This window comes from Streptomyces dioscori (genome assembly GCF_003024195.1).
Lineage (GTDB): Bacteria > Actinomycetota > Actinomycetes > Streptomycetales > Streptomycetaceae > Streptomyces > Streptomyces dioscori.
Map to the genome: position 1 here is coordinate 1 of NZ_KZ679062.1, position 92,788 is coordinate 92,788.

The window sequence follows — 92,788 nt, forward strand, 5'->3', positions numbered from 1 at the left end:
GCCGCACCATGCCCCGCACCTGCCCGGTCAGAAGCTTGGTCCACCCCACCCAACAAGAGCCATCAGAAACGACCTAGAGGCGCGGGGAACTGCGCAGTCTTTTGGCTTTGAAAGCCGCGGGGCCGCTCAGGTGGGCGTAGCGAATAGGGTGGGGGCGCTCATCGTCACAGCCGCATCCTGGGAGAAATACGTATGGCACCCGGCCTTCCTACCGCCATGGACCGACCGCACTTCATCGGCATCGGCGGAGCCGGGATGTCGGGCATCGCGAAGATCCTCGCGCAGCGCGGGGCCGCGGTGGCGGGCAGCGACGCGAAGGACTCCGCGACCGCCGAGGCCCTGCGCGCACTGGGCGCCACCGTCTACCTCGGGCACGCCGCGGACCACCTGGCGGCGGACGCCACCTGCGTGGTCGTCTCCTCGGCGATCCGCGCGGACAACCCGGAGCTGGCCCGCGCCGCCGAGCTGGGTATCCCGGTCGTCCACCGTTCGGACGCCCTCGCCCGCTTGATGGACGGCCTGCGGCCCATCGCGGTGGCCGGCACGCACGGCAAGACGACCACGACGTCGATGCTGGCGGTCTCCCTGTCGACCCTGGGCCTGGACCCGTCGTACGCGATCGGCGGCGACCTCGACGTCCCCGGGTCCAACGCCCTGCACGGCGACGGCGAGATCTTCGTCGCCGAGGCGGATGAATCGGACCGCAGCTTCCACAAGTACGCGCCCCAGGTGGCGATCGTGCTGAACGTGGAGCTGGACCACCACGCCAACTACGCCTCCATGGACGAGATCTACGAGTCCTTCGAGACGTTCGCCGGCAAGATCGTGCCGGGCGGCACGCTGGTGATCGCCGCGGACCAGGAGGGCGCGCGCGAGCTGACCCGCCGGCTGCCGGCCGGCATCAGGGACACCATCGACGTGGTGACGTACGGCGAGTCGGAGGACGCGGACGTACGCGTGCTGTCCGTGGTCCCGCAGGGCCTGAAGAGCGAGGTGACCGTCGAGCTGAACGGCTCCACGCTCACCTTCACGGTGTCGGTGCCCGGCCGCCACTACGCGCACAACGCGGTGGCGGCGCTGGCGGCGGGCGTGGCCCTGGGCATTCCCGCGGCCGAGCTGGCCCCCGCCCTCGCCTCGTACACGGGGGTGAAGCGGCGCCTCCAGCTCAAGGGCGAGGAGGCGGGCGTGCAGGTCATCGACTCGTACGCGCACCACCCCACCGAGATGACCGCGGACCTGGAGGCGATGCGGGCGGCGGCCGGCGACTCGCGCATCCTGGTCGTCTTCCAGCCCCACCTCTTCTCGCGCACCCAGGAACTGGGCAAGGAGATGGGCCAGGCCCTGGCCCTCGCGGACGCCTCGCTGGTCCTGGACATCTACCCGGCCCGCGAGGACCCGGTCCCGGGTGTGACGAGCGAGCTGATCATCGACGCGGCGTGGGCGGCGGGCGCGGACGTGACGCCCGTGCACGACATGTCACAGGTGCCCGCGGTGGTGGCGGGAATGGCGAAGCCCGGTGATCTCGTTCTCACCATGGGCGCGGGAGACGTGACGGACCTCGGACCCGAGATCCTGACCCGCCTGTCGAAGTAGCGGTACCTGAGTAGAGGGGTTGAGCTTTCATGTCGTACGACATCGAGAAGCCGGACGAGCAGTGGCGTGCGGAGCTGAGCCCGGCCGAGTACACCGTCCTGCGCCAGGCCGGCACGGAGCCGGCGTTCCGCGGTGAGTACACCGACACCAAGACGACGGGCGTCTACTCCTGTCGGGCGTGCGGAGCCGAGCTCTTCACTTCCACGGAGAAGTTCGAGTCGCACTGCGGCTGGCCGTCCTTCTACGACCCGAAGGACTCCGACGCGGTCGAGCTGATCGAGGACCGCTCCCACGGGATGTCGCGGACCGAGGTCCGCTGCTCCCGGTGCGGATCGCACCTGGGCCACGTCTTCGAGGGCGAGGGCTACGCGACACCGACCGACCAGCGGTACTGCATCAACAGCATCTCGCTGCGGCTGACGCCTGCCGAGGGCTGACACCGCTCCCGGCGCCCGGCCGATACGTCGTCGGGCGCAAGGGGTCTGCGCATCCGCCCTCGCGTGGGCCCGACTGCGGCGTAGTTGTCGTGCGCCCGGGAGCGGCTCGCTGGTCCAGGTCTCCGAGGACCGGAACGGAACCGCCGGATCCTGGCAGGTGCGCGCCCGGGTCATCTGCGCTCCGTGATGTACCGGGCTGAGCCGGGCGAGTGCGTGCGCCGGCTCAGCCCGAGCCCGGGCGGCGCGGCGGGCTCCCGCCCGGCGGGTCCCCGTCCGGCGAACCCGCCCCCGGGGATCAGGCCCGGGGGCGGGCGGTTCGTGTCGGGCGCCGGCGTCTCCTCAGACGTTGACGCCGAAGTCGGCGGCGATGCCCGCGAGGCCGGAGGCGTATCCCTGGCCGACCGCGCGGAACTTCCACTCCGCGCCGTGGCGGTACAGCTCGCCGAAGACCATCGCGGTCTCGGTGGCGGCGTCCTCGGACAGGTCGTAGCGGGCGATCTCCGCGCCGCCCGCCTGGTTGACGACGCGGATGAAGGCGCCCCGGACCTGCCCGAAGCTCTGCCCGCGGGCCTGGGCGTCGTGGATGGAGACCGGGAAGACGATCCGGTCCACCTCGGCGGGTACGCCCGCCAGGTTCACCTTGACCGACTCGTCGTCGCCCTCGCCCTCACCGGTGAGGTTGTCACCGGTGTGCTCGACCGAACCGTCGGGGCTCGTCAGGTTGTTGTAGAAGATGAAGTGCTGGTCGGACAGGACCTTGCCGGAGGTGTCGAGCAGCAGGGCCGAGGCGTCGAGGTCGTAGTCGGCGCCGGTCGTGGTCCGTACGTCCCAGCCGAGGCCGATGAGCACGGCGGTCAGGCCCGGCGCTTCCTTGCTGAGCGAGACATTGCCGCCTTTGGCCAGGGAAACTCCCACTGCGTACTCCTTCTCGATGCGTGCGTGCGCGATGCGTGCTTTATGTGTGCTTGATGCGTGCTTGATGTGTGGGGTGGGGCAGGGGTCGTCCGGGGCCCCGAGATTAAATCTACAACACTGTAGAAAAAGGGGAAGGGGGGCGGCGGCCGCGGGCGTCAAAGGTGGGGGTCGGCGTCGATACCATGGACCGCCCGTGTTTCGGAGTCGGTGGAAGGGAGGCAGGGCGTGACGGACCAGCGGCAGCGTCCCCCTCGGCGGGGACAGGGCGAGCTGGAGGCCCAGATCCTGTCGGCCCTGCGCGCGGCGGAGGGGCCCGCGACGGCGGGGTGGGTGCAGGAGCGGCTGGGTGGTGATCTCGCCTATACGACCGTCATCACGATTCTGACCCGGCTGCTGGCCAAGGGTGCGGTGACCCGGGAGCGCGTCGGCCGGTCCTTCGTGTGGACCCCGGCGTCGGACGAGGCAGGGCTGGCCGCTCGCCGGATGCGCCGGGTTCTCGACGGCGAACGGGACCGGGAAGCCGTACTCGCCAGCTTCGTGACGTCCCTGGAGCCGAACGACGAGCGGCTGCTGCGTGAACTGCTGGCCCACTCCGAGGCGCAGAGGGAAGACTGAAGCCTCATGGGGGTGTTCGTCTTTCTGCCGCTGGTCCTGCCGTTGACGGCGTGGCCGATCGCCCGGCTCGCCGAGCAGCGGCTGCACCCGCGGACCGCCACCCGGCTGCTGACCGGCCTCGCCGTGGTCATGGCGGTGTGCAGCACGGTGTGCCTGGGACTGCTGATGGTGGTCGGCACGGCACAGCTGCCCGGCAACCCGCTGCCCGACGGCTGGTCGGATCCCGAGGTGCGCGAGGCCGTGCCGTACGACGAGATCGCCGGGAAGCTGGCGATCCCGGCGCTCCTCGCGGTGCTGCTGGTCTGTGGGCGCACGCTGTGGCGGCACCGGCGGGTCCGTCGGCGCGCCCACCTGGCGCTCGCCGACCTGCCCGGCACCGAGGTGGCCGTCCTGCCCGACGAGGTGCCGTACGCGTACGCCCTCCCCGGTGGGCGGCGGGACCGGGTGGTGGTGACCACCGCGCTCCTCTCCTGCCTCGAACCCGCCGAGCGGCGCGCCCTGTTCGCCCACGAGCGCGCGCATCTGGCCGCGCGGCACCACCGGTTCCTGCTCGCCGCCCGACTGGCCGCGCGCGCCAACCCGTTCCTGCGCCCGCTGTGCACGGCCGTGTCCTACACGGCGGAACGGTGGGCCGACGAGGAGGCCGCCCGGGTGGTCGGCAGCCGCCGGGCCGTGGCCTGCGCGATCGGCAAGGCCGCCCTGGTCTCCCGCGGCACCCCGGTACCCACGCTCGCGGGCCTCGCCGCGCCGGGCCCGGTGCCGCGCCGGGTCGCCGCGCTGCTCGGCCCCGCGCCCGTGCCGCGCACCTGGCCGTCGGTGTTCACCTCGGTGGGCCTCGCCGCCTGGGGCGCGGCGGCCGGGACCGCGGTGTCCGCGCTGTCCTCCGCGAACTCCGCGGTGACGATGGTTCTCATCCTGCACGCGGCGACACCGCTGTGAGCAGGGGCCGGGCGGCCGGTCGGCGGGGTGAGTCGTACCCGCCTCCCGTCCGTATCTCTACATGAATGTAGAGTTTCGCCGTTCGGAGTAACGGGGGCGCTGGGCGCTCGTGAGTCAGGGGCCGGCCGGAGAGTGCGGCCGAGCGTGGGAAAGGGGCGCCTGTGGGCGGTAGGGGACAGCGGCGGCATGCTCCGGCCGGAAGCAGCTCGGGGCGGGCGGCGCGTTCGGAGCGGGGGGCTCGTTCGGCGCGGCCGACGAGACTGACGCGGCGGGGGAGGATCGTCGCGTGGACGGCGGGGGTGTTCGCCGTACTCGTCCTCGGTTCGGCCGGCGTCGGCGCCTGGATATACCAGGACCTGAACGGCAACATCGGCGCCGCCGACATCGACAACAAGCTCGGCGGGGACCGTCCCGAGAACCTCAGTCCCGGTTCGAAGAACATCCTGGTCGTCGGCTCGGACAGCCGTGACGGCGACAACGCGAAGTACGGCAAGGACCTGACCACCATGCAGTCCGACACGCTGATGGTGATGCATGTCCCGGCCAACCGGAAATGGGCGACCGTGGTCTCCTTCCCACGCGACTCCTGGGTGCAGATATCGGCGTGCGAGAAGGGTGACGACAGCACCTCCGCGGCGCACCACGCCAAGATCAACGAGGCGTTCGCGATCGGCGGGAGCACCGGCGAGGTGGCCGGCGCCGCCGCCTGCACCATCAAGACGGTCGAGGCCAACACCGGACTGCGTATCGACCACTTCATGTCCGTCGACTTCCAGGGCTTCAAGGGCATGGTCAACGCACTGGACGGCATCGAGGTCTGCCCCGAGGAGGCCATCCACGACGAGAAGGCCCACCTGGACCTGGAGGCCGGCTGCCAGACCGTCAAGGACGAGGAGGCGCTCGGCTACGTACGCGCGCGGTACAGCGTCGGTGACGGGTCCGACCTCGGCCGCATCGGCCGCCAGCAGGAGTTCATGGAGGCGCTGGCCGGGAAGGCGCAGTCCAAGCTGACCAGCCCGACCTCGCTGTACGACTTCCTGCAGTCGGCCACGAAGTCCCTGACCACGGACAAGGACCTTGCCGGTATCAAGCCGCTGTACGGTCTGGCGTCCGAACTCAAGGGCATCCCCAGCAAGAAGCTGACCTTCCTCACCGTGCCCAACTACCCGCGTGAGGCGGACGTGGCCGCCGACAGGGCCAACGTCGTGTGGCAGTACCCGCAGGCCGACGACCTGTTCACCTCCCTGGCCAAGGACAAGGAGGTCGACAAGAAGGCGCTGCAGGCCGAGGCCAAGGACGACTTGATATACGCGTCCGGGGTCCGCGTCCAGGTCCTCAACGGCACGGGCGTCTCGGGGCGGGCCGCCGTCGTCGCCGCGAAACTGCGCCTGGCCGGGTTCACCGTCGTCGGCACGGGCAACGCCCCGGAGACGACCCGCGCCACCACGGCCACCTACCCGCAGGGGATGGGCGCGCAGGCGAAGGTGCTCGCCTCGCGGCTGCCCGACACGCGGGCCGCGCAGGGTTCGGACGCCGCCGCGGGCGTGGTGACCCTCGTGGTCGGAACCGGTCTCGACCCCGACGGCATTCTGTGAACCGCCGGAACGGGTGGGACGGCCGAGGCGGTCGCCCCGTCCGTCCCACCCGTTCCGGCAGCCGTTCTCAGAGGTCGAACTCGTGCGGCGGCAGGTCCAGGGTGAAGCACGCCTCGCGGACGACGGCCTGCTCGGTCTTGTCGAAGTCGCCGTCGGCGCCGCCGATGACGATGCCGATCTGGACCACGGCACGTGCCTCGGCGGGCTTCTTCTTGGCCTTGGCGATCTCCTGCAGCACGCTGACCTTGCCGAAGTCGAAGTCCGCGACCAGCTTGTCGAGGTTGGCGTCGAAGCGGCGCTGGAGGTCGTCGGCGGGGAAGTTCTGCAGCACCTCGTTGGTGGCGATGAGCTGGGCCACCCGGCGGCGCTCGGACGGGTCGATCGTGCCGTCGGCGGCGGCGACCAGCGCGCACATCGCCATGGAGGCGTCGCGGAAGGCACCGCTCTTGAGGTCGTTCTTCTTCGCCACCAGCTGGTTCTGCATCGTCGACGCGGAATCCTTGATGCGGTCCCACAGGGCCATGAGATCTCCGTACGTGTGAGAGGTGTGCCCGGTCGGCCTGGAACGGCCCGGGCATCGCTTATTTCTACAGTAGTGTAGAAGTTGGCGGGAGCGTACGACTTCACGAAGAGGGAGCTGGAAGCGCGCGATGACGGATGACGCGGCCACACACTTACCCGGCAGCCGCGGTTCCCGGGACACCCGGACCACCCGTGCCGCCCTGGCCGAGCGCTGCCGCGGAGTCACCGAGGCCCGCTGGTTCGCCGTCGCGGTCTTCACGCTGATCATCGCCAACGCGCTGGTCCTCGGCATCGAGACCTACACGGGCGTCGTCCACCGCTGGCACGGGCAGCTGAAGCTCGTCGAGCACTGCTTCCTGGCGGCCTTCACGGTGGAGATCCTGCTGCGCGCGGGCGCCCACGCGGACCGCCCGCGGGACTTCCTCCGCGATCCGTGGAACCTGTTCGACCTGGCCGTCGTGTTCTCCGCGTTCCTGCCCGTCGTCCGCGAGAACGGCACCATCCTGCGGCTGCTGCGCCTGGCCCGCGTCCTGCGCACCGCCAGGTTCCTGCCCCAGCTGCGCGTCTTCCTCGTCGCCGTGGGCCGCAGCCTGCCCGGCACCATGAGCTTCCTGATCGTCGGCGCCCTGCTGCTCTACGTCTACGCGATGGTCGGCTGGGTCGCCTTCGCCGAGAGCGACCCCGAGCACTTCGGCTCCCTCGGCCGCGCCGTGCTCACCCTCTTCCTCCTGATGACCCTGGACGGCCTGGGCGACTCGGTCCGCGCGGGCCTGGAGATCTCCCGCTGGAGCATCGTCTACTACGCCTCCTACGTGCTGCTCGCCTCCTTCGTCCTCGTCAACGTGCTCATCGGGGTCGTCATCAGCTCCCTCGACGAGGCCCGCGATCTGGAGCGCGAGCAGGAGGAGGTGCGAGGGGCGGTCGGCCTACTCCCCGCAGCGCCGGTGCCGATGCCGGTGCCGGTCTCGGTGTCGACGCCCGTGCAGCGCGCGGGTATCGAGGCCGAACGCGAGCTGCGGGAGCGGATCGTGACCGCGCGGCAGGCCCTCGACGACCTCGAAGCGAGCCTTCAGCGGGTCTTCGCGCCCGCACCGCACGAGGCGGAGGGGATCCCCTCCGCCCTGGATTCGGCCCTGGACCCGGCCCTGGATCCGGCCCCGGACCCCCTCACCCGCGAGCCGCATCCGGGGTGAACGCGCGCACAGCGGGGCCGGCGTCGCTCACAGCCAGACCGTCGCCAACCACACGGTCACCGCGGCGGTCAGGAGGAGCGTGATGTTGAGGGCGATCCGCCGGTCCCCGAGCCTCAGGTGCACCCTGGTCGCGCCGATCTGCAGGACCGCGAACCCGACGGCCGCGGCCAGGGCCAGCCAGGGCGCGATGCCGGTCAGCGGCGGAAGGATCAGTCCGATCGCGCCCAGGACCTCGATCACGCCGATCGCCCTGACGGCCGGCATCGGCGTGCTGTCCACCCAGGCCATCATCGGGCGCAGCCCCTCCCGGCTCCTGACCACCTTCACCCCGCCCCCGTAGAGGTAGAAGAGGGCGAGCAGTCCGGCGACGATCCAGTAGGCGGGTTCGAGTGCGTCAGTCATGCCTTGATCACACTGCGGGGGCGCCCCGGCTGTCCAAGACCCGTTCCGGCACCTCGATACCGTACGGGTATCAGCGGAGGTGTCCGCATGGCTATCGTGGCGCCCATGGAGCTACGCACGCTGCGCTACTTCGTGGCGGTCGCCGAGGAACTCCACTTCGGGCGGGCCGCCACCCGGCTCCACATGAGCCAGCCGCCGCTGAGCCGGGCTATCCGGCGTCTGGAGAGCGAACTGGGTGCCGCGCTGTTCGACCGGTCCTCCGCCGGGGTCGCGCTCACCGCGGCGGGGGCGCTGCTGCTCGACGAGGCGCGCGACCTGCTCGGCCGGTCCGACCGGATCCGCGAACGCGTGGCCGCGGCGGCCGGTGCCGCCCTCCTCACCGTGGGCATCCTCGGGGACAGCACGGACCCGGGCGCGCTCCGGCTGGCCGCCGCCCATCGCCGTCAGTACCCGCACGTCGAGGTCCGCGTCCGCGAGACCGACCTCACCGATCCGACCTGCGGACTGCGCGCCGGATCGGTCGACATCGCCCTGACCCGCGGGCCGTTCGACGAGACCGGACTGGCCGTGCGTGAACTGCGGGCCGACCCGGTGGGGGCGCTGCTGCGCGCCGACGATCCGCTGGCAGGCCGCGAGAGCCTGAAACTGGCCGACCTGACCGGCCGCCGCTGGTTCCGGTTCCCCGCGGGCACCGATCCGCTCTGGCAGTCGTACTGGAGTGGTGGCGAACCCCGCGAGGGGCCCGTGGTGCGGGCGGTGCAGGAGTGTCAGCAGGCCGTTCTCTGGAACGGCACGGTCGGTATGACGCTCCTCGACCACGTGCCGGCGCGGGGGCTCACGGTGGTACCGCTGACCGACATGCCGCCGAGCCGCGTGATGCTGGCCTGGAACCAGGGCGACCCGAACCCCGTACTCGACCCGTTCGTCCGGACCGCGATCGCCGCCTATGGGTGACGAGCGGCGGGTGACGAGCGACGGATGACGGGCTGTGGATGACGGGCTGTCGATGACGGCCGATGGATGTCCGCCGGTCCCTCCCGGTAGTCTCCGGCGCATGCGGATCTCCGTCTCCTCCGACATGGACGAACCCGTGGCCCGCGCGCTGGTCGCGGAACTGCGCGAGCGCGGCCACGAAGTGCGGGCCCACGGGGCGCTGCGGCCCGGGGGCGACGCGCGATGGGCGGTGTGCTCGGAGGCGGCGGCCCGTGATGTCGCCGCCGGGCGGGCGGACCAGGCGGTCGTGTGCTGCTGGACCGGCACGGGCGCGTCGCTGGCCGCGAACAAGGTGTCGGGCGTACGGGCCGCGCTGTGCACGGACGCCTACACGGCCGACGGCGCCCGCCGCTGGAACGACGCCAACGTGCTGGCCCTCGGGCTGCGGCTGACGTCCGAACCGCTGCTCAAGGAGATCCTCGACGCGTGGTTCGACGCCGAGCCCAGTACGGACGCCGACGACCGCGAGAACGTGTCCCATGTGGCGGAGATCGATGGCGGCGGGGCGGCCTCGTAGCCGGGACGGGACGTCGGCACCCCGCCCTTCACAGCGCCCCGCCGTTCACAGCACCCTGCGGTGCACCAGGGCCGACAGCACCAGTGCGCCCGGCAGCAGCGGTATCCAGACCGTCAGGACGCGGTAGCCGACGACGGTCGCCGCCGCGATGCCCACGGGGGCGCCGAACGCGACCATGGTGAACACCAGTGCCGCGTCCACGGGCCCGATCCCGCCGGGCGCGGGAACGGCCCCGACCGCCGTACTGGCCAGGAGCAGCGCGAGGACCACCTGGGCCCACGACAGCGGGAGCCCGAGCGAGAAGCCGACCGTGGCGATCACGCTCCCCTGCAGCAACGGGGTCGCCGCCGACCCGCCCCAGAGGGCGATGATCCGGGCGGGCCGCCGGTGCAGCAGCCGTACGTCGGTCAGGGCGGTGCGTACGCAGTCCGCGGCCGGGCGGCGCAGGGGACGTACGGTCGTCACGAGCAGCGCGGCCGTGCCGAACCCGGCGGCGACGGAACCGGCGACCAGCGCCATGGTCCGTCCGTCCGGGACCAGTTCACCGAGGTGCAGCAACTCCGGGTAGGCCACCACGAAGACCAGCAGCACCATCGTCTTGGCGACCGGTCTGACCAGGGAGTACAGCGCGAGCGAGGCGGTGGCGCGGGCCAGGGGTATGCCCCGGCCCTGGAGGAAGCGCAGGGTGACGGCGTGGGCGCCGATGCTCGCCGGGAGGACATGGTTCGCGGCACCGGCGGCGAACTGCGAGGCGAGCAGCAGCCCCGGCGGCAGCCGGTCGGGGATGGCGCCCTGGCGTACGCACGCGGCGGCCACCCAGCCCAGGCAGGTGCACAGGACCGCGGCGAGCAGCCACCAGGGGTCGGCGGTGGCCAGCCGGGCGGTTCCGTCGCGGACGGTCCGCCAGTCGGCCGCCGCCCATACCGCGATCAGCAGCAGCGGGAGCAGGGTCAGCGCCCAGCGGACCGGGCGCCCGACCGAGGGGAGGCGGGCGGGAGCCGGATCGGGGGATGGGACGGGGGTCAGGGGCGGAGCGGGGGCGGGCGTGGGGAGCGCCCGGGGGACGGATTCGAGCGGGAGCGAGGACACGGCGCACGTCGTCCTTCCGCGTCATACCCGCGCGGGGCGGGCGGACGGTCACGGCGAGGCAGGAGGGGACGGCCGAAACATGCCCACCCGGTGTGACGCCATGGTGTCCGCAAGCCGACGGGGCGTGGACGGCCCGCCGTCGCGCACACGGCTCCGGCTTCTTTGTTGTGCCCACGCCCACCAGATCTCAAGCCCCACCGCTGCCGGGCCCACCCGTGCCGGGCTCACCCGTGCCGGGCTCACCCGTGCCGGGCTCACCCGTGCCGGGCTCACCCGTGCCGGGCTCACCCGTGCCGGGCCCACCCGTGCCGGGCCCACCCGTGCCGGGCCCGCCCGCTCTCAGGCCGGGGCGTCGGGCCGGCCGTTTCCGTTGCTCCGGGCCGAGGTCGCTATCAACTGGTCGATCAGCGCGATCAGTACGTCCCGGCACGATTCGCGGTCCCGGGCGTCGCACAGCAGCACGTGCGCGTTCTCCGGCAGCGCCAGGGCCTCCCGGATCTCCTCCGGCTCGTACGGATGTTCGCCGTGGAAGCCGTTGACGCCGACGACGAACGGGATGCCCCGCCGCTCGAAGAAGTCGATGGCGGCGAAGCTGGACTCCGGGCGGCGGACGTCGACCAGCACCACGGCCCCCAGGGCGCCGATGGCCAGGTCGTTCCACATGAACCAGAACCGCTGCTGGCCCGGCGTGCCGAAGAGATACAGCACGAGTTCCTGGCTGAGCGTGATCCGCCCGAAGTCCAGGGCCACCGTGGTGGCGTGCTTCTCCGGGATGCCGCCCAGGTCGTCGACGCCCAGGCCGGCCGCGGTGAGCGGTTCCTCCGTGCGCAGCGGCACGATCTCGCTGACCGAGCCGACCATGGTGGTCTTGCCCACGCCGAACCCGCCGGCGATCAGGATCTTCACCGTGTCGGGTGCTGAGGTCCCCTGGATGACGGGGCTAGAGCCGGCCAAGGCCGTCCCTCACTTTCTGCAGCAGGTCCAGGTCCGAGGTGCGGGAGATCTCACGCGGTGCCCTGGCGGTGATCCGGCCCGCCTCCAGCAGATCGCAGAGCATGATGCAGACCACGCTCACCGGCAGATCGAGCTGGGCGGCCAGCTCCGCCACCACGACCGGCTTGACGCACAGCCGCAGGATCCGCGCCTGTTCGGGCTGCGGCCGCGCGGCCCGCGCGGGTGGCGGATCCACCGTGGTCACCGACGTGATGAGGGTGAAGTCGGCGCGGCTGGGCCGGGTGCGCCCGCCGGTCAGCGTGAACGGCCGGACGAGACGGCCCGCCGAATCGCCTCCGTTCACTTCACTCGCCGGAGTCGGTGGCGACGCCGGCTCGCGGTGCCGCGCTGAGGTGCTCGCCGATCTTCTTCACCAGCATGTTCATCTGGTACGCGACCACTCCGACGTCCGCGCCCCGGTTGGTGAGCACGGCCAGATGGGCACCGGGGCCCGCCGTGGTGAGGATCAGATAGCTGTTGGCCATCTCGATGAGCGCCTGCCGGACGGGCCCGCCGCGGAAGTCCATGCTGACGCCCTTGCTGAGGCTCATCAGACCGGACGCGGTCGCCGCCAGCCGCTCGGCGTCGTCCCGCAGGAACCCCGTGGACCTGCTGACGACCAGTCCGTCCTCGGAGAGCACGACGGCTTGGTTCACCTCGGCGACCCGGTCCACCAGTCCGGTGAGCAGCTGGTCGAGCTGACTGTGCGTGGCAGGGATGGGGCGTGTCATTTCTCTGTCCTTCATGAGCGGTCAGCGGGCGGAGTCGAGGTGACGGAAGCGCCTTCGGGCGCGGCTTCTTCCCCTTGGTCGTACGACGGATCCGCGTCGTTGTCACGCGCCTGGAGTGTTCCGCGCTGGAATCCGGCGAGGGAGGAGGCCGCGCGTTCCGCGGTGAAGTCGTCCAGGGAGCTGTGGGCCTCGTCGGCGGTGTCGGTGACGGAGTCCTCACGCAACTCGGCGGCCAGGCTGGTCTGCGGCACCCGGCGTGGCAGCGCCTTGAGCCCGTCGCGGGCCGGGAGCCCGCCCGGCCCGGAACGGCCCGCACGGGCGTGGCGGGCACCGCCGTGGTCCGCACCCGCACCTGCGTGGCTCGTATCGGCACGGCCCGCGTCGGCACGGCCCGCCTCGGGGCGGGTTCCGAGGGTGGCGGTGCGTGCCGCGGGCACCTCGGCGGTGCGCGTGCGGGCGACAGGCTGTGCCTCCCGCGAGCGTTCGTGCGTGGGGCCGTCCGCCTCGGCGTCCTCGGTGTCCCGCGCGGTCGTGCTCTTCGCGGTGACGGCGACCCGGGCCGGTTCCCCGGCGGGCCTGCGCGCCTCGTCGGCCGCCCGCGCGCCCCCGGCGGCGGACTCCGGGGACTCGCGCACCACGATCTCGTACGGGATCAGCACGATCGCGGTCGTGCCGCCGTACGGGGAGGGGCGCAGCGTGACGGTGATGCCGTGCCGGTTGGCGAGCCGGGCGATCACGAACATGCCGAGCCGCAGGTCGTCGGCGAGGGCCACCACGTCGAACTGCGGGGGCACCGCCAACTGGGCGTTGAACGACGCGTAGTCGTCCTCGGACATGCCGAGCCCGCGGTCCTCGATCTCCACCGCGAGGCCCTTGGCCACCAGCCCGGCCCGCACCCCGACGGGGCTGGGCGCGGGGGAGTACGTGGTGGCGTTGTCGATGAGTTCGGCGAGCAGGTGGATGACGTCGGCCACCGCCGGCGGGGCGAGGAACACCTCCTCCTCGGTCTGCACCTCCACGCGCTGGTACTCGGCGACCTCGCCGACCGAGCTGCGCAGGATGTCGATCAGGGCGACGGGCTCGGTCCAGCTGCGGCCGGGCCGCTCACCGCTGATGATGACCAGGTTCTCCTCGTAGCGGCGCAACTGGCTGGCCGTGGAGTCGAGTTCGTACAGGCCCTTGAGGATCTCCGGGTCCTGGTGCCGGCGTTCCAGCGCGTCGAGCTTGGTGAGCTGGAGGTTGACCAGGTTCTGGCTCTGCCGGGCGATGCCGAGGATGACCTTCTGGAAACCGCGCCGGGTGTCGGCGAGTTCCACCGCGGTGTTGACCGCCGTGCGCTGGGCGGTGTTGAACGCCTGCGCCACCTGGCCGAGTTCGTCGCGGCCGTAGTCCAGCTCGGGTGTCGCGGACTCCACGTCGACCGTCTCGCCGCGGTCGAGGCGCGCCACGACGTCGGGCAGCCGCTCCTCGGCGAGGCCCAGGGTGGCGATCCGCAGTCCGCGCAGCCGCCGGGACAGGGAGCGGGTGATGCGCCAGGACATGAAGACGCACACCAGCAGGGCGACGAGTCCGGCGGCGCTCAGCGCGGCGGCCTTGATCAGCAGCGCCTCGGCCTGGTCGTCACTGCGCTGCAGCAGCGCGGCCGTCTCCTGCTGGATCAGGGTGGAGTACTGCAGCCGGAGCTTGTCGTACGCCGTGCTCCAGCGCTTCTCCGCGTCCGGGAGGTCGATCCGCCCGCCGTCGCCGCCCTTCGCGCGGGCCGCGAGCACCTGCTCCTCGACGGTCTCCAGGGACTTCCAGTCGGAGCCCTGGAGGATCCGCTCGGTCTGTGTCTTGACGGAGCCGCGCAGCGACGGGATGAGCTGGTCCTCGACGAGGAAGCGCCGGGCGTTGACCAGTTGGGTGAAGTGGCTCCACGACTCGTCGTCGAGCCTGCCCGCCGGCCACACCAGGTGCAGCTGGGCGTCCTCCTGGGAGACCAGCTCCGCCGAGTGCTCCAGAGCGACGAGCGGGCCCGCCTGCGAGGTGAGTTCGCCGTCGTCGACCTGCGAGATCTCCTGGAACGCGTGGATCTGGTCGTCGATGATCGACGTGTACTGGTCCAGCGCCTGCTCGGGCGTGATGTCGGTGGGGTTGTCCACCTGCCCGCGGTAGTACTCCAGGCTGCCCACCGACGCGATGACCGAGTACATCCGGTCGCGGATACGGGTGGGTGCCTCGCGGATCCGGTCGGACTGGCCGACCAGCGTCGCGATGGCCTTGTCGGTACGTTCCCGCTGCGCGTCCAGGGCGCTGCGGGAGCCGTCGGGCGAGGCCAGCAGCACGGCCGACAGGCTGCGTTCCTTCTGCAGCGCCAGCGTCGCGTCGGTACCCATGGCCCCGGTCGACCGGCTGAGGCCGGTCTGGTCCCGCAGCCGCAGGCCCTCGGAGAACATCTGGATCGTCGTCACACCCCACATGGCGGCGAGGGTGACGCTGGGAACCAGGGCCAGCAGGATCAGCGAGAGACGTATGGAGCCGAGACGGCGGCGGGCGCCTGTCCGTGGAGACATCGTCGTCCTAGAGCGATCAGCGGTGAGCAGGGGGCAGTCGCGGGGAAGTTCGGGCGGTCGCGGGGGGTGTCGGATCGTCGGCGGAGCAGGGCAGGGGACGGACGCGCAGGGTGAGCGCGTGTCCTGTACACACAGGGGGTCCGCAGGATGCTATCCGTACAAGTGACCGTACGCACCGTGAGTACCCCAAACCTTGTCATCGCCGTTATAAGGCGATCTCCGTCCGGGCAGCCCCGGCGGGCGTTCAGCGGGTCCCGTTGGCCGCGTACTCGGCCACCGAGGCGACGTTCTCCTTGGTGACGAACGCCGGTCCGGTGAGTACCGGTTGCTCCCCGCCGCCGCTGACGTTGCCGTTGGTCTCGTACAGCCAGAACGCGTCCACGGCTAGGTATCCCTGCAGGTAGGGCTGCTGGTCCACGGCGAACTGCACGTCCCCGCTCTGCACGGACTTGACGATGTCGCTGTTGAGGTCGAAGGTGGCGATCTTCGCCTTGCTGTCGGCCTCCTTCACGGACTTGACGGCCGCGAGGGCGAACTGGGCGCCGTTCATCACGACTTCGTCGATGGTCGGGTCCTGGCGCAGCGCGGCGGCGACGGACTCGATCAGGGCGTCCTCGTCGGTGCCGTCCACGTAGACCAGGTCGGTACGGCCGCCGAAGGTCTTCTTCACACCGGCGCAGCGGGCCTCCACGGCAACGTTGCCGCGCTCGTGGATGACGCACAGGGCGTGCTTGGCGCGCAGCGAGTCCAGCTTGTCGCCGACGGCCCGGCCCGCGACGCTCTCGTCCTGGCCGAAGTACTGCAGCAGGCCGCCCGCCTTCCAGGCGTCGATACCGGAGTTGAGGCCGACCACCGGGATACCCGCCGCCCTGGCCGCGGCGACCGCGCCCTTCATCGCCTCGGGCTTGGCGAGGGTCACCGCGATGCCGTCGACCTTGTCGGCGACCGCCTCGCGCACCAGCTTGGCCTGTCCGGCGGCGTCGGGGTCGCTCTGGTACGCCAGGTCGATGCCGTCCTTGGCGGCGGCGGCCTCGGCGCCCTTGCGCACCCGCTCCCAGAACGCGTCGTCCGGGGCGCTGTGGGTGATCAGGGCGACCTTGATCCCGGAGCCGCCCGCCTTGCCCGCCGTGGTGGCGTCCGAGTCGGCCCCGTCCGAGCCGGTGCAGCCGGACGCGAGCAGGGAGACGGCGGCGCAGGCGGCGAGGGCGGCGGTGCCGCGCGCGGATCTGCTGGAAAGGGGACGGGAAGGGGTGTGGGTCATGGGGGAACAGCACCTCGCTGTGCGGCCGACAAGCGGATGGGGGCGTCAAGTCGCTGTGACGGGCGGCGGGACGAGGTGCCGACTGTCCGACTTTCGCTGGCCGGAGCCAACCGTGTGTGACGCCCGGTCGTCAAGTGAGTGACCGCATGGCCCGAGTTGTGGGCTTTTGATTTGAGGTAGGGATGAGGTGTGAGGGCGCCCCGTCCGGCGCCCCCGGAGGGGCGCGGGGAACCGCGCGCTCAACCCCCACCGGCCCGCAGACGTCGTACAGGAGTCTGCGGGCCGGTTCACACATGCTTACAGCGACAGCGTCACCCCTTGCGGGCGATCGCCCCGTACATCGCGACGTCCTCGTCCCGGACGCCCTCCTCGCCCGTTCCGTCCGGAAGCCACTTGTGCACCTGGACGATCCCGGGCTCGACCAGTTCGAGGCCGTCGAAGAACTCCTCGGCCTCCCCGATCGTCCGCAGCCGCATCGGCATGCCGCGCGCCGCGTACTCACGGGCGACCCGGCCGACCTCGTCGGGCGCGAACTCGGCGGTACCGATGGTCATCGCCAGATAGCTGCCCGCGGGCAGGGGGTCCAGCAGGCGCCGGACGATCCCGACCGCGTCGTCCTCGTCCAGCACGAAGTGGACGATCGCGATGACGGTCAGCGCGACCGGCTTGTCCAGGTCCAGGGTCTCCAGGAACTCCGCGGAGCCCAGCACGGCCTCCGGGTGCTGGAAGTCGGCCTCGATGTACGCCGTCCGGCCCTCGGGGGCGCTGGCGAGCAGCCCCTGGGACAGGGTGAGGACGATGGGGTCGTTGTCCACGTAGACCACACGGGACTCGGGCGCCACCGACTGGGCGATCTCGTGGAGGTTCGGGGAGGTGGGGATGCCCGTCCCGATGTCCAGGAACTGGCGTATCCCCGCGCTCTCGGCGAGCCAGCGCACCGCGCGGTTCATCCAGTCGCGGTTGGCCCGCATGTGCACGGGCATGGCGGGCCACTCCCGCACCATGGCGTCACCCGCCTCCTTGTCGGCGGGGTAGTAGTCCTTGCCTCCGAGGATGTAGTCGTAGATGCGAGCCGAGTGCGCGCTCTCGGTGTCGATCCGGTCGGCAGGCCATCCGTCGTTGTCGGGCAACGCCGATCTCCCATCATGTCGTCGGTTCACGGTGAACGCTCAAGCACCAGCAGGAGTTTCGGAACAGCGGTCAGAGCAAGAAGTCGGCGCGGCCGGCCTTCACGCCCGCCAGGAAACTCGTCATCTCACGTGGGGTGAAGACCAGCGCGGGACCGTCGGGGTCGGTGGACTGGCGCAGCGCGACCCGGCCGTCACCGAGCTTCTTCGCCTCGACGCAGGCGCCGCCCGCGTCGTCGCTCCACGGCTTGTACCAGCCGCGGTTGCCGAGTTCGCGGGACGGAATGCCGTTGCGTATGTGGTGGTGCACGTCAGAGCTCCTTGCGGATCGCACCGAGGAGGGCCTCGGTCTTTCTGGCGGGCGCCGACTGGGCGCCCAGCCGGTCCAGGGCCTCGCGGTAGACCACGACGTCGTCGTCCTTGTCCAGGTACACAGCGCCCACCAGGCCGCTGAGATAGACGATGTCGGGCAGCTCGCGCGCCCGGAACCGGAAGAGGTGGAACGCGCCGGCCCGCATGGCCGGGTGCGGACCGTTCGCGAACGGCATGATCTGCAACGTCACGTGAGGCAGTGAGTTGACCTCGATCAGATGGTCGATCTGGGCGCGCATCACCTCGGGGCCGCCGACCGGCCACCGCAGCACCGTCTCGTCCATCACGATCCACACGCGCGGCGGCGAGGGCTTGGTGAGCAGTTCCTGGCGCCGCATGCGCAGGGCCACCCGGCGGTCCGTCGCGTCCACCGAGGCGTGCGGGTTGCCGGCGCTCAGCAGGGCGCGCGCGTACTCCTCGGTCTGCAGCAGGCCGTGTACGAACTGTGCCTCGTAGGCGCGGATCTGCAGCGCCGCCTGCTCCAGGCTCAGATACGCGGAGAACCAGTCGGGCAGCACATCGCGGTAGGTGTGCCACCAGCCGCGCTTGTTCGCCTCACGGACCGACTTCAGGAAGGTGTCGATCTCCTGCTGGTCGGTCACGCCGTAGATCTGGAGCAGCTTCTCCGCGTCGGGGAGCCGCAGCCGGGCCACCTTGGCGGCCTCCATACGGCGGATCGTGGAGTGGCTGACTCCGAGCGCCGCACCCGCCTGCTCGAACGTCAGTCCGGCCCTGGTGCGCAGTTCCTCCAGCTGTCTGCCGAGGATCATGCGCAGGACGGAGGGCGCGCCACCCCAGTCGGTCTCAGCGGTCACGCCTTACCCCCTCACAGCGGGCTTCGAGGTCGCAGTCTGTCACGATCACCCGTTCGACAGAGGAAGCATGCACCTGCTGAATTGCAATTTTCAACTTGCCGGTTGCGAGCTGATGTTGGCAGGTGTCACAGTAGGGCGTACCGTCACGGCCCGGTGAACGACCTGACGGCGCGGCCCAGTTGGGGGAGAACGGTCCGCGCATCGTCACTGTCCGCAACGGGGTGTTCGCACCCCGCGGCGCAGCGGATCCGTGGGGTACCGGCACCGGTCTGACCCCCGGTGCGAAGGCAGACGAAAGGCGAACGGCGATGGCTCCGCCCTCTCTCCCCAAGCCATTGGGCCGACTGCCCGCGGACGAACGCACCGAGAGCGTGACAGACGGCGCGATCGACAAAAAATCAGACATGGCACTCGACAGGTCGGGCGTGTTCGGCCTGCCTCCCACCCCCGCCTCGGTCGGCCTGGCCCGCCGGAACGTGACCGAACTGCTCCGCGCGTGGGGCACGGATCCCGAGGCATGTGACAACGCTGTCCTGGTGACGTCCGAGCTGGTCACCAACGCGCTCACGCACACGGCGAGCGAGCGGATCGTGTGCCGGCTGCGCTCCGACGGACAGCGGATCCAGCTGGAGGTCGAGGACCAGAACCGTGGTCTGTCGATCCCCGCCCAGCGCACCGCCCGACTCGACGACCAGGGCGGCCGCGGACTCATGCTGGTCGGCATGCTCAGCACCGACTGGGGCACGCGGGACACCGCCCACGGCTCCGGACGCGTCGTCTGGGCCGTCCTTCCGGCGCGTCCGGCGACGGTCCCCCCGCCGTCCCTGCCGTCTCCGCAGTCCCAGCCGTCCCCCCTGCCGTCGGACAGACGGGCACACGCCCCCTCCGGGCTCGTGTCCACCCCGCACCTCACCCGGCCCGCCCCCCACTCGGCCGAAGGATCCCTGCCTCATGGAACTGCAGCACGCCCCTGACCCCTGGTCGCGTACGACCGTGACGTCCCCGTCCGAGCGCCCGATCCGCCTGGTCATACCCGCACAGTTGCGCACCGGTCTGGGGTGTGACGTGGTGGGCACGTCCAGGGAGCACGGCGAACGCATCCTGGACTGTCTGCCCCGTATCGGCTGTGTCTTCGCCGACGACTCCGACGACGGCTCCGCGGGCGGCGGACGCTGGTGGTGGGTCGTCCCCGCCGGATCCCACATCGGCGTCAGCTGGCCGCCCTCCGTCACCTACACGGTCGGCGCCCGCCGGGCCGACCCGTCCTGGACCCGGGCCCGCCGCGGCCGTTTCTCCGTGAAACCCCGGCTGATCCACAGCCCCGCCGGCGACTCGCCCTACACCCCGCCGATTCCCCTGTACTTCCTCGCGTGCCGCCTGGCCGGCCGCGTCCCGAGCTGGTCCCTCGCCGCGGGGGCCTGAGCGGCCCGCGGCCGCCCCTCCCGGCGTGAACGCCGACCGGCCGGGTGGTTCGTCCGCGGGCCGGTGGGGGCTGGTCGCGCAGTTCCCCGCGCCCCTGGAAGTGGGGCTGCGCCCCGACTTCCAGCGCGTGGGCTGCCTGTGAGCCGAGCGCGCAAGCCCGCCTCCTACGTGGACGTGGGCGTACGCGACGAGGCGAACGCCGTACGCGCCGCGCCGTGACGCGAAATGATGTGCCGCGACGCCCGGCGACGTGACGGGCGCGGGGGAGGACGGCGGGCGACCGTGCCGGGTGACCAGGTGACGCGGGGCGAAGGCCGGGCCGTCGGCCCCGGGCCGGGTTTCGCGGCGGCCGTGGTCCGGGCCATGACGTTCACTGTCGTCGGCAGCGTGCTCGCGGCCGTCGGCCATCACGCGGTCGACGGCGGACAGGTGCCGTGGCGCCTCGTGGCCGCCCTCGCCGTCGCGCAGTTCGCCGCCGTACGCCCCCTCGCCCGCCGCCGCCCGGGACTGCTCACGGTCGCCGGGGGCACGCTCGCCGCGCAGGCTGCCCTGCATCTCGCGCTGGGCACGGCCGCCGGCGGCGGCCACCACGGCACGGGGCACACCGGTACGGAGCACCTGGCTCACGCCGGTCGTTCCGCGACGGCGGAGGGCGGCGGCGGACACCCCTGGCAGCACACCGCGGGGGCGATGACGGCCGCCCACGTCTGCGCCGCCCTCCTGGTCGCCTGGCTCCTCCACCGGGCCGACGCGGCGATCACGGCGGTGCTGGTCACCGGCCGTACGCTGCGCGCCCTCGCGGTGGCGGTACTGTCCCGGCTGCTGCCGACCGGCACGGCCGCCGTCCAGGAGCCGCCGCCCGCCCCGCCGACCCGCTCCCTCGACCGCCCGGCGGGACCGCGGACGACCACACTCGAACACACGCTGGTGCGCAGAGGACCTCCGGGACGTACGCCCGTCCCGCTCGTCCCCTTCACCCGGGTCCGGCCGTCCAGGCCCGCCCGGTTCCACCAGCAAGGAGTTCCTCTGTGTCCACGTCCACGACGTCCGCAGCCATGACGTCCGCAGCCACGACGTCCGCAACTACGACGTCAACGTCCCCGCAGTCCTCGTCCGTGTCCGCGAACCTCCGCCGTGCCGGGCTGACCGGCGCCGCCGCGCTGACGGCTGTCCTCGCGCTCGCGGTGCCCGCCGCCGCGCACGCGGAGGTCGAGGCCGACAAGGCGCAGGCCCTCGCCGAGAACGTCACGCTCACCTTCGTCTCCGAGGCGGAGTCCGCCTCCGCGGGCTTCCGCGAGGTGCGGGTCGTCCTGCCCGAGGGGATCGCACCGGCTGACGTGTCGCTCGGCAAGGCTCCCAAGGGCTGGAGCCTCAAGGTCACCGCCGACGGCTACGTGGTGGGCGGTCCGGCGCTGAGGACCGGGGTCGACGCCGAGTACCAGGTGAAGGTCCGCCAGCTCCCGGACGCCGACGAGGTGGCGTTCAAGACCGTGGAGACGTACAGCGACGGTGAGATCTCCCGCTGGATCGAGCTGCCCGAGGACGGGGAGGAGGCGGAACAGCCTGCCCCGCTCCTGAAACTGAAGGCGGCGGCACCGGGCGCGACCCCCCTCGCCCCCAGCCCGAGCGCGAGTCCGACCCCCAGCCCGACGCCGTCGGCCGGGGCGACGCTGTCCACGAACGAGACCACGGCCGCGGAGGCAGGAGAGAAGAAGGACGACGACGGCTCCTCCACAGGACTGCTCGTCGGCGGCGCGATCGCCGCGGTGCTCGTCCTCGGCGGCGGGGCGTGGTGGCTGGTCAAGCGCCGCGCCTCCGTCACCGGCGGCTGACCCTCACCCGGCCCGTGGGACGCGCAACGCCCCATGGGCCGGGTGCAGGGGCGGGTGCGCGGTCGAAGCGGAGGGGCGGGCGCGCGGACGAGGCCGGGGGGCCGGCCGGTGCCGCGGGGGCGGTGTCAGGGACGCGGCCAGGGGCGTTCGTCCAGGTTCTCGATGTCCGTGTTGAACCGCTTGAGATACGCGGCGAAGGCGGCGACCTCCGCCGGCTCCCACCCGGCCAGCACCCTCTCCAGCCCCTGGACGCTCTCCCGGCGGTGGGTGTCGAGCCGGCGCTCGCCCTCCGCGGTGATGCGGAACTTGCGGGCGATGCCGCCCTCGGGGTCCGCGATGCGTTCGACGAGGTGGGCGCGCAGCATGGCCGCGGTCTGCCGGTTGAGCGTGGAGGCGTCCAGGCCGAAGGCGTCGCTGAGCTGGCCGATGGACATCGGGCCCTCCATCCGGATGCGGCTGAGCACGATGTACGCGCTGCGTTCGAGGCGACCGCCGGCCCGGGGCGAGTTCAGATAGAGGTGCCGCCCGAGCAGCATCGTCTCGAACTCGATCAGGTGCGTGGGCTTGTCCATGTCGGTCGCCGGTCCTTCCCCGGAGCTGGCTCTCGCCCCGGCCATGCGTCCGGTCCCGCGGCCAGGGGCATCAGACATGACATCAAATATGCATCCGACACGTATTGTGCATGATGCATATGCTCTTCGCGGACGAGGTGCGTGCGATGCGCGGGATGGACGAGATGGACCGGGTGTACGGAGCTGACGGCGCTGTCGGGGAGTACGTGACCGGCGCCGACGTGTCCGTCTCCGTGCCCGCGCGCGGGGCGGGGCAGCACCTCCTGGTCGTGGTCCACGATCCGGCGGTCGCCGACCTGCTGACGACCACCCTGGAGTTGGCGGACTACCGCGTGACCGTCGCGCGCACCGGCGCCCAGGGGGTGCTGCGCCTTGCGGAGCGGCGCTTCGACCTGGTCCTCTTCGATGTGACGGTCCCGGATGTCGAAAGCCTCGGGGACGGCCGCCGGTTCCGCCCGGCCGACCGCCCGCCGGTCCTCTTCCTGGCCCCGTACGAGACGCTGGGCGCCCTGGTGCCCGAACTCGGCCTGGGGCAGGCGGACTACGTCACCCTGCCGTTCAGGATCTCCGAAGTCCTCGCCAGGGTGCATGTGTTGCTGCGTGGCCGTGAGCCGGTGCGCCAGGGGCCGTGCTACGGCGATCTCGCGCTCAACGACGCCACCTGCCAGGCCTGGCGGGGCCGGCGGGCGCTCGACCTCACCCCCGCCGAGTACCGGCTGCTGCGCCATCTCCTGGTCAACGCGGAGCGCGTGCTGTCGAAGGAGCAGATCTGCCTCCACGTCTGGGGAGAAACCCGGGCCGGCAACGCGATCGAGAAACTCGTCTCGCGTGTGCGTCAGAAGGTGGACCGGGAGCAGCCCTCGCTGATCCACACGCGCCGGGGCTTCGGCTACCGCCTCGGCCGCTGAGCCCTGCCCCTGCCTCCCCGCGGCGAGAGGGTGTGATCCGGGTCACGTCAGCTTCCCGTCAGGTCACCGGCTGTGAGCTGTCAGTCCGTTCCGGTTGCATGTGATCACAGAGGTCGCCGTCCCCCCCCACACACATCAGAAGGACAGGTATGCCCCCCACCGCCCACACCTCGTCCGATACACCCGCCCCCGATTCCGGCCCCGCCCCCGCCCCCGCCCCCGACCCCGGCTCCGGTCCGGACGGGCTCGGGTTCGACCCGGACGCCCTCCGCGCCCGCTACCGCGCCGAGCGCGAGCGCCGTGTCCGCCCCGAGGGAAACGCGCAGTACCGGCGTATCGCGGGCGAGTTCGGCTTCTACGCGGACGATCCGTACGTGGAGAGCGCCGAGTTCACCCGGGAGCCCCTGCACGACCGGGTCGAAGCGGTCGTCATCGGCGGCGGGTTCGGCGGTCTGCTGGCCGGCGCACGGCTGCGCCAGGCGGGCGTCGGGCCGATCCGCGTCATCGAGAAGGCCGGCGACTTCGGCGGCACCTGGTACTGGAACCGCTACCCGGGAATCCACTGCGACATCGAGTCGTACGTCTACATGCCGCTGCTCGAAGAGGTCGGTTACGTCCCCGAGTGGAAGTACGCCCCGGGCGAGGAGATCCGGCAGCACGCGCGGGCGATCGCACGCCACTTCGACCTGTACGACGGGGCCTGCTTCCGCACCCTGGTCACCGAACTGCGCTGGGACGAGGCCGAGTCGGAGTGGATCGTCTCCACCGATCGCGGCGACCGCGTACGGGCCCGCCATGTGGTGGTCTCCAGCGGCACGCTCAGCCAGGCGAAACTCCCCGGCATCCCGGGCATCGAGACCTTCACGGGCCATACGTTCCACACCAGCCGCTGGGACTACGCGTACACGGGCGGCGACGCGAACGGCAACCTCGACCGCCTCGCCGACAAGCGGGTGGCGGTGATCGGCACCGGCGCGACCGCCATCCAGGTCGTGCCCCATCTGGGCCGCGACGCACAGCAGTTGTACGTGTTCCAGCGCACGCCGTCCTCCGTGGACGTGCGCGGCCAGCGGCCCACGGACCCCCAGTGGGCGAAGTCGCTCGAACCGGGCTGGCAGCGGCATCGCAGGGACAACTTCCTGCGGACCGTGACCGGTTCACCCGCCGGGGACGACCTGGTGGACGACGGCTGGACCAGCGGCGCCCGGCTGCTGCAGAACCTCATCCCGACCAACAACTACGCGGACCTCCCCGCGGAGGAACGGGAGCGCCTGAACGAGCTGGCCGACTTCCAGAAGATGAACGAGATCCGGACCCGGGTGGAGTCCGTCGTCGAGGACCCGTCGACGGCCGAGGCGCTCAAGCCCTGGTACCGGTACATGTGCAAGCGGCCCACGTTCAGCGACCACTACCTGGACACGTTCAACCGGCCCAACGTGACGCTGGTGGACACGGCCGACCACGGCGGTGTCGAGCGCATCACCGAGAACGCCGTCGTGGTCGGCGGCACCGCGTACGAGGTCGACTGCGTCATCTTCGCGACCGGCTTCGAGGTCGGCGTCTCGGGAATCCTCTCCGGCCGCCTCCCGGTGCACGGCAGGGACGGCGCCCGGCTGCCCGACGACTGGCGGCAGGGGGCCAGGACACTGCACGGCTTCTACAGCAACGGCTTTCCCAACCTCTTCCAGCTCGGCCCGCTGCAGAACGCCAGCGCCGTGAACTACGTCCACATCCTCGACGAACAGGCCACCCATGTCGCCGAGGTGATCGCCGAAGCACGCGAGCGAGGGGCCCGGTACGTGGAGCCGACCGTCGAGGCCGAGACCGCCTGGGTCGCCACGATCCGCGAGAAGGCCGCGGACCTCTACGCCTTCCAGGCCGAGTGCACCCCCGGCTACTACAACAACGAGGGCAGGCCCCGGCAGCGCAGCGAGTCGTACGGCGACGGGCCCGTCGCCTTCCACGAACTGCTCAGGCGCTGGCGCGCGGACGGCGGCATGGACGACGTCATCGTCGACGGGGAAGGCGGCCGGTGATGCGGCCGGTGACGATGACGGGCGGCCCCAGCCGCTTCGACGACACCGGTGGCCGCCGGGTGACGAGCCGCCGCTGGCACACCGACCGGCTGAATCCCCCGAACCGGCTGTGGGGTTCGAACGGCGTCACCTTCGGCCCCGACGGACGCCTGTACGTGGCACAGTTCCTAGCCGGCCGGATCAGCGCGGTCGACCCCGCCTCCGGGGACGTGGACGTCGTCGTGGAGCAGGACGGCCCGGTCCAGGCACCCGACGACCTCGCCTTCGGGGCGGACGGCTCCATGTACATCGCCGACCTGACACCGGGCCGCGTGTGGCGGCGTACCCCTGACGGCACGTACACCCTCGTCTCGGACGAGGTGCGGGTGCCCAACGGCATCACCTGCGTGGGCGACCGGCTCTTCGTCAACGAGATGAGGATGAACGGCCGCCTGCTGGAACTCTTCCCGGACGGTGGCGACCCGGTGGTGCTGACCGGCGGCCTTGCCCTCGGCAACGCGATGCAGCTCGGCCCGGACGGTTTCCTCTACTACCCGCACATGATCGGCAACCAGGTCTGGCGGATCCCGCCCGACGGGGGCGTGCCCGAACTGTTCGCCGAGCACGTCGACGACCCGGTCGCGGTCCGCTTCGACCAGGGCGGCGTCCTCGTCGTCCTCTCCCGCGGTCCGGCCGGCATCGTGACCCGTATCGACCTGGCCACCGGGGCGCGTTCGGTCGTCGTCAGCGGGGTGGTCGGGCTCGACAACGCGGCCTTCGACGCGGAGAACCGCATGTACGTCTCCAGCTTCGGCAGCGGCGGCGTCACCGAGATGCACGAGGACGGCCGCACCCGCGAGATCGTCCCCCGGGGCCTCAGCGGCCCCTTCGGGGTCACGGTCGACCTGCGGGGCACGGTGTACGCGGCCGACCACTACCGCCTCACGAGCCCCGGCGACTCCGGCGCGGGCGATTCGAGCGGCGTACTCACCCACGAACTCCAGACCTTCGTGCACGGCGTCACCGCAGACGACGGACTCCTGCACTTCGCCTCGGAGTACGGCGACATCCGCACGTACGACCCCGTGCGCAGGTCCACGCGCGTACGGGTACGGGGGCTGAACGAGCCCACCGGGATCGCCGTCGCCCCCGACGGGGCGCTCGTGGTCGCCGAGACGGGCGCGGGCCGCGTCGTACGCATCGACGGGACGGACACCGTGACCACGCTGGCCGCAGGGCTGCGGCATCCCGTGGACGTGGCCTTCGACACCGAAGGCCGCTGTTACGTCAGCGACGACCGGCTCGGAACGGTGAGCCGCATCGACAGCGACAGCGACGGTGACGGCGAGGCGATGACCGTGGCCGAAGGGCTGGGCGCGCCGCAGGGTCTCGCCGTGCGCGGCGACGAGTTGTTCACGGTGGACACGCGGGAGCGGTGTCTGCGGGCGGTCTCGCTCAGCACGGGGGAGAGCCGGATCGACGCCGAGGACCTCCCGGTAGGCCTGCCGCCGGGCATCACCCGCGCCGATCCCGCGCTGTTCGCCGAGGGCATGCCGGGTTCGCCCCGCGCGTTCGCCGGTCTCGCCGTGGCTCCGGACGGCACCCTCCTCCTCTCGGCGAACGGCGAGGGCAGCGTGCTGCGGCTGACCGCTCGGGGGGACTGACGGCGGCTCTGTCAGTGGCATCGGCGATACTTCGTCTGACCTTTCACCCAGGGGGAGCACCGTGCCGCAGTCCCAGCCGCCCGACCCGGCAGCCACACCGTCATGGCGGCTGCTCCTCGCCTACGTACGTCCTTACCGCTGGACGCTGTTGCTCGGTGCCGTGCTGTCGTTGCTGACCGGCGCCGCCGGGCTCGCGCTGCCGCTGGTGGCCAGGACCCTGATCGACGACCTGGGGCACGACCGGGCCATCACCGGCACGCTGCTGGCCATGTCGGGGCTCGTCGTCGCCAACGCCGCGATCGGCGCGCTGGGTTCGTACGTGCTGCGGTACACGGCCGAGTCCGTGGTGCTCGGGGCGCGGCGGGGACTCGTCTCGCATCTGCTGCGGCTGCGGATATCCGCCGTGGACAAGAGCGAGCCCGGCGATCTGATGGCCCGGATCACGTCCGACACCACGCTGCTGCGTGAGGTCACCACCGATTCGCTGGTCGGATTCGGCACGGGCGGGCTCACCCTGCTCGCCACGCTGGTGATGATGGGGTTCGTCGACCCGGTACTGACGGCCGTCACGCTGGGCGTGGTCGTCGGCGCGGGCACGGTGATCGGCGTGATCGTGCCGCGCATCAACCGGGCCAGCCGACGGGCCCAGGACGCGGTCGGGGCCATGGGTGCCTCGCTGGAGCGGACCCTGGGCGCGTTGCGGACCATCAAGGCGTCCGGAGCCGAACACCGCGAGGAGCAGGCCGTGCACGCGGCGGCCGAGGAGTCCTGGCGGGAGAGCGTCCGGGCCGCCAAGTGGTCGGCGCTCGCGGGTAACACGGCCGGGCTCTCTATGCAGATCGCGTTCATCACCGTCCTCGCCGTGGGCGGCGCGCGGGTCGCGACCGGGGCCGTCGACATCGGCACACTCGTCGCCTTCCTGCTGTACGTCTTCTTCCTGATGTCGCCGATCCAGCAGGTCGTCGGTGCGGTCGCCCAGTACCAGACGGGATCGGCCGCCCTGGCCCGTATCGAGGAGGCGCGCGGGCTGCCCGCCGAACCGGCCACCGAGCCCGCGCCGCTGCCAGGACCCGGCGCCGAACCGGCCTCCATAGCCTTCGAGGACGTCCGCTTCCGCTACGCCGAGGACCTGCCGTACGTCCACCACGGCGTGACCTTCGCCGTGCCCCCGCGCGGCATGACCGCCTTCGTGGGTCCTTCGGGCGCGGGCAAGACGACCGTGTTCTCACTCATCGAGCGGTTCTACGACCCCGACAAGGGGACCATCGCGCTGGACGGCCGCGACCTCACCGACTGGGACGTCTCCGGGCTGCGGTCGGCCATCGGCTACGTCGAGCAGGACGCGCCCGTCCTGTCCGGCACCCTCCGCGACAACCTCCTGCTCGGCAACCCCGACGCCGACGAGGAGGAACTGCTCCGCGCGCTCAGGACGACCCGGCTCGACACCCTCGTCGAAAAGCTGCCGAAGGGTGTGGACACGCTCGTCGGCCACCGCGGCACCAAGCTCTCCGGCGGTGAGCGCCAGAGAGTCGCCATCGCCCGCGCCCTGCTGCGACGGCCCCGGCTGCTGCTCCTCGACGAGGCCACCAGCCAGCTCGACGCGGTCAACGAGGCCGCGCTGCGGGACACGGTCGCCGATGTCGCCCGGACCACCACGGTCCTGGTCGTCGCCCACCGGCTGTCCACCGTCACCATGGCGGACCGCATCGTCGTCATGGACGCCGGACGGGTACGGGCGGTGGGCACCCACCGCGAACTCGTCGCGGGCGACCCGCTGTACGCGGAACTCGCCGCCACGCAGTTCCTCGCGGCGGAGGACGACACACGTGCGCCGGAGAACGTCTGAGGGGTGACGTACGGCCCGCGCGTGGTTGTACCGGCGGCTGCCGCACGGGGCCGGTCGGCCCGCCGGAGCAGGATCCGTCTAGGCAACCGTGAGCACGATCTTGCCCCGGACATGGCCTCGGGCGGCGCGTTCGTGCGCGGCGCGGGCCTCCGCGAGCGCGAACGTGCTGTCGATCTCGACGCGCACCGTGCCCGCGTCGAGCAGGCGCCCCAGTTCGGCGAGCTGCGTGCCGTCCGAGCGGACCTGTGCGGTCGAGACCGTGATGCCCAGCTTCGCGACCTCCTCGTCGTCGAACTCGCCGAGGAACACCGGGAAGAGGGCGCCACCGCGCTTGAGCGTGCGCAGGAAGCGGCTGCTGTGGGGACCGCCGACGGTGTCGAGGACGAGGTCGGCGTCGTGGACGAGTTCCTCGGGACGGCTCGTGGTGTAGTCGATGAACCGGTCGGCGCCCAGCTCGCTCAGGAACGAGGCGTGCGCGCCCGATGCCACCGCGACGACCCGCGCTCCCTTCCACTTCGCCAGTTGCACCGCGAAGTGCCCCACGCCGCCCGCGGCGCCGTTGACGACCACCGTCGTGCCGGGGCCGAGTGCCGTCGGACGGTGCCGCGCCTCCTGGAAGGGCGACGGATGATCGTGTCCGACCTCGATGAGGAACTGCCATGCCGTCAGCCCGGCCATGGGTGCCCCGGCGGCGTGCACATGGTCGATGCCGGCCGGCTTGCGCGCGAGGTCCGAGGCGCGGGCGGCCACGTACTCGGCGTACGCGCGGCCGTCGAAGCCGGGGAACCGCAGCAGCCCGAAGACCTCGTCGCCCACGGCGAAGCCGTCCACGTCCGCGGCCACGGCTTCGACCACGCCGGACACGTCCGTCCCCGGGATCACCGGCAGGCTGATCGTGGAGTCCGGCTCCCCGGGCACACTGGTCAGCCCGCCGCGCAAATACCGGTCCGGTGGGTTGACGCCGACCGCGTGCACGCGGACGAGCACCTCGCCCGGCCCCGGCACGGGCACCGGCACCTCGTCGTGGCGGAGCACCTCGGGGCCGCCGTGCTCATGCAGCCGGATCGCCCTCATCGTGTGTGCGGTCCTCTGTGCAGGCATCGTCTTCTCCTTCCCGCGCTGCGGGATAGACTTATCCGGATCAGCGGTCCAGATAAGTGGACCACTGATCCGAATATATGGACCACTGATCCGGATAGTCAAGGGGGACAGGTGCGGGCCGACGCCAGGAAGAACCGCGACCATGTGCTCGCCGTGGCGGGCGCCGCCGTCGCCGAGCACGGCGTCGACGTGTCGCTGCGCGACATCGCGCGCAGGGCGGATGTCGGGCTCGCCACGCTGCTCCGGCACTTCCCGACGCGCGAGGCACTCCTCGAAGCCCTGCTCCACACGAGCTTCGAGGAGCTGACCGCGAAGGCGGACGCCCTCGAAACGTCGGCCTCGCCCGAGGACGCCCTCGTGTCGTGGCTGCGCGACTGCGTCGGCTGGACCACCGAGTACCGGGGCGTGACCGTGCTGATGGCCGCCGCCATCGAGGACACCGAGTCCGCGCTCCACGCCTCGTGCGTCACCCTGCGCGCGGCCGGCGCGCGGCTCCTCACCCGCGCCCAGGCCGTGGACGCGGCGCGCGGCGACATCGACGGCACCGACCTGTTCGCGCTGATCGCGGCGCTGGCCTGGCTCGGCGACCAGCCTTCGCTCGCGTCACGCGCCGGTCACCTCTTCGACGTGGTGGCGGGCGCGATCCTGACGGGTGCGGCGGCGGGCTCGGCGGTGGACGGCGGCGCCACGGAGGGCAGTCCCTAGGGGACGGCCGGGGTTCTCGGTCGGGTTGTCTGTCGCGGGATCGAGGGTTTTCCCCGTATCCGGGGGGCGGGATGCCGCCTATCGTCGTGGGAGCCACGTCCGAACCGTGGGTAACACCTTGAACGGTCGCCGCGCACAGCCGGTGGACGGTCGACCGGGAACCGAGAGCCACCCCCCACAGGGTGGGGCCGAAAGGCCCCGCAGGGGCGGCCGACGCGAGCGGGCGTCGGCCGCCCCTGCCTTTCGTCGTGCGGGCGCATACTTTCGGCGGCGCCTTTTCTCCTGTTGCGGGATGGTGCAACCGGCGCCCCGCGGGACAGGATGCCCGGATGAAGGGTGATCTGTTTTCCAACGAGTACATGGTGCAGCCGGCCGCCACCGCGGGCATGAGCGTGCAGAACGCAAAATCGATCAGGTACGCCGTCAACGGCGAGATGCTGGCCCGGCAGGGCGCGATGATCGCCTACCGCGGCAGTCTGCAGTTCGAGCGCAAGGGCCAGGGCGTCGGCGGCATGCTCAAGCGCGCGGTCACCGGCGAGGGACTGCCGCTCATGGCGGTGCGCGGGCAGGGGGAGGCGTGGTTCGCGCACGAGGCGCAGAACTGCTTCATCATCGACATCGACCCCGGTGACGTCTTCACCGTCAACGGCCGCAACATCCTGTGCTTCGACGCGTCGTTGAAGTACGAGATCAAGACGGTGAAGGGCGCGGGCATGTCCGGCGGCGGACTGTTCAACAGCGTCTTCACCGGACAGGGCAGGCTCGGTCTGGTCTGCGACGGCAACCCGCTGGTCATTCCGGTCTCACCGCAGTGGCCGGTGTACGTCGACACGGACGCGGTCGTCGGCTGGACGGCCAACCTCCAGACGTCGCTGCACCGTTCGCAGTCCATCGGCTCGATGATCCGCGGCGGCTCGGGCGAGGCCGTGCAGCTGATGCTCCAGGGGGAGGGATACGTCGTCGTGAGGCCGAGCGAGGCCACACCGCAGAAGGCTCAGCAGCACTGACACGGTCGGCCCGGCAGCTTTTGTCCGTGGGCCGGTGGGGGCCGGTCGCGCAGTTCCCCGCGCCCCTGGAGGGCGGGGGACTACGCCCCTGCCCTCCAGGGCCCGTCCGCCCTCAGGGCGCCGGCCTTCCGTTCGTCCGCCGACGCCACAGAACCGCGGCGGTGCCGGCGGCGAGCAGTGCTGCGGTGCCCGCGGTGGCGGGCAGGAGCAGGTCGGAGCCGGTCGAGGCGAGCGACCCGTCGCCGGTGCCGCCGAGCGAGCCACCGCTCACCGTGCCACCGGTCGTGCCCGTCCCCGCACCCGTGTCACCGCTGTCGGCCGTGCCGGCCGCGCTGTTCCCGTCGTCCGCGGGACCGTCGACGGGAACCGTGGTGCCCGTGTCGGACGGGTCGGCCGGTTCGTCGGTCGGGTCCGGGTCCGGGTCCGTGTCGCCGGGTGACGGATCGGGCGACGGCGGTGGGGACTCCGGGTCCGTCGGCGTCGGTGTCGGCGAGGGCGTCGGCGGCACCGGCGCCTTGAACACGGTGAGCGAGGCGTCCGAGGGACTCGCGACGAACACCGCGTCGCCGCCCGGTTGAACCGCGATCGACGAGCTGCCCAACTGACCGTTGACGCCCGGTAGTTCGGCGCCCAGGTCGAGATCCTTGAGCGTCGCCGTGTCGTACACCGCGAGCTGCCCGACGCCGTCCCCCTCCTCCGGCGGGTTGCCCCAGTCCTGCCACACCGCGAACGCCCGGTCGGAGCGCGGGTCCACGGCGACATCGGCGATGGTGTCGCCCGGTTCCGCGTCGAAGGAGGCGGCCAGTTTCCCGGAGGCGATGTCGTACGCCTCCAGTACGGTGCCGCGCCCCGCCCACAGCACCCCGCGACCGGTGTCCCACTCCAGGAAGGACACCGCGGCTCCGGAGCCGAGCGCGATCTCCTTGCCGTCCGGCGTGAAGTCGGCCGAACCGACCCTGCGCAGCACGCCGTTGGTGTTGTCCGTCACCCAGATCTGCCCGGCCGCGGTGTCCACGGCGAGCGGGCCGCCGGTGGCGGGCAGGGTGAGGGAACGCTCCACGGTCACCGACGCCTCGCCGACGGCGACCTCCTCCAGTTTCGTCCCGCGCACGACCACCACCGTGCCGGCCTTCGCACCGGACCTGGCCTGCGTGATCGACGTACCGGTGAGCCAGCCGCCGCTCCCCGACGCGTCCGCGTCCTTGGCGGCGGCGATCCCGCGCAGTCCGACGAGGTAGTGCACCCCGTCGCCCGGCAGCGGTCCCGCGAGGCGCTTGCCCGGCAGCTGGGCGGGCGCGCCCGTGCTGCCGGGAGACGTCTTCACCCAGCTCAGTACGTTGCCGGACGCCGGGTCGACGGCGTAGACACCGGCCAGGCTGCCGTCCGGCGTACCGGCGACGGTGTCGGAGCCGACGTACAGCTTGCCCGACTCGGGGTGCAGCAGCAGGTCGAGCGGTTTGCCGACGGTCGTGAGGCGGGCCGTCCGCTCGTACCCGTCGGCCGCGGGCGGGTCGTCGGCGCCGACGGCGGGTGTGCTCACCGCGACGGCGGCGAGAACCACCGCCGTGACACCGGCCAGGGCGCCCGCCGCCCGGGGGCGGAGCAGATCGCTCCGCCCCCGGGTTCTGAGGGGCGCGGTCACGAGAACGTGACCGGGAGGTAGACGTCGTACGAGCGGTTGCTGCTGCCGGTGTGGTCGGCGCGCGTCACGATCGCGCAGTCGACGTCCGTGCCGCAGACTTTGCCGGTCGCGATGTTCGGGTTCACGTGCACGCTCACGTTGAACGAGCCGCCGGTGCCGTAGGTGGAGCTGTTGGCGACCGTGCCGCCGCCGAGGTTGGACACCCAGTGCGAGGCGCCCGTCGTGCCGGACTGGTCGGCGCCGCCCAGGCAGGGGGTCGGCCGGGAGGTGTACGTCGACGGGTTGCCCGGCTCGACACCCTCGGGGATCACACACAGGCCGACGTAGACACCCTGGAGCGTGTTGTAGCCGCTGCCGGAGACGGTGACGTTCTGCCCGGCGGCCGAGAGGCTGTCGGGGGCCGTCAGCGACAGGTTGTACGTCGTACCGCTCACCGTCACGGACCGCGTCGCGGTGGCGGCCGAGGCGGAGGTGGCGAGCCCGACCGTGAGCGCGGCGGCGGTGGCTCCGACGGCGGCGATACGGGCAGCACGGGAGAACAGGGCGGATCTCATGGGTAGTTGGCCTTTCAGAGGCGAGAACCACTTAGGTAAGGCAAACCTAAGTTGAAGGTCAACGGGCCGTCAACCCGTGCCCCGGTGGGGCATGCGTGCCGGAACGGCGCAAACGTATGTAGTGATCATGTCAATCGACAGGTCATCATGCGCCCATGCCGACGCCCCGAGACCGTTCCCGTGCGGGAAGCACGGGCAAGCTGATCGCCTGCGCGGTCGCCCTGGTGCTGGCTGTCGCGGCGTGCGGCGGCGACTCCGACGACGCGGACGCGGGTGACGGCAAGGGCGGAGGCGGAGGCGGAGGCGGGGGCGGAAAAGGGCTGGAGCGGTCGAGCGTCACCGTCGCCGCGCTGCCCCTGGCGGACGACGCGCCCCTCTATCTCGCGCGCGACCGGGGGCTGTTCGAGAAGGAGGGCCTGGATGTCCGCATCCAGCCCGTCCAGCAGTCCATCCAGGCACTGCCCGCCCTCTCCAAGGGGCAGGTCGACGTGATCGCGAGCGCGAACTACGTGACCTTCCTCCAGGCCCACGAGAAAGGCACGCTGGACCTGCGCATCCTCGCCGAGGGGGCCCGCGTCGCGCCCCACATGATGGACGTACTCGTCCCCGAGGACTCGGACATCCGCAGCGTCGCCGACCTCAAGGGCAAGAAGGTCGCCGTCAACATCCTCAACAACATCCAGTCGCTGACCCTGAACGCGATCCTCGGACAGCAGGGCGCGGGCCTGCCCGAGTACCGGCAGATCGCCTTCCCCCAGATGGGAGTCGCCCTGGAGAAGGGCCAGGTCGACGCCGTGCACGCCGTCGAACCCTTCAACAGCGCCATCCAGAAGCAGCTGAACGCCCGCGTCCTCGTCGACGGCGGGTCCGCCCCCGTGGAGTCCATCCCGATCAGCGGATACGTCACGACCGGCGACTACGCCTCCAAGAACCCGAGGACCGCGGCGGCCTTCCGGCGGGCGATCGCCGCGGCGGCGCGGATCGCCGCCCAGGACCAGGACGCCGTCCGCGAGGAACTGCCCGAGTACACCAAGGTGACCGCGGCCCAGGCCGAGTCGATACGGCTGCCCGCCTACCCGGTGACCTCGGACGCGGCCGAACTGCGCCGCCTCACCGAACTCATGAAGGAACAGGGCCTGTTGGAGAAGCCGATCGATCCGGGAACGTTGCTGGTCGAGTGAGGCGCGGCGGCGGTGGCTCGGAACGCGTGCGGCGACGGCAGGAACTGCTCCTCGGCGCGCTCGGAGTGCTGCTCGCCCTCGGCCTGTGCGAGGCGGTCGGCAGGGCGGGCCTGGTACGGCGCGACTACCTGCCGCCCGTCTCCGAAGTCCTGACACGGGCCGTGGAGCTGGCGGGCGACCCGCTCTTCCTGGACGGAGTCGGCGCCACCGTGCGCGCCTGGGCCCTCGGGCTGGGCCTCGCCTGCGCGATCGCCGTACCGCTGGGCCTGCTCCTCGGCAGCGTGCCCGTCGTCGACGAGGCGGTGCGCGCCGTCGTCGAGTTCCTGCGCCCGCTGCCGTCCGTCGCGCTGATCCCGCTGGTGTCGCTGCTGCTGGGTTCCGGTACGGAGACGAAGGTCGCGCTCATCGCGTACGCGTCCGTGTGGCCGATCCTCTACAACACCGTCTACGGCCTCGGCGAGACCGACCCGCTGGCCAAGGACACCCTGCGCGCGTTCGGCTTCGGCCGCCTGTCGGTCCTCCTGCGCGTCGAACTCCCCGCCACCGCGCCCTTCATCGCGGCCGGCCTGCGTATCTCCGCGGCCGTCGCCCTCATCCTGGCGGTCGCCACGGAGATCCTTGCGGGGTTCGGGGAAGGGCTCGGCATCTTCATCGCCCAGGCGGGCCTGGCGACGGACGGTACGCGGGATGTGCTGGCCGGGGTGGTGTGGGCGGGGGCCCTGGGGCTGGTCATCAACGGCGCGCTGGTGTGGGGGGAGAGACGATTGTTCCCCTGGACACCGGAACACCGGGGCGAGCGATGAGGCTGTTCTCGCCCCCGCCGCCCCTACCCGTTCCCGTCAACGACTCGGGGGCGCTGCCCCCGAACCCCCGGTCCTCAAACGCCGGACGGGCTAATTTTCAGCCCGTCCGGCGTTTGAGGACGAGCGCGCAGCGCGATCAGGGGGCGAGGGGCGCAGCCCCATGCAGTGACGGGAAGGGTAAGGGCGGCGGGGGCGGAAAACCCCTTGGCGAGGCCCGCCGATGAAGCGCGGCAGAGCAGCGGCAAGCCGCGGCGCACTGCTGCGCTGGACCGTACTCGCCACAGCGATCGCCGCCTGGCAACTCACCACCCGCACCCACCCCAGCGTCTATTTCCCGCCACCCACCGACATCGCCCGCCACACCCACACCCTGTGGTTCTCGGGCCCACCCACCCACGCCTTCCTCACCCCCGCCGCCACCGAGAACATCCTCCCCAGTCTCGCCCGTATGACCACCGGCTTCGTCATCGCCGCGATTGCCGGTATCGCCCTCGGTACGGCCCTGGGCCGCTCCCGCCGCGCGCACGCCCTGTGCAACCCGGTCCTGCAGTTCGCCCGGGCCGTCCCACCCCCGGCCCTGGTCCCCGTCTTCGTCGTGCTCCTCGACTTCGGCACCCGCATGCAGGTCGCGTCGATCGTCTTCAGCGCCGTCTGGCCGGTCCTCATCAACACGGCGGACGGCGTCCGCAACACCGACCCCCTGCGCGTCGACGTGGCCGCGGTCCTGCGGCTGAACAGGACCGAACGGCTCCGGTTCCTCTTCCTGCCCTCGGCGCTGCCCCGCATCTTCGCCGGCCTGCGCCTGAGCCTTTCGCTCTGCCTCGTCCTCATGGTCTTCTCGGAGCTGCTGCCCGGCACGGCCAACGGCATCGGCTTCACCCTCACCGACGCCCAGTCACGCTCGGACCTGCTCACGGTCTGGGCCGCGCTGGTGCTGCTCGGCGCACTCGGATACGTACTCAACACCGTTCTGCTGGCGGTCGAGAAGCGGCTGCTGGGCCGAGGGGACAGGTGACAGGACCGCATGCTGCGTCTCGACTCGCTCGGCCAGGGGTACGGCGATCACCCCGTCCTGCACGACATCACCCTCACCGTGCCCGACGGCCAACTCCTGTGCGTCGTCGGGCCGTCCGGCTGCGGCAAGTCGACGCTCCTGCGGACCGTCGCGGGGCTGCTCCCGGTCCGGGAGGGGACCGTCTCCGTCGACGGGGCGCCCGTCAGCGGGGTCCCGGACCGGCTGGCCGTCGTCTTCCAGGACTACGGACGGTCGCTCTACCCCTGGCTCCCGGTCCGCGAGAACGTCGCGCTTCCCCTGCGGCGCCGGGGACTCGGGCGCGCGGAGCGGCGGGAGCAGGCCGAGCTGATGCTGGAACGGGTGGGGCTTCGCGGGGCCGGACGGCGGTATCCCTGGCAGTTGTCCGGCGGTATGCAGCAGCGGGTCGCCATCGCGCGGGCGCTGGTGTGCCGGCCGTCCCTGCTGCTCATGGACGAGCCCTTCGGGTCCCTGGACGCGCAGACGCGGGAGGATCTGGAGGATCTGCTGCTGGAGGTCCACGAGTCCGAGGGGGCGACGATCGTGTTCGTCACGCATGACATCGACGAGAGTGTGTACGTGGGGGATCGGGTGGTGGTCCTGTCCGCCGGGCCCGGGTCCCGGGTGGTCCTCGACCTGCCGGTCGGGCTCCCCGGCAAACGGGACCAGATCGCTACGCGGGGCCTGCCGGAGTTCGTGGCGCTCCGCGCGGAGATAGGCCGAGCGGTCCGCTCCTGACCTTTCCTCGCCCCCGCCGCCCCTACCCGTTCCCGTCCACACATGGGGGCTGCGCCCCCTCGCCCCCGGATCGCGCTCCGCGCTCGTCCTCAAACGCCGGACGGGCTGGTCTTCAGCCCGTCCGGCGTTTGAGGACCGGGGGTTCGGGGGCAGCGCCCCCGAGTCAGTGACGGGAACGGGTAGGGGCGGCGGGGGCGAGAAAAAAAGCGTCACCCCTTCCCCCGCAGGCAACCCTTCACTCATCCGTTCACGCGATGGTGCGATCATCCACCCCCGCACGGATGCCCCCGCACAACCCCGGGTAGGCCCGGCCCATGACGCAGCCGTTCGAACTCCCCCACTTCTACACGCCGTACCCCGCACGGCTGAACCCGCACGTCGAAGAGGCCCGCACCCACACCACCCACTGGGCCCGGGGCATGGGCATGCTGGAGGGCTCCGGCGTCTGGGAGCAGGCCGACCTCGACGCCCACGACTACGGACTGCTGTGCGCGTACACGCATCCCGAGTGCGACGGCCCCGCTCTCTCCCTCGTCACCGACTGGTACGTGTGGGTCTTCTTCTTCGACGACCACTTCCTGGAAACCTTCAAGCGGAGCCAGGACCGCGCGGGCGGCAAGGCCTACCTGGACCGTCTGCCGCTCTTCATGCCGCTCGACCTCGCGACCCCCGTGCCCGAGCCGCGGAACCCGGTCGAGGCGGGCCTCGCCGACCTGTGGGCCCGTACGGTCCCGTCGATGTCCATGGGCTGGCGCAGGCGCTTCGCCGAGTCCACCGAGCATCTGCTCAACGAGTCGATGTGGGAGCTGTCCAACATCAACGAGGGGCGGATCGCGAACCCCGTCGAGTACATCGAGATGCGCCGCAAGGTGGGCGGCGCCCCCTGGTCGGCGGGGCTCGTGGAGTACGCGACCGCGGAGGTCCCCGTCCAGGTCGCCCGCTCCCGGCCGATGCGTGTGCTGATGGAGACCTTCTCCGACGCGGTCCACCTGCGCAACGACCTCTTCTCGTACCAGCGGGAGGTCGAGGAGGAGGGCGAGCTGAGCAACGGCGTGCTCGTCCTGGAGACGTTCTTCGGGTGTACGACGCAGCAGGCCGCCGACACCGTCAACGACGTCCTCTCCTCACGCCTCCACCAGTTCGACCACACGGCGCTCACCGAAGTGCCAGCGCTGGCCCTGGAGAAGGGCCTCACACCGGAGGAGGTACGGGACGTCGCCGCGTACACGCGGGGGCTGCAGGACTGGCAGGCGGGCGGCCACGAGTGGCACCTGCGGTCCAGCCGGTACATGAACGAGGGGGCGCTCAAGTCCTCGCCGCTGGACGGCCTCACGGGCCCCGGCACCTCCGCCGCCGACGTCGGCGCGCTGCTCGCCGCGGCCGGCGCCGAGCGGCTGCGCGCGTACACGCACGTGCCCTTCCAGAAGGTCGGCCCTTCGCTGCTCCCCGACTTCTACATGCCGTTCCAGGTCCGGCTCAACGCCGACCTCGAAGGGGCGCGGCGGCGTATCACCCCGTGGGCGCACAGCATGGGCATCCTCCAGGAGGGCATCTGGGACGAGGACAAGCTCGCCGCCTACGACCTGCCGCTGTGCTCGGCGGGACTCGATCCCGACGGCACCCCCGAGGCGCTGGACCTCAGCGTGCAGTGGCTCGTGTGGGGGACGTACGGCGACGACTACTACCCGCTGGTGTTCGGGAACCGCAGGGATCTGGCCGCCGCGAAACTGTGCACGGCGCGGCTGTCCGCCTGCATGCCCCTGGGGGGCGAGGAGATCCCGTCCCCGGTCAACGCCATGGAGCGCGGACTCGCCGATCTGTGGCTGCGCACGACGGCCACGATGACGCCGGACGCGCGCCGCACCATGCGGGCCTCGGTGGAGGTCATGACGGAGAGCTGGGTGTGGGAGCTGAACAACCAGCTGCAGAACCGCATCCCCGACCCCGTCGACTACCTGGAGATGCGCCGCGCGACCTTCGGCTCCGACCTCACCATGAGCCTGTGCCGGCTGGGCCACGGCCCCGCGGTACCGCCGGAGGTCTACCGCAGCGGCCCCGTCCGGGCACTGGAGAACGCGGCGATCGACTACGGGATGCTCATCAACGACGTCTTCTCGTACCAGAAGGAGATCGAGTACGAGGGCGAGGTGCACAACCTCATCCTCGTCGTGCAGAACTTCTTCGGCTGCGACTACCCGAAGGCGCTCGGCATCGTCCACGACCTCATGACGCAGCGCATGCGGCAGTTCGAGCATGTCGCCGCTCATGAGTTCCCGGTCCTGTACGAGGACTTCGGCCTCTCGGACGAGGCCCGCGGGATCATGGAGGGCTATGTCGTGGAGTTGCAGAACTGGATGGCGGGCATCCTGAAGTGGCACTACGACTGCGGGCGTTACGGAGCCGCCGACCTGGCCCGCCGTGCCCACGGCTTCGTCCCGGGGCAGCTTCCGGAGCTGCCGTTCGGCAGTGTCTGGCGGACCGCCACGGCCACCGCGACCGCAACCGCCACGGCCACCGCCCGCTGATCCGGGCAGGGGAGGCGCGGGCACTGTCACCCGTTCGGGGATCGTCGCGAGCAGGTGCGCAGGGTAGGGCTCTGGCCGGAGGCGATCCATGGAACAGACAGTGCTGCGTCCCAAGCCGATGCCAGGTCAGGAGCCGCCAGGCCAGGAGCCCGGAGGGCAGGAGCCGGGAGGCCAGGAACCGGGCGGCGGCGACCGCCCGTCCGGTCCGGGTCACCGTCCGCACGCCGCACGGCGGCGCGGGCGGCGGCTGACGACCCTGGCGTTCAGCCTGTTCGTCGGGACGGTGCTCGTGCTGTCAGGGGTCGGTCTCGGCACCGTGGGCGCCACGGTGATCGGTATGAGCAGGCTGGCCGAGTCCCAGGGACGGGCGTCCGCCGCGGAGGCGCCCGCCGCGTCCGGGGCGCCCGGCGGTACCGAATCCGGCCTGGGTCGCGGTACCGAGTCCGACCCGGGTCGTGGTATCGAGTCCGGTCCGGGTGGCGGGAGCCCGGCCGCGCTCGCGAAGCCGTCCGAGCGCCCGGGGTCCTCCGCCGCAGCCCGGCCCGGAGAGCGGCCCACCCTCGGCGTGGAGGCCGTCGACGCGCCCGACGACCCGGGCGCGCTCCTGGTCGGCGTGCACGTCCCCGGACCCGGCCACACCGCGGGGCTCGTACGGGGTGACGTCCTGCTCGTCCTGGGCACGACCCGCGTCGACTCCGCCGCCGACCTCGCCCGGGCCGTCGCCGCCGTGCGCCCCGGGGAGGAGATCGGACTCACGTTGCGGCACGCGAGCGGCGGCCACCAGCAGGTGTCGGTGACCCCGGGCGTCATCACCTGACGGGCGTCACCGGGGCCGTCCGTCACCGGGACCGTCAACAGGAAATGCGTTGCCGCGCCACTTGAGCGGGGCCACGATGGGCCCATGTTCAGCACCCTTCTCGCCTTCCTGGGCGCCTGCACCCTGATCGCCGCCTCACCCGGCCCGAGCACCGTGCTGATCATCAGGCAGTCGCTGCAGAGCAGGCGTGCCGGTTTCATGACGGTCCTCGGCAACGAGACCGGCGTCTTCGTGTGGGGCGTCGTCGCCGCCTTCGGCCTGACCGCGCTGCTCACCGCCTCCGAAGTGGCGTACGACGTGATGCGCGTCGTCGGAGCCGTCGTGCTCGTCGTCTTCGGCGTACAGACGCTGTGGCGGGCGCGGCACACCCGGGGCGGAATGGACGACGGCGGGACCCCGGCGGACGTGAGGAGCGGCTGGGCCTCCTACCGGACCGGGCTGCTGATCAACCTCGCCAACCCCAAGGCGGCGATCTTCGCGATGTCCTTCCTCCCGCAGTTCGTACCGAAGGGTGCCCCGCATCTGCCCGCCATGCTGGGGCTCGCCGCGCTCTGGGCGGTCTACGAGGTCGGCTACTACAGCGTCTACGTGTGGTTCGTGGGACGGATGAGGACCGTGCTGTCCCGGGCCGGCGTGCGGCGCAGGCTGGAGCAGGTCTCCGGCGGGGTCCTGCTGCTCCTCGGCGTCCGGCTGGCCCTGGACAGCTGACGCCCGCGAAGAAAGCGTGACGCCCGCGAAGAAACCACCCCCGACCGGCTCGCGTCACCCCCGCTGTCCGGGCAGGATGCTGCCCGTGGCCCCTTTCCACCCGCGGCCCGCCCCGCACCCCGCCCCGGGGACCGACCCACGGAGGACCGGATGACCGGCACGCCCGCGCCCTTCACCGCCGACGACTACCGGGCCCGGATGGAACGCGCCGCACGGGCCGCCGACGCGGCGGGGCTCGCCGGGGTGCTCGTCGCGCCCGGACCCGACCTCGTCTGGCTCACCGGCTACGCGCCGCCCGCGGCCACCGAGCGGCTCACCCTGCTGGTGCTCGCCGCGGGGCAGGACCCCGTACTCATCGTGCCCGCCCTGGAGGCCCCGGACGCCGAGAAGGCGGTGGGCGCGCCCGCACTGGAGCTGCGCGACTGGATCGACGGCAAGGACCCGTACACCACCACGGCCCCGCTCCTCGACGCCTCGGGCCGGTTCGGCGTCAGCGACAACGCCTGGGCGCTGCACCTGCTGGGCCTCCAGAAGGAGCTGCCCGGCACGTCGTACGTCTCCCTCAGCGAGGGACTGCCGATGCTCCGGGCCGTCAAGGACGGCGCCGAACTGGACCGGCTGGCCGCCGCGGGCGCCGCCGCCGACGCCACGTACGAGGAGATCCTGAAAGTCGCCTTCGCGGGGCGCCGCGAGTCGGACGTCGCGGGCGACCTCGCCGACCTGCTGCGGCACTTCGGACACGAGCAGGTGGACTTCACGGTCGTCGGGTCGGGGCCGAACGGCGCCAGCCCGCACCACGAGGCCGGCCCCCGCGTCATCGAGCACGGCGACACGGTCGTCCTCGACTTCGGCGGACTGAAGCACGGCTACGGCTCGGACACCTCCCGTACGGTGCACGTCGGCGAGCCGGGCGCCGAGGAGCAGCGGGTCCACGACGTCGTCCGCGCCGCCCAGCAGGCCGCGTTCGAGGCCGTGCGGCCCGGGATCGCCTGCCAGGACGTCGACCGGGTCGCCCGCGCCCACATCACCGAGGCCGGGTACGGCGACCGCTTCATCCACCGCACCGGGCACGGCATCGGCGTCACCACGCACGAACCGCCGTACATGATCGAGGGCGAGAAACAGCTCCTCGTACCCGGGATGTGCTTCTCCGTGGAGCCCGGTATCTATCTGCCGGGCCGCTTCGGGGTACGCATCGAGGACATCGTGACGGTCACCGAGGACGGCGGACGCCGCCTCAACGACACCCCTCGGGAGATGGCCGTCGTGAACTGACCACACCCGGCGGGCGCCGGACAGCGGCTCCCGCACCCCGGACTCCCCTTCGGCGGACGGCGCGACCATGACCCAGGCAGCGACACCCACCGCGGACACCGTGCGACGCGTCGTCCGCTCCCTGCTCCAGGACTCCCCGCTGCACGACAGCCCCCTCCCGGACCCGCCGCGCCCGGACGGCGGCGGACTCCGGATCGCGCCCGTCGCCGAGGGCGGCGAGCACTCCACCTGGTTCGTGGGCGCACGGCATGTGCTGCGGCTCGCCCCGGACCGCGAGGCGTCCCGGCGCCAGCGGCGCGAACTGCGACTGCGTGAGCTGGTACGCCCCCACATCGGCGTCGCCGTCCCCGTGAGTGTCGCCCACGGTGAATGGGCGAGCGGGCTGACGTACACGCTCGACACGCTGATCCCCGGCGGGTCCGGCGAGCAGCGGGACGTCTCCGCGGTGGGGGAGGCCGATCTGGCGGGGCTGCTCAGCGGGCTGCGCGAGGTGCCGGGGCCCCAGGCCGAGACGCTCGGTGTGCCCCGCGCGACGCCGCGGTCCCTCGAAACGCTGCGGACCGCGGCCGAGCGGGCGGCCGAACGGCTCGCCGAGGCCGACGAGTTCGACCCCGTTCGGCTGAAGCAGCTCACCGCGGGCGGGGTCGTGCAGCTCGCGGCGCAGCCGGGTACGGCGTTCCTCGTCCACCACGACCTCAAGGGCGAGCACCTCGTGGTCAGTGGTGACGGGCGGGTCCGCGGTGTCCTGGACTGGACGGACGCGGCGGTCGGCGATCCCACGGAGGACATCGCGGGGCTCGCGGTGGCGGTGGGCGCGCCTGCGGCTGTCCGGGCGGCGACCCTGGCCGGTTACGGGGCCCGGCCTTGTCTGCGCGGCCTCTGGCTCGCCCGCTGCGACACGCTGACGCGGCTCGCGGACCGGCTCGGTGACGGTCACCACGACGACAGCGCCGTGCCGCTGCTGCGCGCGCAACTCGCCCACGCGTGGGAGGCGATCCTGCTGGAACGCCTCACGGACGAGGCGTGGTGATCCGTCTGCGGCCCCGGTGGGGGCGGGCCGCGCAGTTCCCCGCGCCCCCATCAGGGGCGCGGGGAACTGCGCAATCTTTTGGCTTTTAAGGGGCGCGGGGAACTGCGCGAACGGCCCCCACCGGGCCGCACCCGGGTTCAGCCCTGCAGCAGCACCACGCACGACTCCCCAGGTACCCCCAACAGCCCGTCCCCGCCGGGGACATCCACCGGCTCCCACGCGGCGAGCACCCGCGCGGGCCGCGTCCCCAGCGGAATGCGCACCCGTTCCGCCCCGAGGTTCACGACCACCCGGACATCCCCCCGCCGGAAGGCGAGCCACCGCGCGCCTTCGTCGAACGCGACCTTGACGTCCGCGAGATCGGGATCGGTGAGGTCGGCCTGCGCGTGCCGCAGAGCGATCAGCTCCCGGTACCAGGCGAGCACCCGCGCGTGCACCCCCTTCTCCGGCTCGGACCAGTCGAGACAGGACCGTTCACGCGTGGCGGGGTCCTGCGGATCCGGGATGTCCTCCTCGGCCCACCCGTGGGACCCGAACTCCCGCCGCCTGCCCCGCCGCACGGCGTCCGCCAGCTCGGGATCCGTGTGGTCGGTGAAGAACTGCCAGGGCGTCCCCGCGGCCCACTCCTCGCCCATGAACAGCATCGGCGTGAACGGCCCGGTGAGCGTCAGCGCCGCCGCGCAGGCCAGCAGCCCGGGGGAGAGGGAGGCCGCGAGCCGGTCGCCCAGGGCACGGTTGCCGATCTGGTCGTGGGTCTGCGAGTAACCGAGCAGCCGGTGCCCCGCGACCCGCGTCCGGTCGAGCGGCCGCCCGTGCCGCCGCCCCCGGAAGCTGGAGTACGTGCCGTCGTGGAAGTAGCCCGCCGTCAGCGTCTTGGCGACCGCCGCGAGCGGGGCCCGGCCGAAGTCCGCGTAGTAGCCCTGCTTCTCACCGGTCAGCGCGGTGTGCAACGCGTGGTGGAAGTCGTCGTTCCACTGGGCGTGCAGCCCGAGCCCGTTCTCCTTGCGGGGCGTGATCAGCCGTGGGTCGCCCAGGTCCGACTCGGCGATGAGGAACAGCGGCCGGCCCACTTCCTCGGAGAGGCCGTCCACGGCGGCCGACAGCTCCTCCAGGAAGTGGCACGCGCGCGTGTCGTACAGGGCGTGCACCGCGTCCAGGCGCAGCCCGTCGATCCGGTAGTCGCGCAGCCAGGACAGCGCGCTGCCGAGCAGGAACGCGCGCACCTCGTCCGAGCCGGGCGCGTCCAGGTTCACGGCCGAACCCCAGGGCGTGTGGTGCGTGTCGGTGAAGTACGGCCCGAAGGCGGGCAGATAGTTGCCGGAAGGGCCCAGATGGTTGTGCACGACGTCCAGGACGACCCCGAGACCCAGTTCGTGGGCCCGGTCGACGAAACGCTTCAGCGCCTCGGGGCCGCCGTACGGCTCGTGCACGGCCCACAGCGACACCCCCTCGTACCCCCACCCGTGCTGCCCCGGGAACGGGCACAGCGGCATCAACTCGACGTGCGTCACACCCAGTTCCACCAGGTGTCCGAGCCGCTCGGCCGCCGCGTCCAGCGTCCCCTCGCGCGTGTACGTGCCCACGTGCAGCTCGTACAGCACGGCGCCCGGCAGCCCGCGCCCCGCCCAGTCCGCGCGCCAGGCGTACCGCTCCTGGTCGACGACCGCGCTCAGGCCGTCCGGTCCGTCCGGCTGCCGGTACGACCGCGGGTCCGGCAGCACCGGACCGTCGTCCACCGCGAACCCGTACCGCGTGCCGTCCTGCGCCTCGGCCTCGCCCGTCCACCACCCCGGGCGCTGCGGATCAGGCTCCAACGCGCGCGTGGAGCCCGCGCAGTGGAGCGTCATGCGATCGGCCTGTGGTGCCCACACCTCGAACTGCACGGACGGTTCTCCCTCGTCTGCTCACCGTGACCTCGCCGGTCCCATGGTGCGTCAAACGAGATCAATTCACCTTCGGATCCCCTCGATCGGGCGACGCGAAACGGCCGTACCCGCAGTGCGCACTGCCCTGAAGTGCTCTGTTTTCTGGACACTCCGGCCGCGCTGCCAGACAATCGGCTGCGTGACGTCGTCCTCGGAGTTCCACATCTCTCCCGCTCCCGCGCGGCTGTCGGACGCCGAGCGCGACAGGACGCTCAAGGCGCTGCGGGAGGGCGCCGCCCTGGGGAGGCTGTCGCACGACACGTTCCTCCTGCGGATGGAACTCGCCTTCGCCGCCCGCACCTCGGACGAACTCGCCGCGCTCACCGCGGATCTGCGCGCCGAGAGCCGCTGGTCGCGGCTGCTGTTCGGCACGGTCGAGGCGGTCTCCGGGTTCTCCGTGCGGCTGCGCCGCGCCTGGCAGGCCGAGCGGCTCCCCAAGCTGCTGCTGCCCCGGCCGGAGAGCCGCTACCCGCTGCGGATAGGCCGCGACCCGGCCAGCGGGCTGCGGCTCAGCCACGAGACGGTGTCGCGCGTGCACGCCGAACTCACCCGCCAGGGCGGCCTGTGGGTGCTGCGCGACCTCGGCTCGACCAACGGCACCGCCGTGAACGGGCGGCGGGTGATCGGCGCGGCGGTCGTGCAGGTCGGCGACCAGGTCAGCTTCGGCCGCATGGTCTTCCGGCTCGCGGCGGACTAGGCCTACGGGCCCAGGGCGGCCCAGGGCGGCCCAGGCCGGTCCAGGCTCCGGACCCGGCGGGCGGAAGCGCCGCCTCCACCGAGGCCGGCCCGCAGAAGCCCGACGAGTGTGCATATTTCTATCCGCACCGACTGTTGACGTACCTCCGCCCTTCGTGACTCACTGTGCGTACACCATGCACACCAAGTGAACCGGTGGTAACTCGTTGCGGAGGTAAGACCCTGCCGCCACTCCTCCGCTACCCCTCCGTCGACGAACTGGGCGTCCGGGCCGCCGCGCTCGTGAGCCGCCGCCCGCGGGACGCCCGGCTGCGCCAGGTGGGCACCTCCCGGGCCGGACTTCCGCTGCGGCTGCTGTCCGTCGGACACGGCAGCCGCCAGGTCCTCGTCGTCGCCGGCCCGCACGCCAACGAACCGGTGGGCGGCGCCACCGTCCTGCGCCTGGCCGAACGGGCCCTGGCCGACCCCCGGCTGTGCGACGGCGCCGACGTCACCTGGAACCTCCTGCTCTGCCTCGACCCCGACGGCTCCCGCCGCAACGAGGGCTGGCTGGCGGGCCCGTACACCCTCGGCCACCACTTCCGGAACTTCTTCCGTCCCGGCTTCATGGAACAGCCGGAGTGGCTGCCCGACGGCGCCGCGGGGGCCGCGCTGCCGGAGACCCGCGCGCTGCTCGCCCTCCAGGACGAGCTGCGGCCCTTCTTCCAGTGCTCCCTGCACGGCGTCGACGTGGGCGGCGGCTTCGTCGAGCTGACCCGCGACCTGCCCGGCATGGCACCGAGGCTCGCGCACATCGCGACGCGCCTGGACATCCCCCTCGAACTCGCCCCGTACGACACGCTGTACTGGCCCGTCCTGGGGCCTGCGGTCTACCGCATCCCGCCCCCGACGCGCGGCGACCTCGCCGCGGCCATCACGGAGGCGGCCGTCGAGTCCACCTGGTTCCACCCGCACCCGTACGGGACGGTGACCGCGGTCGTCGAGGCGCCCATGTGGGGCGTGGCGACCGTGCAGGACCCCTCGGCGCCCGCCGACAGCGAGGGCGCCCTGCGGGACGTCGCCAGGACCCTGCGCCACGACACGGCCCTGCTCCAGGACCTGCTGGCCCGGATCCGCCCCCACCTGACCACGGCGCACGGCGCGGCCGGGGACGTCGACCGGCTCCTCGCGCCCGTCGACGACTACGTACTGGTCTGCCCCGGCCTCGCCGACTCCTTCGACCCCGACACCGGCCCGGGTACGGACGCCGCCGGCGCGGTCCGCCCGCTGCCGCCGCTCACCACGTCCGGGCTGACCGCGCTGCGCATCTCCGCCCGCCGGATAGCGCTGCGCACGGCCGGTCTGCTGCACCAGCTGGCGACCGCCGCCGGAGCGGACCCGTACGGCGCGGCGGACGACCTCGACCGGCTCATCGACGACTGGTGCGCGGACTACCACGACGGCCACGGGGCGCGCTGGATCCCGGTCGCGCGGCAGGCCGAGTACCAGGCGCGGGTGGTGCTCGCCGCCTTCGACCTGGCCCGCCACCGGGGTCTCGGGACGCGTCCGGCCGGCAGACCCGCGACGAGGGCCGAGGTGCCGTTCGAGTGAGTCGGGGTGCGCCCGCGGGCCCCGCGTGCCGATGCACAGGCAATGACGAACAACCAGAAAGCGACCGCGGCGGTACGGGCCTTCCTGCTGGCCGCCTGCGCACTCCTCGTGGCGGGGCCGGTGCCGGCCCGGGCGGCGGCGCTCCCTCAGGCGCCCTCGGGCGACTGGCTCTATGTGACGGTCGCGAAGGGCGAGCCCAGCTCCGGCGACCTCCGCGGCACGCTCCTGCTCTGCGACCCGCCCCGCGGACACGAGCAGGCCGTGCGCGCCTGCGAGGAACTGCGGGCCGCGCACGGCGACGTCGGGCGGATCCCGCTCCGGGACACCTTCTGCCCGATGGTCTACGCGCCGGTGTCCGTCTCCGCGCGTGGCGAGTGGGGCGGCCACCCGGTGGCGTACGACGAGACGTTCGCCAACTCCTGTGTGCTGGCGGCGCGGACGGGAGCGGTGTTCGCCCTGCCGCGCTGACCGAGCCGACCGCACCGACACCGCGGCCGGGGGAGTCTCACGGTGCTCCGTCGCGCGCGTGCCGTGCGGCGGCCAGCACCGTGCGGCTCTGGTGCTCGACCTGCTGCTCCAGAGGCACCCAGCGCGCCCGGAAGCGCCGGGCGAAGGCCTCGCTCCACGACCCCACGAGGTGTTCCAGGGCGGGCGCGGCACGGTCGTCGGCCTCCCGCAGGACCCGCAGGAGCATCGCCGCGGCCCGCAGCGGAAGCCGTCGGCCGAACGCGTCCACGCTGCCCACGTGCGCCATCGTGGTGTGCGCGGGCGGCGGCCGGACCCAGTCGACGGCAAGCCCGGGAACCAGCTCCAGCGCCCACCGGGCGGCCCGCAGCAGCGGCCCCGCCGGACCCGGCAGACGCGGCAGCGCCTCGGTGAGGACGCTCTCGACCTGCTGGGCGTCCCGGAGGAGCCGGCGTGCCAGGCGGCCCATCGCCGCCGCGGGCGCCGGATGCGGCGTGGGATCGTCCACCAGGTCGCTCGCCCACATCGGCACCTCGACGACCGCGGTCAGGCCGCCGTACAGATGGGCGCGGTACCAGGTGCTCTCCCGGGCGTCGTCCGGCATGCTCAGATGCGCCGGATGCGTGCCGGGCGCGGGCATCACATGTACGCCGGGTCCGGAGGCCGGCCAGCCGGCCGCGTCCGAGGCGCCCGTCTCGACCGGGATGTTCAGCTCCGCCGCGGACTTGCCGAACGGCTCGGCCAGGCCCGGGATGTCGCGGGTGAGCTGGACCCAGCTGCCGCCGAGGTCGGTGCCGTGGAGCGTCACCTGGAGGTAGGGGCGCAGCTCGTCGATGACCCGGATGAGGGCCAGGGTCTCGGGCGGCAGCCGGCCGGGCGGCAGCACCGAGGGCGACCACTCGGGCTGCTCGGGCCCGGCGGGGCGGAAGAAGCCGAGGTGGTAGTCGAGCAGGGTGCGTGGCGCCGGCGTCACATGGAGGCCGGCGCCGTCGGGGTCCGCGCAGAGCAGGAAGTGCCAGGAGGTGTCGTCCCGCAGCCGCCGCTCGCGCACGACCCGTTCGGCCAGCGCCAGCAGGGTGGCACCGCCCACGGGTTCGTTCGCGTGGGCGCCCGCGACGACCAGCACCGCACGCTCGGCGTGGCCCACGGACAGCAGGCACAGCGGCCGGCCGGCCCGCGAGGCGCCGATCCGCCGGAGGGAGCACAGGCCCGGCCGATGGGCGGCCAGCGCCCGGGCGGAGCGTTCGAGTTCGGTCACACTGGGGTAGCGCAGCTCCGGCAGGAGACTCACCCCCGACTTGGTCCGCCCGGCGTCGCAATCCGCAGTACTCCACGGACCGGATGAACTGTCAAGTATGTCGAGGGGCGCCTCCGGGGAGCGCCCAGCAGCACTTACGGGTGTCCGGGGCGCCGATGTCACTCCGTACGGCGGACCCGGCCGCGTCGGCGCCCCGGCGCCGCCCGTCAGCCGGCGGGCACCGGATCGTCTCCCACCCGCTCCAGCAGCACCACGGGTGACCGTCCGAAAAGCGCCTCCACGCGTGCGTGCCCCGTGAACTCCTTTCCGGGCGCGAGCAGATCGGTCCAGCGCCCGGCGGGCAGCGGCAGTTCCGTGTCGCGCCAGCCGCCCTCCTCCTCCAGGCGCAGCGACAGCCGGGTGACGGCCGTGACCACCTCGGAGGAGCGCGCGAAGGCCAGACAGTGCGCGGCCCCCGGGCCCCGCGCGGGCAGCGGCTCGTACGCGGCGGACTCGCCGAACACCGCGGGCCGCCGCCGTCGCAGCCGCAGGGCGGCCTCCGTGAGCGCGGCCTTCTCGGCGGAGAGAGCGGACAGGCCGCCCACGCCCTCCGAGTCCCCCGGCGGGAAGTGTGCGGGCCGCCGGTTGTCCGGGTCCACCAGGGCCAGGTACTCGGCCTCCGTGCCCTGGTACAGGTCCGGCACCCCCGGCATCGTCAGATGGACCAGGGCGGCCCCGAGGACGTTCGCCCGCACGTACGGCTCCAGCGACCTCCTGAACTCGGCGACGCGCTGCCCGGGCGCCCCGCACGGGCCCGCCTTCAGGAAGTCCGCCACGGCCTCCTCGTACGCGGGATCCTGCTCCGTCCACGCCGTGCCGAGGCCCGCCTCCCTGATGTGCTTCAGCAGCGCCCCCCGCAGCCGTTCGCCGTCCGCGGGACCGAGCCCGACGGCGGTCTGCCAGGCGGCCCACGCGACCTGAGGATCGGGTGCGGCCACGCCCTCGGCCGCCGTCCGCCCGGTCACCTCGGCGAGCAGGTCGGCCCAGCGGGCGGGAGCCTGGGTGAGCACGGAGATCGCGGCCCGTACGTCGGCGCTGCGCTTCGTGTCGTGCGTGGACAGCGCGGTGCCGGTCGCGGGCCAGTCGCGCTGCACGCGCGCGCAGTACGCGTGGAAGTCCTCCGGGGACACCGCCGGGAACCCCGGCTCGCCGCCCACCTCGGTCGCCGACAGCAGCGGTACGTACCGGTAGAACGCCGTGTCCTCCACGGACTTGGCCCGCAGCGCCGACGAGAGCTGGGCGAACCGGGCCCGGAACGCCGCGAACTCCGGCCCCTCGCCGACACGCCCCAGCACCAGATCCCGTACGAGATCGACGGCCTGCGCCTCCTCGGGGATCTTGAAGGCCTGCTTCGCCTCCTGGGCGGCCTCCTCCGTGAGGACCGACGCGGCGTCCCCGGAGGTGTACGGCCGGTAGACCTCCAGCCGGACGAGCAGTTCGCGCAGCGCGGTGCGCAGGGCCCAGGGGGCTCGGTCGCGCAGCACGGGGTCCGCGGACGTGCGGCACAGCCGGTCCGCCTCCCGGGTGAGCCGGTCGGTCTCGGCGGCCAGCTCGTGATGGACCACCTTGTACGCGGCCCGCCGCACCGTCGCCTCCCAGACGCCCCCGCGGTCGGCCTGAGGGGCCGCGAACCGCCGGTACTGGCCGAGGAGTTCCCCGGCGCCCGCCGGGTCCGTGAGAACGCCGTCGATGTGCCGCAGCGCGTCATAGCCGGTGGTCCCGGCGACCGGCCAGGCGGCGGGCAGCGGCTCGCCGTCCGCGAGGATCTTCTCCACCACCGTCCAGCGCCCGCCCGTCGCCTCGTGCAGCCGGCGCAGATACGCGTCCGGGTCGGCGAGGCCGTCCGGGTGGTCGATGCGCAGCCCGTCGACGACCCCCTCGTCCAGCAGCTGGAGGATCTTGCCGTGCGTCGCGTCGAAGACCTCCGGGTCCTCGACCCGCACCCCGATCAGCTCCGAGATGCTGAAGAACCGCCGGTAGTTCAGCTCGGTCCGGGCCAGGCGCCACCACGCGAGCCGGTACCACTGGGCGTCCAGCAGCTCCGGCAGCGGCAGCTCCGCGGTGCCGGCCCGCAGCGGGAACGCGTGGTCGTGGTAGCGCAGGACGTCCCCGTCGACCACCAGGTCGCCCGTGACCGCGCCCACGGGAGCCCCGAGCACCGGCAGCAGGACACGGCCGCCCTGGGCCGCCCAGTCGATGTCGAACCAGCGCGCGTACGGCGAGTCGGGGCCCTCCCTCAGCACCTCCCACAGGGGGTGGTTGTGGCGGGGGGACATCGCCATGTGGTTCGGCACGATGTCGAGGACGAGCCCCAGGCCGTGTTCGCGGGCGGTGCGCGACAGGGCTCGCAGGCCCGCCTCGCCGCCCAGTTCCTCCCGTACGCGGGCGGGGTCCACGACGTCGTAGCCGTGTCCCGAGCCGGGGACGGCCTCCAGGACGGGGGACAGGTGCAGATGGGAGACGCCCAGCCCGGCCAGGTACGGGACCGCTTGCGCGGCGGCGGCGAAGGGGAAGTCCGGCTGGAGCTGGAGGCGGTAGGTGGCGGTCGGCACGACAGGAGTCATGGAACCTTACGTACCCGTCCCACACGATTTCGTGTCACGTTGCCGGGTGCGGCCCGGCGGGGGCCGTTCGCGCCGTTCCCCGCGCCCCTGAAAGACCGGGCTGGCCGCCGCGTCGCCCGTGCCGCGCAAAGCCAAAAGACTGCGCAGTTCCCCGCGCCCCTAGGAGGGGCTGCGCCCCATCAGGGGCGCGGGGAACTGCGCGGGTCACCCCCACAGGCCCGCAGCCGACCCTGCACGCTCAAGCGGGTCGCTGCAAGACCACCATGCTCCGGTCGACCAGCGACAACCGGTCACCCGCCTTCACTTTCGCCCCGGTCCCGGGCGCCACGCCCGCGGACCGGCCCGTGTCCACGACCACCTCCCACTGCCGCCCATGGTTCACCGGCACCACGAACTCCAGCGTCTTCGGCGAGGCGTTGAACAGCATCAGGAACGAGTCGTCGCTGATGCGTTCACCCCGCGGCCCCGGCTCGGAGATCGCGTTGCCGTTGAGGAACACCGACAGCGCCCGCGCCTGCGTGGAGTCCCAGTCGTCCTGGGTCATCTCCTCACCGGCCGGTGTGAACCAGGCGATGTCCGACAGATCGTCGTGGGTGCCCTCCACGGGCCGCCCGTGGAAGAACCGCCGCCGCCGGAACACGGGGTGCTCGCGCCGCAGCCGCACCATCGCGCGGGTGAACTCCAGCAGTTCGCTGCCGTCCTCGGGCCACGGCACCCAGGACAGTTCCGTGTCCTGGCAGTACGCGTTGTTGTTGCCGTGCTGCGTGCGCGCGAACTCGTCGCCGTGGCTGAGCATCGGCACGCCCTGCGAGAGCAGTAGCGTCGCGGTGAAGTTGCGCATCTGGCGCCCGCGCAGTTCCAGGACGTCCGGGTCGTCGGTGTCGCCCTCGGCCCCGCAGTTCCACGAGCGGTTGTGGCTCTCGCCGTCGTTGTTGTCCTCGCCGTTCGCGTCGTTGTGCTTCTCGTTGTACGACACGAGGTCGTGCATCGTGAAGCCGTCGTGGCAGGTGACGAAGTTGATGGAGGCCAGCGGACGCCGTCCGTCGTCCTGGTAGAGGTCCGAGGACCCGGTCAGCCGGGACGCGAACTCGGCGAGCGTCTGTGGCTCGCCGCGCCACATGTCCCGTACGGTGTCGCGGTACTTTCCGTTCCACTCGGTCCACAGCGGTGGGAAGTTGCCCACCTGGTAGCCGCCTTCGCCGACGTCCCAGGGCTCGGCGATCAGCTTCACCTGGGAGACGACCGGGTCCTGCTGGACGAGGTCGAAGAACGAGGACAGCCGGTCCACCTCGTGGAACTGCCGGGCCAGGGTGGCCGCCAGGTCGAAGCGGAACCCGTCGACGTGCATCTCGGTGACCCAGTACCGCAGCGAGTCCATGATCAGCTGGAGTACGTGCGGGGACCGCATGAGCAGGGAGTTCCCCGTGCCCGTGGTGTCCATGTAGTAGGTGGGGTCGTCGGTGAGGCGGTAGTACGAGGCGTTGTCGAGGCCCTTGAAGGACAGGGTCGGGCCCAGGTGGTTGCCTTCGGCGGTGTGGTTGTAGACCACGTCGAGGATGACCTCGATCCCCGCCTCGTGCAGTGCGCGGACGGCCGACTTGAACTCCAGGACCTGCTGTCCGCGGTCGCCCCAGGACGCGTACGCGTTGTGGGGGGCGAAGAAGCCGATCGTGTTGTAGCCCCAGTAGTTGTTGAGGCTCATGTCGACGAGACGGTGGTCGTTCACGAACTGGTGAACGGGCATCAGTTCGAGGGCCGTGACGCCCAGTTCGGTCAGGTGTTCGATGACGGCCGGGTGGGCGAGCGCCGCGTATGTGCCGCGCAGCTCGTCGGGCAGCCCGGGGTGCGTCATCGTGAGGCCCTTCACGTGGGCCTCGTACAGCACGGTGTGGTGGTACTCCGTGCGCGGGCGCCGGTCGTCGCCCCAGTCGAAGTACGGATTGACCACCACGGAGCTCATCGTGTGGGGTGCCGAGTCCAGGTCATTGCGCTTGCCGGGCGACTCGAAGTGGTAGCCGTACACCTCCTCGCCCCAGTCGATGCTGCCGCTTATGGCCTTCGCGTACGGGTCGAGCAGCAGCTTCGCCGAATTGCAGCGCTGCCCCCGCTCCGGTTCGTAGGGACCGTGCACGCGGAAGCCGTACCGCTGGCCCGGCATGATGCCGGGCAGGTACGCGTGCCGGACGAACGCGTCGGTCTCGCGCAGCTCTATCGCCGTTTCCGAGCCGTCGTCGTGCAGCAGACACAGCTCGATCCGGTCCGCGGCCTCCGAGAAGACCGCGAAATTCGTTCCGGCGCCGTCGTACGTGGCACCGAGTGGGTACGCCTGTCCAGGCCAGACCTGCATGGATGCAACTCTTCCAGTTGTGCGACGTCGCAGAGGGCGACTCCCGCCCGAGTGTCCCCGAAACTGATGGAACCACCTAGGACTTACCTCCCTCTTACCGGTCGACCAGTGCATACGCGGTATGCCGAACCAGTGGGACTCGATCGACTCCTAGAGATACAGGGGGAGTAGGGGGAAATGTGCGCACAATAGTGCACCGCCATCTGGGCAAGGTGGTGGCGGGCGCCGCCATCGCGGTCGCCGGGACCGCCGTGATGGTCGGAATCACCCTGCCGGGCTCGGCGGGTGCGGACGACTCCGGCGGCCAGGGGACGGGACGGACCGCTCAGACGGCGGGCCAGGCCCAGGAGCAGGGCCAGGGCCAGGCGCAGGGGCAGGACGCCGTGCAGCCGGGCGTCGTAGAGCAGGCTCCGGCCGAGGGCGACCGGGGCAAGGGGCGCGACCCGCTCACCGACGACGAGACCGAGCGCGTCGAGAAGCTCGCCCTGGACCGCGGGCTCTCCCGCAGCAGCGAGAACGTCGAGGGCGACAAGGGGCCGCAGCGGATCACCGTCGACCTCTCCGAGCCCGAGGCGAGCGAACTGGACGACCCGAACGCGCCGCGCCGCGCCGAGGTGTCGTTCTACGACTACAAGGACGACTCGCTCGTCACCAGGACGGTGAACCTCGACACCGGCAAGGTCGAGTCGACCGACACCCAGCACGGCGTCCAGCCGCCGCTCAGCCGTGACGAGACCGTCGAGGCCGCGCGGCTCCTGATCGCCGACCCGCTGGGCGCCGGACTGCGGGCCGACTATAAGGACGCGACCGGCAAGAAGCTGACCACTCCCGACCAGCTGATGCTCAACGGCATGATCTTCCGGGCGGTCCCCGGAACGCCTGCCTCCGTCGCGGACTGCGGCAAGCACCGCTGCACGCGGCTCTTCGTGAAGGTCAAGAACGGGTCCTGGATCGACAGCCGTGACCTGGTCGTCGACCTGAGCGCCCGCAAGGTCGCCAAGGTCGGCTGAGTCTTCCCGGTCCACCGGCCTCCCTCCGTCGAGACAGTCGACTTCGTCGATCTCACTTCACCTTTCCCACTTTCCTGCTTGTGCAAGGGAGTCAATTCTTCATGCGCGTGAACAGAATCAGCCGCGCCCGCAGGCGGACGGCGGTCGGCCTCTCGGCGGTCGCCCTGGCCGCCGGCGTCACGACGGCCGCGGGACCGGCCGTCGCCGAGACCCGGACCGCCCCCGCGGCCGCTGCCGCCGCCGACTGCAGCGCGGCCTACAAGATCGAGCAGAAGCTCTCCACCGGCACCACCTGGACGATGTGCTGGCACTACGAGAGCGAGGCCGGGCTCGTCCTGGAGAACGTCTCGTACCAGCCCAAGGGCGAGGCCAAGCCCATACGGGTCCTCACCAGCGCCAAGCTCGCCCAGATCCACGTCCCCTACGACGACGGCTCGGTCGAGTACGACGACCTCACGGGCTTCGGCTTCGGACAGGGCCTGATGGAGATGGCCCCCGGCGAGTGTCCGGGCGGCACCATCAAGACCGTCAAGGTGCCGGACGCCTGGGACCCGGAGCACCCGAACGTCAAGGGCCTGTGCACCACGACCCGTTCGCGCGGCCACGCCTACCGCATGCAGGGCGACCAGGCGGGCAAGGTCTGGCAGCAGCAGGGCAAGGACCTGCTCGTCTACACGGTCAACCAGGTCGGCTGGTACGAGTACATGACCGAGTGGCGCTTCCAGGACGACGGCACGATCAACATGAACGTCGGCGCCACCGGCAGTCTCTCGCCCGCCGACTACGACGCCGGTGACGGCCGCGGCTGGCCGATAGGCAAGGGCGCCAAGTCGTACGCCACCAGCCACAGCCACAACGTCTTCTGGCGGCTCAACTTCGGCCTCGACGGCACCTCGAAGAACAAGGTCGAGCAGTACGACTCCGTGGTCAGCCCGCCCGCCGCCGGCGGCGAGGCCCCGCGCAACAAGACCACCCGCACCAAGGTCACCAAGGAACTCGCGGGTGACGCCAAGAACATGCGCTGGTGGCGCGTGGTCAGCACGGCCGGAAAGAACAAGGACGAACACGCCCGTTCGTACGAGTTCGTCCCGGGCGCCACCTCCAAGTACCCGGGCCGCAGCTTCACCAAGCACGACATCTACTTCACCGAGTACAAGAAGTGCGAACAGTTCGCCAGCAACAACATCCGCAACTGCGGTACCGGAGGCGGTAAGTCCGTCGACAAATGGGTCAACGGACAGACCCTCACCCACCCCGTGGCCTGGGTGAACGTCGGCTTCCACCACGTCGCCCGGGACGAGGACCAGCAGCCCATGCCGGTCCACTGGCAGGGCTTCTCGCTGGCCCCGCGGGACGTCACCGCTATGAATCCGCTCACTCCGCCGGAGCTGGCCGACCAGAACGGGCAAGTGGAACGCGGTAGTTGAGAAACGACCTGTCCATCCGGCTGCACCGCCCGCCGCTCCCGGAGTACCCTTCCTTGATCGTTGGCTGGGGGAGTGCTCGGGGGAGCGGAAGGCGGTGTGCGGGTGGGGTCCGGAGGGCTGGAGCTGCCCCCTGGTGACGGCGGTCACGAGGGGGTCTCCGCAGATGCCCCACCGGGAGCGGTGTCCCTCGCCCGGCCGATGGAGATCGGCGCGGAGCTGGACTGGGGCGCCGACGCCTGGGGCGAGGTGCGCACCCGCGCCCAGCGGGCCGGGCGGGCCTACATCTGGCTGAACCTCGTCGAACAGCGGCTGCGCGCGGTCGTGGCCGCTGTTCTGCGCCCGATCTACGAGCCCGTGCACGGCGAGGACGACTGGGTGGTCGCCGCCGCCGGTCCCGCCGGCCAGGAGTGGGTCCAGCGCGCCGTCGCCGTACGCGAAGTCAGCCGCCGCAAGGGCTACTTGCTCGACCCCGCCGACGACAACGTCCTGAGCTTCCTCACGCTGCCGCAGCTGCGCGAGCTGATGGTGCAGCACTGGCCGTGCTTCGAGCCGTACTTCGACGAGCGCCGGGACGTCGAACTGGCTCTGGACGAACTGGAAGTCACCCGTAACGTCGTCTCGCGCAACCGCGCCCTGTCCGAGGCCGTCCTTGCCCAGGCCGAGCGCGCGTCCGCGAAACTCCTGGAGATCCTCGGCGCGGGCAGCGACGTGCCGTCCGGCCGCCGGCTGCCCGTCGACGCCGTCGAGAACCTGGTCGGCGACCGGTACGCGGACGTGGTCGCCGTGCACTCGGACCGGGTACGGCTGCTGCGGCAGTTCCCCGCCGAGGACTTCTTCGGCGGCTCCCGGCGCCTGGACGCGATCGGGATCGGCCTGAACCTCCTCGTGCAGAACTTCTCCGGGCGGCGCCTCGTGCGGCTGGCCGAGTCCGGCTGCCGTACCCGGCTGCTGTTCCTGAACCCCGCGTCCAGCGCGGTGAAGCGGCGCGAGCGCGAACTGGGGATAAAGCGGGGCGAGTTGAGCCGTTCCGTGGAGATGAACATCCTGCACATGCGCCGGGTGCGGGCCCGGCTGCGCGATCCCGGCGCCTTCGAGATCCAGGTCTACGACGAGACGCCCCGCTTCACGGCGTACCTCGTGGACGGGGACGGCTCGGACGGGGTGGCGGTCGTGCAGTCGTATCTGCGCCGCACCCGCGGGATGGAGGCGCCGGTACTCGTTCTGCGGGGCGGCGGCCGGGTACTGAAGCCGGACGAGGCGGGCGAAGAAGGGCTTTTCGGGACGTACCGCGAGGAGTTCGAGGTGGCCTGGGCGGATTCGCGCCCTGTGTCCTGACCGGTCCCGTTCCCTCGGTGACGTGGTGACGTGGTGACGTGGTGACGTGGTGACGTGGTGACGTGGTGACTGGGTGGCCCGTGGCCGATGGCCGGTGACCTGGGGGTCGGTGGTGCGGCGGCCGGTGGCGTGGCGGCCGGTAAGCGGAACGCGGTCCTCGGATTGTCAGTGGCCCATGGCATCGTGGAGATCACTGGGGGAACGCACCACGAAGAAGGGGGCCGGCATGGCTTGGCACGGGGAGCTGCTGATCGGCTTCGACCTGGAGACGACCGGGACCGATCCGCGCGAGGCGCGCATCGTCACCGGAGCGGTGATAGAGGTCCGCGGCGGGGAACCCGCCGGGCGCCGGGAGTGGCTGGCGGACCCGGGGGTCGAGATCCCCGCGGACGCGGTCGCGGTGCACGGGATCAGCAACGAGAGAGCGGCGGCCGAGGGCAGGCCCGCCGACCAGGTGGCCGACGCGATCGCCTCGGTGCTCGTCTCGTACTGGCAGGCGGGCGTCCCGGTCGTGGCGTACAACGCGGCCTTCGACCTGACCCTGCTCTCCGCCGAATTGCGCAGGTACGGACTGCCGTCACTGCGGGAGCGGCTCGGCGGGACCGACCCGGGGCCGGTCATCGACCCCTACACGATCGACCGCTCGGTGGACCGCTACCGCAGGGGCAAGCGGAATCTCGAAGCGGTCTGCGCGGAGTACGGCGTCCTGCTGGAATCCGCCCACGACGCCACGGCGGACGCCCTGGCCGCGGCCCGGCTGGCCACCGCGATAGCCGTCCGCCACCCGAAGGTGGCCACGCTCGGCCCCGCCGAACTGCACCGCCGCCAGATCGAGTGGTACGCGGAATGGGCGGCGGACTTCCAGAGCTTCCTGCGCCGCAAGGGGGACGCGGAGGCCGTGGTGGACGGCGTGTGGCCCCTCCGCGACCTGACGGACCAGCGCGTCTGAGCCGGGATCAGCCGGGCGGACGGGATCGGCCGGGCGGACGGGGTCAGCCGGCGGCGGGGGCGGCGATGCGCTCGACGCGCGGTGCGGCGAGCCGCGCGTAGTCGGCGCCGGAGACGACCAGGGAGCGGTCGAGGCGGGCCGCGTTGAAGTACAGGCGCGGCTGGGCCACGACGTCCGGGTCGGCGACCACTTCCAGGTCCGCGTCGAAGCTGAACGGAAGGACGGTGCCGGGTACGGAGCGGGCGAGCCGTTCCGCGGTGGCCGCGTCGCTGAAACCGGCGTAGCGGGCCGAGTAGAGCGTCTTGACCGCGTCCAGGTCCACGCGGCGGTCGCCGGGAACGACGGCGAGGACGTTGCGGGTGGTCTTCCGGTCGACCTTGACCCGCAGGACGATGCACTTCGCCGCCGCGGACTCCGGGTTGCCGCGCAGGGCGCTGACCGCCTCGGTGTTGCCTTCCGGCTCGTGGTCGACGAGCTGGTAGTCGACGGCGGCGCTGTCCAGCAGGGTGATCAGACGGTCGTAGGTGTCGTGCTCGGTTTCGTGCTCGGTGTCGGGCATGGGGTGTCCTCTTCGAGACCGGGGGCGGGGTCGGTGGTGATCTGCGGGTCCGCTGTGGCTGGTCGCGCAGTTCCCCGCGCCCCTGAAGGCGCGCTGCGCGCGGCCTTCGGCGCGGTCGCCGACGACGCCTTCGCCGAGCGGGCCCGGTGGGTGCGTTCTATCGCCTGGCCCCAGTAGGTGCCGGCGACCAGGAGGGTCGCGCCCAGGGCCGTCAAGGGGGTGAAGTGGTCGCCGGCCAGGGTGATGCCCACCGCCGCGGCCCAGATGGGTTCGGTGCCCAGCAGGAGGCTGGCCCGGCTGGCCGAGGTGCGCTGCACGGCCCAGGTCTGGGCGAGGAAGGCGAACACGCTGCAGAACAGGGCGAGATAAAGCAGCTGGGCCCAGCCCACCGCGCCGACGTGCACGAGGGTGGGCAGGTCACCGGAGGCGGGGACCAGGAACAGCACGGTGCCGACGAGGGTCTGCACGGTGGTCAGCCGCAGTGGCCGGACGGCGCGGCCCACGGCGAGCCGGCCGACGAGCGCGACATGGCCCGCGCGTATCACCGCGGCGGCGAGCATCAGCAGGTCGCCGAGCCGGGGCGCGTGGAAACCGTTGCCCGACATGAGGAGGCCGACGGCCAGCAGACAGACGCCGGCGGCCGCGTAGAAGGCCGGAGGGAGACCGCCGGTGCGGCCGGAGCGGTCCAGGAGAGGGGTGATCACGATGGTCAGGCTGATGATGAGTCCCGCGTTGGCGGCACTGGTGTGCGCGACGCCGTACGTCTCCACGACCAGGACGGCCGCCTGGGTGACTCCCAGCGGCAGCCCGAGCCGGATCTCGTCGCGGGTCCACGGGCCGGACTTCCGGTCGGCGGCGACCAGGCCGAGGCAGGCGAGGGCGGACAGGGCGTACCGCGCGAACAGCACCACCAGGACGGGGAGCACGGCGGTCGCGGTCTGGGCGGCGAGATAACTGGAGCCCCAGACGAGGGCGACAAGGAGGAGTACCGCATCGGTACGGCGGGCATCGGGCACGCGCTCACCCTGCCCTGCCGCGACTCTGAAGCACAGAGCCAACTTCTAAAACGATCCTTTAGCATCACTACATCGGAGGGAAGGGAGAGAGGGGTGAGGGCATGGACGAACGACAGCTGAGGATCCTGCGTGAGCTGGGCGAACTGGGCAGCGTCACCGCGGTCGCCGAGGCGTTGCTGGTGACGCCCTCGGCGATCTCCCAGCAACTGCGGCTGCTGCAACGCGCGATTCCCGTACCGCTCACCGAGCGCCAGGGGCGGCGGCTGGCCCTCACGGACGCCGGGCAGGCCCTGGCCGGGGCGGCGATCGAGGTGGAGACGGCGCTGGAGCGTGCCCGGCACACCGTCGAGGAGTTCGTGGACCGGCCGGACGGCGAGGTGTCGGTGGCCGCCTTCCACAGCGGGGGTTCGGCGTTCTTCCCGCTGCTCCTGCGGGCACTGGCCGCACCCGGCAGCCCTCGCCTCTCGCTCGCCGACGCGGATGTGACGCAGGACGACTTCCCGCCGCTGACCCGGGAGTACGACCTGGTGCTCGCCCACCGCCTCGAACACACCCCGGGCTGGCCGAGTACGGTCACCGCCACGACCCTGCTGCGCGAACCGCTGGACGTGGCCATGCCCGCCGACCATCCGCTGGCGGCCAAACGGCGGCTCACCCCGCTCGACGTGGCCGACGAGCCCTGGATCACCGCGCACGAAGGCTTCCCGGTGGTGGCCACGATCGACGCGATCGCGACGGCCGCGGGGCGCCGGCTGCGGCTGGTCCACCGCATCAACGAGTTCGCGGTGGTCGCCGAGGCGGTCGCCGCGGGCGGGGGGCTCGCGCTGATGCCCCGCTGGACGATGCGCCCGCACCCGGCCCTGGTCCTCAAACCCCTCACCGGCGTCCGGGCCCGCCGCCAGATCGACGCGCTCCACCGCCCCGAACGCACGGCCCGCAAGGCGGTACGCACGGTCCTCACGGAGCTGCACCGGGCGGCCGAAACGATCCGCACCCAGGTCTGAAAAACCCCGGCCCAGGGCGGTTCCCTGCGCCCGTCAAGACAAAAGACTGCGCAGTTCCCCGCGCCCCTAAAGGGACAAAAGCCGGGGCGCAGCCCCGCTTTCGAGGGGCGCGGGGAACGGCGCGGCCAACCCCCACCGGACCCGCAGGTGTGGTTTAGGGGCGCGGGGAACTGCGCGAACGGCCCCCGCCGGGCCCGCAGACGAACGGGCAGGCCGGGGCGCAGCCCGGGTGTTTCAGGGGCGCGGGGAACGGCGCGGCCAGCCACGGCGGACCCGCAGGTGACGAACAGGGCGGGCCGCGGAGCGGCTAGAACGGGTACCAGCGGACCGTTTCGTCGCCGTCCCGCAGAGACGAGACCCGCCGTTCGAACTCGGCGAGCGCCCGAGGATTACTCGGCGCATGCTGCGCCACCCACGCACAGCTCGCAGTCTCCCGAGCCCCTCGCAACACCCCACACCCCTCCCACTCCCGCACATCCCACCCGTACGTCCCGGTGAACGACTCGTACGCCTCGGCGGACAACCCGTACCGGTCGCGGGACAGTGCCAGTACCACCAGGTCGTGCTCCCGCAGGTCCGCGGAGAACGTCTCCAGGTCGACCAGCACAGGCCCGTCGGCCCCGACATGCACATTGCGCGGCAGCGCGTCACCGTGGATCGGCCCCGGCGGCAACGACGGCGTGAGGGCCGCCGCGGCCGTCGCGAACCCGTCCCGCCGGTTCCGCAGGAACGCCGCGTCCGCCGGATCGATCACGTCTCCCGCGAGCCGCAGCCACCGCTCCACCCCGCCCAGCAGCTCCCGGCGCGGCAGCGCGAACGCGGGGGAGGGCAGCGCGTGCACGACCCGCAGCAGTTCGGCCAGATCGCGCGGTTCGGCCGGGCGGACGGGGTCGGACAGCCGGTGCCACAGCGTCACCGGGTGACCGTCGACGAACCGCGCCTCGGGTTCGGCGGGCCGTACCGCCGGAACGCCCGCCTCGGCGAGCCAGAGCGCGACGGCCAGCTCCCGCCGCGCCCGGTCGAGGAGTTCGGTGTCGCGGCCCACCTTGACCACCAGGTCGCCGAGGGCGAAGACGGCGTTCTCGCCCAGCGCGAGCAGTACCGCGTCCCGGCCGTCCCGTCCGGCCGGGCCGATACGCGCCTCTGCGAGTACGTCGCGCGCCTGTGCCTCGTCCATCACTCGCCTTCCGTGAAGCCGTAGGCCCAGCCCTCGGCTCCCGCAGTACCCGTACACGCCGTCGCACGCCATTCTGCCTCGGGCCGTGCACACGACGGCACGCCGTACGTCACCCGCCGTCCCCATCCGCACTGGTGGGGGCCGCCCGCCGGGCGCGCGTGCTGTCTTGACGCGGTGTCGCCGGATCACGACGATGACGGGGGCCACCGGGACGGCCAGATCCGCACGAACCGTTCAGAGGAGCCGATTCCGTGACATTGGTGACCGCGAGGAAGCGGTCAGCGAAGCCCTCGCCGCGGGCCGGCGGGCCGGGCCGCCCCGTCGACCACGGTGCCTGGTTCCTGGTGCTGCCCGCGCTGATCCCGATCCTGGTGCTCAGCGTCGGCCCGCTCCTGTACGGCATCGTCCTGGCGTTCACCGACGCGCAGTCGGGCCGGACCGAGCCCACGCAGTGGATCGGCACGCTGAACTTCCAGGATCTGCTGCACGACACCCTGTTCTGGGAGTCGTTCCGGATCGGCCTGGTGTGGGCGGTCGGTGTGACCGTCCCGCAGTTCGTCCTCGCGCTGGGGCTCGCCCTGCTGCTCAACGAGGAGCTGCGGCTGCGCTGGCTGGCGCGGGCGCTGGCGATCATCCCGTGGGCGATGCCCGAGGTCGTGGTCGGCATCATGTGGCGGCTCGTCTACAACCCGGACGCGGGCATCCTCAACGAGACGATCCGCGATCTGGGCCTGGGCGACGGACGGGACTGGCTGTCGAACCTCGCGACCGCGCTGCCCGCGGTGATCGTCGTCGGGATCTGGGCCGGCATGCCCCAGACGACGGTCGCCCTGCTCGCCGGACTGCAGAACACCCCGCGCGAACTCCATGAGGCGGCGGCCATGGACGGCGCGGGCGCCTGGCGGCGGTTCCGCACGGTCACCTGGCCCGCCCTGAAACCCGTCGCGCTCGCCATCACGGCGCTCAACTTCATCTGGAACTTCAACTCGTTCGCCCTGGTCTATGTGCTGACCCAGGGCGGCCCCGGCGGCCGGACCCGGTTGCCGATGCTGTTCGCCTACGAAGAGGCCTTCCGCTACGGCCAGTTCGGCTACGCGGCGGCGATGGGATGCGTGATGGTCGCGGTGATCTCGGTGATCCTCGCCGTCCATCTGGTCGGCCGGCTGCGGGGAGGCGAGGACGCGTGAGGACGAGCAGAAGGGCCCGCGCGGGCCAGTACGCGGCACTCCTCGCGTATCTGGTCTTCCTCGCCTTCCCGTTCCTGTGGCTGGTCTCCACGGCCTTCAAGCCGGCGCGCGAACTGGCCACCCTGCATCCGACCTGGCTTCCGCGGGACCCGACCCTCGACAACTTCCGGCAGGCCTTCGACGAACAGCCGTTGCTGCGGGCCGCGTCGAACTCCCTGGTCGCGGCGCTCGGAGCGGCCGTGATCGCCGTCCTGATCGCCACCCCGATGGCGTACGTCATGGCCCGGCACCGCACCCGGCTGGCGAAGGCGGCCACCGGCTGGGTGGTCGTCAGCCAGGCGTTCCCGTTCGTCCTGGTGATCATCCCGCTGTTCCTCGTCCTGAAGAACCTGCACCTGATCAACTCCGTGGCCGGTCTTGTCATGGTCTACGTGGTGTGGGCGCTGCCGTTCGCGCTCTGGATGCTCGTGGGATACGTACGGGCGGTGCCGGCCGAGATGGAGGAGGCCGCCGCGGTGGACGGCGCGGGCAAGCTGCGGACGCTGGTCTCGATCACCGCGCCGCTCCTCGCGCCGGGCATCGTGGCCACGGCCCTGTTCGCGTTCATCACCGCGTGGAACGAGTTCTTCTTCGCGCTGGTGCTGCTCAAGACCCCGGAGAAACAGACCTTGCCCGTCGTCCTCACCCATTTCCTCGGCGCGGAGGGTGTGGCGGACCTCGGCCCGCTCGCCGCCGCCGCGTTCCTGGCGACCATCCCGTCACTGGTCGTCTTCGCGCTCATCCAGAAACGGATCACGGGCGGCATGCTCGCCGGGGCGGTGAAGAGCTGATGCGTACGCGGATGTCGATGCGGAGGGGCGGAGGCAGAGGGTGGCTGGCCGGGCTGATCGCGGGACTGGTGCTCGTCGCGGGCTCCGGGTGTTCCGGGGACGGGGGCGGCTCCGAGGACGGGCGGGTCACCCTGCGCTTCCAGTCGCTGGCCTGGCAGAAGGAGTCCGTCGACGTCAACAAGGAACTGGTGCGGGAGTGGAACGCCACGCATCCGGACGTCGAGGTCGAGTACGTACAGGGCTCCTGGGACAGCGTCCACGACCAGTTGCTCACGTCCTTCGAGGGCGGTGAGGCGCCGGACATCATCCACGACGCCTCGGACGACCTCGCGGACTTCGCGTACGGCGGGTATCTCGCGGATCTGCGCGGGCTGCTGTCCGAGCGGCTCACGTCCGACATCCCGGGGCGGAGCTGGGAGACGACGACGTTCGGGGACGGGATCTACGGTGTGCCGTTCCTCCAGGAACCCCGGGTCCTGATCGCCAACGCCACGTGGCTCAAGGAGTCGGGGGTACGGATCCCCACGCCCGAAAAGCCGTGGAGCTGGGACGAGTTCAGGAGGATCACCGACCGGCTGAGCACCGGGGAGGGGAAGTACGGGGTGGCCTGGCCGCTCAAGGAGCCCGTCTCGGCGACCCTCAACCTGTCGTTGTCCACCGGCGGGCAGCTGTTCCACCGGGGCGCCGACGGCAAGGTGCGGATCCGGTTCGAGGAGGGCGACGAGGTCGTGCCGCGGACCATTCACGACCAGGTCAACGTCGATGACAGCGCGTCGGGTTCGACGCTCGGCAGCGGTGGGTCCGACACGCTGCCCGGGTTCTTCGGCGGGAAGTACGCGATGGTTCCGCTCGGGTTCTCCTACCGGCAGCAGATCGTGCAGCAGGCGCCGAAGGGGTTCGACTGGCAGGTGCTGCCCGCGCCCGCCGGGACCGACGGGCTCACCCAGGGGGTGAGTCCGCAGACGCTGTCCGTCGCCGAGGACAGTCCGCACAAGAAGGAGGCGGCGGCCTTCATCGACTTCCTGCTCCGGCCGCGGAACATGGTGCGGCTCGCGCTCGGGGACTGGATGCTGCCGACCGGGACGCAGGCGTTGCGGGATCCGGCGCTGCGGGGTGAGAAGGACGGGTGGGCCGTGGGGGCCGCGGTCGCGGGGGAGCTGCGGTCGGCTCCCGCGCAGTCCGTGCGGGGGTATCCGGAGTGGAAGGACAAGGTGGCTACGCCCGCCTATCAGTCGTACTACAGCGGGGCCATCGGGATGGGGGAGCTGCGGCGGCGGTTGGTGGGGGACGGGAACCGGGTTCTGGCGCGGTACCAGCGGTGAAGGCCGTTGGCACGGGCCGTTGCCACGGGGCGGGGCGGGTTCGGCGGGTTGTCGGGTGCGGGTCCGTCGTGGCTGGTCGCGCAGTTCCCCGCGCCCCTAAAGGCGGTGGTGCGGGCGGGGTCTCGGGTGCGGGTCCGGTGGGGGCTTGTCGCGCAGTTCCTCGCGCCCCTTGGAAACTTGCTTGCACGAGACGTATCGTCTCGCTTAGGGTCTGCGCATGACCACGCCTCGTACCGCCCCCGCCCACATCGCCATGTTCTCCGTCGCCGCTCATGGGCACGTGAACCCGAGTCTTGAAGTGATCCGGGAGCTTGTCGCCCGGGGGCATCGGGTCACGTACGCGATTCCGCCCGTGTTCGCCGAGAAGGTCGCGGAGGCCGGCGCCGAGCCGAAGCTCTGGACCTCGACCCTGCCGTCGCCCGACGACGACCCCAGTGCCTGGGGAAGCACGCTCCTGGACAACGTGGAACCCTTCCTCGCGGACGCGATCCAGGCGCTCCCGCAGCTCATCGAGGCGTACGAGGGCGATGAGCCGGATCTCGTGATCCACGACATCACCTCGTACCCGGCCCCCGTCCTCGCCCACCGCTGGGGCGTCCCCGCCGTCTCGCTCTCACCGAACCTCGTCGCCTGGGAGGGGTACGAGGAGGAGGTCGCCGAGCCCATGTGGGCCGAGCCGAGGAAGACCGAGCGGGGGCAGGCCTACTACGCCCGCTTCCAGGCCTGGCTGGACGAGAACGGGATCGACCTGGACCCCGATTCCTTCGGCGGGCGCCCCGACCGTTCCCTCGTTCTCATCCCGAAGGTCCTCCAGCCGAACGCCGACCGGGTCGACGAGTCCGTGTACACCTTCGTCGGCGCCTGCCAGGGTGACCGCGCCGCCCAGGGCGAGTGGCGGCGGCCCGACGGTGCCGAGCGCGTCGCCCTCGTGTCCCTGGGGTCCGCCTTCACCAAGCGGCCCGCCTTCTACCGCGCGTGCGCGAAGGCGTTCGACGCCCTGCCGGGCTGGCATCTGGTGCTCCAGATCGGCAAGCACGTCGACCCGGCCGAACTCGGTGAGATCCCGGCGAACGTGGAGGTCCGCGACTGGGTCCCGCAGCTCGCGATCCTCAAACAGGCCGACGTCTTCGTCACGCACGCCGGAGCGGGCGGCAGCCAGGAGGGGATGGCGACCGCCACGCCGATGGTCTGCGTACCGCAGGCCGTCGACCAGTTCGGCAACGCGGACGTGCTCCAGGCGCTCGGAGTCGCCCGTCATCTGCCCATGGAAGAGGTCACCGCCGACACCCTGCGCGAAGCCGTACTGGCGATCGCCGACGATCCGGAAGTGGCACGGAAACTCAAGGCGATCCAGGCCGAGATGGCGGCCGAGGGAGGAACTTCGCGAGCCGCGGATTTGATCGAGGCGGAAATTCCAAAAGGGCAGGACGGAGTGTGACAGGACGCAGAACGCCTGCTCAGGTGACCCTCAGCGAACCCGGAATTCCCCCGGGTCACGGTTCCATGGAATTGGTGAAGCCATGGCGCACTTTGGATAACGGGAAGGTCATTAGATAACGCTCGGGTAACGCAGGGTTCGTGCTGTCGGGTCATGGATCGGGTTGCTGAGTTCGACCCCTGACCCCCGCAGAAGGTTGCACGGGCTACTTCTTGTTCTTTGATCGAACACCTTCTTAGCGTGAGGTGAACTCGATACGAACTTTGGGAAGTTGACCTATGCGCCGTGACATACCGCCCCTCGCAGAGGTGCGCCGCATCACCGAGAAGAAGCGGGACGCCTGGTGGACCGTGCTGCTCGTCGACCCGGTCGCCACCCCGCTGGTGCGGTTGACCGCGAAGTACACGCGGATCACACCGAACCAGATCACCTGGGGCGCGTTCCTGCTCGGCCTGGTCTCGGCGGCGTTCTTCGCGTTCGGTGACTGGCGGTGGCTGATCGCCGGCGCGTTCGTCTACCACCTGAGCTTCATCCTCGACTGCATGGACGGGAAGGTGGCCCGCCTCACCGGACAGGGCTCGGTCTTCGGCGCCTGGCTGGACTTCGTCTTCGACCGCATCCGGGTCGCGGTGTGCGGCGTCGCGCTGATGGCAGGGCAGTACGACCGCACCGGCGAGACGATCTACATCTGGCTGGCCGCCGCGGTCGTCTTCCTCGACACGCTGCGCTACATCAACGGCCTGGAGATCTTCAAGATCCGTCACACCATGCGCAAGCAGATCAAGGCACGGGTGCGGGCGGCCCGCCGCGCGGAGAACTCAGCGGAGCTGGCCTTCATGGAGGACCTGCTGCGCAACAACCCCGAGGCGGACATCGAGCAGGACATCCGCCAGGCGGCCACGGCGACGGTGACGCCGGTGGGCGTCACGGGGGTCGGGGACGTCGCGGAGAGCGCCGAGGTCGCCGCGTTCGCGGAGCGCGAGCAGGCGGCTGCGACCGCGCCGACGACCGCGGCGACGGCAGTGACCGCGACCGCGACGGAGGCTGCTGAGGGTGAGGCCGGGGCCGAGGGCGAGGCCGAGGCGCAGACCAAGGCTCCGGCCCGTGTGATCGACCTGCACCAGGAGTTCAGGCACCGCTTCCCGGTCTATCTCCGCGCCCGCTCCTTCTTCCTGCGCCACCGCATCCGTACGCACCTGGTGAGCGGTATCGAGTTCCAGATGGGTGTCTTCATCCTGGGCCCGCTGTTCGACTCGGTCATCAAGGCGACCATCGTCTCCGGTGCCTTGCTCCTCGTCTTCGAGCTGGCCATCATCTACAAGCTGCTGCTCTCCACCCGGGACTTCACGCGCACGATCGACTCCTTCGAGCGCGAAGAGGTCCCCACCGCGGCCTGACCGGCAGACCGGCAGACCGGCAGACCGACAGACCGGCAGGACGGTAGGACGGCACGAAACGGCAGCGGGGCCGGGGCACATGCCCCGGCCCCGCTGCCGTTCAGCGTCGCCGCTCCGTACGGAACCGGCCGGTCAGACGCCGACCCGCTCGCCCTCGACCGCCGGCGGCTGAGGCGGCTGCGGCTGCGTCGACGGCTCCTCGAAGGACTCGTCGTGACTGAGGTCGGGGAGCCGGTTCAGCCACTTCGGGAAGTACCAGTTGCGCTCGCCGAGCAGGGCCATGGCCGCCGGGAGGAGCACACCGCGGATGATCGTGGCGTCGATCAGGACCGCCGCCGCGAGGCCCACACCCATCTGCTTCATGGACTGCATGGACAGCGTGCCGAAGATCGCGAAGACGGCGACCATGATGACGGCGGCGCTGGTGATGACACCGGCCGTGGTGACGACGCCGTGCTGGATGGCGTCCCGGGTCGTCAGCCCCCGCAGCCGCGCCTCACGGATCCGCGAGACCACGAACACGTGGTAGTCCATCGAGAGCCCGAACAGGATCACGAAGAGGAACAGCGGCAGCCAGGTGATGATCGCGCCCACACCCTCGGCGCCCACGAGGGACGCGCCCCAGCCGTGCTGGAAGACGGCGACCAGGATGCCGTACGCCGCGCCGACCGACAGGAGGTTGAGGACGATCGAGGTGACCGCGATCGTCAGCGAGCGGAACGACAGGAGCATCAGCACGAAGGCGAAGACCACGACGAAGACGAAGACCGGGGCCACCGCACTGCCGAGCTGGTCGTTGAAGTCCTTCGAACCCGCCACCTGACCGGAGACCGGGGCCTCCACCCCGTCGACCTTGCCGAGTGTCGCGGGACGGACCTCGTCACGGATGATCGTCAGGCTCTTCTCGGCCTTGTCGAGGTTCGAGCCGCCCACCAGCGGCACGTACACGAAGGCGATGTTCTGGGCGTCGTGCACCTTGACGTCGACCGGGCCGCGCGAGGCCCCCGAACTGACCGCCTGGGCCCGGAAGTCGGCGATCGCGGACTTCACCTCGGGCGAGTTGATGTCGTCGGCCTTGACGACCACCTCGGCCGGGTCGGAACCGCCGGGGAAGGCCTCGTTCACCCGCTCGTACGTCGCCACGATCGGCAGCGAGTCGCCGAACTCCTGGTCCAGCGTGAGGTTCTGGGTCTTCATGCCGAGCGCGGGAGCGGCGATGGCCACCAGGGCGCCCGCCGCGACGACCAGCGAGATCGCCGGCTTGGCCAGCACCACACGCAGGACGGCCGTCCAGAAACGGCTGTCGTTGCCGGAACCGCCCTTGCCCGCACCGCCGTTGGCCTTGCGGCGCTTGTCCGGGTGCAGGAACGGGATACGCCCCGTCTCGACCCGCTTGCCGAGCAGCGACAGGACCGCGGGAAGCACCGTCACCGAGCCGACCATGGCGACCGCCACGACCATCAGGGAGGCGAGCCCCATCGCCTTGAAGGTGGCGATACCGGTGAACAGCATGCCCGCCATCGCCACGCACACCGTGACACCGGAGACGATGATGGCCCGGCCGCTGGTCGCCGCCGCGATGCGCAGGGCGGTCTCGGGGTCCCGGCCCGCCGCGCGCTCCTCGCGCTCGCGCCGCAGATAGAACAGGCAGTAGTCGACGCCGACCGCGAGCCCGACCAGCAGCATCACGGAACTTGAGGTCTCGTCCATCGGCTGGATGTGGCTGACGATCATCATCAGGCCCATGGTGGCCATGATCGCGGTGATCGCGAGCAGGACCGGCACCAGGGCCGCCACCAGCGCGCCGAACGCGACCAGCAGGATGCCGAGGGCCACCGGCACGGCGGAGAACTCGGCCTGCTGGAAGTCGTCGCCGAACGCGTCGTCGAACGTCTTGTTCATGCTGGCGCCGCCGATCTCCTCGATCCGCAACGCCTCATGGTCCTTCTGGACCTCCTCCACGGCCTTCAGCACGGGCTCGACCCGCTCGCCCGCCGTGTCGGCCTCGCCGCGCATGTCGAACTGGACCAGCGCGCTGCGGCCGTCCTTCGAGATCGTCTTCGTGTCGTACGGCGAGGTCACGTCGGTCACCTTGCCGGTGCCCTCGACCGCCTTGATCACGGCGGCGACGGCGGCACGGAACTCGCTGTCGGTCGCCTTGAGACCCGTGTCCTTCGCCTGGAGGAGCACGGTCTCCCCGGCGGGCTCCTCGATCCCCGCCTGCTCCGCGATGGCCGCTGCCCGGCCCGTCTCGCCCCCGAGCTGCTCGCTGTCCTTGAGCTCGACCGTGCCCGCCGCCGAGCCGAGTCCCATCGCCAGAACGACGAACAGCACCCAGATCCCGACGGCCGCCCAGCGGTGCCGGGCGCTCCAGCCACCGGCCCGGGCCGCTATCCCCCGTACCCGCGTGTCTCGCTTCCCCATGACGGGCTTGCCCCCTTGTCCTGGGCGCCGACCCCCTGCCGACACCATCGTTATGAAGGTATGGCGCGGATAAGGGCCTCTCCTCGTGCTCTTTGGTGAAGTCCGGCGGCCGGAAGTCCTCCCCCCGGACCCCGTGACCTCCGCACTGAGGAGGATGAGAGGCCCTTACATGTAAAGCCGCTCCTCGGGGGTCGCGCCCGAGCTGACCGGTCGGTAACCTGCGGTGGGCCGGGACGTCCCGGCCCGGCGGCCGTCGTACCCACCCCCACGGGGCACGACGGCCGCCTCAGGGGGACTGTCGGACCCTGGGCCTAGGGTGGGCGGATGACGACGGGGACGACGACGTACGCGGCGCTGCTGCGCGGGATCAATGTGGGCGGCAGCCGCAAGGTGCCGATGGCCGAGCTGCGGACCCTCCTGGAAGGGCTCGGGCACGGCGGCGTGGGCACGTATCTGCAGAGCGGGAACGCCGTGTTCACCAGCGACCACGGCGACGAGGACTCCCTCGCCGAGGAGCTGGCGGGCGCCCTCGCCGACCACTTCGGATTCACCGTCGACGTGCTGGTGCGCGACCACGCGTATCTGCGGGCCGTCCTCGACGCCTGCCCGTTCCCGGCCGCCGAACTGGAGGCCAAGCAGCTGCACGTCACGTACTTCTCGACGCCGGTCGACGCCGGACGCTTCGCGTCGGTCGACCGGAAGACCTTCCTGCCCGAGGAGTTCCGCCTCGGCGACCGCGTCCTGTACCTGTACGCCCCCGACGGCCTCGGCCGCTCCAAGCTGGCGGAGAGCCTGGCGAAGCCCCGGGTGACGAAGGGCGTCGTCGCCACCACGCGCAACTGGAACACCGTCGTCAAACTCGTGGAGCTGACCGATGGGTAAGCCCGACCCTGACCCCGAGCACGACGAGAACGCGGCGGCGTCCGTCGAGGAGGCCAGCATGGGCGAACTGCACATCCTGGCCCACGGGGTCCGCCGTTCACGGTGTGACAGGCTCGGGGGTATGCGCTACATCATCATCGGAGCTGGGGCCGTGGGCGGGGCCGTCGGCGGGCGTCTTGCCGAGTCGGGACACGACGTGGTGATCGTCGCGCGCGGCGCGCACCACGACGCGTTGCGCGAGCGGGGACTGCGGCTCGTGACCCCCGACGGGGCCCGCACCCACCGGCTGCCCACGGTCGACGGCCCGTCGGCCCTCGGCGAACTGCGGCCGGACGACGTCCTCGTGCTCGCCGTGAAGACGCAGGACAGCGTGGCGGCGCTGGAGGAATGGGGGCCCGCCCCGGTGGCGGGCGGCGGTACGGCGGCCGAACGGCTGCCGTTGCTGTGCGCCCAGAACGGCGTGGAGAGCCAGCGGCTCGCACTGCGCCGCTTCCACCGGGTGTACGGGGTGTGCGTGTGGCTGCCCGCCACCTTCGTCGAGCCGGGCGTGGTGTCGGCGGCCGGTACGCCGCTGACCGGCATCCTGCACCTCGGGCGCTTCCCGCACGGCACGGACGACACCGCGCGGGCCGTCGCCGCCGACCTGTCCGCGTCCCGCTTCGAGGCGCCGGTCGTGCCCGATGTGACGCGCTGGCAGTACGCCAAACTGCTCGCCAACCTCGCCAACGCCACCGAGGCCGTCAGCGGGGTCGTCGACAGTGAGGAGGCCCGTGCGCTGCGGGGCCGCGTACGCGCCGAGGGCGAGGCCGTGCTCGCCGCCGCGGGCATCGCGTACGCCTCGCAGGAGGAACAGAAGGAGGCCCGCGCCGACAAGATGCGCCTGGTACCGCTCGACGACGGACCGGTGCGTGGCGGCGGATCGTCCTGGCAGTCGCTGAGCCGGGGCACGGGCACGATCGAGGCGGACTACCTCAACGGGGAGATCGCCCTGCTGGGGCGCCTGCACGGAGTCCCGACGCCCCTCAACGACCTGCTGCGACGCCTCGCGAACGAGTTCGCGCGGGAGCGACGGGCGGCGGGTTCGATGCCGGTGGCCGAGCTGGTACGGCTGGCCGACGAGGCGGTCGCGCAGGCGCTCCCGATCTCCGGTGCCTCAACTCCGTGACACACGGCCCCTCGTATCCCTAGGGTGATGGAGCGATTACGGGGTGGGGGGCCGAAATGGTCGGAAGACAGTTGCCGTCGTTGCCGAAGATGCGCAAGGACGCGGTCACACGGCGGCTGTGCGCGTCGGTGCATCTCGACGCGGACTTCGCCCACGAGGCGGACCACCGGCTCACCGGCGACGGCCTGAACGCCATGGGCCCGGCCCTCGGCATCAACCTCGTCGCCCTCGCCCGGCACGCGCGCGTGGCCGTCAGGGCCCGCGCCGCGCTCGACCGACAGCTCGCCTGGCTGTTCGCGGCCGGCTGGGCCGCGCTGCTCGTCGGTGTGGCGGCCCTCATCAAGGGGCAGGGGCCGATCGCGATGGTCGCCGTCTACGGGCCCGTGACGGTCCTTGCCGCCGCCTGGTGGCTCGTCCACCACGACCAGGCGCGCGCCAGGGCCGCGGCCCAGGACGTCTACCGCAGCCAGGACAAGGCCGAGAACCTCGCCCCGGCCGTCGAACAGGAGGCGGAGGCCCGGCTGCACGACCTCAAGCGGGCCAACGTCATCCCGTACACCGACTCCGCGGAGCGCACCAACCCGTTCGTCGGCAGCGGCGACAAGATCAAGGAAACGCTCTGGCAGCCGATCGACGTCAGCAGGCCCGCGGACTCGCCCACCGGCGGCAAACTCACCGTCCGCCCCTTCGACGCCGTCGACCTGCACACCTATGTGGCCCGGGAGATGGAGGGAGTCTCCGGCCTCGACGGACTGCGCGCCAGGAACCGTCTGTACGTGCTCGGCAGCAACGCCCTCCACCTGCCCGACCTGCTGCCCGACCGCACCCGCCACCCGCGCGCCCAGATCCCCCGGCAACTCGTCCAGGCCGGCCTGCAGAGCCCCGGCGCCGGCATGCGCACGTACCTCTGTCTCGAACGGGTCGGCGAGGGCGGCCGGACCATCGTCTCCATGTATCTGCGGGCGCGACTGCACCGGCCGAGTCTCACCTGGGAGGTCGCCGCGTACGCGATCCCGCCGCTGCACGGCCGCTTCCACCGGGTGGACCACCTGCCCGTCGCCCGCGCCGAGAGCTGGTGGAGCCTCGTCTCGTACGCCACCACGCACGTCTGGCCCGAACTGCGCGGCGCCTCCCGGCGGCTGCGCGCCCGGCGCCGGTTCCACCGCGAGGCGGAGCGCGCCCTGACCAGGACCCGCCGCGAGATCAAGGAACGCCATCTGGTGTACGACTACGGGGCGTTCGACAGTCTGCGTGAGAGCCTCGGCGACTGGGACGCGGCCGGCTACTCGGAGAAGACCGACGCGCAGGACTTCCTGTTCCGGCTCCAGCAGGGCGTCCTCGTCGCGACCGAGCGCTTCCTCCAGGACCACAACGTCGACACGGGCTCCTTCGACAAGGCGCAGCAGATCATCAGCACCCAGACCTACAACATCTCCGGGGACATCAACGGCCCCAGCAACATCGGCAACCAGGGCCAGATCACCATGGCGGGCGGCCAGCCGCAGCACGGGCAGGGCGGTGGCGGCCATCCGGGTGTGGGACAGGGCGGCGGCCCGTGACCCCGCCGCCGCATCCACGGCCCGACGGACCCGCGCGTACGGCGATCAGCACCTCGACCAGGAGCCAGGCATGAGCACCTTCAACTTCCACGGCGACATCAACGGCCCCACGAACATCGGTGACCACGGCCGCATCGAGATCAACAACGGCGTGGACGCCGCCCAGTCGCTGCGCCTGGCCGCCGAACTCGTGGAGCGGCTGCGTACCGAGAACCCGCCCCTCGTCGCGCAAGCGGAGGTCGTACGGGGCGAGTTGGCGCGGGCCGAGCAGGACGGCGCCGCACCGGACCGCGGGCGGGTCCGCTCGGCCCTGGAGACGATCTCCGTGGGCGTCGCGGCCGGCAGCGGAGGGCTCGCCCTCGCACAGGAGCTGAGCCGGGTCCTCGGTCTGTGAACCCGGCGCGGCCCCCTCACCCGTGATCCGGGGCGGTCACTTCGCCCGTACGACCGCGCGGCTCCCGTCGCCCAGGTCCAGTTCCAGGCCCGCGCGCAGCGGTACCGTCTGGCCGGGGCCGATCTGCTGGGACGTACCGTCCGAGCGCGTGCCGGCCCAGGTCCTGCTGCTGCGGTTCGCGATGCCGAAGCGGCCCGGCTTCGAGGGGTGTTCCACCAGTTCGGCCACCAGGCTCGCGTCCGAGTAGTCGTGCCGGGCGGGCTCCGCCTCCAGATGGTGGGCCTGCACCCGGGCCGCGCGCGGCAGCCGGATGTGGCGCTCGGTACGCGGCGGGGGAGTGGTCACCGTCAGACGCGGCGGCAGCACCAGCAGTGCCCCGCAGCCCCAGCACGGGCGGGACGCCTGCGGCTGGGGCTCGCCCGGCTCCGTCATGTTCTGCCGCCCGCAGGACGCGCACTCCACCACCGCGTCCCGTACCGCCCGCAGCGCGTCACGCCACTCGGACTCCCGTACCCGCACCGCCGGATCGTGCAGCCCCGCCGTGAAGCTGCGCCGGAACAGCTCCTGGAGGGCGCCCGCGGAGGCGTCCCAGGTGGCCAGCACGGTCGCGTGCTCCATCGGGTCGGGCTCGTTCGAGTCGTCCGCCGGGTCGAAGACGAACAGCGGGTTCTTCCCGTAGAGCTTCCGTTCGGCGGCCTCGTCCAGACAGTGGATCGCCAACTCCCGTCTGCCCTTGAGCGGATGATGGTTCATCAGGAACATGAACAGCAGCACGGCCAGCGAGTGCAGATCTGACTGCGTGCCGGGACGGGCGCCCGGCTCGGCGCGCACCAGCTCGGGCGCCATGAACTCCATCGTCCCGGAGATCCCGCTCGCGTCGCCCTCCACCACGGCGTTGTCGTTGTCGCAGACGAGGATGTCACCGGTGTCCGGGTCGAAAAAGACGTTGCCCCAGGAGATGTCCCGGTAGGCGATGCCGCGCGAGTGGAGCGCCTGGTACGCCTCGACGGTGTAGAGGCACGCCGTCAGCAACGCGCGCGTGCTGGTGCGCAGTTGGCGGCGGAACAGGGCGGGCAGTCCCTTGAACCGGTCGGGCCGCAGCCCCATCAGATACCCGAACGACCCGTGGTGCCAGGGCACGTACGCCTCGGGCCACAGGAAGCGGTCGTCGTCGAAGTCGCGGGACACCAGCTCCCGTACGATCCCCTCCTGCTCGGGGGTCGCGCAGGTCGGGTAGTACCACTTGAGGGCCTTCTCGCCGGCGGACGTCTTCACCCGGTAGACCTCGCCCTGGCCGCCCGCCCCCAGCATGTCGACGACCTGAACCTCCTCACCGGTCTCCACGGTCAGGCGGGTGCCGCTGTCGAGCATGCCGGTCATCTAGGTCTCCTTCGTCTTCTTCTTCGGTTCGGGTTCCGTGCCGGGGTCGGTGCCGGGCGTCGAATCGGGCTCCGCGTCGGGTACCGCGTCGGGTTCCGCGCCGGCCTCCGTGTCGGGCTTCGGCTGCGGGCGGGCCGCGTACGAGTGCAGGAGGGCCGCGGTCAGGGTCGTGTCGTCGCCGGAGTACCGGGAGGCGTGCCGCAGCCAGTCGGGCAGCGCGTCCCGCACCCCCTCGAAGCCCTCCGTCGCGAGCCGCTCGTCCATGTCCCCGACGAACTCCGTGAAGCCGTCGCCCGACGCGAAACTCTTCGACAGACCGTCCGTGGACAGCACCACCAGCCGCGGGATCCGCGCCTCCTCGAACACGGGCGCCCAGTGCGTCCGTACCGAACGCCACGCCTGCGGCCCGCACAACGACTCGGTCTCGTCGCCCAGGTCGTCCTCGGCCGGGGCCAACGGCCTTTCCACCGAGCCGTCGTGGCCCACCACCGCCAGATCGCCGTCGCCGATCTGCCAGGCCGTCAGGAGCCACGGTGTGACGACCGCGCCGATCAGCGTGGTCCCGTACAGCGTCAGCTTCTCGTCGGGTCCTGGCTCGGGCAGGCCCAGGTCGGCCACCGGGCGGTGCCGTGCCCAGTGCCCGAGGGCCGCCTCGCGCCAGGACTGGACGAGGGCGCGCGGCATGTCGTTGCGGGCGTAGTTCATCAGCCGGGCGAGCCCGCCCGGTTCGTGGCAGGCGTCGGCGGCCCGGCCGAACTCCGTCGCCAGCGCGACGAACCGGTCCACGGCGAACCGCGCCCCGAGCGCGCTGCGCGCGTGCGCGGCCGAGCCGTGGCCGTCCGCCACCGCGAGGACGAGGGGATCGGCCGAGGAACCGGTCCCGGAGAACGCGTACCAGTCCTGGTTCTGCCGTTTCCCGGTCCCCTGGATGCTTTCGGCGAGGGTGGCCCAGCGCCGTACGAGTGCCGTCACCACACGTCGTCGTCATCGTCGTCGTCGAGGACCGGCGGCGCGAACGGCTGCTTCGCCAGCGGGTCCCCCGAACCGGCGACCGGCTGCGAGGCCGCCTTGACCGCCGCCGTCGACGCCCAACGGATCGCCGCCGCCAGCTGCTTGGGACTGTTGGCGTCCAGCGGCTGCAACTCGGGGTTGGCGAGGAACTCCTGGAGTACGGAGCGGTCGGCGTCGTGGCCGATGGCGATCGCGACCCGGACGGCCTTGCGCCCCCAGGGAGTCGCGTCGATCGCCTTGAGACCCGCCTTCCAGTCGTCGGTCGGCACACCGTCCGAGACCAGCGCGAGGACCGGCTTCAGGGCCCGCTGCGGCATCGGCGGGCTCTGCAGCTCGCGCGAGACCAGGTGCAGCGCCTCGCCCAGGTTCGTCATGCCGTCCACCTCGACGTCCTGCCAGGTGAAGTCGTCGACGGGGACGGGGGTCTGGTGGTGCCACTTGGCCGTCGTGGAGAACGTGACCGTACGCAGCAGCAGTTGGGCCGCCGGGTTGTCGTGGGCCACCGACCGCATCTCCGGAACGGCCTCCCGGATCGCGTAGTTGAGCCGGGCGATCTTCTCACCCTGCATCGAGTACGAGCAGTCGAGCAGCCAGATGAAGTGGACCGGACGGTTCGCCATGGGCCCGCCGGGGATGTCACTCACTGCGTGTCCTTCCGTGGGGTGCGGGTGGGTCGGTTCGGTTGGTATGTGAGTCTCGTGTGCGGGCCTCGTCTGCGGGTCGGCGCGCGTCGGTCAGCGCACCGCGTACAGGACGCCCAGGACGAGGAGCGCGCTCGTCAGGACCAGTGCGGTGACGAACAGGCCGAGCGCCATGCGGCGCCCCCACCTGACGTGCCGCGTCACGGTACTCATGCGGTCTCCGGACTCATGCAGTCTCCAGCTTCTTCTCCTTCGGGTCCTTCGGGCCGGCCGCCGGGTCGGGACCGACCAGCCGGCCCGTCCGCAGGCCCGACGCGGCCAGCAGCCACAGCACGGGTTCGGCGGCCCGCCGCTGCTCACTGTCCAACGCGCCCGCACCGGTGGCCGCGTGGGCGCTGACCGCCCAGTAGCGGTCGGACCTGAAGTCGTGCCCGAGGGCGCGGACCAGCCCGCCGAGACCGATCTCGGTGAGCCAGGTGTCGATCCGGGCCCCGGCGACCGGCAGGGAGTCGAGCTGGTCGAGGACGTCCCGCTTGGTGACGACCGTCGCCACGGACATCCTGCCGCGCCGCCCGGTGAGCGCCGACAGCTCGCCCGCCAGCCGCTGGTACGTCTCCCAGGGGCCCTGCGGCGAGGGCCGTGCGGCGGTGGCCCGGTCGGCGTCGGTAGCGCTCAGCTTCGCGCGTACCGTCGGCTCGGCGAGCACGTCCGCGACCAGGACGACCCCATCGGTGTGCGCGAGGTAGTGCTGGGCGCGCACCCGCTCGGCGTCCTCAAGGGACTCGCCCATCGGGTCGTACAGGTAGAGCAGCCGGCGGCGGCGGCCGAGCGTGACGGTCAGCATGAAAGCGCGGGGCTGGCCACCGGTCGTGGCGTGCGCCCAAGTGCCCTGCGTCAGCTCCTGGTTGAGGGAGCTGGCGGTCTGCCGGTCGTCCGTCGACGCGTACTCGACACGCAGACCGCTCCGCCGCGACCAGGCGTGCAGGCCCTCGACCATGGCGGCCATCAGCATCGTCTTGCCCGACGAGGTGCCGCCGACCAGCGGCGCGTGCACGACACGGGTGGTGCCCACCGCGTCCGGCAGCACCTGGTCGCAGTGCGGGCACAGAGCGGTCAGCCGGCCGCGTCCGGCCAGGCGGCTCGCCCCGAGCCGCTGCCCGCAGGAACACATGTGCCGTAGTGCGCCGTAGCGCCCGGGACGCAGCCGGGCATGCGGCTCCCGGCAGCCGGGGCAGCGGTGCACCGCGAGCGGCACCGGGCGGTAGCAGCCCGGATAGGGGCACTTGACGCGGATCCCCAGGACCGTCGCCCAACCGCGCTCCACGCCCCGCAGGACGAGCGCGGTCCCGGCCGCGCCCAGCCACACGAGGCCGAGCAGCAGAGCGAGGACCGTCAGCGCGAGCGCGAGGAACACGGTCGCGAGCGTGGCGCCCACGAGGGCGCCGAGGAACGTGCCGGGTGCGACGAGCCACATCCCCAGCTGCACGAACGAGTTGCGCTCGGGCAACCCGTTGGAGCGGATGCCGCGGAACAGCCTCGCCGTCGTGTGCTGGGTCCACTGCCCGGTGAACCGCAGCCAGATCACCCGGATGCCGAAACCGCCCGCGGTGGCCGCGTCGACCCACATCTGCCGCCACCAGTAGGCGAGTTCGGCCGGTTCGTCACCCCCCTTGCCCCCGCCCACGACCGGGATACGGGTGTCGGGCAGGCCCTCCTGCCGGGGGCCGAGGGCGGAGCACACCGCCCGCACCCCCAGGGAGAGGAGCTGCCACAGGGCCTTGCCGAAACAGACGGCGGCCGCGACCAGCGCGACGAAGCCGAGTACGTACTGCGCGATCACGTTCACCGGTACTCCCGGCCGTCGCCCGGAGGGGGTGCCACGTCCCCGTACCGGGGGGACGGGTCGCTGCCCCGGCCACCGTCCCGGCCACCGTCCCGACCCCCGTCCCGGCCGCCGTCCTTGGCGCGTCCGCGGCCGGTGAACCGGCCCGCGAGACGGCCGAGCGTGCCGGGCCGGTTCCAGGCCCGGAAGGCGTCGAGCTTGCCGCGGCCCGCCCGGTCGAGGCTCGACTCCACCTCGGCCAGATCCTCGGCGGGCAGCGCCCGCACGACGGGCCGCAGCACCTTGGCCAGCAGCGCGGAACAGGTCTCGTCCCACGCCGGGTGCGCGCCCGCGTGCGAACTCCAGTCGCAGAAACAGTCGGCGACATAACCGGGGACCGTACGCAGCCGGTCGCCCACCCGGCTCGACTGCGCCCTCCGCTCGTACGCGGCCAGCAGCGCCGCGTCGCCGGAGAGGGCCAGCGCGTACAGCTCGCCGGGCGGCGCCGAGCCGCGCAGCAGACGGCGCGCGAGGGCACGGTGGACCCGTTCGAGAACCGGCGCGGGCACGGGGCTCGCGTTCGCGGCGAGCGCCGTCGCGCGCTGCACCCAGTCCAGCCCCTCGCCCTCGGCGCCGAGCAGTCCCGCGAACTCCAGCAGCAGGAGCGCCGCGCGCTGTTCCGGTGCCAGTTCCGTGGTGAAGCAGCGCAGCAGGTCGACGGCAAGCGCCGGGATGTCACGGTCGTCGGCAGGCGCCGCGAGCGCGGCGTCGATCAGCAGGTCCCGGGTGCCGGCGGCGCGGTGCAGGTCGGAGCCGAGTTCGTTGAGCAGCAGGCTCGCCTCCTGCCCCGTGGGCAGCTCGCCGGGCCACACCAGCTCGACCGCGGTCCGCAGGACGGCCGGTTCGGTGTGCAACGAGACCCCGGCGGTACGCACCACGCCGTGGAACGCGGTCATCCGGTCGCCCACGCCGGTGGGCAGGGCGTTCGACGCGCACATCCGCAGATGCGGGAACCCCGGGTGGTCCCGAACGGGGAGAGCCGCGACGGCCAGCATCCGCGCGGCGGCCACCGGCCGGCCGGCGGAGATCGCGTCGAGCGCGCCGAAGAGGGCGATCCGCAGAGTCGGATGCGCGACAACGGCGCCGCGCAGCCCGGCCAGCTCCTCCGGGCGGACGGGGGCGGTGGGGGCGACGGGGCTGCCAGCACCCCTGGGTCCGTCGGGTCCGCCGGGCCCGCCGGCACCCCTGGGCCAGCCGGGGCCGCCGGCGCCGCTGGGCCAGCCAGGTCCGCTGGGCGCGCCAGGGCCACCGGGTCCATCGGGGCCGTCGAGTTCGTCGGGGCGTTCTGGCCCGCTGGCGCCGCCGGGTCCGCCAGGGCCGGCGGGCCAGCCGGGCCCGCCGGGATGCGCCGGACCGGCGAGACGTTCCGGACCGGCGAGACCAGCGGCGTCGGCCGGGCCGCCGGGACCAGCCCCGGCGGCGCCGGTGTTACTACCGGCACCGGCCCCGAGCGTGGTCGGGCCCGTGCGTGTGCTCCACCAGGGGATCGCCCCGTCTGCGGTCGCCGACGGGGTACGCCGGCCCGGGTGCCCGGTGCCCGTACGGGGTTCCGGGCCCGTGGTGGAGGGGTGCGCCCGCGCCTCGGGGAGGTCCATGAGGGCCTGCGCCAGCCGTGCCGCGAGGTCCGGGAGGAGGTCGGTGCAGTCGACCTCCAGGAGATCGGCGACACGCAGCAGACCCAGCGGGCGCCCGGCCGGCGGCTGCGCCGGGTCGGCGACGCCCGAGCGGATCGCATACCCCAGCTCCGCGCCGAGCCGTGTCCGCGCCTCGGGGCTGAACGAGGCACCGTGGACGACGGGGACGGGTCCGTCGCCGCGTACCGCCGCGGTCAGCACCTGCGCGGCGAGCGGCGCGGAGACGAAGGCGGGCACCTGCCCGTCGAGGCGCTCGAACAGCGAGGTCAGCCCCGCGACGAAGTCAGCAGCCGAGGCAGCGTCGGATGCCGCACCGGATGCAGTCCCGGATGCCGCACTGTCCGTCGGCAGGGCCCCGCCCGACGACCGTGTGTCGTCCGCAGGCCGCGCCTCGCACAACGCCGTGACGAGCTCGGCCAGTTCGTCCTCGGGCAGGCTGCCCGCGCGGTCGCGGACCCAGTGTGTGGCCGCCGTGAGCGCGGCCGGGGGGAGCGGGACGCGAGCGGTGAGCGCCGCCGCGGCCAGCGAGCCGAGGTCCGGCCCGTGACGCCGGAACAGATCGGGCCTGCCCGCCCGCCACACCCGGGCACACACCTCCGCCCAGAGGTCGGGCACGGCCTCGGCGGACGTGCCGGGAGCGGCGGCCACGGGCGGCCGGGTGCAGTCGTGGACCCGGTGCCGATGGCCGTACGCCACCGTCTCGGACGACGGCAGTACGCCGATGATCTGCTGCCTGGCCTGCACGGGCCGCCGCGTGTACGTGGTGAAGGTCAGCCGGTGCGCCTGCTCGCGCGGCAGCACCGCGCAGGCCAGCGCGATCCACTGGGCCACGGCGGCGCTGTCCCGTTCCACGAGCACGACCTGCCCGGCGCCAGGGTCGTCCGCGACCGCCCGGACGTCCGTGAGGACCGCCGCGAGCCGGTCGGCGCGGGACACCGCGAAGGCCACCAGCGCCTCGTGCCGCATGAGCCCCGACGGCTCGAAGTGGTCGATCGGCTCGGGTCTTCCGCCGTCCGGTGTCGCCCGGCCCCAACGCCGGGACTCCCAGGCCGCGATGGGCAGCGCACCGTCCGGCAGCCGTCCACCGGCGGGCAGATGGAGGGCATGGGCGTGGAAGTTGCCCCACCGTCCGCTGTAGTCGACGCCCGTGTACACGGATCGGCTCAGCAGCCGCCCGCCGTCGGAGAGTTCGCTGAAGCTGAACGCGGTGGGAAAGGAGTTGAGTTCGTCGGCGTCCGGCCGTGCGGGGGAGTCCCGCGGCGGTTCGTACCCGATGAGCTGTTCCGCCTCCCTGAGCACGCCCTGCGGCACGTCTTCGCTGACCGCCGTGAAGCGGAATCCGGACCCGCCGGGCCCGGGCGGCGCGGAGGTGTAGTGGAGCTGGGAGAGCGTCACCTGGACTGTCCTTTCCATGCGTTGGTGACCGGCAGGAGCCCGCGCCGGGCCAGCAACCACAGCAGCGGATCCTCCACGCGCAACGGCTGCGGCCCCGACTTCGGTACGTCCGCCGGGGCGTCGGCGGGCGGTGGCGCACCCAGCGCCGACAGACCGAACAGTGACAACTCGGCGAAGTCCCGCTCCAGTTGCCGGTACAGCGCCCCCGAGTCCCAGTCGGCGAGCTGGGCGCGCAGCTCCTCGTGCACCGCGAGCCGGTCGTCCTCGTCGAGCGTCCCGCCCTCGTGTGTGGCGCTGCTCAGCAGCGGCGAGTGCGGGTCGAGCAGCGGCCGCAGCATGTCCGTCTTCGTCACGGCCACCGCTATCGGCGTACTGACCCGGCCGCGCGAACCGCCCCGGCCGTGCGCCCGCAGCTGGGTCGCGAGATCTGCCGCGATCTGCTGCGGAGGGGTCTCCACGGCGGGCAGCGGCGGCCCGTCGCCGAGCGGCAACCGGTCGCGCACGGTACCGAGTTGCAGCGGATCCACGAGCAGGATGATGCCGTCGGCCGCGCTGAGATAGCGGGTGTAGCGGTCCACGGCGTCGGCGCCCGCGAGATCCTCGCCCGCCGCGTCGAAGAACACCAGGGTCGTGTGCCGGCTGCCCGTGCCCAGCCGCCCGCGCCGGGGCAGGCTCAGCCGGTACAGCAGCGGATCGTTGAAGCCGAGCGCGGCGGGCCGGGTCGCGTCCGGCAGCCGCAGCCGCTCGTACAGGTCCTGGGCCATCTCTTTGTCGCGCTGCTGCGTGCCCTGGCCCATCGCGGCGAGGGAGGCGTCGAAGGCCTGGCCGACCCGCCGGTTCAACTCGTTGACCAGCACGGCTACGTACGTGCTCTTGCCGGACGCCTTCGCGCCGACCAGGGCGATGATCCGGCTGTCCTGCTCGCAGTAGTCGCTGGGCAGATCGCTGTGGCAGGAGCCGCACACGCGGACCGTCGTGGTCACGCCGCATCCCGGGCAGACGGCGGGACCGGCGTTCGCGGCGGGCCGCAGCCTGGACACCGGGGAGCGCGGCCGGGTGAAGACCGGGCCGCGCATCCGGGCCGACGGCGGGATGCTCGGACCCATGAACTCGGCCCACACGTCGTCGCGTTCGGGCCCGCACGGCTGCGAACCGCGTACCCCGCCCGGGATCATCAGACAGCGGTAGGGCAGCCCGGCGGCCGACGAACGGGCGAAGCAGTAGGGGCAGATGACGGTCGTCATGGGTTCAGCGCACCACCAGGGTCGCGGGGGACGGTTCTTCGAGTCGTACGGACGTGGCGTGCTCGCCGAGCAGGAACCCGCGCAAAGTGTACGGAGCCGGGCAGGGTGCCGAGTCCAACTCGTGCTCGACCGTACGCAGTTCCAGCAGTCGAGCGCCGGCGATCCTGAACACGGTCGTGCCGTCGGCGGGCCCGCGCGGGCGAAGCGTGCCACTGCGCGCCACACAGACGAACTCCGGCAGCTGCTCCGGCAACCGGGGCGGAGTCTCCTCGGGGGAGGAGCCGGGAGGGGAGCCGGAGGGCGACCCGGGAGCGGGAGCCGGATCGGGAGCGGAGAGGGTGACGCGGATCAGGGGCTTGCCGCGCCGCAGCATCCGGCGCGGCGCGGGCACCAGACGGTACGCGACCGACGCGTCCGGCGGCAGCACCGTCTCGGCGGCCGACGGCAGCGCGACCACGGACCCCGGGACACGCGGCGCGGGTACGGCCCTGACCCGGACACCGCCCCGGCCGACCGGCAGCCGCAGGCCCTGACGCCGGTACTGGTGTGCGGCGACGGCCCGTTCGCCCGTGCGCCCGCCGTCCTCCGTCCAGCTGACGGTCAGTAAACCGGTGCCCTCGGGCCAGTCCAGGACCACCTGCACCTGGCCGTCCGCCTGGCGCCGCGCACTCAGCCCGGTGACCGCGACCGGCGCCTCCACGGTGACGGTCGGCCCGGCCACGGCACGTTCCCCGAGCACGGCGACGGCCGCGACCTCGGCATGGGTGCCGGGCGGCGGACACAGCACCGGTTCACCGTCGTGCGGGCGGCGCCACGGCAGCGGCTCGGGCAGCTCGGCAGTGGCCAACTCGGCACCGGGCAGGGGTGTTTCATCGGGCCAGCACACCAGCCGTACGTCCGCGCCTTCCGCGTGTACGCCGTCCTCGGCACCCTCGCCACCCTTGCCGCCCGTCCAGGTGAACCGGATCGCCTCACCCTCGGCCGTGGCCGTGAGCGTCCGTACGGGATCGGGCCAGCGGTGTGCCGTGCGGGTCGCCACGACGCCCGGGGATGCGACGGCCTGCCCCTCGGGTGTGCGGTAGTGGCACACGATCCGGAAGCGGTGCGGGCCCGGCGGCAGCCCGGTGGCCGCGAACCGGTCCCTGTCGCAGGTCAGCGCGCCGGACGGGCCGTCGGGACCGGTGTGCTCGACCGTCACCTCCGTGGCGCCGGGCGGTGTCCGCCAGGTGCCGCCGATCCGTTCCCGGCCGTCCGTCAGCGCGAGATCGCTCACCTCGGGGGTGAGGGACAACTCGCGCGCGACGAGGGGTACGCCGTCCACGCGGCCGTCGCGCAGAGGGAGGGCCACGTAACGCACCATGCTGCCGAGCGGTATCGCCCGGTCCTCCGTACCGCACACGCCGCCCGTGCCGTCGGAGCCGTTGACGCTTGAGGTCTCCTGGCGCTCCTGGCGGACCTCGCGGATCTCCGTGCTGCCGCGTCCGGTCCGTCGAAGGCGCAGGATCCGCCAGGTGACGCCGGGGTCCGCGTCCGTGGCGTCCCAGGCCAGCGCCGCCGACTCCGGGCGCAGTACGCACCGCAGCCGCTCGACGTGGTCGGTGGGACCAGTCGGACCAGTCGGACCAGTCGGACCAGTCGGACCGGTGGAGCCGGTGGGACCGGAGGGGCGGGGCCGGTGGATGCGTACGAGGCTGAACAGGGCCTTGCGGTCGTCCGCGGCGAGACGCAAGGTCCGCAGGTACTCCTCCGTCGCGGCGTCGGTGTCGCCCGCCTGCTCGGCGGTGCGCGCCGCGTCCAGCGCGGCGTCGGCGTGGCCCAGCCGCCGGGTGAGGGTGGTGCGGAGCGCGCTCAGCGACGCGTCGCGACCGGTGGGTGGCAGCCGCTCCAGCAGTTTGCGCACGCGACGGAGCCGGTGTTCGGACCAGGCGTCGGCCAGGGACTCGGCGGCGGTTCGCTGCGCGTTGTCCAGGACGGGGCGGAGGCGGGCGGCGGCGGCGAGGCCGGCCGACTCGTCGGCGTGGACGCCGAACGCTTGCGCGGTGTGCGGGAGTTGGCCCTGCGGGTGGTCCTGGAGGAGGCCGATCAGTTGGTACAGGAGGACTCTGCGCAGGGCTTGGGGGTCGCTGCGGTGGAGTTCGGCGAGGTGGTTCGCGAGGGTGGCCTTCGGGCCTGCGCCGCGGCCCAGGTCGGCCAGTAGCGCGTGGTCCACGCGTCGGCGGCCGCGGACGCCCTGGGGGACGAACACGCCGTCCAGGACGCGTAGTCCGTCGCCGGGGGTGAGGAGTTCGCCCATGTGGCGCAGGCCGGCGGCGCGTTGGGTGGCTACGAGGTGGGCGTAGCCGGGGGTCAGGGGGGAGAGGGGGAGGTCGGACAGGGCTTGGGGCAGGCCGAGGTGATGCCCGAACTCCAGACCTGCCACTTGTCGCGCTCCCCCGGTCGTGCCTGCGACCGACATCCCATCAGATTTGCGGGGGCGGGGGGAGTGACTTTCGCAATCCGGCGAGGTGGGAGGGGTTGTGTGTGGGGGGTGGTTCTGAAGTGAAGAAGGAGTCCGCCCCCGCCGCCCCTACCCTCCCCGTCACTGCATGGGGGCTGCGCCCCCTCGCCCCCTTTTGCGCAGTTCCCCGCGCCCCTTCAGGGGCGCGGGGAACTGCGCAATTCGTAACGCGCGCCCCACCGAACCCGCAGGTTCCCAGTAGGGGCGCGGGGAACTGCGCAATCGGTGAGGGCCACCCCACCGGCCCGCAGGTGAACGTTCAAGCCCCCACGGCGGTCAGAGCCGACCCGGCGACGGCCGAGTCGTAGCGGGCGAGGAGCACGCGCGCAACCTCCGGCGCCGCCCCCAGCACCGGCGCCAACAGATCCGCCCCACCAGCCTCCCGCGCGACCCGATCCGGCAACCGCCCCGGCGCGAGGAAGTACGGCGCCACAACCACCCGCGCACACCCCAGGGCACGCAAGGACCCCACCACATCCCCTGTTCGCGGAAGCGATCCGCCGGAGGCGAACGCAGGCCGCACGGCGCACCAACCGGTCCGCCGCCACTCCCGCGCGATTTCTGCGATCACTGCGATCGCCTCCGGGTCGGTGGACCCCGCCGCGGCCAGGACGACCCCGGTCGAGGACTTGTCGGCGGGGGACAGCCCCGCCTCGTACAGGCGCCGTTGGAGCGCGGCCGTGAGCAGGGGCGACGGGCCGAGTACGTCGGCCTGCCGGATCCGCAGCCGGGCCGGTGCCTCGCTCAGCACCGACGGGATGTCCGCCTTGGCGTGGAAGGCGCGGGTCAGCAGGAGAGGGAGGGCCACGATGTCGCGTACGCCTTCCGCCGCCAGGGATTCCAGCTTGCCCGCGACGGACGGGAGGTTGAACTCCAGGAAGCCGGTCTCCACGCGCACCCCGGGCCGCCGCGCCCGCACCTGGCGTACCAGGGCGTGCACGGTCGCGGCATGACGCGGGTCGCGGCTGCCGTGGGCGATGACGAGGAGTACCGGTTTCGACATGGAGGTCAGCTCTTCACTCGGCTCTCGATCGGCTCAGCTCTTCACCAGGAGACCGCGGCTGCGCAGTACCCACCGTTCCAGCGGGCTGAAGATCAGCAGGTCGATGGCGATGCCGACGATCAGGATGAGGAGGATGGCGAGGAACACCATGGGCATGCTGTTGGCCGTACGGCCGTTCTCCAGCAGCTGGCCGAGGCCGACGCCCAGGTCCGGCGAGGACGCGATGATCTCGGCGGCCATCAGGGAGCGCCACGAGAACGCCCAGCCCTGCTTCAGACCCGCGAGGTAGCCGGGCAGCGCGGCCGGGATCACGATGTGCCAGGTGCCGCGCAGGCCCGTCGCGCCCATGGTGCGGCCCGCCCGCAGGAACAGGGGCGGGACCTGGTCGACGCCGGAGACGAGCCCGTTGGCGATGGAGGGGACCGCGCCGAGCAGGATGACCGCGTACATCATCGAGTCGTTGAGGCCGAGCCACAGGACGGCCGGCGGCACCCACGCCACCGACGGCAGCGACTGGAGGCCGGACAGGATCGGGCCGATGGCCGCGCGCACGAACTTCACCCGGGCGACGAGCAGTCCGAGCGGGGTGCCGATGACGAGGGCCATCAGGAAGCCCAGCAGACCGCGCGAGACGCTGGTCCAGATGTATTCGAGGAGCGTGCCCTCCAGCCAGGCCTCCTGGACCTCGTCCCAGACCGCGGACGGGGCGGGCAGCTTGTAGCTGTCGGTGACCTCGGCCCACACCAGGACCTGCCAGACGACCAGTACCAGGGCCACGGCGACGATCGGCGGGAAGATCTTCTCGACGAAGGTCCTGCGGAACGGGGTCCTCTTCGTCTGGACCGTGTCCAGCGCGTCGAGACCGGCTTCGAGTCCGGCGAGGTCGGCGTTCTGCCTGACGCCTTCTTCCTCGTCGGCCTTGCCCGTCGCGCCGCCGTCCTTGACGGCGCTCGTCTCAGTGCTGGCCATGGCGGCGGATCTCCCCACGCAGTTGTTCGGTGATCTCGACGGACAGTTCCGCCACGGCGGGGTCCTCGATACGGCGGGGCTGCGGGATGTCGACCGTCCACTCCCGCGCGACGCGTCCCGGGCGCGAGGACAGCAGCACCACGCGCTCGGCGAGCCGTACCGCCTCGCGCACGTTGTGCGTCACGAACAGCACCGACACGTTCGTCTCGCGCCAGATCCGGGTCAGTTCGTCGTGCAGGACGTCCCGCGTGATGGCGTCGAGGGCCGCGAACGGCTCGTCCATCAGCAGCAGCCGGCTGTCCTGGGCGAGCGCGCGGGCCAGCGCGACCCGCTGCCGCATACCGCCGGACAGCTCGTGCACCCGCTTGCCGTACGCGCCCTCAAGGCGGACGAGCTGCAGGAGCTCCTCCGCCCTGCTGCGGCGGTCGGCCTTGGCCACGCCCCGCAGTTTCAGGGCGAGTTCGATGTTCTTGCCCGCGGTCAGCCACGGGAAGAGGGCGTGCTCCTGGAACATCAGGGCCGGCCGGCCGTCGGTGCTGATGCCTCCCGCGGACGGCTTGTCGAGCCCCGCGACCAGGTTCAGCAGCGTCGACTTGCCACACCCGGAAGCTCCCAGGAGGGTGACGAACTCGCCGGGCGCGACATCGAGCGTGATGTCGTCCAGGACGAGCTGCTGCCCGGCGGGGCCGGCGAAGGACTTCGAGACGTGCTCGATCCGGGCGGCGTACTCCACCGACGTACCGGCTTCGGCGTCGGCGGTCTTGGCGAGGGCGGTTGCCACGGTCGTCACCTCCTGGGAACTCATGGGTCTGGGCCTGAACTCTTGCTGGGCCTGAACTCTCGGCTGTCCGGGCTTACTTGACGCCGAGACCGGCGTCGTCGACCGAGCTCGCGCCCTCGGCCTTGAGGACCTTGTTCAGCGGCGCGAGGTCGTAGATGCCGTCGAGCTTCGGCTTCTCCAGCAGGCCGGCCTTCACCGCGTGCTCCGCCTCGGTGTTGAGGGTCGCGGCCAGCGGGTCGTCGGTGAACTGGATCGACTTCCACGCCGGGTCGATGACCTCGGCGGGCAGTTCCTTGCCGGACAGCGCCTTGAGCTTGGTGTTGGCGGCGGCCTTCGCCTCGTCCGGGTTGGCGTTGATCCACTTGTTGGTCTTCACCGAGCCGCGCAGCACGGCCTCGACGACGTCCGGGTGCTCCTTGAGGAACTTCTGCGACACGATGATGTTCGTGATCACGAACTTCTTGTCGGGCCACAGGTCGGCCTCGTCGAGCAGCACCTTCGCGCCCTCGGCGACCAGCTTGGACGCGGTCGGCTCCGGCACCCACGCGCCGTCGATGGAGCCCGACTTGTAGGCGTCCGGCGTGATCTTGTTGTCCGTGCGGACCACGGAGACGTCGCCCTTGCCGCTCTGGGCGTCGACCTTCCAGCCCTGCTCGGCGATCCAGTTGAGGAACGCCACGTCCTGCGTGTTGCCCAGCTGCGGGGTGGCGATCTTCTTGCCCTTGATGTCCTTCGTGGACTTGATCTTGTCCGGGTTCACCACCAGCTTCACACCGCCGGACGCCGAACCGCCGATGATCCGCAGGCCCTTGCCGTCGGTCGTGCTGTAGCCGTTGATGGCGGGGGAGGGGCCGATCCAGCCGATGTCGATCGACCCGGAGTTCAGCGCCTCGATCTCGGACGGACCCGCGTTGAACTGGGAGTACGAGGCCTTCGTGCCCCCGAGCTCCTTCTGCAGCAGCCCCTCCTGGTCACCCACGAGTGCGGTGGCGTGCGTCAGGTTCGGGAAGTAGCCGATCCGGACGGTGTCGGCGGAGAGCTTCTTGCCCTCGGCGGCGACCTTCGAGGTGTCCTCGTCCTTGTCGGAGCCGTAACCGCAGGCGGCGAGGGTCAGGAGCGGAAGCGCGGCGGCCACGGCGATGCCGCGGCGAAGCAGTGTGGAGCCCTTGGCAGGCACGGGAGGGTTTCCTCTCGTTGGCCCGGCGGTCACGGTTCTTCAGGTCGTGGCCGGGAGGTCGGCAGGTCTTCGTCGTATCCGCGACGGCGGGCGGGGGGACGGGGCGCGCAGGCAGTGCGCGTACGTCAGCACGCACATCGCGCGACTCCGCCCTGTCCGGCGCCGAGGGCGCCGCTGCCGACGCGGCCGCCCTCCTTCGCGAACGTGGAGTAGAAGTCGATGGTGGTCGTCATGTCAGAAGTCCCACCCGTCCTCGTCCGCCTCGGCCCTGACCGGCTCCGGGGAGGCGAAGGACTCGCCGACCATGCCCGCGGTGAGCGTCGTCCCGTCGGAGGGGTCGATGAGGATGAACGAGCCGGTGCGCCGGGAGTCGGCGTACGAGTCCACCGGCAGCGGCTCGGCGGTACGGATCTTCACGCGCCCGATGTCGTTGGCGACGAGGTGACCCGGGTGCGGGTGCAGGGACAGGTCGTCGAGGGTCAGCCGCGAGGGGATGTCCTTGACGACCGCCTTGACCGTGCGGGTGCCGTGCTTGAGCAGCACCCGGTGGCCGATGGTCAGCGGCGCGTCGGCCACGTGGCAGACCGTCGCCTCGATGTCCTGCGTGGTCGCGGGCGCGTCCTTGGTCGGCACGATCAGGTCGCCGCGCGAGATGTCGACGTCGTCCTCCAGGAGGACCGTCACCGACTGCGTCGTCCAGGCCAGGTCGACCGGCTCGCCCAGCAGGTCGATCGAGGCGATCCGCGAGGTGCGCCCGGAGGGCAGCACGGTGACCGCCTCACCGACCCGGAACGCGCCGGCCGCGATCTGACCGGCGTACCCGCGGTAGTCGGGGTGCTCGGCGGTCTGCGGACGGATCACGTACTGCACGGGCAGCCGTGCGTGGCAGGTCGCCAGGTCGTGGCTGACCGGCAGGGTCTCCAGGTGCTCCAGGAAGGTGGGGCCGCCGTACCAGTCCATGTTCGCGGACGGGTCGACCACGTTGTCCCCGGCGAGGGCGGAGATGGGGATCGCGGTGATCTCGGGAACGCCCAGTTCGGACGCGTACGCCGTGAACTCCTCGGCGATCGCCGCGAACACCGGCTCCTGGTACTCGACCAGGTCCATCTTGTTGACGGCGAGCACGACGTGCGGGACGCGCAGGAGGGCGGCGATCGCGGCGTGGCGGCGGGTCTG

80 protein-coding genes are annotated in these 92,788 nt (G+C 71.9%); 44 read left to right on the top strand and 36 right to left on the bottom strand.

Going from position 1 to position 92,788, the window contains the following annotated elements:
• Positions 1–192: 192 nt before the first annotated feature.
• Positions 193–1,593 (top strand): UDP-N-acetylmuramate--L-alanine ligase, encoded by a 1,401-nt coding sequence (gene murC / locus C6Y14_RS40730; protein WP_107021978.1) that lies wholly within the window; start codon positions 193–195, stop codon positions 1,591–1,593.
• Between the two features lie 29 nt (positions 1,594–1,622).
• A complete protein-coding gene (gene msrB / locus C6Y14_RS40735) occupies positions 1,623–2,030 on the top strand; it encodes a peptide-methionine (R)-S-oxide reductase MsrB (protein WP_107021979.1) in 408 nt (135 codons plus the stop codon).
• A gap of 339 nt (positions 2,031–2,369) precedes the next feature.
• Here the strand turns inward: msrB and C6Y14_RS40740 are convergent, their stop codons facing one another.
• Positions 2,370–2,945, bottom strand: a complete 576-nt coding sequence (locus tag C6Y14_RS40740) for a TerD family protein (protein ID WP_107021980.1) — start codon at positions 2,943–2,945, stop codon at positions 2,370–2,372.
• A 225-nt stretch (positions 2,946–3,170) separates the two neighbouring features.
• Between C6Y14_RS40740 and C6Y14_RS40745 the strand changes: the two genes are divergently transcribed.
• The 3 genes from C6Y14_RS40745 (at position 3,171) to C6Y14_RS40755 (ending at position 6,094) form a co-directional block, all read left to right on the top strand.
• Entirely contained in the window at positions 3,171–3,560 is a 390-nt protein-coding gene (locus C6Y14_RS40745) for a BlaI/MecI/CopY family transcriptional regulator (protein WP_107021981.1), read from the top strand.
• Between the two features lie 6 nt (positions 3,561–3,566).
• Positions 3,567–4,499 (top strand): M56 family metallopeptidase, encoded by a 933-nt coding sequence (locus C6Y14_RS40750; protein WP_107021982.1) that lies wholly within the window; start codon positions 3,567–3,569, stop codon positions 4,497–4,499.
• A gap of 161 nt (positions 4,500–4,660) precedes the next feature.
• Positions 4,661–6,094 (top strand): LCP family protein, encoded by a 1,434-nt coding sequence (locus C6Y14_RS40755; protein WP_199855042.1) that lies wholly within the window; start codon positions 4,661–4,663, stop codon positions 6,092–6,094.
• 67 nt (positions 6,095–6,161) lie between these two features.
• Here C6Y14_RS40755 and C6Y14_RS40760 read toward each other — a convergent pair whose 3' ends face one another.
• Positions 6,162–6,617, bottom strand: coding sequence for a tellurite resistance TerB family protein (locus tag C6Y14_RS40760; protein ID WP_107021983.1), 456 nt, complete (start codon positions 6,615–6,617; stop codon positions 6,162–6,164).
• A 127-nt stretch (positions 6,618–6,744) separates the two neighbouring features.
• Between C6Y14_RS40760 and C6Y14_RS40765 the strand changes: the two genes are divergently transcribed.
• Positions 6,745–7,809 (top strand): ion transporter, encoded by a 1,065-nt coding sequence (locus C6Y14_RS40765; protein WP_107021984.1) that lies wholly within the window; start codon positions 6,745–6,747, stop codon positions 7,807–7,809.
• Positions 7,810–7,836: 27 nt separating this feature from the next.
• On the opposite strand, the gene C6Y14_RS40770 is transcribed toward C6Y14_RS40765, so the two are convergent.
• The gene (locus C6Y14_RS40770; protein WP_107021985.1) at positions 7,837–8,211 is read right to left on the bottom strand and encodes a DoxX family protein; all 375 of its coding nucleotides are present in this window, start codon (positions 8,209–8,211) and stop codon (positions 7,837–7,839) included.
• Between the two features lie 105 nt (positions 8,212–8,316).
• On the opposite strand from C6Y14_RS40770, the gene C6Y14_RS40775 reads away from it, so the two are divergent.
• Positions 8,317–9,165 (top strand): LysR family transcriptional regulator, encoded by an 849-nt coding sequence (locus C6Y14_RS40775; RefSeq protein WP_199855043.1) that lies wholly within the window; start codon positions 8,317–8,319, stop codon positions 9,163–9,165.
• A gap of 100 nt (positions 9,166–9,265) precedes the next feature.
• Complete coding sequence (locus tag C6Y14_RS40780) at positions 9,266–9,721, top strand: RpiB/LacA/LacB family sugar-phosphate isomerase (protein WP_107021986.1); 456 nt, start codon at positions 9,266–9,268, stop codon at positions 9,719–9,721.
• Between the two features lie 45 nt (positions 9,722–9,766).
• Here C6Y14_RS40780 and C6Y14_RS40785 read toward each other — a convergent pair whose 3' ends face one another.
• From C6Y14_RS40785 to C6Y14_RS40825, 9 genes are all read right to left on the bottom strand, one after another.
• Positions 9,767–10,810, bottom strand: a complete 1,044-nt coding sequence (locus tag C6Y14_RS40785) for a lysylphosphatidylglycerol synthase transmembrane domain-containing protein (protein ID WP_107021987.1) — start codon at positions 10,808–10,810, stop codon at positions 9,767–9,769.
• Between the two features lie 339 nt (positions 10,811–11,149).
• Positions 11,150–11,764 carry a GTP-binding protein gene (locus C6Y14_RS40790; RefSeq protein WP_107021988.1) on the bottom strand — a complete coding sequence of 205 codons (615 nt, stop codon included), beginning with the start codon at positions 11,762–11,764 and terminating at the stop codon, positions 11,150–11,152.
• Positions 11,751–12,107: a DUF742 domain-containing protein gene (locus tag C6Y14_RS40795; protein WP_107021989.1), complete on the bottom strand. Its 357-nt coding sequence runs from the start codon at positions 12,105–12,107 to the stop codon at positions 11,751–11,753. The genes C6Y14_RS40790 and C6Y14_RS40795 overlap by 14 nt, the downstream gene beginning before the upstream one ends.
• A gap of 1 nt (position 12,108) precedes the next feature.
• On the bottom strand, positions 12,109–12,534 hold the full coding sequence (locus C6Y14_RS40800) for a roadblock/LC7 domain-containing protein (RefSeq protein WP_107021990.1): 426 nt from the start codon (positions 12,532–12,534) through the stop codon (positions 12,109–12,111).
• An 11-nt stretch (positions 12,535–12,545) separates the two neighbouring features.
• Positions 12,546–15,086: a sensor histidine kinase gene (locus C6Y14_RS40805; RefSeq protein ID WP_107021991.1), complete on the bottom strand. Its 2,541-nt coding sequence runs from the start codon at positions 15,084–15,086 to the stop codon at positions 12,546–12,548.
• A gap of 244 nt (positions 15,087–15,330) precedes the next feature.
• The gene (locus tag C6Y14_RS40810; protein WP_107021992.1) at positions 15,331–16,347 is read right to left on the bottom strand and encodes a substrate-binding domain-containing protein; all 1,017 of its coding nucleotides are present in this window, start codon (positions 16,345–16,347) and stop codon (positions 15,331–15,333) included.
• Between the two features lie 311 nt (positions 16,348–16,658).
• Positions 16,659–17,477 carry an SAM-dependent methyltransferase gene (locus C6Y14_RS40815; protein ID WP_107021993.1) on the bottom strand — a complete coding sequence of 273 codons (819 nt, stop codon included), beginning with the start codon at positions 17,475–17,477 and terminating at the stop codon, positions 16,659–16,661.
• A 70-nt stretch (positions 17,478–17,547) separates the two neighbouring features.
• Entirely contained in the window at positions 17,548–17,784 is a 237-nt protein-coding gene (locus tag C6Y14_RS40820) for a DUF397 domain-containing protein (protein ID WP_107021994.1), read from the bottom strand.
• Position 17,785: 1 nt separating this feature from the next.
• On the bottom strand, positions 17,786–18,661 hold the full coding sequence (locus tag C6Y14_RS40825; RefSeq protein WP_107021995.1) for a helix-turn-helix domain-containing protein: 876 nt from the start codon (positions 18,659–18,661) through the stop codon (positions 17,786–17,788).
• 404 nt (positions 18,662–19,065) lie between these two features.
• Between C6Y14_RS40825 and C6Y14_RS40830 the strand changes: the two genes are divergently transcribed.
• From C6Y14_RS40830 to C6Y14_RS40845, 4 genes are all read left to right on the top strand, one after another.
• Positions 19,066–19,635 carry an ATP-binding protein gene (locus C6Y14_RS40830; protein ID WP_225891529.1) on the top strand — a complete coding sequence of 190 codons (570 nt, stop codon included), beginning with the start codon at positions 19,066–19,068 and terminating at the stop codon, positions 19,633–19,635.
• Positions 19,613–20,083, top strand: a complete 471-nt coding sequence (locus tag C6Y14_RS40835; RefSeq protein ID WP_107021996.1) for a hypothetical protein — start codon at positions 19,613–19,615, stop codon at positions 20,081–20,083. Before C6Y14_RS40830 ends, C6Y14_RS40835 begins: the two co-directional genes overlap by 23 nt.
• A gap of 282 nt (positions 20,084–20,365) precedes the next feature.
• Positions 20,366–21,142, top strand: a complete 777-nt coding sequence (locus C6Y14_RS40840) for a hypothetical protein (protein WP_107021997.1) — start codon at positions 20,366–20,368, stop codon at positions 21,140–21,142.
• Between the two features lie 56 nt (positions 21,143–21,198).
• A complete protein-coding gene (locus tag C6Y14_RS40845) occupies positions 21,199–21,915 on the top strand; it encodes a DUF1775 domain-containing protein (protein ID WP_225891530.1) in 717 nt (238 codons plus the stop codon).
• 125 nt (positions 21,916–22,040) lie between these two features.
• Here the strand turns inward: C6Y14_RS40845 and C6Y14_RS40850 are convergent, their stop codons facing one another.
• Positions 22,041–22,487 (bottom strand): MarR family winged helix-turn-helix transcriptional regulator, encoded by a 447-nt coding sequence (locus tag C6Y14_RS40850; RefSeq protein WP_107021999.1) that lies wholly within the window; start codon positions 22,485–22,487, stop codon positions 22,041–22,043.
• A gap of 113 nt (positions 22,488–22,600) precedes the next feature.
• On the opposite strand from C6Y14_RS40850, the gene C6Y14_RS40855 reads away from it, so the two are divergent.
• From C6Y14_RS40855 to C6Y14_RS40870, 4 genes are all read left to right on the top strand, one after another.
• Positions 22,601–23,395, top strand: a complete 795-nt coding sequence (locus C6Y14_RS40855) for a response regulator transcription factor (protein ID WP_404828917.1) — start codon at positions 22,601–22,603, stop codon at positions 23,393–23,395.
• Positions 23,396–23,544: 149 nt separating this feature from the next.
• On the top strand, positions 23,545–25,431 hold the full coding sequence (locus tag C6Y14_RS40860; protein WP_107022000.1) for a flavin-containing monooxygenase: 1,887 nt from the start codon (positions 23,545–23,547) through the stop codon (positions 25,429–25,431).
• Positions 25,431–27,074 (top strand): NHL repeat-containing protein, encoded by a 1,644-nt coding sequence (locus C6Y14_RS40865; RefSeq protein ID WP_225891532.1) that lies wholly within the window; start codon positions 25,431–25,433, stop codon positions 27,072–27,074. Before C6Y14_RS40860 ends, C6Y14_RS40865 begins: the two co-directional genes overlap by 1 nt.
• Positions 27,075–27,135: 61 nt before the next feature.
• Positions 27,136–28,920 carry an ABC transporter ATP-binding protein gene (locus tag C6Y14_RS40870; protein WP_107022001.1) on the top strand — a complete coding sequence of 595 codons (1,785 nt, stop codon included), beginning with the start codon at positions 27,136–27,138 and terminating at the stop codon, positions 28,918–28,920.
• A 78-nt stretch (positions 28,921–28,998) separates the two neighbouring features.
• Here C6Y14_RS40870 and C6Y14_RS40875 read toward each other — a convergent pair whose 3' ends face one another.
• Positions 28,999–29,994 (bottom strand): NADP-dependent oxidoreductase, encoded by a 996-nt coding sequence (locus C6Y14_RS40875; RefSeq protein WP_107022002.1) that lies wholly within the window; start codon positions 29,992–29,994, stop codon positions 28,999–29,001.
• A 138-nt stretch (positions 29,995–30,132) separates the two neighbouring features.
• On the opposite strand from C6Y14_RS40875, the gene C6Y14_RS40880 reads away from it, so the two are divergent.
• Entirely contained in the window at positions 30,133–30,726 is a 594-nt protein-coding gene (locus C6Y14_RS40880) for a TetR/AcrR family transcriptional regulator (protein ID WP_107022003.1), read from the top strand.
• Positions 30,727–31,055: 329 nt separating this feature from the next.
• Positions 31,056–31,733, top strand: a complete 678-nt coding sequence (locus C6Y14_RS40885; RefSeq protein ID WP_107022004.1) for an AIM24 family protein — start codon at positions 31,056–31,058, stop codon at positions 31,731–31,733.
• A 112-nt stretch (positions 31,734–31,845) separates the two neighbouring features.
• Here the strand turns inward: C6Y14_RS40885 and C6Y14_RS40890 are convergent, their stop codons facing one another.
• Both C6Y14_RS40890 and C6Y14_RS40895 read right to left on the bottom strand, forming a co-directional pair.
• Complete coding sequence (locus C6Y14_RS40890) at positions 31,846–33,375, bottom strand: hypothetical protein (RefSeq protein WP_107022005.1); 1,530 nt, start codon at positions 33,373–33,375, stop codon at positions 31,846–31,848.
• Positions 33,372–33,929 carry a hypothetical protein gene (locus C6Y14_RS40895; RefSeq protein WP_107022006.1) on the bottom strand — a complete coding sequence of 186 codons (558 nt, stop codon included), beginning with the start codon at positions 33,927–33,929 and terminating at the stop codon, positions 33,372–33,374. Before C6Y14_RS40895 ends, C6Y14_RS40890 begins: the two co-directional genes overlap by 4 nt.
• Positions 33,930–34,084: 155 nt before the next feature.
• On the opposite strand from C6Y14_RS40895, the gene C6Y14_RS40900 reads away from it, so the two are divergent.
• From C6Y14_RS40900 to C6Y14_RS40940, 9 genes are all read left to right on the top strand, one after another.
• Positions 34,085–35,110 carry an ABC transporter substrate-binding protein gene (locus C6Y14_RS40900; protein WP_225891534.1) on the top strand — a complete coding sequence of 342 codons (1,026 nt, stop codon included), beginning with the start codon at positions 34,085–34,087 and terminating at the stop codon, positions 35,108–35,110.
• A 26-nt stretch (positions 35,111–35,136) separates the two neighbouring features.
• Positions 35,137–35,913: an ABC transporter permease gene (locus C6Y14_RS40905; RefSeq protein WP_107022053.1), complete on the top strand. Its 777-nt coding sequence runs from the start codon at positions 35,137–35,139 to the stop codon at positions 35,911–35,913.
• Positions 35,914–36,133: 220 nt separating this feature from the next.
• Positions 36,134–36,928 (top strand): ABC transporter permease, encoded by a 795-nt coding sequence (locus C6Y14_RS40910; RefSeq protein ID WP_107022007.1) that lies wholly within the window; start codon positions 36,134–36,136, stop codon positions 36,926–36,928.
• 9 nt (positions 36,929–36,937) lie between these two features.
• Positions 36,938–37,684: an ABC transporter ATP-binding protein gene (locus C6Y14_RS40915; RefSeq protein WP_107022008.1), complete on the top strand. Its 747-nt coding sequence runs from the start codon at positions 36,938–36,940 to the stop codon at positions 37,682–37,684.
• Between the two features lie 314 nt (positions 37,685–37,998).
• Positions 37,999–40,209 carry a germacradienol/geosmin synthase Cyc2 gene (gene cyc2, locus C6Y14_RS40920; protein ID WP_107022009.1) on the top strand — a complete coding sequence of 737 codons (2,211 nt, stop codon included), beginning with the start codon at positions 37,999–38,001 and terminating at the stop codon, positions 40,207–40,209.
• Positions 40,210–40,297: 88 nt separating this feature from the next.
• Positions 40,298–41,026, top strand: coding sequence for a S1C family serine protease (locus C6Y14_RS40925; RefSeq protein WP_107022010.1), 729 nt, complete (start codon positions 40,298–40,300; stop codon positions 41,024–41,026).
• An 84-nt stretch (positions 41,027–41,110) separates the two neighbouring features.
• Positions 41,111–41,734, top strand: coding sequence for a LysE family translocator (locus C6Y14_RS40930; protein WP_107022011.1), 624 nt, complete (start codon positions 41,111–41,113; stop codon positions 41,732–41,734).
• Positions 41,735–41,884: 150 nt separating this feature from the next.
• Positions 41,885–43,009 (top strand): aminopeptidase P family protein, encoded by a 1,125-nt coding sequence (locus C6Y14_RS40935; RefSeq protein WP_107022012.1) that lies wholly within the window; start codon positions 41,885–41,887, stop codon positions 43,007–43,009.
• Positions 43,010–43,076: 67 nt separating this feature from the next.
• Positions 43,077–44,039 (top strand): phosphotransferase family protein, encoded by a 963-nt coding sequence (locus tag C6Y14_RS40940; protein ID WP_107022013.1) that lies wholly within the window; start codon positions 43,077–43,079, stop codon positions 44,037–44,039.
• A 137-nt stretch (positions 44,040–44,176) separates the two neighbouring features.
• On the opposite strand, the gene treZ is transcribed toward C6Y14_RS40940, so the two are convergent.
• Positions 44,177–45,922 carry a malto-oligosyltrehalose trehalohydrolase gene (treZ, locus tag C6Y14_RS40945; protein ID WP_107022014.1) on the bottom strand — a complete coding sequence of 582 codons (1,746 nt, stop codon included), beginning with the start codon at positions 45,920–45,922 and terminating at the stop codon, positions 44,177–44,179.
• A gap of 181 nt (positions 45,923–46,103) precedes the next feature.
• Between treZ and C6Y14_RS40950 the strand changes: the two genes are divergently transcribed.
• The 3 genes from C6Y14_RS40950 (at position 46,104) to C6Y14_RS40960 (ending at position 48,718) form a co-directional block, all read left to right on the top strand.
• The gene (locus C6Y14_RS40950) at positions 46,104–46,661 is read left to right on the top strand and encodes a DUF1707 and FHA domain-containing protein (RefSeq protein ID WP_107022015.1); all 558 of its coding nucleotides are present in this window, start codon (positions 46,104–46,106) and stop codon (positions 46,659–46,661) included.
• A gap of 194 nt (positions 46,662–46,855) precedes the next feature.
• Positions 46,856–48,250 (top strand): M14 family zinc carboxypeptidase, encoded by a 1,395-nt coding sequence (locus tag C6Y14_RS40955; protein ID WP_225891535.1) that lies wholly within the window; start codon positions 46,856–46,858, stop codon positions 48,248–48,250.
• A 42-nt stretch (positions 48,251–48,292) separates the two neighbouring features.
• The gene (locus C6Y14_RS40960) at positions 48,293–48,718 is read left to right on the top strand and encodes an SSI family serine proteinase inhibitor (RefSeq protein WP_107022016.1); all 426 of its coding nucleotides are present in this window, start codon (positions 48,293–48,295) and stop codon (positions 48,716–48,718) included.
• 37 nt (positions 48,719–48,755) lie between these two features.
• Here the strand turns inward: C6Y14_RS40960 and C6Y14_RS40965 are convergent, their stop codons facing one another.
• The 3 genes from C6Y14_RS40965 to glgX form a co-directional block, all read right to left on the bottom strand.
• Complete coding sequence (locus C6Y14_RS40965; RefSeq protein WP_107022017.1) at positions 48,756–50,006, bottom strand: M14 family zinc carboxypeptidase; 1,251 nt, start codon at positions 50,004–50,006, stop codon at positions 48,756–48,758.
• Between the two features lie 173 nt (positions 50,007–50,179).
• Complete coding sequence (gene treY, locus C6Y14_RS40970; RefSeq protein ID WP_107022018.1) at positions 50,180–52,576, bottom strand: malto-oligosyltrehalose synthase; 2,397 nt, start codon at positions 52,574–52,576, stop codon at positions 50,180–50,182.
• A 238-nt stretch (positions 52,577–52,814) separates the two neighbouring features.
• Positions 52,815–54,923, bottom strand: a complete 2,109-nt coding sequence (glgX, locus tag C6Y14_RS40975; protein WP_107022019.1) for a glycogen debranching protein GlgX — start codon at positions 54,921–54,923, stop codon at positions 52,815–52,817.
• A 179-nt stretch (positions 54,924–55,102) separates the two neighbouring features.
• Between glgX and C6Y14_RS40980 the strand changes: the two genes are divergently transcribed.
• The 4 genes from C6Y14_RS40980 (at position 55,103) to C6Y14_RS40995 (ending at position 59,644) form a co-directional block, all read left to right on the top strand.
• Entirely contained in the window at positions 55,103–55,933 is an 831-nt protein-coding gene (locus C6Y14_RS40980; RefSeq protein WP_107022020.1) for a Tat pathway signal sequence domain protein, read from the top strand.
• Between the two features lie 101 nt (positions 55,934–56,034).
• On the top strand, positions 56,035–57,360 hold the full coding sequence (locus C6Y14_RS40985) for a copper amine oxidase (RefSeq protein WP_107022021.1): 1,326 nt from the start codon (positions 56,035–56,037) through the stop codon (positions 57,358–57,360).
• Between the two features lie 102 nt (positions 57,361–57,462).
• The gene (locus C6Y14_RS40990; protein ID WP_107022055.1) at positions 57,463–58,695 is read left to right on the top strand and encodes an SAV2148 family HEPN domain-containing protein; all 1,233 of its coding nucleotides are present in this window, start codon (positions 57,463–57,465) and stop codon (positions 58,693–58,695) included.
• Between the two features lie 226 nt (positions 58,696–58,921).
• Positions 58,922–59,644, top strand: coding sequence for a 3'-5' exonuclease (locus tag C6Y14_RS40995; protein WP_107022022.1), 723 nt, complete (start codon positions 58,922–58,924; stop codon positions 59,642–59,644).
• 43 nt (positions 59,645–59,687) lie between these two features.
• Here the strand turns inward: C6Y14_RS40995 and C6Y14_RS41000 are convergent, their stop codons facing one another.
• Positions 59,688–60,203 (bottom strand): YbaK/EbsC family protein, encoded by a 516-nt coding sequence (locus C6Y14_RS41000; RefSeq protein ID WP_107022023.1) that lies wholly within the window; start codon positions 60,201–60,203, stop codon positions 59,688–59,690.
• Positions 60,155–61,219 (bottom strand): DMT family transporter, encoded by a 1,065-nt coding sequence (locus C6Y14_RS41005; protein ID WP_107022024.1) that lies wholly within the window; start codon positions 61,217–61,219, stop codon positions 60,155–60,157. Before C6Y14_RS41005 ends, C6Y14_RS41000 begins: the two co-directional genes overlap by 49 nt.
• A 101-nt stretch (positions 61,220–61,320) precedes the next feature.
• Here C6Y14_RS41005 and C6Y14_RS41010 point away from each other — a divergent pair, with 101 nt between their 5' ends.
• Positions 61,321–62,223: a LysR family transcriptional regulator gene (locus C6Y14_RS41010; RefSeq protein ID WP_107022025.1), complete on the top strand. Its 903-nt coding sequence runs from the start codon at positions 61,321–61,323 to the stop codon at positions 62,221–62,223.
• Positions 62,224–62,530: 307 nt separating this feature from the next.
• Here C6Y14_RS41010 and C6Y14_RS41015 read toward each other — a convergent pair whose 3' ends face one another.
• Entirely contained in the window at positions 62,531–63,400 is an 870-nt protein-coding gene (locus tag C6Y14_RS41015; protein WP_107022026.1) for a phosphotransferase enzyme family protein, read from the bottom strand.
• A 251-nt stretch (positions 63,401–63,651) separates the two neighbouring features.
• Between C6Y14_RS41015 and C6Y14_RS41020 the strand changes: the two genes are divergently transcribed.
• The 5 genes from C6Y14_RS41020 (at position 63,652) to C6Y14_RS41045 (ending at position 69,574) form a co-directional block, all read left to right on the top strand.
• On the top strand, positions 63,652–64,587 hold the full coding sequence (locus C6Y14_RS41020; RefSeq protein ID WP_107022027.1) for a carbohydrate ABC transporter permease: 936 nt from the start codon (positions 63,652–63,654) through the stop codon (positions 64,585–64,587).
• Entirely contained in the window at positions 64,584–65,417 is an 834-nt protein-coding gene (locus tag C6Y14_RS41025; RefSeq protein ID WP_107022028.1) for a carbohydrate ABC transporter permease, read from the top strand. The genes C6Y14_RS41020 and C6Y14_RS41025 overlap by 4 nt, the downstream gene beginning before the upstream one ends.
• A complete protein-coding gene (locus C6Y14_RS41030) occupies positions 65,417–66,739 on the top strand; it encodes an ABC transporter substrate-binding protein (RefSeq protein WP_404828916.1) in 1,323 nt (440 codons plus the stop codon). The genes C6Y14_RS41025 and C6Y14_RS41030 overlap by 1 nt, the downstream gene beginning before the upstream one ends.
• Positions 66,740–66,956: 217 nt before the next feature.
• Entirely contained in the window at positions 66,957–68,177 is a 1,221-nt protein-coding gene (gene mgt, locus C6Y14_RS41040; RefSeq protein ID WP_107022030.1) for a macrolide-inactivating glycosyltransferase, read from the top strand.
• 278 nt (positions 68,178–68,455) lie between these two features.
• Positions 68,456–69,574, top strand: a complete 1,119-nt coding sequence (locus C6Y14_RS41045; protein ID WP_107022031.1) for a CDP-alcohol phosphatidyltransferase family protein — start codon at positions 68,456–68,458, stop codon at positions 69,572–69,574.
• 132 nt (positions 69,575–69,706) lie between these two features.
• On the opposite strand, the gene C6Y14_RS41050 is transcribed toward C6Y14_RS41045, so the two are convergent.
• Positions 69,707–71,998, bottom strand: coding sequence for an MMPL family transporter (locus C6Y14_RS41050; RefSeq protein ID WP_107022032.1), 2,292 nt, complete (start codon positions 71,996–71,998; stop codon positions 69,707–69,709).
• A gap of 324 nt (positions 71,999–72,322) precedes the next feature.
• Between C6Y14_RS41050 and C6Y14_RS41055 the strand changes: the two genes are divergently transcribed.
• The 4 genes from C6Y14_RS41055 to C6Y14_RS41070 all read left to right on the top strand — a co-directional run bounded on the left by C6Y14_RS41055 (position 72,323) and on the right by C6Y14_RS41070 (position 75,998).
• Positions 72,323–72,880, top strand: coding sequence for a DUF1697 domain-containing protein (locus tag C6Y14_RS41055; protein WP_107022033.1), 558 nt, complete (start codon positions 72,323–72,325; stop codon positions 72,878–72,880).
• A 121-nt stretch (positions 72,881–73,001) separates the two neighbouring features.
• Complete coding sequence (locus tag C6Y14_RS41060; RefSeq protein ID WP_107022057.1) at positions 73,002–74,045, top strand: ketopantoate reductase family protein; 1,044 nt, start codon at positions 73,002–73,004, stop codon at positions 74,043–74,045.
• Between the two features lie 56 nt (positions 74,046–74,101).
• Positions 74,102–75,604 (top strand): hypothetical protein, encoded by a 1,503-nt coding sequence (locus tag C6Y14_RS41065; protein WP_107022034.1) that lies wholly within the window; start codon positions 74,102–74,104, stop codon positions 75,602–75,604.
• 70 nt (positions 75,605–75,674) lie between these two features.
• On the top strand, positions 75,675–75,998 hold the full coding sequence (locus tag C6Y14_RS41070) for a hypothetical protein (protein ID WP_107022035.1): 324 nt from the start codon (positions 75,675–75,677) through the stop codon (positions 75,996–75,998).
• A gap of 36 nt (positions 75,999–76,034) precedes the next feature.
• Here the strand turns inward: C6Y14_RS41070 and C6Y14_RS41075 are convergent, their stop codons facing one another.
• The 12 genes from C6Y14_RS41075 to C6Y14_RS41135 all read right to left on the bottom strand — a co-directional run.
• A complete protein-coding gene (locus C6Y14_RS41075) occupies positions 76,035–77,378 on the bottom strand; it encodes a serine/threonine protein kinase (protein ID WP_107022036.1) in 1,344 nt (447 codons plus the stop codon).
• Positions 77,379–78,353 carry a PP2C family serine/threonine-protein phosphatase gene (locus C6Y14_RS41080; RefSeq protein WP_107022037.1) on the bottom strand — a complete coding sequence of 325 codons (975 nt, stop codon included), beginning with the start codon at positions 78,351–78,353 and terminating at the stop codon, positions 77,379–77,381.
• Positions 78,347–79,009: a vWA domain-containing protein gene (locus C6Y14_RS41085; protein ID WP_107022038.1), complete on the bottom strand. Its 663-nt coding sequence runs from the start codon at positions 79,007–79,009 to the stop codon at positions 78,347–78,349. Before C6Y14_RS41085 ends, C6Y14_RS41080 begins: the two co-directional genes overlap by 7 nt.
• A 247-nt stretch (positions 79,010–79,256) precedes the next feature.
• Positions 79,257–80,876 carry a TRAFAC clade GTPase domain-containing protein gene (locus tag C6Y14_RS41090; RefSeq protein ID WP_107022039.1) on the bottom strand — a complete coding sequence of 540 codons (1,620 nt, stop codon included), beginning with the start codon at positions 80,874–80,876 and terminating at the stop codon, positions 79,257–79,259.
• Positions 80,873–83,941: a GTPase-associated protein 1-related protein gene (locus C6Y14_RS44695; RefSeq protein ID WP_199855045.1), complete on the bottom strand. Its 3,069-nt coding sequence runs from the start codon at positions 83,939–83,941 to the stop codon at positions 80,873–80,875. Before C6Y14_RS44695 ends, C6Y14_RS41090 begins: the two co-directional genes overlap by 4 nt.
• The gene (locus tag C6Y14_RS41100; protein ID WP_107022040.1) at positions 83,938–85,185 is read right to left on the bottom strand and encodes a TRAFAC clade GTPase domain-containing protein; all 1,248 of its coding nucleotides are present in this window, start codon (positions 85,183–85,185) and stop codon (positions 83,938–83,940) included. Before C6Y14_RS41100 ends, C6Y14_RS44695 begins: the two co-directional genes overlap by 4 nt.
• Before the next feature lie 4 nt (positions 85,186–85,189).
• Positions 85,190–87,604 (bottom strand): hypothetical protein, encoded by a 2,415-nt coding sequence (locus tag C6Y14_RS41105; RefSeq protein ID WP_107022041.1) that lies wholly within the window; start codon positions 87,602–87,604, stop codon positions 85,190–85,192.
• Between the two features lie 337 nt (positions 87,605–87,941).
• Positions 87,942–88,685 carry a sirohydrochlorin chelatase gene (locus tag C6Y14_RS41110; protein ID WP_199855046.1) on the bottom strand — a complete coding sequence of 248 codons (744 nt, stop codon included), beginning with the start codon at positions 88,683–88,685 and terminating at the stop codon, positions 87,942–87,944.
• Between the two features lie 33 nt (positions 88,686–88,718).
• Positions 88,719–89,654, bottom strand: coding sequence for an ABC transporter permease (locus C6Y14_RS41115; RefSeq protein WP_107022043.1), 936 nt, complete (start codon positions 89,652–89,654; stop codon positions 88,719–88,721).
• On the bottom strand, positions 89,641–90,459 hold the full coding sequence (locus tag C6Y14_RS41120; RefSeq protein ID WP_225891536.1) for an ABC transporter ATP-binding protein: 819 nt from the start codon (positions 90,457–90,459) through the stop codon (positions 89,641–89,643). Before C6Y14_RS41120 ends, C6Y14_RS41115 begins: the two co-directional genes overlap by 14 nt.
• A gap of 49 nt (positions 90,460–90,508) precedes the next feature.
• A complete protein-coding gene (locus C6Y14_RS41125) occupies positions 90,509–91,612 on the bottom strand; it encodes an aliphatic sulfonate ABC transporter substrate-binding protein (protein ID WP_107022044.1) in 1,104 nt (367 codons plus the stop codon).
• A gap of 234 nt (positions 91,613–91,846) precedes the next feature.
• A partial coding sequence (locus tag C6Y14_RS41135; RefSeq protein ID WP_107022046.1) for an elongation factor 1-alpha C-terminal domain-related protein occupies positions 91,847–92,788 on the bottom strand: 942 nt, incomplete at its 5' end.

Excerpts from the sequence above, each read along its gene's own strand:
- murC (WP_107021978.1), top strand. The coding sequence starts at position 193 with ATGGCACCCGGCCTTCCTACCGCCATGGACCGACCGCACTTCATCGGC.
- msrB (WP_107021979.1), top strand. The coding sequence starts at position 1,623 with ATGTCGTACGACATCGAGAAGCCGGACGAGCAGTGGCGTGCGGAGCTG.
- C6Y14_RS40750 (WP_107021982.1), top strand. The coding sequence starts at position 3,567 with ATGGGGGTGTTCGTCTTTCTGCCGCTGGTCCTGCCGTTGACGGCGTGG.
- C6Y14_RS40760 (WP_107021983.1), bottom strand. The coding sequence starts at position 6,617 with ATGGCCCTGTGGGACCGCATCAAGGATTCCGCGTCGACGATGCAGAAC.
- C6Y14_RS40765 (WP_107021984.1), top strand. The coding sequence starts at position 6,745 with ATGACGGATGACGCGGCCACACACTTACCCGGCAGCCGCGGTTCCCGG.
- C6Y14_RS40770 (WP_107021985.1), bottom strand. The coding sequence starts at position 8,211 with ATGACTGACGCACTCGAACCCGCCTACTGGATCGTCGCCGGACTGCTC.
- C6Y14_RS40775 (WP_199855043.1), top strand. The coding sequence starts at position 8,317 with ATGGAGCTACGCACGCTGCGCTACTTCGTGGCGGTCGCCGAGGAACTC.
- C6Y14_RS40780 (WP_107021986.1), top strand. The coding sequence starts at position 9,266 with ATGCGGATCTCCGTCTCCTCCGACATGGACGAACCCGTGGCCCGCGCG.
- C6Y14_RS40800 (WP_107021990.1), bottom strand. The coding sequence starts at position 12,534 with ATGACACGCCCCATCCCTGCCACGCACAGTCAGCTCGACCAGCTGCTC.
- C6Y14_RS40805 (WP_107021991.1), bottom strand. The coding sequence starts at position 15,086 with ATGTCTCCACGGACAGGCGCCCGCCGCCGTCTCGGCTCCATACGTCTC.
- C6Y14_RS40810 (WP_107021992.1), bottom strand. The coding sequence starts at position 16,347 with ATGACCCACACCCCTTCCCGTCCCCTTTCCAGCAGATCCGCGCGCGGC.
- C6Y14_RS40830 (WP_225891529.1), top strand. The coding sequence starts at position 19,066 with ATGGCACTCGACAGGTCGGGCGTGTTCGGCCTGCCTCCCACCCCCGCC.
- C6Y14_RS40835 (WP_107021996.1), top strand. The coding sequence starts at position 19,613 with ATGGAACTGCAGCACGCCCCTGACCCCTGGTCGCGTACGACCGTGACG.
- C6Y14_RS40850 (WP_107021999.1), bottom strand. The coding sequence starts at position 22,487 with ATGGACAAGCCCACGCACCTGATCGAGTTCGAGACGATGCTGCTCGGG.
- C6Y14_RS40855 (WP_404828917.1), top strand. The coding sequence starts at position 22,601 with ATGCATATGCTCTTCGCGGACGAGGTGCGTGCGATGCGCGGGATGGAC.
- C6Y14_RS40860 (WP_107022000.1), top strand. The coding sequence starts at position 23,545 with ATGCCCCCCACCGCCCACACCTCGTCCGATACACCCGCCCCCGATTCC.
- C6Y14_RS40865 (WP_225891532.1), top strand. The coding sequence starts at position 25,431 with ATGCGGCCGGTGACGATGACGGGCGGCCCCAGCCGCTTCGACGACACC.
- C6Y14_RS40875 (WP_107022002.1), bottom strand. The coding sequence starts at position 29,994 with ATGAGGGCGATCCGGCTGCATGAGCACGGCGGCCCCGAGGTGCTCCGC.
- C6Y14_RS40885 (WP_107022004.1), top strand. The coding sequence starts at position 31,056 with ATGAAGGGTGATCTGTTTTCCAACGAGTACATGGTGCAGCCGGCCGCC.
- C6Y14_RS40895 (WP_107022006.1), bottom strand. The coding sequence starts at position 33,929 with ATGAGATCCGCCCTGTTCTCCCGTGCTGCCCGTATCGCCGCCGTCGGA.
- C6Y14_RS40900 (WP_225891534.1), top strand. The coding sequence starts at position 34,085 with ATGCCGACGCCCCGAGACCGTTCCCGTGCGGGAAGCACGGGCAAGCTG.
- C6Y14_RS40910 (WP_107022007.1), top strand. The coding sequence starts at position 36,134 with ATGAAGCGCGGCAGAGCAGCGGCAAGCCGCGGCGCACTGCTGCGCTGG.
- C6Y14_RS40915 (WP_107022008.1), top strand. The coding sequence starts at position 36,938 with ATGCTGCGTCTCGACTCGCTCGGCCAGGGGTACGGCGATCACCCCGTC.
- cyc2 (WP_107022009.1), top strand. The coding sequence starts at position 37,999 with ATGACGCAGCCGTTCGAACTCCCCCACTTCTACACGCCGTACCCCGCA.
- C6Y14_RS40925 (WP_107022010.1), top strand. The coding sequence starts at position 40,298 with ATGGAACAGACAGTGCTGCGTCCCAAGCCGATGCCAGGTCAGGAGCCG.
- C6Y14_RS40930 (WP_107022011.1), top strand. The coding sequence starts at position 41,111 with ATGTTCAGCACCCTTCTCGCCTTCCTGGGCGCCTGCACCCTGATCGCC.
- C6Y14_RS40935 (WP_107022012.1), top strand. The coding sequence starts at position 41,885 with ATGACCGGCACGCCCGCGCCCTTCACCGCCGACGACTACCGGGCCCGG.
- C6Y14_RS40940 (WP_107022013.1), top strand. The coding sequence starts at position 43,077 with ATGACCCAGGCAGCGACACCCACCGCGGACACCGTGCGACGCGTCGTC.
- C6Y14_RS40960 (WP_107022016.1), top strand. The coding sequence starts at position 48,293 with ATGACGAACAACCAGAAAGCGACCGCGGCGGTACGGGCCTTCCTGCTG.
- treY (WP_107022018.1), bottom strand. The coding sequence starts at position 52,576 with ATGACTCCTGTCGTGCCGACCGCCACCTACCGCCTCCAGCTCCAGCCG.
- glgX (WP_107022019.1), bottom strand. The coding sequence starts at position 54,923 with ATGCAGGTCTGGCCTGGACAGGCGTACCCACTCGGTGCCACGTACGAC.
- C6Y14_RS40985 (WP_107022021.1), top strand. The coding sequence starts at position 56,035 with ATGCGCGTGAACAGAATCAGCCGCGCCCGCAGGCGGACGGCGGTCGGC.
- C6Y14_RS40995 (WP_107022022.1), top strand. The coding sequence starts at position 58,922 with ATGGCTTGGCACGGGGAGCTGCTGATCGGCTTCGACCTGGAGACGACC.
- C6Y14_RS41000 (WP_107022023.1), bottom strand. The coding sequence starts at position 60,203 with ATGCCCGACACCGAGCACGAAACCGAGCACGACACCTACGACCGTCTG.
- C6Y14_RS41010 (WP_107022025.1), top strand. The coding sequence starts at position 61,321 with ATGGACGAACGACAGCTGAGGATCCTGCGTGAGCTGGGCGAACTGGGC.
- C6Y14_RS41015 (WP_107022026.1), bottom strand. The coding sequence starts at position 63,400 with ATGGACGAGGCACAGGCGCGCGACGTACTCGCAGAGGCGCGTATCGGC.
- C6Y14_RS41030 (WP_404828916.1), top strand. The coding sequence starts at position 65,417 with ATGCGTACGCGGATGTCGATGCGGAGGGGCGGAGGCAGAGGGTGGCTG.
- mgt (WP_107022030.1), top strand. The coding sequence starts at position 66,957 with ATGACCACGCCTCGTACCGCCCCCGCCCACATCGCCATGTTCTCCGTC.
- C6Y14_RS41045 (WP_107022031.1), top strand. The coding sequence starts at position 68,456 with ATGCGCCGTGACATACCGCCCCTCGCAGAGGTGCGCCGCATCACCGAG.
- C6Y14_RS41050 (WP_107022032.1), bottom strand. The coding sequence starts at position 71,998 with ATGGGGAAGCGAGACACGCGGGTACGGGGGATAGCGGCCCGGGCCGGT.
- C6Y14_RS41055 (WP_107022033.1), top strand. The coding sequence starts at position 72,323 with ATGACGACGGGGACGACGACGTACGCGGCGCTGCTGCGCGGGATCAAT.
- C6Y14_RS41060 (WP_107022057.1), top strand. The coding sequence starts at position 73,002 with ATGCGCTACATCATCATCGGAGCTGGGGCCGTGGGCGGGGCCGTCGGC.
- C6Y14_RS41065 (WP_107022034.1), top strand. The coding sequence starts at position 74,102 with ATGGTCGGAAGACAGTTGCCGTCGTTGCCGAAGATGCGCAAGGACGCG.
- C6Y14_RS41070 (WP_107022035.1), top strand. The coding sequence starts at position 75,675 with ATGAGCACCTTCAACTTCCACGGCGACATCAACGGCCCCACGAACATC.
- C6Y14_RS41075 (WP_107022036.1), bottom strand. The coding sequence starts at position 77,378 with ATGACCGGCATGCTCGACAGCGGCACCCGCCTGACCGTGGAGACCGGT.
- C6Y14_RS41085 (WP_107022038.1), bottom strand. The coding sequence starts at position 79,009 with ATGGCGAACCGTCCGGTCCACTTCATCTGGCTGCTCGACTGCTCGTAC.
- C6Y14_RS41100 (WP_107022040.1), bottom strand. The coding sequence starts at position 85,185 with ATGACGACCGTCATCTGCCCCTACTGCTTCGCCCGTTCGTCGGCCGCC.
- C6Y14_RS41110 (WP_199855046.1), bottom strand. The coding sequence starts at position 88,685 with ATGTCGAAACCGGTACTCCTCGTCATCGCCCACGGCAGCCGCGACCCG.
- C6Y14_RS41115 (WP_107022043.1), bottom strand. The coding sequence starts at position 89,654 with ATGGCCAGCACTGAGACGAGCGCCGTCAAGGACGGCGGCGCGACGGGC.
- C6Y14_RS41120 (WP_225891536.1), bottom strand. The coding sequence starts at position 90,459 with ATGAGTTCCCAGGAGGTGACGACCGTGGCAACCGCCCTCGCCAAGACC.